104 protein-coding genes (1 of these 104 cut by a window edge) are annotated in these 115,343 nt (G+C 56.4%); 42 read left to right on the top strand and 62 right to left on the bottom strand.

Annotation, left to right across the window (positions count from 1 at the left end; translation table 11 throughout):
- The 5 genes from nirB to K5Y32_RS23500 form a co-directional block, all read left to right on the top strand.
- On the top strand, nt 1–1,043 hold the 3' end of the coding sequence (nirB, locus tag K5Y32_RS23520) for a nitrite reductase large subunit NirB (protein ID WP_222186041.1). It extends 1,498 nt beyond the left edge of the window; only the last 1,043 of its 2,541 coding nucleotides appear in the window; the start codon falls outside the window, past its left edge; the stop codon is at nt 1,041–1,043.
- On the top strand, nt 1,040–1,366 hold the full coding sequence (nirD, locus tag K5Y32_RS23515) for a nitrite reductase small subunit NirD (protein WP_222186040.1): 327 nt from the start codon (nt 1,040–1,042) through the stop codon (nt 1,364–1,366). The genes nirB and nirD overlap by 4 nt, the downstream gene beginning before the upstream one ends.
- A 30-nt stretch (nt 1,367–1,396) precedes the next feature.
- Nucleotides 1,397–2,200, top strand: a complete 804-nt coding sequence (gene nirC / locus K5Y32_RS23510; protein WP_222186039.1) for a nitrite transporter NirC — start codon at nt 1,397–1,399, stop codon at nt 2,198–2,200.
- A 45-nt stretch (nt 2,201–2,245) separates the two neighbouring features.
- Complete coding sequence (gene cysG / locus K5Y32_RS23505; RefSeq protein ID WP_222186038.1) at nt 2,246–3,610, top strand: siroheme synthase CysG; 1,365 nt, start codon at nt 2,246–2,248, stop codon at nt 3,608–3,610.
- A 75-nt stretch (nt 3,611–3,685) separates the two neighbouring features.
- Complete coding sequence (locus tag K5Y32_RS23500; protein ID WP_222186037.1) at nt 3,686–4,132, top strand: hypothetical protein; 447 nt, start codon at nt 3,686–3,688, stop codon at nt 4,130–4,132.
- Between the two features lie 48 nt (nt 4,133–4,180).
- Here the strand turns inward: K5Y32_RS23500 and trpS are convergent, their stop codons facing one another.
- From trpS to pilM, 12 genes are all read right to left on the bottom strand, one after another.
- On the bottom strand, nt 4,181–5,185 hold the full coding sequence (trpS, locus tag K5Y32_RS23495; RefSeq protein ID WP_222186036.1) for a tryptophan--tRNA ligase: 1,005 nt from the start codon (nt 5,183–5,185) through the stop codon (nt 4,181–4,183).
- Between the two features lie 15 nt (nt 5,186–5,200).
- Nucleotides 5,201–5,878 carry a phosphoglycolate phosphatase gene (locus K5Y32_RS23490; protein ID WP_222186035.1) on the bottom strand — a complete coding sequence of 226 codons (678 nt, stop codon included), beginning with the start codon at nt 5,876–5,878 and terminating at the stop codon, nt 5,201–5,203.
- Complete coding sequence (gene rpe / locus K5Y32_RS23485) at nt 5,862–6,545, bottom strand: ribulose-phosphate 3-epimerase (RefSeq protein ID WP_101762664.1); 684 nt, start codon at nt 6,543–6,545, stop codon at nt 5,862–5,864. The genes K5Y32_RS23490 and rpe overlap by 17 nt, the downstream gene beginning before the upstream one ends.
- 65 nt (nt 6,546–6,610) lie before the next feature.
- On the bottom strand, nt 6,611–7,423 hold the full coding sequence (gene dam, locus K5Y32_RS23480) for an adenine-specific DNA-methyltransferase (protein ID WP_101762665.1): 813 nt from the start codon (nt 7,421–7,423) through the stop codon (nt 6,611–6,613).
- A 97-nt stretch (nt 7,424–7,520) separates the two neighbouring features.
- On the bottom strand, nt 7,521–8,558 hold the full coding sequence (locus K5Y32_RS23475) for an SPOR domain-containing protein (RefSeq protein WP_222186034.1): 1,038 nt from the start codon (nt 8,556–8,558) through the stop codon (nt 7,521–7,523).
- A gap of 64 nt (nt 8,559–8,622) precedes the next feature.
- Entirely contained in the window at nt 8,623–9,711 is a 1,089-nt protein-coding gene (gene aroB / locus K5Y32_RS23470) for a 3-dehydroquinate synthase (protein WP_101762667.1), read from the bottom strand.
- Nucleotides 9,712–9,750: 39 nt separating this feature from the next.
- Nucleotides 9,751–10,272: a shikimate kinase AroK gene (aroK, locus tag K5Y32_RS23465; RefSeq protein WP_008107887.1), complete on the bottom strand. Its 522-nt coding sequence runs from the start codon at nt 10,270–10,272 to the stop codon at nt 9,751–9,753.
- Nucleotides 10,273–10,753: 481 nt separating this feature from the next.
- Nucleotides 10,754–12,013, bottom strand: coding sequence for a DNA uptake porin HofQ (gene hofQ, locus K5Y32_RS23460; protein WP_222186033.1), 1,260 nt, complete (start codon nt 12,011–12,013; stop codon nt 10,754–10,756).
- Nucleotides 11,955–12,335: a HofP DNA utilization family protein gene (locus K5Y32_RS23455; protein ID WP_222186032.1), complete on the bottom strand. Its 381-nt coding sequence runs from the start codon at nt 12,333–12,335 to the stop codon at nt 11,955–11,957. The genes hofQ and K5Y32_RS23455 overlap by 59 nt, the downstream gene beginning before the upstream one ends.
- Nucleotides 12,325–12,819, bottom strand: a complete 495-nt coding sequence (locus K5Y32_RS23450) for a hypothetical protein (protein ID WP_222186031.1) — start codon at nt 12,817–12,819, stop codon at nt 12,325–12,327. Before K5Y32_RS23450 ends, K5Y32_RS23455 begins: the two co-directional genes overlap by 11 nt.
- The gene (locus tag K5Y32_RS23445; RefSeq protein ID WP_222186030.1) at nt 12,812–13,354 is read right to left on the bottom strand and encodes a PilN domain-containing protein; all 543 of its coding nucleotides are present in this window, start codon (nt 13,352–13,354) and stop codon (nt 12,812–12,814) included. Before K5Y32_RS23445 ends, K5Y32_RS23450 begins: the two co-directional genes overlap by 8 nt.
- On the bottom strand, nt 13,354–14,163 hold the full coding sequence (gene pilM, locus K5Y32_RS23440; RefSeq protein ID WP_222186029.1) for a pilus assembly protein PilM: 810 nt from the start codon (nt 14,161–14,163) through the stop codon (nt 13,354–13,356). Before pilM ends, K5Y32_RS23445 begins: the two co-directional genes overlap by 1 nt.
- Nucleotides 14,164–14,312: 149 nt before the next feature.
- Here pilM and mrcA point away from each other — a divergent pair, with 149 nt between their 5' ends.
- Nucleotides 14,313–16,853 carry a peptidoglycan glycosyltransferase/peptidoglycan DD-transpeptidase MrcA gene (gene mrcA, locus K5Y32_RS23435; protein WP_110867624.1) on the top strand — a complete coding sequence of 847 codons (2,541 nt, stop codon included), beginning with the start codon at nt 14,313–14,315 and terminating at the stop codon, nt 16,851–16,853.
- A 51-nt stretch (nt 16,854–16,904) separates the two neighbouring features.
- Here the strand turns inward: mrcA and nudE are convergent, their stop codons facing one another.
- Nucleotides 16,905–17,471, bottom strand: a complete 567-nt coding sequence (nudE, locus tag K5Y32_RS23430; protein WP_101762674.1) for an ADP compounds hydrolase NudE — start codon at nt 17,469–17,471, stop codon at nt 16,905–16,907.
- Between the two features lie 397 nt (nt 17,472–17,868).
- Between nudE and K5Y32_RS23425 the strand changes: the two genes are divergently transcribed.
- The 5 genes from K5Y32_RS23425 (at nt 17,869) to pckA (ending at nt 23,943) form a co-directional block, all read left to right on the top strand.
- On the top strand, nt 17,869–20,010 hold the full coding sequence (locus K5Y32_RS23425) for an intracellular growth attenuator family protein (RefSeq protein ID WP_222186028.1): 2,142 nt from the start codon (nt 17,869–17,871) through the stop codon (nt 20,008–20,010).
- Nucleotides 20,011–20,063: 53 nt separating this feature from the next.
- Complete coding sequence (yrfG, locus tag K5Y32_RS23420; protein WP_222186027.1) at nt 20,064–20,732, top strand: GMP/IMP nucleotidase; 669 nt, start codon at nt 20,064–20,066, stop codon at nt 20,730–20,732.
- A gap of 18 nt (nt 20,733–20,750) precedes the next feature.
- Nucleotides 20,751–21,152 (top strand): ribosome-associated heat shock protein Hsp15, encoded by a 402-nt coding sequence (hslR, locus tag K5Y32_RS23415; RefSeq protein ID WP_101762677.1) that lies wholly within the window; start codon nt 20,751–20,753, stop codon nt 21,150–21,152.
- 24 nt (nt 21,153–21,176) lie between these two features.
- Nucleotides 21,177–22,049, top strand: a complete 873-nt coding sequence (hslO, locus tag K5Y32_RS23410; RefSeq protein WP_192414824.1) for an Hsp33 family molecular chaperone HslO — start codon at nt 21,177–21,179, stop codon at nt 22,047–22,049.
- A 274-nt stretch (nt 22,050–22,323) separates the two neighbouring features.
- Complete coding sequence (pckA, locus tag K5Y32_RS23405; RefSeq protein ID WP_101762679.1) at nt 22,324–23,943, top strand: phosphoenolpyruvate carboxykinase (ATP); 1,620 nt, start codon at nt 22,324–22,326, stop codon at nt 23,941–23,943.
- Between the two features lie 106 nt (nt 23,944–24,049).
- Here pckA and envZ read toward each other — a convergent pair whose 3' ends face one another.
- Both envZ and ompR read right to left on the bottom strand, forming a co-directional pair.
- A complete protein-coding gene (gene envZ / locus K5Y32_RS23400; RefSeq protein WP_176972648.1) occupies nt 24,050–25,414 on the bottom strand; it encodes a two-component system sensor histidine kinase EnvZ in 1,365 nt (454 codons plus the stop codon).
- Nucleotides 25,411–26,130 carry a two-component system response regulator OmpR gene (gene ompR, locus K5Y32_RS23395; RefSeq protein ID WP_001157751.1) on the bottom strand — a complete coding sequence of 240 codons (720 nt, stop codon included), beginning with the start codon at nt 26,128–26,130 and terminating at the stop codon, nt 25,411–25,413. Before ompR ends, envZ begins: the two co-directional genes overlap by 4 nt.
- A gap of 500 nt (nt 26,131–26,630) precedes the next feature.
- Here ompR and yjbE point away from each other — a divergent pair, with 500 nt between their 5' ends.
- On the top strand, nt 26,631–26,873 hold the full coding sequence (yjbE, locus tag K5Y32_RS23390) for an exopolysaccharide production protein YjbE (RefSeq protein WP_222186026.1): 243 nt from the start codon (nt 26,631–26,633) through the stop codon (nt 26,871–26,873).
- 55 nt (nt 26,874–26,928) lie between these two features.
- On the opposite strand, the gene greB is transcribed toward yjbE, so the two are convergent.
- Nucleotides 26,929–27,417 (bottom strand): transcription elongation factor GreB, encoded by a 489-nt coding sequence (gene greB / locus K5Y32_RS23385; protein WP_101762682.1) that lies wholly within the window; start codon nt 27,415–27,417, stop codon nt 26,929–26,931.
- Nucleotides 27,418–27,609: 192 nt separating this feature from the next.
- On the opposite strand from greB, the gene K5Y32_RS23380 reads away from it, so the two are divergent.
- Together K5Y32_RS23380 and K5Y32_RS23375 are read left to right on the top strand one after the other, a co-directional pair.
- Nucleotides 27,610–29,937, top strand: a complete 2,328-nt coding sequence (locus K5Y32_RS23380) for a Tex family protein (RefSeq protein ID WP_110867721.1) — start codon at nt 27,610–27,612, stop codon at nt 29,935–29,937.
- 113 nt (nt 29,938–30,050) lie between these two features.
- Entirely contained in the window at nt 30,051–31,736 is a 1,686-nt protein-coding gene (locus tag K5Y32_RS23375) for an alpha-amylase family glycosyl hydrolase (protein WP_222186025.1), read from the top strand.
- On the opposite strand, the gene bioH is transcribed toward K5Y32_RS23375, so the two are convergent.
- Entirely contained in the window at nt 31,720–32,490 is a 771-nt protein-coding gene (gene bioH / locus K5Y32_RS23370; protein WP_222186024.1) for a pimeloyl-ACP methyl ester esterase BioH, read from the bottom strand. The genes K5Y32_RS23375 and bioH overlap by 17 nt on opposite strands.
- 35 nt (nt 32,491–32,525) lie before the next feature.
- Here bioH and gntX point away from each other — a divergent pair, with 35 nt between their 5' ends.
- Nucleotides 32,526–33,203 carry a DNA utilization protein GntX gene (gene gntX / locus K5Y32_RS23365; protein ID WP_222186023.1) on the top strand — a complete coding sequence of 226 codons (678 nt, stop codon included), beginning with the start codon at nt 32,526–32,528 and terminating at the stop codon, nt 33,201–33,203.
- 58 nt (nt 33,204–33,261) lie between these two features.
- The gene (gene nfuA, locus K5Y32_RS23360) at nt 33,262–33,837 is read left to right on the top strand and encodes a Fe-S biogenesis protein NfuA (protein WP_064741235.1); all 576 of its coding nucleotides are present in this window, start codon (nt 33,262–33,264) and stop codon (nt 33,835–33,837) included.
- 39 nt (nt 33,838–33,876) lie between these two features.
- Here the strand turns inward: nfuA and malQ are convergent, their stop codons facing one another.
- The 5 genes from malQ to glpE form a co-directional block, all read right to left on the bottom strand.
- Nucleotides 33,877–35,931 (bottom strand): 4-alpha-glucanotransferase, encoded by a 2,055-nt coding sequence (gene malQ, locus K5Y32_RS23355; RefSeq protein WP_192414816.1) that lies wholly within the window; start codon nt 35,929–35,931, stop codon nt 33,877–33,879.
- A gap of 28 nt (nt 35,932–35,959) precedes the next feature.
- Nucleotides 35,960–38,365 carry a maltodextrin phosphorylase gene (malP, locus tag K5Y32_RS23350; RefSeq protein ID WP_222186022.1) on the bottom strand — a complete coding sequence of 802 codons (2,406 nt, stop codon included), beginning with the start codon at nt 38,363–38,365 and terminating at the stop codon, nt 35,960–35,962.
- A gap of 175 nt (nt 38,366–38,540) precedes the next feature.
- Nucleotides 38,541–39,299: a DeoR/GlpR family transcriptional regulator gene (locus K5Y32_RS23345; protein WP_008107931.1), complete on the bottom strand. Its 759-nt coding sequence runs from the start codon at nt 39,297–39,299 to the stop codon at nt 38,541–38,543.
- A 42-nt stretch (nt 39,300–39,341) separates the two neighbouring features.
- Nucleotides 39,342–40,166: a rhomboid family intramembrane serine protease GlpG gene (gene glpG, locus K5Y32_RS23340; protein ID WP_222186062.1), complete on the bottom strand. Its 825-nt coding sequence runs from the start codon at nt 40,164–40,166 to the stop codon at nt 39,342–39,344.
- A 32-nt stretch (nt 40,167–40,198) separates the two neighbouring features.
- Nucleotides 40,199–40,525 (bottom strand): thiosulfate sulfurtransferase GlpE, encoded by a 327-nt coding sequence (gene glpE, locus K5Y32_RS23335; protein WP_101762689.1) that lies wholly within the window; start codon nt 40,523–40,525, stop codon nt 40,199–40,201.
- Nucleotides 40,526–40,753: 228 nt separating this feature from the next.
- On the opposite strand from glpE, the gene glpD reads away from it, so the two are divergent.
- On the top strand, nt 40,754–42,262 hold the full coding sequence (gene glpD / locus K5Y32_RS23330; RefSeq protein WP_222186021.1) for a glycerol-3-phosphate dehydrogenase: 1,509 nt from the start codon (nt 40,754–40,756) through the stop codon (nt 42,260–42,262).
- Between the two features lie 77 nt (nt 42,263–42,339).
- Here glpD and iolE read toward each other — a convergent pair whose 3' ends face one another.
- The 3 genes from iolE to iolD form a co-directional block, all read right to left on the bottom strand.
- Nucleotides 42,340–43,236 carry a myo-inosose-2 dehydratase gene (gene iolE, locus K5Y32_RS23325; RefSeq protein ID WP_008107936.1) on the bottom strand — a complete coding sequence of 299 codons (897 nt, stop codon included), beginning with the start codon at nt 43,234–43,236 and terminating at the stop codon, nt 42,340–42,342.
- Between the two features lie 65 nt (nt 43,237–43,301).
- Nucleotides 43,302–44,315, bottom strand: a complete 1,014-nt coding sequence (locus tag K5Y32_RS23320; RefSeq protein ID WP_222186020.1) for a Gfo/Idh/MocA family protein — start codon at nt 44,313–44,315, stop codon at nt 43,302–43,304.
- A gap of 68 nt (nt 44,316–44,383) precedes the next feature.
- Nucleotides 44,384–46,318 carry a 3D-(3,5/4)-trihydroxycyclohexane-1,2-dione acylhydrolase (decyclizing) gene (gene iolD / locus K5Y32_RS23315; RefSeq protein ID WP_110867637.1) on the bottom strand — a complete coding sequence of 645 codons (1,935 nt, stop codon included), beginning with the start codon at nt 46,316–46,318 and terminating at the stop codon, nt 44,384–44,386.
- 549 nt (nt 46,319–46,867) lie between these two features.
- Between iolD and iolC the strand changes: the two genes are divergently transcribed.
- Nucleotides 46,868–48,781: a 5-dehydro-2-deoxygluconokinase gene (gene iolC / locus K5Y32_RS23310; protein ID WP_222186019.1), complete on the top strand. Its 1,914-nt coding sequence runs from the start codon at nt 46,868–46,870 to the stop codon at nt 48,779–48,781.
- Between the two features lie 325 nt (nt 48,782–49,106).
- Entirely contained in the window at nt 49,107–49,952 is an 846-nt protein-coding gene (locus K5Y32_RS23305) for a MurR/RpiR family transcriptional regulator (RefSeq protein ID WP_008107943.1), read from the top strand.
- Nucleotides 49,953–50,033: 81 nt separating this feature from the next.
- Here K5Y32_RS23305 and iolB read toward each other — a convergent pair whose 3' ends face one another.
- Nucleotides 50,034–50,849 (bottom strand): 5-deoxy-glucuronate isomerase, encoded by an 816-nt coding sequence (gene iolB / locus K5Y32_RS23300; RefSeq protein WP_192236964.1) that lies wholly within the window; start codon nt 50,847–50,849, stop codon nt 50,034–50,036.
- 24 nt (nt 50,850–50,873) lie between these two features.
- Nucleotides 50,874–52,379 (bottom strand): CoA-acylating methylmalonate-semialdehyde dehydrogenase, encoded by a 1,506-nt coding sequence (locus tag K5Y32_RS23295; protein WP_222186018.1) that lies wholly within the window; start codon nt 52,377–52,379, stop codon nt 50,874–50,876.
- Between the two features lie 424 nt (nt 52,380–52,803).
- On the opposite strand from K5Y32_RS23295, the gene K5Y32_RS23290 reads away from it, so the two are divergent.
- Entirely contained in the window at nt 52,804–53,619 is an 816-nt protein-coding gene (locus K5Y32_RS23290; protein WP_222186017.1) for a TIM barrel protein, read from the top strand.
- Nucleotides 53,620–53,833: 214 nt separating this feature from the next.
- Here K5Y32_RS23290 and K5Y32_RS23285 read toward each other — a convergent pair whose 3' ends face one another.
- A complete protein-coding gene (locus tag K5Y32_RS23285; RefSeq protein ID WP_222186016.1) occupies nt 53,834–55,057 on the bottom strand; it encodes an MFS transporter in 1,224 nt (407 codons plus the stop codon).
- A gap of 226 nt (nt 55,058–55,283) precedes the next feature.
- Between K5Y32_RS23285 and K5Y32_RS23280 the strand changes: the two genes are divergently transcribed.
- The 4 genes from K5Y32_RS23280 (at nt 55,284) to K5Y32_RS23265 (ending at nt 59,766) form a co-directional block, all read left to right on the top strand.
- Nucleotides 55,284–55,997: an ABC transporter ATP-binding protein gene (locus tag K5Y32_RS23280; protein WP_222186015.1), complete on the top strand. Its 714-nt coding sequence runs from the start codon at nt 55,284–55,286 to the stop codon at nt 55,995–55,997.
- Entirely contained in the window at nt 55,975–56,946 is a 972-nt protein-coding gene (locus K5Y32_RS23275) for an ABC transporter substrate-binding protein (RefSeq protein WP_222186014.1), read from the top strand. Before K5Y32_RS23280 ends, K5Y32_RS23275 begins: the two co-directional genes overlap by 23 nt.
- 3 nt (nt 56,947–56,949) lie before the next feature.
- Nucleotides 56,950–58,599: an iron ABC transporter permease gene (locus K5Y32_RS23270; protein WP_222186013.1), complete on the top strand. Its 1,650-nt coding sequence runs from the start codon at nt 56,950–56,952 to the stop codon at nt 58,597–58,599.
- A 120-nt stretch (nt 58,600–58,719) separates the two neighbouring features.
- Nucleotides 58,720–59,766 (top strand): AI-2E family transporter, encoded by a 1,047-nt coding sequence (locus tag K5Y32_RS23265; protein ID WP_101762704.1) that lies wholly within the window; start codon nt 58,720–58,722, stop codon nt 59,764–59,766.
- Nucleotides 59,767–59,848: 82 nt separating this feature from the next.
- Here the strand turns inward: K5Y32_RS23265 and K5Y32_RS23260 are convergent, their stop codons facing one another.
- Together K5Y32_RS23260 and K5Y32_RS23255 are read right to left on the bottom strand one after the other, a co-directional pair.
- Nucleotides 59,849–60,793: an ABC transporter substrate-binding protein gene (locus tag K5Y32_RS23260; protein WP_222186012.1), complete on the bottom strand. Its 945-nt coding sequence runs from the start codon at nt 60,791–60,793 to the stop codon at nt 59,849–59,851.
- An 11-nt stretch (nt 60,794–60,804) separates the two neighbouring features.
- A complete protein-coding gene (locus K5Y32_RS23255; RefSeq protein WP_222186011.1) occupies nt 60,805–61,569 on the bottom strand; it encodes a class II aldolase/adducin family protein in 765 nt (254 codons plus the stop codon).
- Between the two features lie 227 nt (nt 61,570–61,796).
- Between K5Y32_RS23255 and K5Y32_RS23250 the strand changes: the two genes are divergently transcribed.
- Both K5Y32_RS23250 and K5Y32_RS23245 read left to right on the top strand, forming a co-directional pair.
- Nucleotides 61,797–63,401 carry an EAL domain-containing protein gene (locus K5Y32_RS23250; protein WP_222186010.1) on the top strand — a complete coding sequence of 535 codons (1,605 nt, stop codon included), beginning with the start codon at nt 61,797–61,799 and terminating at the stop codon, nt 63,399–63,401.
- Complete coding sequence (locus tag K5Y32_RS23245; RefSeq protein WP_222186009.1) at nt 63,376–64,335, top strand: D-2-hydroxyacid dehydrogenase family protein; 960 nt, start codon at nt 63,376–63,378, stop codon at nt 64,333–64,335. The genes K5Y32_RS23250 and K5Y32_RS23245 overlap by 26 nt, the downstream gene beginning before the upstream one ends.
- Here the strand turns inward: K5Y32_RS23245 and K5Y32_RS23240 are convergent.
- The 3 genes from K5Y32_RS23240 to K5Y32_RS23230 form a co-directional block, all read right to left on the bottom strand.
- A complete protein-coding gene (locus K5Y32_RS23240; RefSeq protein WP_222186008.1) occupies nt 64,327–64,806 on the bottom strand; it encodes a hypothetical protein in 480 nt (159 codons plus the stop codon). The genes K5Y32_RS23245 and K5Y32_RS23240 overlap by 9 nt on opposite strands.
- Before the next feature lie 111 nt (nt 64,807–64,917).
- Nucleotides 64,918–65,388: a hypothetical protein gene (locus tag K5Y32_RS23235; protein WP_222186007.1), complete on the bottom strand. Its 471-nt coding sequence runs from the start codon at nt 65,386–65,388 to the stop codon at nt 64,918–64,920.
- The gene (locus K5Y32_RS23230) at nt 65,381–66,181 is read right to left on the bottom strand and encodes a hypothetical protein (RefSeq protein WP_222186006.1); all 801 of its coding nucleotides are present in this window, start codon (nt 66,179–66,181) and stop codon (nt 65,381–65,383) included. Before K5Y32_RS23230 ends, K5Y32_RS23235 begins: the two co-directional genes overlap by 8 nt.
- Before the next feature lie 349 nt (nt 66,182–66,530).
- Between K5Y32_RS23230 and proP the strand changes: the two genes are divergently transcribed.
- The 3 genes from proP (at nt 66,531) to K5Y32_RS23215 (ending at nt 70,211) form a co-directional block, all read left to right on the top strand.
- Entirely contained in the window at nt 66,531–68,036 is a 1,506-nt protein-coding gene (gene proP, locus K5Y32_RS23225; RefSeq protein ID WP_101762711.1) for a glycine betaine/L-proline transporter ProP, read from the top strand.
- Between the two features lie 116 nt (nt 68,037–68,152).
- On the top strand, nt 68,153–69,130 hold the full coding sequence (gene hemB, locus K5Y32_RS23220) for a porphobilinogen synthase (protein WP_101762712.1): 978 nt from the start codon (nt 68,153–68,155) through the stop codon (nt 69,128–69,130).
- A gap of 109 nt (nt 69,131–69,239) precedes the next feature.
- The gene (locus K5Y32_RS23215; RefSeq protein ID WP_192236953.1) at nt 69,240–70,211 is read left to right on the top strand and encodes a diguanylate cyclase; all 972 of its coding nucleotides are present in this window, start codon (nt 69,240–69,242) and stop codon (nt 70,209–70,211) included.
- 30 nt (nt 70,212–70,241) lie between these two features.
- On the opposite strand, the gene K5Y32_RS23210 is transcribed toward K5Y32_RS23215, so the two are convergent.
- Nucleotides 70,242–71,264 (bottom strand): alpha/beta fold hydrolase, encoded by a 1,023-nt coding sequence (locus K5Y32_RS23210; protein ID WP_222186005.1) that lies wholly within the window; start codon nt 71,262–71,264, stop codon nt 70,242–70,244.
- 317 nt (nt 71,265–71,581) lie between these two features.
- Here K5Y32_RS23210 and K5Y32_RS23205 point away from each other — a divergent pair, with 317 nt between their 5' ends.
- The gene (locus tag K5Y32_RS23205) at nt 71,582–72,073 is read left to right on the top strand and encodes a helix-turn-helix domain-containing protein (RefSeq protein ID WP_222186004.1); all 492 of its coding nucleotides are present in this window, start codon (nt 71,582–71,584) and stop codon (nt 72,071–72,073) included.
- Nucleotides 72,074–72,193: 120 nt separating this feature from the next.
- Here K5Y32_RS23205 and yfaU read toward each other — a convergent pair whose 3' ends face one another.
- From yfaU to K5Y32_RS23175, 6 genes are all read right to left on the bottom strand, one after another.
- Nucleotides 72,194–72,994: a 2-keto-3-deoxy-L-rhamnonate aldolase gene (yfaU, locus tag K5Y32_RS23200; RefSeq protein WP_222186003.1), complete on the bottom strand. Its 801-nt coding sequence runs from the start codon at nt 72,992–72,994 to the stop codon at nt 72,194–72,196.
- Nucleotides 72,995–73,007: 13 nt separating this feature from the next.
- A complete protein-coding gene (locus K5Y32_RS23195; protein WP_222186002.1) occupies nt 73,008–74,294 on the bottom strand; it encodes an MFS transporter in 1,287 nt (428 codons plus the stop codon).
- A gap of 47 nt (nt 74,295–74,341) precedes the next feature.
- Nucleotides 74,342–75,544 carry an L-rhamnonate dehydratase gene (gene rhmD, locus K5Y32_RS23190; RefSeq protein WP_222186001.1) on the bottom strand — a complete coding sequence of 401 codons (1,203 nt, stop codon included), beginning with the start codon at nt 75,542–75,544 and terminating at the stop codon, nt 74,342–74,344.
- A gap of 13 nt (nt 75,545–75,557) precedes the next feature.
- Nucleotides 75,558–76,340 carry an IclR family transcriptional regulator gene (locus tag K5Y32_RS23185; protein ID WP_222186000.1) on the bottom strand — a complete coding sequence of 261 codons (783 nt, stop codon included), beginning with the start codon at nt 76,338–76,340 and terminating at the stop codon, nt 75,558–75,560.
- 177 nt (nt 76,341–76,517) lie between these two features.
- A complete protein-coding gene (locus tag K5Y32_RS23180) occupies nt 76,518–77,033 on the bottom strand; it encodes a CCDC90 family protein (RefSeq protein ID WP_222185999.1) in 516 nt (171 codons plus the stop codon).
- 162 nt (nt 77,034–77,195) lie between these two features.
- On the bottom strand, nt 77,196–78,197 hold the full coding sequence (locus K5Y32_RS23175) for a GlxA family transcriptional regulator (protein ID WP_222185998.1): 1,002 nt from the start codon (nt 78,195–78,197) through the stop codon (nt 77,196–77,198).
- A 100-nt stretch (nt 78,198–78,297) separates the two neighbouring features.
- Here K5Y32_RS23175 and K5Y32_RS23170 point away from each other — a divergent pair, with 100 nt between their 5' ends.
- Nucleotides 78,298–78,993 carry a cysteine hydrolase family protein gene (locus tag K5Y32_RS23170; protein WP_222185997.1) on the top strand — a complete coding sequence of 232 codons (696 nt, stop codon included), beginning with the start codon at nt 78,298–78,300 and terminating at the stop codon, nt 78,991–78,993.
- Here the strand turns inward: K5Y32_RS23170 and K5Y32_RS23165 are convergent, their stop codons facing one another.
- A complete protein-coding gene (locus K5Y32_RS23165; protein ID WP_176972607.1) occupies nt 78,994–79,341 on the bottom strand; it encodes a hypothetical protein in 348 nt (115 codons plus the stop codon).
- A gap of 517 nt (nt 79,342–79,858) precedes the next feature.
- Between K5Y32_RS23165 and K5Y32_RS23160 the strand changes: the two genes are divergently transcribed.
- Complete coding sequence (locus K5Y32_RS23160; RefSeq protein WP_222185996.1) at nt 79,859–80,893, top strand: autotransporter outer membrane beta-barrel domain-containing protein; 1,035 nt, start codon at nt 79,859–79,861, stop codon at nt 80,891–80,893.
- On the opposite strand, the gene K5Y32_RS23155 is transcribed toward K5Y32_RS23160, so the two are convergent.
- Entirely contained in the window at nt 80,890–82,074 is a 1,185-nt protein-coding gene (locus K5Y32_RS23155) for an NAD(P)/FAD-dependent oxidoreductase (RefSeq protein ID WP_137386694.1), read from the bottom strand. The two genes, K5Y32_RS23160 and K5Y32_RS23155, sit on opposite strands and share 4 nt — an antisense overlap.
- 242 nt (nt 82,075–82,316) lie before the next feature.
- On the opposite strand from K5Y32_RS23155, the gene pitA reads away from it, so the two are divergent.
- The gene (gene pitA, locus K5Y32_RS23150; protein ID WP_137386695.1) at nt 82,317–83,816 is read left to right on the top strand and encodes an inorganic phosphate transporter PitA; all 1,500 of its coding nucleotides are present in this window, start codon (nt 82,317–82,319) and stop codon (nt 83,814–83,816) included.
- Nucleotides 83,817–83,886: 70 nt separating this feature from the next.
- Here pitA and uspB read toward each other — a convergent pair whose 3' ends face one another.
- Entirely contained in the window at nt 83,887–84,222 is a 336-nt protein-coding gene (gene uspB, locus K5Y32_RS23145) for a universal stress protein UspB (RefSeq protein WP_008108136.1), read from the bottom strand.
- A 418-nt stretch (nt 84,223–84,640) separates the two neighbouring features.
- On the opposite strand from uspB, the gene uspA reads away from it, so the two are divergent.
- The gene (uspA, locus tag K5Y32_RS23140) at nt 84,641–85,078 is read left to right on the top strand and encodes a universal stress protein UspA (RefSeq protein WP_007889892.1); all 438 of its coding nucleotides are present in this window, start codon (nt 84,641–84,643) and stop codon (nt 85,076–85,078) included.
- 65 nt (nt 85,079–85,143) lie between these two features.
- Here uspA and rsmJ read toward each other — a convergent pair whose 3' ends face one another.
- The 4 genes from rsmJ to K5Y32_RS24995 all read right to left on the bottom strand — a co-directional run bounded on the left by rsmJ (nt 85,144) and on the right by K5Y32_RS24995 (nt 89,927).
- Entirely contained in the window at nt 85,144–85,893 is a 750-nt protein-coding gene (gene rsmJ, locus K5Y32_RS23135; protein WP_210081396.1) for a 16S rRNA (guanine(1516)-N(2))-methyltransferase RsmJ, read from the bottom strand.
- Nucleotides 85,894–85,901: 8 nt separating this feature from the next.
- On the bottom strand, nt 85,902–87,944 hold the full coding sequence (gene prlC, locus K5Y32_RS23130; protein ID WP_222185995.1) for an oligopeptidase A: 2,043 nt from the start codon (nt 87,942–87,944) through the stop codon (nt 85,902–85,904).
- 140 nt (nt 87,945–88,084) lie between these two features.
- Entirely contained in the window at nt 88,085–89,350 is a 1,266-nt protein-coding gene (locus K5Y32_RS23125) for a hypothetical protein (protein WP_222185994.1), read from the bottom strand.
- Nucleotides 89,351–89,477: 127 nt separating this feature from the next.
- Nucleotides 89,478–89,927: a hypothetical protein gene (locus K5Y32_RS24995; RefSeq protein WP_255602812.1), complete on the bottom strand. Its 450-nt coding sequence runs from the start codon at nt 89,925–89,927 to the stop codon at nt 89,478–89,480.
- Nucleotides 89,928–90,256: 329 nt separating this feature from the next.
- On the opposite strand from K5Y32_RS24995, the gene K5Y32_RS23115 reads away from it, so the two are divergent.
- Nucleotides 90,257–91,099 (top strand): 23S rRNA (adenine(2030)-N(6))-methyltransferase RlmJ, encoded by an 843-nt coding sequence (locus K5Y32_RS23115; protein ID WP_101762727.1) that lies wholly within the window; start codon nt 90,257–90,259, stop codon nt 91,097–91,099.
- Between the two features lie 40 nt (nt 91,100–91,139).
- Entirely contained in the window at nt 91,140–91,952 is an 813-nt protein-coding gene (locus tag K5Y32_RS23110) for a CPBP family intramembrane glutamic endopeptidase (protein WP_222185993.1), read from the top strand.
- Here K5Y32_RS23110 and rnz read toward each other — a convergent pair.
- On the bottom strand, nt 91,949–92,860 hold the full coding sequence (gene rnz / locus K5Y32_RS23105) for a ribonuclease Z (RefSeq protein WP_222185992.1): 912 nt from the start codon (nt 92,858–92,860) through the stop codon (nt 91,949–91,951). The genes K5Y32_RS23110 and rnz overlap by 4 nt on opposite strands.
- 126 nt (nt 92,861–92,986) lie before the next feature.
- Here rnz and gorA point away from each other — a divergent pair, with 126 nt between their 5' ends.
- The 3 genes from gorA (at nt 92,987) to K5Y32_RS23090 (ending at nt 96,534) form a co-directional block, all read left to right on the top strand.
- On the top strand, nt 92,987–94,339 hold the full coding sequence (gene gorA / locus K5Y32_RS23100) for a glutathione-disulfide reductase (RefSeq protein WP_222185991.1): 1,353 nt from the start codon (nt 92,987–92,989) through the stop codon (nt 94,337–94,339).
- A 221-nt stretch (nt 94,340–94,560) separates the two neighbouring features.
- A complete protein-coding gene (locus K5Y32_RS23095) occupies nt 94,561–95,493 on the top strand; it encodes a nucleoside recognition domain-containing protein (protein ID WP_101762731.1) in 933 nt (310 codons plus the stop codon).
- Between the two features lie 261 nt (nt 95,494–95,754).
- The gene (locus K5Y32_RS23090) at nt 95,755–96,534 is read left to right on the top strand and encodes an L-threonylcarbamoyladenylate synthase (protein ID WP_222185990.1); all 780 of its coding nucleotides are present in this window, start codon (nt 95,755–95,757) and stop codon (nt 96,532–96,534) included.
- 93 nt (nt 96,535–96,627) lie between these two features.
- On the opposite strand, the gene K5Y32_RS23085 is transcribed toward K5Y32_RS23090, so the two are convergent.
- Nucleotides 96,628–97,449 (bottom strand): SDR family oxidoreductase, encoded by an 822-nt coding sequence (locus K5Y32_RS23085; RefSeq protein ID WP_222185989.1) that lies wholly within the window; start codon nt 97,447–97,449, stop codon nt 96,628–96,630.
- A 95-nt stretch (nt 97,450–97,544) separates the two neighbouring features.
- On the opposite strand from K5Y32_RS23085, the gene K5Y32_RS23080 reads away from it, so the two are divergent.
- On the top strand, nt 97,545–98,447 hold the full coding sequence (locus tag K5Y32_RS23080) for a LysR family transcriptional regulator (protein WP_222185988.1): 903 nt from the start codon (nt 97,545–97,547) through the stop codon (nt 98,445–98,447).
- Here the strand turns inward: K5Y32_RS23080 and K5Y32_RS23075 are convergent.
- Nucleotides 98,397–98,606 (bottom strand): hypothetical protein, encoded by a 210-nt coding sequence (locus K5Y32_RS23075; protein ID WP_222186063.1) that lies wholly within the window; start codon nt 98,604–98,606, stop codon nt 98,397–98,399. The two genes, K5Y32_RS23080 and K5Y32_RS23075, sit on opposite strands and share 51 nt — an antisense overlap.
- Between K5Y32_RS23075 and K5Y32_RS23070 the strand changes: the two genes are divergently transcribed.
- Nucleotides 98,556–99,473, top strand: coding sequence for a bestrophin family protein (locus tag K5Y32_RS23070; RefSeq protein ID WP_222185987.1), 918 nt, complete (start codon nt 98,556–98,558; stop codon nt 99,471–99,473). The genes K5Y32_RS23075 and K5Y32_RS23070 overlap by 51 nt on opposite strands.
- On the opposite strand, the gene K5Y32_RS23065 is transcribed toward K5Y32_RS23070, so the two are convergent.
- The 4 genes from K5Y32_RS23065 to K5Y32_RS23050 form a co-directional block, all read right to left on the bottom strand.
- Nucleotides 99,474–100,370, bottom strand: coding sequence for an alpha/beta hydrolase (locus tag K5Y32_RS23065; RefSeq protein WP_222185986.1), 897 nt, complete (start codon nt 100,368–100,370; stop codon nt 99,474–99,476).
- Between the two features lie 160 nt (nt 100,371–100,530).
- Complete coding sequence (locus K5Y32_RS23060; protein WP_137386704.1) at nt 100,531–100,878, bottom strand: hypothetical protein; 348 nt, start codon at nt 100,876–100,878, stop codon at nt 100,531–100,533.
- A 26-nt stretch (nt 100,879–100,904) separates the two neighbouring features.
- Complete coding sequence (locus tag K5Y32_RS23055; RefSeq protein WP_101762737.1) at nt 100,905–102,254, bottom strand: sodium:proton antiporter; 1,350 nt, start codon at nt 102,252–102,254, stop codon at nt 100,905–100,907.
- A 53-nt stretch (nt 102,255–102,307) separates the two neighbouring features.
- Entirely contained in the window at nt 102,308–103,513 is a 1,206-nt protein-coding gene (locus tag K5Y32_RS23050; RefSeq protein WP_222185985.1) for an MFS transporter, read from the bottom strand.
- A gap of 92 nt (nt 103,514–103,605) precedes the next feature.
- Between K5Y32_RS23050 and K5Y32_RS23045 the strand changes: the two genes are divergently transcribed.
- Nucleotides 103,606–104,547, top strand: coding sequence for a LysR family transcriptional regulator (locus tag K5Y32_RS23045; protein ID WP_222185984.1), 942 nt, complete (start codon nt 103,606–103,608; stop codon nt 104,545–104,547).
- A 69-nt stretch (nt 104,548–104,616) separates the two neighbouring features.
- Here the strand turns inward: K5Y32_RS23045 and K5Y32_RS23040 are convergent, their stop codons facing one another.
- The 8 genes from K5Y32_RS23040 to K5Y32_RS23005 all read right to left on the bottom strand — a co-directional run bounded on the left by K5Y32_RS23040 (nt 104,617) and on the right by K5Y32_RS23005 (nt 115,131).
- Nucleotides 104,617–105,126, bottom strand: a complete 510-nt coding sequence (locus K5Y32_RS23040; RefSeq protein ID WP_110867675.1) for a TIGR00645 family protein — start codon at nt 105,124–105,126, stop codon at nt 104,617–104,619.
- 54 nt (nt 105,127–105,180) lie between these two features.
- Nucleotides 105,181–107,862: a two-component system sensor histidine kinase KdpD gene (gene kdpD / locus K5Y32_RS23035; protein ID WP_222185983.1), complete on the bottom strand. Its 2,682-nt coding sequence runs from the start codon at nt 107,860–107,862 to the stop codon at nt 105,181–105,183.
- A 71-nt stretch (nt 107,863–107,933) separates the two neighbouring features.
- Complete coding sequence (kdpC, locus tag K5Y32_RS23030) at nt 107,934–108,503, bottom strand: potassium-transporting ATPase subunit KdpC (protein WP_222185982.1); 570 nt, start codon at nt 108,501–108,503, stop codon at nt 107,934–107,936.
- A gap of 11 nt (nt 108,504–108,514) precedes the next feature.
- On the bottom strand, nt 108,515–110,563 hold the full coding sequence (kdpB, locus tag K5Y32_RS23025) for a potassium-transporting ATPase subunit KdpB (RefSeq protein ID WP_222185981.1): 2,049 nt from the start codon (nt 110,561–110,563) through the stop codon (nt 108,515–108,517).
- Between the two features lie 7 nt (nt 110,564–110,570).
- The gene (gene kdpA / locus K5Y32_RS23020) at nt 110,571–112,250 is read right to left on the bottom strand and encodes a potassium-transporting ATPase subunit KdpA (RefSeq protein WP_222185980.1); all 1,680 of its coding nucleotides are present in this window, start codon (nt 112,248–112,250) and stop codon (nt 110,571–110,573) included.
- On the bottom strand, nt 112,250–112,339 hold the full coding sequence (kdpF, locus tag K5Y32_RS23015; RefSeq protein WP_081113208.1) for a K(+)-transporting ATPase subunit F: 90 nt from the start codon (nt 112,337–112,339) through the stop codon (nt 112,250–112,252). Before kdpF ends, kdpA begins: the two co-directional genes overlap by 1 nt.
- Nucleotides 112,340–112,448: 109 nt before the next feature.
- Entirely contained in the window at nt 112,449–113,612 is a 1,164-nt protein-coding gene (locus tag K5Y32_RS23010; protein ID WP_222185979.1) for an HD-GYP domain-containing protein, read from the bottom strand.
- A gap of 136 nt (nt 113,613–113,748) precedes the next feature.
- Nucleotides 113,749–115,131: an MFS transporter gene (locus K5Y32_RS23005; RefSeq protein ID WP_222185978.1), complete on the bottom strand. Its 1,383-nt coding sequence runs from the start codon at nt 115,129–115,131 to the stop codon at nt 113,749–113,751.
- Nucleotides 115,132–115,343 lie beyond the last annotated feature (212 nt).

Here is a 115,343-nt window from a genome sequence, read left to right as displayed (position 1 = left end):
TGGAAGAGATCACATCGTTCGACGCGCTGCTGGCGAAATATGGTCAGGGCTACGGCTGCGAGGTGTGTAAACCGACGGTTGGTTCACTGCTGGCTTCCTGCTGGAACGAATATGTGCTGAAGCCACAGCTCGCACCGCTGCAGGACAGCAACGATCTGTTCCTCGGCAATATTCAGAAAGACGGTACTTACTCGGTGATCCCGCGCTCGGCCGGAGGCGAAATCACGCCGGAAGGATTGATGGCGATTGGCGCCGTGGCGCGCCAGTACAATCTCTACACCAAAATCACTGGCTCGCAGCGTATTGGCCTGTTTGGCGCACAGCGCGACGATCTGCCGGCGATCTGGACGCAGCTGATTGATGCCGGTTTTGAAACCGGACAAGCGTATGCCAAAGCGCTGCGCATGGCGAAAACCTGCGTTGGCAGCGTCTGGTGCCGCTTTGGCGTAGGGGACAGCCTTGGCTTCGGCATTGAGCTGGAGCATCGCTACAAAGGCATTCGTACCCCGCACAAGATGAAGTTTGGCGTCTCCGGCTGCACGCGCGAATGCGCCGAAGCGCAGGGCAAAGACGTGGGTATCATCGCCACCGAGAAAGGCTGGAACCTGTATGTGTGCGGCAATGGCGGCATGAAGCCACGTCACGCCGATTTGCTGGCTGCCGATCTTGATCGCGATACGCTGCTGCACTATCTCGACCGCTTCATGATGTTCTACATCCGCACCGGCGATCGCCTGCAGCGCACCTCGCTGTGGCTGGAAAGCATGGAAGGCGGCATTGACTATCTACGCAGCGTGATTATTGATGACAAACTCGGTCTGAATACGCAGCTTGAAACGGAGCTGGCGCGTCTGCGCGCGGCAGTGGAATGTGAATGGACCGCGACGCTGCAGGATCCGCAGCAGCAGCGTCACTTCCGCACTTTCATCAACAGCGATCGCCGCGATCCGCTGGTACAGCACATCAACCAACGCGATCAGCATCGTCCGGCGCAACCCGCCGAGCGCATTGCGGTCACTCTGATTGAGGAGATCGACGCATGAGCCAGTGGCATTCGGTGTGTGAACTCAGCCAAATTCTGCCTGCGACCGGCGTATGTGCGCTGATCAAAGGCCAGCAGATTGCCCTCTTCCGTCCGCACGACGATGAGCAACTGTACGCCTTGAGCAATATCGATCCTTTCGCCCAGGCCAGCGTGTTGTCACGCGGTCTGATTGCGGAGCACCAGCAGGCGCTGTGGGTGGCGAGTCCACTGAAGAAACAGCGCTTCCGCCTGAGCGATGGCTTGTGTCTGGAAGACGAAGCGCGCTCGGTGGCGAGCTATCCGGTGCGCGTTCGCGATGGCAAGGTTGAGATCTGCACCTGACAGCATTCCTTCACTCTATGAGACGTCACTATGTTTACTGACACCCTGAATAAATGCGCCGCCAACGCGGCGCGCATTGTGCGTACCGCGCAGCACAGCCCGCTGGCCTTCTGGATCAGCTCGGCGATGGCGGGCGCTTACGTTGGCCTGGCGATTATCCTGATCTTTACGCTCGGCAATCTGGTCGATCCGGCTTATCGTCCGCTGCTGATGGGCGCGACTTTCGGTATCGCCTTAACGCTGGTGATCATCGCCGGTTCCGAGTTGTTCACCGGCCACACCATGTTCCTGACCATCGGCGTCAAAGCCGGCAGCATCAAGCAAGGCCAGATGTGGTGCGTGCTGCCGCAAACCTGGCTGGGCAATCTTGCCGGTTCGGTATTGGTCGCGCTGATTTATTACTATGCGGCAGGTCCGCTGCTGCCGAATGCCGGATCGCTGCTGCACAGCGCGGCGCTGGCGAAAACCACGCAGACCGCCATGGCGCTGTTCTTTAAAGGCGCGCTCTGTAACTGGCTGGTGTGTCTGGCGATTTGGATGGCGGTGCGTACCGAAGGAACGGCGAAGTTCATCGCCATCTGGTGGTGTTTGCTGGCGTTCATCGCTTCCGGCTACGAACACTCGATTGCCAACATGACGGTCTTTGCGCTGTCGTGGTTTGGTCAGCATAATGCGGAGTTCACTCTAAGCGGCATCGGCCACAACTTGCTGTGGGTGACGCTGGGCAATATGTTCTCCGGCATGGTGCTGATGGGCCTCGGTTACTGGTACGCCACACCGCAGGCGCAGCGCCCGCAGGCCGAAGCGCAAGCCGCGCCGCTCAAAACGGCATAACACTTTTTTCAGCCCGCCTTGCGCGGGCTTTTTTCAGGATGAGCTATGGACTACTTTCCGCTGTTTTGCCGCCTGCAAGGCAAGCGCTGTTTGCTGGTGGGCGGTGGCGATGTGGCAGAACGCAAAGCGCGTTTGCTGCTGGACGCCGGTGCCGATTTGCAGGTTGGCGCGCTGGATTTCTCCCCCGCTTTTCAGCAGTGGGCACAACAGGGAAAGTTGAACTTATTACCCGGCGCGTTTGACGAGCGCTGGCTCGCGGATTGTTGGCTGGTGATTGCCGCCACCGATGATGATGAGGTGAATCAGCAGGTTGGCGATGCGGCTGAGCGGCGGCGCATCTTTTGCAATCTGGTGGATGCGCCGCAGGAAGCCAGCGCGATTATGCCGTCGATTGTTGATCGTTCGCCGCTGATGATCGCCGTGTCGTCTGGCGGTCGCGCGCCGGTGCTGGCGCGTTTGCTGCGTGAAAAACTCGAAGCGATGCTGCCACAACATCTGGGTGAGTTAGCGTCACTGGCCGGATCGTTGCGCAATCGTGTGAAGCGTAGCTTTAACAGCATGGCGCAGCGGCGCGCTTTCTGGGAGCGCTTCTTCGTGAGCGATCGTCTGGCGCAAACTCTGGCGAATGGCGATCGGCCACGCGCCGAGCACATCGTCGAGACCTTGTTCGATGCGCCGCTATCGCAGCAAGGCGAAGTGGTGCTGGTAGGCGCCGGGCCGGGCGATGCGGGGCTGCTGACGCTGAAAGGCTTGCAGCATATCCAGCAGGCCGATGTGGTGGTGTATGACCGCCTGGTCTCGGCGCCGATTCTCAATCTGGTCCGCCGCGATGCGGAGCGCATCTTTGTCGGCAAACAAGCCGGCAATCACTGCGTACCGCAATCGCAGATAAACCAGGCTCTACTTGAGCAGGCGCAGAGCGGCAAGCGGGTGGTGCGACTAAAAGGCGGCGATCCCTTTATCTTTGGCCGCGGTGGTGAAGAGCTGGAACTGCTGGCGCAGCACAACATCCCGTTTAGCGTGGTACCGGGCATCACCGCCGCCTCGGGCTGTTCTGCTTACAGCGGTATTCCGCTGACGCATCGCGACCACGCGCAGAGCGTGCGTTTCGTCACCGGCCATTTGCAGCAGCATGGCGAAATCGAGTGGCGCAAGCTGGCGGCTGAACAGCAAACGCTGGTGTTCTATATGGGGCTGGCGCAGGCGCCGGAAATCCAGCAGCAGCTGTTGCAACACGGCATGGATGCCGCGATGCCGGTGGCGATCGTGCAGAACGGCACCACGCCGCAGCAGCGCGTCGAGACCGCAACGCTGGCGGATCTGGCCACGCTGGCGCAGCAGTTTGCCAGTCCGGCGCTGATTATTGTTGGTCGCGTAGTGGGACTGCGTTCACAGTTACGCTGGTTCTGACACGGCAAAAAACTGTACAGCGCTGCGCTTTGTCGCCAGACTATGGGCCATCTTTCTCGTAAATAAGGAGTTTCCATGCGCGTTGCTTCAATGGTTTGCGCGTTGTTATTGCCGCTGAGCGCGGTTGCTACCGCCGCTCCCGTTACCTGGTCGAACGTGGTCGGTGAATGGCAGGTGGTGGCGGTGACGCCTAAGAAGGAAGTCGGTCAGTTGTATATCAAGAATGACCCGCAGTTTATGGGCGCGCGCGTGGCGTTTAAGCCGAATGCGATAACCTGGACGCGTGGCACTGACGAGCGCAGCATCAATCCTTCCGTCGATAACTGCAACGGTAAACCGCGCCTGAGCGCCGCCAATGGCGCAGGTCAGGATCGTGACTTCAGCTTCCGTTACGGCTTCAATGTGAGTTGTGGCAATCAGGCTTGGGGACCTGCGCCGGGCGCGGTGATCAGCGTGCTGGCTGACGGTAACGCACGCCTGTTCTGGGATGGCGCGGAACTGGCGTTACATCGCATCAAATAAAAAACGGCGGGTCAAATGACCCGCCGTTTTTTTCTATCCGCACACCGCTTAAGGCTGTGCGACAAAACCCACCGCTTCATACACTTTCTTCAGCGTTTCCTGCGCATGAGCACGGGCTTTCGCTGCGCCATCGCGCATCACCTGATTCAGCAACTCTTCGTCGTTACGGAAACGATGATAGCGCTCCTGCAGCTCGGTCAGCATCCCGGAAACCGCATCGGCAACTTCACCTTTGAGGTGACCATACATTTTGCCTTCGAAATGCTGCTCCAGCTCAGGAATGCTTTTGCCAGTAACACCGGCGAGAATGTCCAGCAGGTTAGACACACCAGCTTTCTCTTTGACGTCGTAACGCACCACTGGCGGCTCGGCGGAGTCGGTCACCGCGCGTTTGATCTTCTTCACCACCGCTTTGGTGTCTTCCAGCAGACCAATCACGTTGTTACGGTTGTCGTCTGACTTGGACATTTTTTTGGTCGGCTCAAGCAGCGACATCACGCGTGCACCCGATTTCGGAATGAACGGCTCAGGCACTTTGAACACATCGCCGTACAGCGCATTGAAACGCTGGGCGATATCGCGGCTCAGCTCCAGATGCTGCTTCTGATCTTCGCCAACCGGCACCTGATTGGTTTGATACAGCAGGATATCGGCCGCCATCAGCACCGGATAATCAAACAGGCCCGCGGTGATGTTTTCCGAGTAGCGCGCGGATTTATCTTTGAACTGCGTCATGCGGCTCAGCTCGCCAAAATAGGCGTAGCAGTTCAGCACCCAGCTCAGCTGCGCATGCTCTGGCACATGCGACTGAACAAAGATGGTGCTCTTCGCCGGGTCGATGCCACAAGCAAGATAGAGCGCTAAGGTATCCAGCGTGGCTTTACGCAGCGCGGTTGGATCCTGACGTACGGTAATGGCGTGCAGATCGACGATGCAGTAAATGCAGTGAAAATCATCCTGCATCTGCACCCACTGACGCAGCGCACCCATATAGTTGCCAATGGTCAGTTCACCGGAAGGCTGGGCGCCGCTGAAAACGATGGGTTTGCTCATGTTATGTCCTGATAATCACAGCCCGATAGCGGGCAAAAGTTCGTCAAAAGAGTCGAGAGTTAAATCGGGTTGGCTTGTCGCAATCGGCTCACCGTAGTTGTAGCCAAATGTCATACCAATGTTCGGTACGCCTGCCGCCTGGGCCGCGAGAATATCATTGCGGGAATCGCCGACAAACAGCAATTGTCCCGGAAGCACGCCAAAATGGCCAAGGACGAGGAAAATGGCCGCTGGATGGGGCTTTTTCACAATCACGTCGTCACCGCCGATAATCTGCGTGAAGTACTCAGCAATCCCGAGCGACTTCAACAGCGGCGCCACAAACGGCGTGGGCTTGTTAGTGACGATCGCTAGCGGCAGGCCTTTCGCCTGCAAGGCCGCCAGCGTCTCTTTCACCTGCGGGAATAGCGTGCTGCCCGCTTCTACCGTTTGCGCGTAATATTTGTCAAACAGCGCACGCGCATCGCGTTGCTCTTCGGCATGCGGCTCGCGTCCCAGCGCCCAGGTCAGCGCGCGGGTCATCATCACGTCAGCGCCGTTACCAATCCAGGTAGAAGCCAATGCCAAACCCGGCGGCGGCAGCTGCAGATCGCTCAGCGCATGATCGATGGCTTGTGCCAGGCCCGGCGCGCTATCGACCAGCGTACCGTCGAGGTCAAACGCCAGCGCGCGGATATCAGTGAAATGAGCCATTAACTTTCTCCAGTTCGCCACGCATCTCATCGATCACTTTTTTGTAATCCGGATGGCCGAAGATCGCGGAACCGGCAACAAACATATCGGCACCGGCGGCAGCAATCTGGCCAATGTTATCGATTTTCACGCCGCCATCCACTTCCAGACGAATGTTGTAGCCACTCTCATCAATCAGGCGACGCGCCTGACGCAGTTTGTCGAGCGTACCGGGAATGAAGGATTGACCGCCAAAGCCTGGGTTCACCGACATCAGCAGAATGATGTCCAGCTTATCCATTACATAATCGAGGTAGTGGAGCGGCGTCGCAGGGTTGAACACCAGACCCGCTTTGCAACCATGCTCTTTGATCAGCTGCAGCGTGCGATCAACATGCTCGCTGGCTTCCGGGTGGAAAGTAATGAAGGTGGCGCCTGCTTTAGCGAATTCCGGGATCAATGCATCCACAGGTTTAACCATCAGATGCACATCAATAGGTGCAGTGATGCCGTAATCGCGCAGCGCTTTAAGCACCATAGGCCCCATCGTCAGATTGGGAACGTAGTGGTTATCCATCACATCGAAATGGACCACATCACCACCTGCCGCCAGCGCTTTGGCCGTGTCTTCACCCAAACGCGCGAAGTCAGCAGCCAGAATTGATGGGGCCAGTAAAAATTGTTTCATCCGATTCTCCCAATTTTGTGCGCCAGCCTGAGCTGGCGTAATGCCTTGGTCGCGGACGAAACAGGCTAGCGGAAAAGCGCCAGCAGTTCGTCGACTTGCGTGCGACCACTTATGCTTCGGCTGATGGAACGCCGGGCTTTGACTATGTGTAAATCCGCATTCTGATACCACTCACGCGTGAGTACCGTATCGTGGTTAGAAATCAGTACCGGGATGCGATTTTGCTGCGAAAGCTTATTGGCTAACTCAGCCAGATGCTGCTGCTCGCGCAGACTAAAACTGTTGGTGTGGTAAGCGGTAAAATTCGCTGTCGCCGAAAGCGGGGCATACGGCGGATCGCAATAAACCACTGAGCCTTCAACGGCGTTGTTCAGAGTAACATCGTACGATTCACAGACAAAGGTCGCTTTTTGCGCCCGTTCGGCAAACCAGAGCAGCTCCGCTTCCGGGAAATACGGCTTGCGATACCGGCCAAAAGGCACGTTAAACTCACCGCGCAAATTGTAGCGGCACAGACCGTTATAACCGTGTCGATTGAGATACAGAAACAGCACCGCGCGCTGATATTCATCTTTGCTCGCATTAAAGGCGATGCGCTGCGCGTAGTAGGTTTCTGCCGTGTTGCCTTCAGCGTTGAAAAGCTGGCGCGCGTCTTCAATGAAAGCCGCGGTACGCGTTTTGACGATGTTATACAGATTGATGAGATCACCGTTGATGTCCGCCAGGTGATAGCGGTCATAGTCGGTGTTGAGGAACACGGAACCGGCGCCGACAAAGGGTTCGATTAGACAATCACCTTGTGGCAAATGACGACGGATGTCATCAAGGAGCGGGTATTTCCCTCCGGCCCATTTCAGGAAAGCGCGATTTTTTTTCATGCTGTCGTGGTTATTACATCTTAATTATTGGCTGTGGTGGAACCGACAGCAGCTCTGCGCTTTAAACGGGGCCGCATGTTTGCGGCCCCACATCTCATTACTTGCTTTCTTTCTTCACCTGGCTAAGCGGTTTTACCCACGGATTGGCCGCACGCACTTCCGCTGGCAGCGATGCCACGGCGCGTTTCGCATCGGCTGGCGTGGCGTAAGCGCCGCTCACCAACACATACCAAGGTTCGCCGTTACGCGTGGTTTTATACACGTGATAACCGCTTAGGTTCTGTTTTCTCGCCCAGGCGTTCAGGCTCTCTTCTTTCGACGCACCGCTCAACTGCAGCGTGTAGTTTCCGCCCGATGGCAGCGATTTGCTGGCACCGCTCGCACTGGCAGGCGCGGGATTGCGCGTTGCGGTGGTGCGCGTGTTGTTCTCTTTTACAGGTGCCGGTTTAGTGGCGGCCGGTGTTTTGTGCGGAGTCGACGCGTGCGTCTCGCGCGTACCGTTGTTGCTGGTGCGCGCGGGGGTTTCTGAACGCATGGCTGGCGGCGTGATCGCTTTACCGTTGCCGCTGACTGTGGCCGGCGCGGTTGGCAGCGAGCTATTACCCTGCGCGCCTTGTGCTGCTGCATCGACAGAACCTTGCTGATTGTTCAGCGCACTATTGAGATCGCCCGGCAGCGTGACACGTTGTTGATTAGCTGGCGTATCCACAGGCGCAGCTTGCGTCGGCGTCGAGGAGACTGATGGCATCGAGATGGATTGACCATCGCTGCCCGCTGGTGCAGTTGTGCCCGCGGTGTTTTGCGCTACGCTGCCTTCAGCAGAAGGCGTGGCGTTTTGCTGGCCGCTCATGGACATCGATCCCGAAAGGTCGATGTTCTTTTCGCTGCCACCGGCAGATGGTGCCGCGCCATTATTTGCGGTATTGGTTGCGGGTTTCTTCTCGTCTGGGCCGGTTAATGCTGAACCAATCCCCAGCACCACCAACAGCAGAACCAAAATACCAATGCCCATCATCATATGTTGACGGGAAACCGGTACTTTCACTTTCGGCGCAGAAGACGATTTGCGTGGCCGCGTCGGACGGCGGTCACTGGCGTCAGGTTTTAATTCGTCTTCCGGTTTGAACTCATCCATTTAGCCTCCTCCGTAAAACGACGCGCTTCCCACACGCCGCATCACCACTCATCACTTCTAATAATCAGGGTTTCTGGCAATCGTTAATTGCTGCCAGCACCATATCATGTGCCACACCGCCACGCACTTCAGAGCGGCCAATAGCGAGAGGCAGCACCAGACGCAGCTCGCCCGCCAGCACTTTCTTATCGCGCATCATGTGTGGCAAATAATCTTCCGCCGCCATGCTCGCCGGGCCATGTACAGGCAAACCAGCACGCAGCAGCAGCGCGATAATGCGATCGGTTTCAACCGAGGTGAACTGCCCTAAACGTTCAGCGGTACGTGCGGCCATCACCATGCCAGCCGACACCGCTTCGCCGTGCAGCCAGTTGCCGTAACCCATGTGCGCTTCAATCGCATGACCAAAAGTATGGCCCAGATTGAGCAGTGCACGTACGCCGGTTTCGCGCTCATCAGCTGCAACCACTTCAGCTTTAAGCTCGCAGCAGCGACGGATGCAATAAGCCAGGGCTTTTTCATCCAGCGCCAGCAGAGCATCAAGGTTTTGCTCTAGCCACTGGAAGAATTCGCCATCAAGGATAATGCCGTATTTGATCACTTCCGCCAGACCGGACGCTAATTCGCGCGGTGGCAGAGTGGCCAGACAATGAGTATCCACCACGACAGACGCGGGCTGATAAAACGCCCCAATCATGTTTTTGCCGAGTGGATGGTTTACCGCAGTTTTTCCACCGACGGAGGAGTCAACCTGAGACAACAACGTGGTCGGCACCTGAATAAAGCGCACGCCACGCTGATAGCTGGCTGCAGCAAAGCCGGTCAAGTCACCAATCACGCCACCACCGAGTGCAATCAACGTGGTATCACGACCGTGCGGCTTTTTCAGCAGCGCGGTGAATACCTCGTCCATGACCGCCAGCGTTTTGTACTGCTCACCATCAGGCAAAATTACCTGATCTACCTTAATGCCGGCATTGCTGAGCAGCGCTGACAGGGGTTCAAGATAGATCGGCGCCAGGGTCTGGTTTGTCACCAGCATGGCATTGTCGCCTGCTTTGAGCGGCCAAAAAGAAGCCGGATCGTTAAACAGTCCGGCAGCGATGGTGATGGGGTAACTGCGATCCCCGAGTGAGACAGTGATCTTCTCCATGATGACCGATACCTATTGCTGAGCCCTCAGGGCGCTGGATTAGTTCTTTTCCAGCATGTTGATGATCTGATTGGCCACCACTTTTGCACTCTGATCGTCAGTGCGAATAGTGACATCAGCGATCTCTTCATAAAGCGGGTTACGTTCACCAGCTAGCGCTTCCAGTACTTCGCGCGGCGGTGATTCAACCTGCAACAGCGGACGCTTTTTATCACGCTGGGTTCGAGCAAGTTGCTTTTCGATGGTGGTTTCAAGGTATACGACCACACCGCGGGCGGAGAGACGATTACGGGTCTCGCGGGATTTGACTGAGCCGCCACCGGTCGCGAGGACAATGCCTTGCTTCTCGGTCAGCTCATTAATGATCTTTTCTTCACGATCGCGGAAGCCTTCTTCGCCTTCCACATCAAATACCCAGCCTACATCCGCTCCGGTGCGTCGCTCAATTTCCTGATCGGAATCGAAAAATTCCATATTGAGTTGCTGAGCCAACTGACGACCAATAGTGCTTTTGCCGGCACCCATCGGCCCAACCAGAAAGATATTGCGTTTCTCTGCCATTTTATCGGTATTACTAAGAATTCGTTGATGATACCCCGCGTTCAGCATAGCTGGCGGGACAGGAACTGAGACCTCATGAGCGTTAACAAGAGTCAGACGGAAAATTATCTCAACACTCATGGCCGTTTGGCAACCGAATAAATTGCCCCCGGCGACCTCTTAACAGGACCGGTCTGTGGTTCGCGAGACGGTAACGCACCTCCGCTGATCCGCTATATTTCGTGCTACAGGCACGCTGGCCGGGGTCATCCACTGTCATCGCTTACCGATGTAAGCACAGTGCATTCACTCATTTAACGTCTTACTGGAGCTCGAATTATTTTGGAGATATTTCTTTTGACGTCAGTATCGCTTGTGACCAACGTCATTCGGAAGGTTATTCTGCCGCGTTCCGTTACACCGTTTTGAAAATCGCTAAACCTTGTAAGCTAATTCCAGCCCTGCGTCAACGCAGTTGGCCTCACAGAGCGAATTTTCCGCTTTATCCGGCAGTAAGCGCTGCTTCCCTGACCAGTCTGGGAGTAATAAAGATCACCAGCTCCTTTTTCTTCTGCTCATCAGTTTGCTGACGGAACAAATTCCCCAGTAACGGCATATCGCCCAGCCAGGGCACGCGTTTTTCGCTCTGTGTGCGCTGCTGCTGGAAAATGCCGCCCAGCGCTAAGGTTTCGCCATCGCGCAGCGTCACCTGAGTCTCGATCTCCTGCTTGTCGATACTCAGCACCTGATTGTCGCCAATGTTAAGGCTGCGTCCCGGCAAGTTCTGGCTCAGCCGCAGTTTGAGCTGGATGCGCCCATTTCCCAGCACCACCGGCGTCACTTCCATGCCCAGAACAGCTTCCTTAAATTCAATGGCGGTGGCACCGCTGTTGCCCGATTTCACCTCATAAGGGATTTCCGTGCCCTGCTTGATGCTGGCGGTTTGCTGATGCGAGGTAAACAAGCGCGGACTGGCGATGATTTCGATTTGGTTCTCCTGCTCCAGCGCACTCAGTTCCAGGTTGAGCAGTTCGCCGCTGACCTGGCCCAGCGTCACGCCCGCGCGAAACGCCGGGTTACTCACCGCAAGAGGAATCTCGAGCAGCGGGTTGCGCAACGCCTGCGTTACCACTTCTGCCGGTGACGTGCCCCAGTTAACACCTAACTCGCGCAGATGCTCTTCATTGATGGTGACGATATGTGCCGCGAGCTCAACCTGCTCGAGCGGCAAATCCAGCGCTTTTAACCAGCGCTCGGTGTCACGCAATGCCTCAGCCGTATCGCGTAGCAGCAAACTGTTGGTGCGGCTATCGACCGTGACGCTACCGCGCGGTGTCATCAACGAACGTTCGGCTTGCAGGCTGCGGTAAATATCGCTGGCGCTGGCGTAATGCAGCGTCACGGTTTGTTGTTCCAGCGGCGTTTGCTGCTTCTTCTCCTCACGTTCCACCTTTTCCTGTTGCGCCTGCTGCTGCTGCCAGCTTTCCGGATAGACCAGCAAAACGCCCTCTTCCTGCACCACGGTGAGTTTTGCCAGCTGCGTCACCAGCGCGAGCGCGCGATCCCAGCCGACATTGTCTAAGCGCAGCGATAGCCGACCCTCAACGCCCGGCGCAATCAGCAGGTTGGTCTGCTGATAATCTGCCAGCGCCTGCAAAATGCGTTCAACCGGCGCATCATCAAACGTCAGGCTCAACCGATCGTCATTGGCGCGTAGCGGCATGCCCAGACACAGCAGCATCAGTAACGTCATCCATTTCATAAAAACCTCCTTTCATTACCCATGAGATTTGCTGTGGCGTGCAGCTCTGTTCTGCACTCAACACCAGCATGCGCGACGTAAGCTGCACGACTTGCCAGGGCGGCAGGGGGAAAGGCGCTTGATCATCCAGCCGATGACTTTTGCCTTGAGGTGACACCAGCCACGCCACGTAGTGCGGCGCCGTGCCAATAACACCCTGCAAGCGCCAGCCTTCTGGCGCAGCAACCTGCGCCTGGCACAGCGTTGCTGCCAGCGGCTGGAAAGGATCGCGCGCCAGCACCAGCGAGCTAAAGAGCAACAACAGCAAGGCGCTACTCCGCATCGTCACTCTCCAGCCACAGTTGCGTGTTCAATACGCCCTGCTCGGCTTGCAGTTGAAAGCGTTGTGGCACCGGTAATCGGGTGCTGGCTAGTTCGCTAAACAGCGGCAGAAATTGCGGCCAGGCGAGCCTTAACTGCAGCTGCTTCGGCTGGCTATCCGGATGCCAGGCTTCCAGCTGACTGCCGCGCGCCGCCACAATTCGCTCCAGCGTTTGCTGAGTGCCGGCATCCTTAGTCGGCTGCTGAAGCAGGCTAATCTCGCTCTGCAAGGCTTCAATCGCAGGAAGTGAAGCCAGCTGTTGCAGCCGCTGTTGCTGCTGTTGACGCATCTTTTCCAGCTGCCGCGCTTGCACTTCACGCATCTGCTGCTGCGGACGAAGCAGCACGATCCACGTCAGCGCAAACAGCCCCAGCGATAACATCAGCAGCCACAGCATGCGCAGCGGTAGCGTTAGCATCAGCCAGCGCTGCAGGAGTTCATTCATCTGCGACCTCCTGCACGCGCGCATGCAAAGCAAAACGATAGTCGCCGCCCGCTTCACGCTTCACACCGCCCTGCTTTACGCTGCTGAACAGCGGCTGAGTCATGAGCTGATGACGAAAATCACTGACCGCCGCCATGCTCTGCGCCTGCCCTTCCAGTACCAGTTGCCCTTGCCGACGTTCGAGGCGATTCAGCCACAAGGTGTCAGGCATCAACTCCGGCAGTTGCTGCCAAAAATGCTGCCAGCGCTGATGCTGATCTTGCCGTTGCCGCCGTTCCTGCCGCGCCTGAAGAAGTGATTCACGCAGCTTCAACAGCGATTGCTGCTGCTCCAGCTGTTGCTGCAGTGCGCTGAGCAGAGAGGTGATATCCATCAGCGCGTCCGTCTGTTGTTGCCGTGCAATGACGCCCAACCACCACACTAATGAGAGGAGCAGCAAGGTGCAGGCCAGCGTAAGCGATAGCAGCGAGAGGCTCTGCTGGCGCCGCCGCTGCGATTGCTGGATGCGCCAGGGAAGCAGATTGACCGCCAGCATCAGACATCCTCCGGGCGCAGCGCCAGCCCAAGCGCGATGGCAAAAATACCTTCCTGCGCAGGCAACGGCGGTTGTAGATAGTGCAGCAGCGAAAACGGCTTGCAGCGTTTAACCTGCTCCTCAGGCAAAACCTGGCTTGAGGTGCAGAACACGCTTTCCATCTGCGGGAAGGTTTCGCGCAGCTGCGCGAGGGTGAGAGGTTCAGTGGCCGCGCCTGAAGTGGTGCTTTCCCCCGCCAGCGTCCATAGCCAATGATCGCTAAGCGGATGAATCAATAAGTGGTTGTGACGTAACGGCAGGCGCATGGCGATCTGCGTCAGCGCCAGGCTACTCAGCTCAAACACGTCCGGTCGCAGACCTGCCTGCTTGAGCGGCGTCAGCCATTGCGCAATCACCTCGCGCCGTGCCGCGGTGACGTACAGCGGTGCATCCTTGGCCGGTGAGCGATAATCCAGCGACAGCGAAGCGGGCTCGACAGGAAACAGACGCTGCGCGGAAGCCGCCACATAGCGCCCCAGCGCGGGTTCACGCAGCGAGGTTTCCGGCAGCGGTAAAGTGCGTTGCAATACCAACTGCGGCGGCAGGCCAACGCGCAGTGAATAGCGCTTCGGCAGATGGCGCTGCCAGCGCCCTAACATATCCAGTAACGCAGGCGTGGTTTGCAGCACGCCATTTCTTAACGTATCTTGCGGCAGCGTTTGTTGCCACCAGTGTCGCAACTGCCAACCATGACGTCGGCGTTCGATGCCAAGGGCACACAGTTGTCCGTTTTGGATATCCAGTCCAATTTGCCAGCGCTGAAAAGCCATACGCGCGATCTCCTTATCATTAAAAGGTCAGAGTGCTGATACCCCGGCAACTTCAAGCCTGACAGGTATATGAATGCGTCAGGCTTGTCTTTATACTACCGCGCGGTTGCTTATAAACTGCTCAAACGACAACAGATGGGAATTCTCAGGTGAAGTTCGTAAAGTATTTATTGATCCTTGCAGTGTGTTGCATTTTGCTGGGAGCCGGCACGGTTTATGGTTTGTACAAATACATAGAGCCGCAGCTGCCTGATGTGAACACATTGAAAGATGTGCGCCTGCAAACGCCTATGCAGGTTTACAGCGCGGATGGCGATCTGATCGCCCAGTACGGCGAGAAGCGCCGTGTCCCGCTGACCCTACAACAGATGCCGCCTGAGTTAATCAAAGCGTTTATTGCCACCGAAGATAGCCGTTTCTACGAGCATCACGGTGTCGATCCGGTGGGGATTTTCCGTGCAGCCAGCATTGCGCTGATGTCCGGCCACGCCTCGCAGGGCGCCAGTACCATTACTCAACAGCTGGCGCGTAACTTCTTCCTCAGCCCGGAACGCACCTTGATGCGTAAGATTAAGGAAGCGTTCCTCGCGATCCGTATCGAACAGCTGCTGAGCAAAGATGAAATCCTTGAGCTCTATCTCAACAAGATTTATCTCGGCTATCGCGCGTACGGCGTGGGCGCGGCGGCGCAGGTCTACTTTGGTAAACCTATTGATCAACTGTCGCTGAGTGAAATGGCGATGATTGCCGGGTTGCCAAAAGCACCTTCGACGTTCAACCCGCTCTATTCTCATACGCGTGCGCTGGCGCGTCGTAATGTGGTGCTGGCGCGTATGCTGGATCAAAACTACATCACGCAGCAGCAATATAACGAAGCGCGTAACTCGCCGCTGACGGCCAGCTATCACGGCCCGGAAATCGCCTTCTCTGCACCTTACTTAAGTGAAATGGTGCGTCAGGAGATGGTGAAGCGTTATGGCGATAAAGCCTATGAAGATGGTTACAAGGTTTACACCACCGTCACCCGCCATCTGCAGGAAGCCGCGCAGCAGGCGGTGCGTAACAATGTGATGGCGTATGACATGCGCCACGGCTATCGCGGTCCGACCAATGTGCTGTGGAAAGTGGGCGAAGCGAGCTGGGATCAAACCCGCATCCAGAATGCGCTGAAAAATCTGCCAACTTACGGACCGCTGAATGCAGCGGTGATCACCAGCGCCAGCGCCGATCACGCCACGGCGATGCTGAAAGATGGCAGCAGCGTCACGCTGAATATGGCCGGCGTACGCTGGGCGCGCGCTTACAAATCTGACACGCTGCAAGGCCCAACGCCGCGCAGCGTGACGCAGGTGCTGCAAACCGGCCAGCAGATTTGGGTGCGTAAAGTGAATGACGACTGGTGGCTCGGCCAGGTTCCGGCGGTGAACTCGGCGCTGGTGTCACTCAATCCAGAAGATGGTGCGGTTCGCGCGCTGGTCGGCGGTTTCGACTTCAACCAGAGCATGTTCAACCGCGCAACCCAGGCGCTGCGTCAGGTGGGTTCCAACATCAAACCCTTCCTGTATACCGCAGCGATGGATCGCGGTTTAACGCTGGCATCGATTCTCAATGACGTGCCGATTTCGCGCTGGGATGCCGGTGCGGGTGCTGACTGGCGTCCGAAGAACTCACCGCCAACGTATGCAGGTCCAATCCGTTTGCGTCAGGGCTTAGGCGAGTCGAAAAACGTGGTGATGGTACGTGCGATGCGTGCGATGGGCGTTGATTACGCGGCGGAATATCTGCAGCGTTTCGGCTTCCCGGCGCAGAACATCGTGCATACCGAATCGTTAGCGTTAGGCGCGGCGTCCTTTACCCCAATGCAGGTAGTACGCGGCTACGCGGTGATGGCGAACGGCGGCTTCCTGGTTGATCCGTACTTCATCGCGAAGATTGAGAATGAACAAGGCGGCGTGATCTTCGAAGAGAAACCGAAGATTGCCTGTCCGCAGTGCAACCTGCCGGTGATCTATGGCGATACCAAAAAGTCGGTCGCGTTGAATGAAGAGAGCGTCGAGAATGTCGCGACCTCCGATCAATCGCAGAACCAAACCGTGCCGCAACCGGAGCTGGAGCAAGTGCCTGCACAGCCGGGTGGCGAGCAACAGTATGCTCCGCATGTGATCAACACGCCGCTGTCATTCCTGATCAAGAGCGCGCTGAACACCAACATCTTCGGCGAGCCGGGCTGGATGGGAACGGGCTGGCGTGCCGGTCGTGACCTGAAGCGTAACGATATCGGCGGCAAAACCGGTACCACCAACAGCTCGAAAGATGCGTGGTTCTCTGGTTATGGTCCGGGCGTGGTGACGTCGGTGTGGATTGGTTTCGATGATTCGCGCGCGTTGGGTCGCTCCACCATGTCAGGCGCGATACCGGATCAAATCTCCGGTTACGAAGGCGGCGCGAAGAGTGCACAGCCAGCGTGGGATGACTATATGAAATCCGCGCTGGAAGGCGTGCCGGTACAGCCGCTAACACCGCCAGATGGCGTGGTTACCGTTAACATCGATCGCGGCACCGGCAAGTTGGCTAACGGCGGTAACTCGCGTCAGGAGTACTTCATCAACGGCACCCAGCCGACTGAGTATTCGGTGCATGATGTCGGCACCACCCTCATGGACAACGGCGAAAGCCACGAACTGTTCTGATCAAAAAAGCCGGCAAATGCGCCGGCTTTCTTTTTTTAATGATGATGCAATTTAGTAGCTTAAACGGCCCTGCTTCACCAGCCACTCACGCACCATAAACAGCGCGCTGACGTTACGCGCTTCGCGGAAGTCGGGTTCATCCAGCAGCGCCAGCAGATTATTTAGCGGCCAGCGATGGACAATTAGCGGCTCCGGCTCATCACCTTCCAGCTTCTCTTCGTACAAACCTTCCGCCACCACGATGTTCATCTTGCTGGAGAAATATGAGGGCGCCATGGTCAGCTTGCCCAGCGCTTCCAGTTTGGTGGCACCAAATCCCGCTTCTTCTTTCAGTTCACGATCGGCGGCTTCAAAGGCGCTTTCGCCAGGATCGATTAGCCCTTTAGGAAAGCCCAGTTCATAGCTTTCCAGACCGACGGCATACTCCTGAATCAGGATCACGTCATCGCCAATAATCGGCACAATCATCACCGCTTCACGGTCGGAAGGTTTCATGCGCTCATAAACGCGGCGCGCGCCATTACTGAAAGCGAGATCGACCGCTTCGATGGTGAACAGGCGGGAGCGGGCCACCGCTGCCACATTGAGGATGTCAGGTTTTTTCATTGGGGTTTTCATATCAGCCTCAAACTTAGCACAACCCTGTGAAACGTGATGACGCCAGCATACCGAAGCCAGAACTATTGTGCGACACGCAGCGTAAGTAAACTATGGTGACATACATTCACTTATGGCTGCTAACAACTTCTTGTTATCTATGCAGTTAAAAATTCACAATAAGTCAACGGTGTGGGGTTAAATTCAGAAAATACCGATATTTAGTTGAGTCATGTCTGGTTAACATCCCGTTAAGGAATGATCTAACAAACTATAATTAAATGATTTTGCGCGTTATTTTATCTGACTTTTCCCTTGTCAGAATGACATCTGCTCGCCAAAATTGACTTGTATTGATGGATTCACCGGGAGTAATTCGTTAACGTGAAGGCAGTTTTTTGGCTGGATTGAGCAAAGCATGAGCACTTATATTGTCATTCTGGCTGTCATGCTCGCCTGTTCCTTATTAGCAGGTATCGGCTATTGGTTCGCTATGCGGCATCGTCCGCCGTTGGCGAAACCACTGCCGTTTATCAGTCCGCCTAATCGTAAACTCACCGACGATGAACGCGCTGCCGTTGAAAAGTACATCGCGCTACTGGTGAAACAGCAGCAACACAGCAGCGCGCGATCCGCAAAGAAGCCGCGCGAACCTCAAGCGCTGACGCTCACCGCGCAAAGCAACAATGTTTATCCTGTCACCCGCTCCATCACCCGCTATGGCCTCTCCACCGACGATCCGCAGAAGTGGCGCTACTATCTCGATGAAGTCGAAGTGCATCTTCCGCCGCTTTGGGAACAGTACATAGCCGAAGAGAACCACGTAGAGCTGATCCGCACGCAAACGCTGCCGCTGGTGATTTCGCTTAACGGACATTCGCTGGTGAATTACGCGGTGGAACAACCGGCGCTGCCGCCACTGGTGCGTCCGATGTCCACCAACGCGTCGATTCGTAAAGAAGAGAGCGAGAATGTTGAGCTGCTGCAGGTACGCAAAGAGACCTCAGAAGAGTATCAGCTGTCTCGCGCCGACGGCACGCGTGAAGCGGTCGCCATCTGTTTCGCTTTCCTGCTGTTCTTCCTGAGTCTGGTGCTGCCCGGCAGCCTGATGGGCTGGATTGCGCTGCTCGGCTGCCTGATGATCGCCGTTAGCCTGTGGTTCCTCTATCGCTTCCCTGGCGCCAAAGGTTTGCGCGATGTGCACTGCCTGCGCGGTGCGCCCAAGCGCTGGGGTCTGTTTGGTGAATCCAATCAGGAGCAGAGCAACATCTCGCTGGGCATTATTGATTTAATCTATCCCGCGCACTGGCAGCCGTATGTGGCGCACGATTTAGGCCAAACTACCGACGTCGATATGTACCTCAATCGTCAGGTAGTGCGTCAGGGTCGCTTCCTGTCGCTGCAGGACGAAGTGCGTAACTTCCCGGTGCAGCGCTGGCGTAAAAATCTGGTGCTGGCGTGCGGCTCGCTGCTGGTGCTGGTCATGCTATTCACCTGGATTCCTCTCAGCATGCCGATCAAACTCAGCCTTGCATGGGTGAAAGGCACCGAGAGCATTGAAGTGAATAGCGTGGATAAGCTGAATGCGCTGCCGCTGCACATCGGCGACATTTTGAAAGTGGGCGGCACCGGCATGTGTTCGGTACCGGGCAATTATCAAAGCAATCGCAGCTACGCCTACATGCCGTTCGACTGCTCGGCGATTTACTGGAATAACGCCGCGCCGCTGCCACAGCCGCAATCGGAGATCATCGATAAAGCCTCGGCGCTGCTCGATACCACCACGCGCCAGCTGCATCCGGAAACCAATACCGATCCCAAACTCAACCCGCAGCTCGCCTCGGCGATTCAGAAATCGGGCATGATTCTGCTGGATGACTTCTCGGATTTGGTGCTGAAAACCCAGGATCTGTGCAGCCAGCAGCAGGATTGCGTACGCCTGAAAAATGCGCTGGTGAATCTCGGCAACGCCAAAGATTGGGATTCACTGATTCACCGTGCGGATTCTGGCAAGCTGAATGGCATGAACGTCCTGCTGCGTCCGGTGAGTGCCGAAGCGCTGGAAAATCTGGTGAACACCGCCACCTCCAGCTTCTTCGCGCGTGAAACGCGTCGTGCGGCTGAAAACCTCAATAGTCCACCGCCGGGCGGCTTCCTGATTGTCAGTGATGAAGGTCGTCAGATGGTGATGCAGCCGCAGCCGTCGGTACCGCTGTTCGATCTTGATGCGCCTTCGCAATGGCGCGAACTGCAACGCATGTCCGGCATGCTGCTGCATACGCCATTCGCCGCCAGCGGCATCATCACCAGTATTACCACCGATGCCAACGGCACACGCCATATCGCGCTGCATAACGAGCCGGATGCCATGGCGCAATGGCGCTATTTGGGTACGACGCTGTTGATGCTGGTGCTGATTGCCAGCGCGCTGATCAACGGCTTGCTGGCGCTGCGTCGTATTCATCGCAATCGCCTGCGCATGGCGGAAATTCAGCAGTATTACGATAAGTGCTTCAACCACAATCTGAACACTATGCAGAGCGTGCGCTCACTGTTCTGAGCCCTCTCCTTCTGTGCTACCCTGTCGCCCACTTTTTTGCGGCGAGAAAGACAATGCAGGTTACGCTTAACTGGTCAGAGATTGATACCGTGCTGCTGGATATGGACGGCACCTTGCTCGATCTCGCCTTTGATCGCCACTTCTGGCTGGAACACGTTCCGGAAACCCTGAGCCGCGAACGCGCCATCACGCTGTGCGAAGCGCATCTGCTGATTGAGCAGAAATACCAGGCCGTGGTGCATACGCTAAACTGGTATTGTCTCGATTACTGGTCGCAGGAACTGGCGCTGGATATTCGCGCCATGACGTGGGAGAAGCGCCACCGCGCGGCAATGCGTGAAGATACGCTGCCACTATTGCAGGCGCTGCGTGCCGCAGGTAAGCGCACGATTCTGTTGACCAATGCGCATCCTTACAATCTGGATGTGAAACTGGAGCAGACCGGATTAGCTGCCCACCTTGATTTATTACTTTCCACCCATACCTTTGGATATCCGAAAGAGGATCCGCGTCTCTGGCAAGCCGTTCAGCAACACACTGCGTTTGACAGCGCGCGCACGCTATTCATTGATGACAGCGAAGCGATTCTGGATGCAGCAACACGCTGGGGCATCCGCTGGTGCTTAGGCGTCAGCAATCCGGATTCCGGTCGGCCCGATCAATCTTTCCAGCGTCATCCGGCGGTACGCGATTATCGCCAATTGTGTGAGACGCTGCGTTAAAGCAGGAGCCGCAATACCATGAAAGAGAAAGTGAGCGAAGGCGTGCGCCTCGACAAATGGCTGTGGGCCGCACGCTTCTACAAAACGCGTGCGCTGGCACGCGAAATGGTCGAAGGCGGCAAAGTGCATTACAACGGTCAGCGCAGCAAGCCGAGCAAACTGGTGGAGCTCAATGCCGAACTGACGCTGCGTCAGGGCAACGACGAGCGCACCGTGGTGATCACCGCCGTGACCGATCAGCGTCGTCCGGCCAGCGAAGCTCAGGCGCTGTATGCCGAAACCGCCGCCAGCATCGACAAGCGCGAGAAAACCGCGCTGGCACGCAAGATGAATGCCTTAACCATGCCGCACCCCGATCGCCGCCCGGATAAGAAAGAGCGCCGCGATCTGATGAAATTTAAATTGTCGGGTGATAAATAACGCGCCCCCAACGAGAGAAACACTATGTCTGCAAACGATCAACTGCACCGTTACCTGTTCGAAAACGTCGCCGTGCGCGGCGAGCTGGTCAATGTGAGCGAAACCTGGCGTGAAATCGTCGAAAATCACCACTACGTTGAGCCGGTAAAAACCTTGCTGGGCGAGCTGCTGGTAGCCACCAGCCTGCTAACGGCAACGCTGAAGTTTGACGGTGATATCACGGTGCAGTTACAGGGCGACGGTCCGCTGACGCTGGCGGTGATCAACGGTAACAACCGTCAGGAGTTGCGTGGCGTGGCGCGCGTGCAAGAAGACGCGGAGATCGCACCCGGCAGCAGCCTGAAAGAGATGGTCGGCAACGGCTATCTGGTGATCACCATTTCGCCAGAGAAAGGCGAGCGCTATCAGGGCGTGGTTGGCCTGGAAGCGGATACGCTGGCGGGTTGTCTGGAAGATTACTTCATGCGTTCTGAGCAGTTGCCAACGCGCCTGTTTATCCGCACCAGCGACAAAGGCGCAGCCGGCATTCTGCTGCAGGTGCTGCCAGCGCAAGAGCCGAGCCTGGATGATTTCAATCACCTCGCCACGCTGACCGAAACCGTGAAGAGCGAAGAGCTGATTGAGCTGCCCGCCACCGACGTGCTGTGGCGCCTGTATCATCAGGAAGAAGCCACCGTGTTCGATCCGTCGCCAGTCAGCTTTAAGTGCACCTGTTCACGCGAGCGCTGCGGTGAAGTGCTGAGCACGCTGCCGGTTGAGGAAGTGGACGAAATCCTCGCAGAGGATGGCGAAATCGATATGAATTGCGACTATTGCGGATCGCATTACGTGTTTGATGCGGTGGATATTGCCGCCATTCGTAACGCGCCAACCAACAACAGCGATCACGTGCATTAATTACCTGCCGGGCGGTTCATCCGCCCGCATTCCTGCTGAACGTATCCCTATCATTTATCACGGTTATTAGCTAAATAACGCTGACTTTAGTTTCATAAGTGGCAGATTTCTCTACTTGTCACGTTCCAGCTCGCATTTCTGACTATCTTCTCTTTTCCGCTGTGCTCAGAAGAGTACACTGCGCGCGATCTGCCCTGCGTGGCTATGCAGGCAGGCGGCAGAATCACCCCATAAAAAATATGCAGTAACAGATACCGATTAAAGGAGCAGTCACATGCGCGTTAACGGCCTGACATCGCAAGACCTCGCCTCTATGGGCATCAGTGGCACCACCGAAGTGGTGTACAACCCTGATTTCGACACCCTGTTTCAGGAAGAAACTCGCCCAGAGCTGGAAGGTTATGCGCGAGGCATTCTGACGCAGAGCGGTGCTATTGCCGTGGATACCGGCATCTTCACGGGTCGCTCGCCAAAAGATAAGTACATCGTTCGGGATGACACCACGCGCGACACGCTGTGGTGGAACGATGTCGGCAACGGCAAAAATGATAACCAGCCGCTGTCACAGGAAACCTGGCAGGCGTTGAAAGATCGCTGCACCCAGCAGCTTTCCGGCAAACGTTTGTTTGTGATCGATGCGTTCTGCGGTGCCAATCCCGACACGCGCCTCAGCGTGCGCTTCGTGATGGAAGTGGCCTGGCAGGCGCACTTCGTCAAAAACATGTTTATCCGTCCGAGCGAAGCCGAACTGGCTGACTTCAAACCGGATTTCGTGGTGATGAACGCCGCGCAGTGCACCAATCCAGACTGGCAGGCGCAAGGTCTGCACTCCGAGAACTTCGTCGCCTTCAACCTGACCGAGCGCATGCAGCTGATTGGCGGCACCTGGTACGGCGGCGAGATGAAGAAAGGGCTGTTCGCCATCATGAACTACCTGCTGCCGCTGAAAGGCATCGCTTCAATGCACTGTTCGGCTAATGTCGGCAAAGCGGGCGATGTGGCGGTGTTCTTCGGCCTGTCCGGCACCGGTAAAACCACGTTGTCCACCGATCCGGATCGCCAGCTGATTGGCGATGACGAACACGGCTGGGATGACGACGGCGTGTTCAATTTTGAAGGCGGCTGCTACGCCAAAACCATCAATCTGTCTGAGCAGGCGGAGCCGGAGATCTACCGTGCGATTCGCCGCAATGCGCTGCTGGAAAATGTGGTGGTGCGCGCCGATGGCAGCGTGGATTACGCCGACGGCAGCAAGACCGAGAACACCCGCGTCTCTTATCCGATCGAGCATATCGAGAACATCGTGCAGCCGGTGTCGAAAGCGGGCCATGCGAAGCGGGTGATTTTCCTTACCGCCGATGCTTTTGGCGTGCTGCCGCCGGTTTCACGCTTGACACCGGAACAGACGCAATACCATTTCCTGTCTGGCTTTACCGCCAAACTGGCCGGCACCGAGCGCGGCGTCACGCAGCCAACGCCCACCTTCTCTGCCTGCTTTGGCGCGGCGTTCCTGACGCTGCACCCAACGCAATATTCCGACGTGCTGGTGAAGCGCATGGAAGCGGCAGGTGCGCAGGCGTATCTGGTGAATACCGGCTGGAACGGCAGCGGCAAGCGCATTTCGTTGAAAGACACGCGCGCCATCATCAACGCGATTCTGGCCGGTGAGCTGGATGAGGTTGAGACTGACACCTTGCCGGTGTTCAACCTGCAGATGCCTAAAGTTCTGCCGCAGGTGGATAGCGCGATTCTCGATCCGCGCCGCAGCTGGCCGACAGAAGCGGCCTGGCAGCAAGCCGCGCAGGATCTGGCGCAGCGCTTTATTACTAACTTTGAGAAATATACCGATAACGATGCGGGTAAAGCGCTAGTGCAGGCGGGTCCGCAGTTGTGATGTGATAATCAGGTGGGCATTTATGCCCACCCTACAAAACCGCACCTAACATTTGTAAGGTGGGCATTTATGCCCACCTGGTTATCAACCGCAATAAAGCCAGTAATCACGCGCTGTGATTAATACTCACCACCGCCGTACTGCCGCTGCCTTCCGGAATCGGCAACCACGCGCGAATCCGCAATCCGCCCCGGTCGCTGTCACCAATCTCCAGCGAGCCTTCATGCGCATCGATAATACGCTGCACAATCGCCAAACCGAGACCGGTGCCGCTGGTACTGCGCGCGCTGTCGCCGCGCACAAACGGCTGGAACAGATGCTGTAGCTGATCCGGCTTGATACCCGGACCATCATCTTCCACCTGGAACCACGCGCGGTTCAGCTCCTTGCCGCTGCTGACCTTAATCCATCCATTGCCATAACGCGCCGCGTTGACCACCAGATTCGCCAGCGCGCGCTTGATCGACAGCGGGTTGATATCCAGCATCAAATCCTCGGACATCACCGCGTTCTCAATCTCGCGCTCGTAGCCGCTCTCTGCCGCCACCACTTCGCCCAGCACGCTGTTGAGGTCGGCACGCTCGGTCTGCATCTCCTGACCGGTACGCAGATAGTCGATGAACTGCTCGATAATCGCGTTGCACTCTTCGATATCTTTGTTGATAGACTCCGCCAGATAACCATCCTGCTCGCCCATCATCTCAGTAGCGAGACGAATGCGCGTCAGCGGCGTACGCAAATCGTGGCTGACACCCGCCATTAACAAGGTACGATCGTCGGCCAACTGCTTCACACCGGCCGCCATTTGGTTAAACGCCCGCGTCACCGAACGCACTTCCGACGCGCCGTATTCACGCAGCGGCGGTGGAATGATGCCTTTACCGACCTGCAACGCCGCATGCTCCAGATCCACCAGGGGTCGGTTCTGGATGCGGATAAACAGCCAGGCACCGCCAATCGCCAGCAGCATAATCGCCAGCGTGTAGCGGAACAGCGGTGAGAAGTCGCCCTGATGGATTTCGGTGAGCGGCACGCGCACCCAGATATCCGGCGACAGCCAGGTTTTCAGCCACACCACCGGCGAGTTTTTATTCACCTCGACACGGACATCGGTAGGACCGCCCAGCTGCTGGCCCATCTGCTCACTGAGGAATTCGTAATGTTGCGCCCAGCGCAAACCGCTCTCTTCCGCCGCCGCGTTGGTATACAACGAGATGCCCAGCTCACGATAAATTTCGCGTCGGAAGGCCGGTGGCACTTCCAACTGAGTTCCATCTTCCAGCTGCAGCCGATCGGTCATCAACATACGCACTTCGTACGCGAGGACCTTATTGAACTGCTGCAAGCTGGGAAGAATGGCGAAATTGAGCACCACTAAATAGGTTGTTACCAAGCTGACGAACAGCAAGGTAACAATCAATAACAAGGTGCGGGCAAACGAACTGCGGGGTGAGAAGCGCAATCGCCTCATGCTTTGCTGCCGTCCGGAACGAATACGTAGCCAAGACCCCAAACGGTCTGAATGTAACGTGGGTGCGCCGGATCTTCTTCCACCATGCGGCGCAGACGCGAAATCTGCACGTCGATGGAGCGTTCCATGGCGCTGTATTCACGGCCACGCGCCAGGTTCATCAGCTTATCGCGTGACAGCGGCTCACGCGGATGGCTCACCAGCGCTTTCAGCACGGCAAACTCACCGCTGGTCAGCGGCATCGGCTCATCTTCACGGAACATCTCGCGGGTGCCGAGGTTTAGCTTGAACTTACCGAAAGCGATAACCGCTTCTTCCTGCGAAGGCGCGCCTGGCAGTTCATTGGCCTGACGACGCAGTACGGCACGAATACGCGCTAGCAGCTCGCGCGGGTTAAACGGTTTTGGAATGTAGTCATCCGCACCGATTTCCAGACCGACGATACGATCCACTTCTTCGCCTTTCGCGGTGACCATGATGATCGGCATCGGGTTGCTTTGACTGCGCAAACGGCGGCAGATAGACAAACCATCTTCGCCCGGCAACATCAAGTCGAGCACCATCAAGTGGAAGGATTCGCGGGTTAACAGTCGATCCATTTGCTCGGCGTTGGCAACGCTACGCACCTGAAAGCCCTGCTCGGTGAGATAGCGCTCCAGCAACGCACGCAAACGCATATCATCATCGACGACCAGAATTTTGTAGTTCTCTTGCATGTTCAACTCCCAAAGGCGCCATTGCCTGAGCCAATATTGTTAAAAAAAGAGGCCTCAGTGTGACAGTCATTAATGGTTTATATTCTAGCCGAAATTGTTACAAAGCATATTAAACAGCAGCTTATATTTATTTTTAGCCCTGAAATGCGCTTCGCTTCGCGTTTTTTATCTGTGCTTTCAAGCCGCTTAGCGCTTATCTGAAAATTTGGCGCGTTTTCTTTCTGTTACTGGTTCATGACAGAAATTTTCACGCGCAGAACGGCGCGCAGCGCAATTTGGCTTAAGGAGGCGGTGGGGAATATGCTTTCAGTGCGTGATGGGCAGTATAAAATCCCGTGATTTCGCTTTCGGCCACGCAACTGCTCTCGGAACAATTCCACGACGAAAACAAACAAGGCCAGCATTAAATAAAGGCTGATAAATCAGGCAATAAACAGCCCTTTCTTCTCACCACGCGATCTCTGACACTGCGGTTACTGAGTTCATGTGGAGAGAAAAAGATGAAAAAAACCGTAATTCTGCTGAGCGCTCTGGCACTGACCAGCGTCACTCAGGTTCAGGCGGCCACCAGCGCCGGCGAAGCGGCGGGCGCGCAGGCATCCACCACGGCAAAAGGTAACTCAGACGCGATCGGTGTTGGCGCAATAGGCGCACTGCTAGGCGTGGCGCTGGCTACTATGGGCGGCGGCGACAAAGGTGGCAGCAGCACATCAACCACCACCGCGACCACGCCAGGCAAATAACGCCCGTAGGGTCGCCATTCATGGCGACCGTTTCACGCTAAACAGAGGCGACCCGCTACGGCGTCTCTTTCACATAATCGATGCTGTTCACAAACCACAACTTCTGCCCTTCCGGCGTGTTGACCACCACTTCGTCATCCACTTCTTTCTTGATCAGCGCGCGCGCCATCGGCGAGTCGATCGAGATGTACTCTTTCATCGTCTCGCCATAAATTTCATCCGGGCCAACAATGCGGAAACGCTTCACATCGCCCTGCTCATTCTCAACTTGCACCCAGGCACCGAAAAACACTTTGCCCTCTTGCTGCGGCGCGTAATCAACAATTTTCAGATCGGCGAGGCATTTGCGCAGATAGCGCACGCGGCGATCGATCTGGCGCAGCAGACGCTTGTTGTAGGTGTAATCGGCGTTTTCCGAACGATCGCCGAGGCTAGCCGCCCATGAGACAATTTTGGTGACTTCCGGACGCTTTTCGTTCCACAAATGGTCGTGTTCGGCACGCAGCTTGTTATAGCCTTCGCGGGTAATCAGTTGGGTTTTCATGACTTCAACTCGTGGTGACGGCGGTTCTTCGCAGCAAAGAGGCTAACAATAAGCGACCGATTGACCATCAGCAAGATTGCGCGCGCTGCATTCAGAAAAAGACGGATTCACGGGCCACCGGCTGGCAATTTTCGGCCTCATTCCGTATAACTGTCCGCTATTTCCAACCCTGTGTAAGCATTGTTAATGATGATGAAAGATTCACTGAGCCAGATTATCGCAGGTGAGCTGAAGGCACGCGCCGACCAGGTTGATGCTGCCGTTCGCTTACTTGATGAAGGGAACACCGTGCCGTTTATCGCACGTTATCGTAAGGAAGTGACCGGCGGACTCGACGACACCCAGCTGCGTTTGCTGGAGAGCCGTCTGAGTTACCTGCGCGAGCTGGACGATCGTCGCCAGTCGATTCTGAAATCCATCGACGAACAGGGCAAACTCACGCCTGAACTCGCCACCGCCATCAACAGCACGCTGAACAAAACCGAGCTGGAAGACCTTTACCTGCCGTACAAACAGAAGCGTCGCACGCGCGGACAGATCGCTATTGAAGCCGGTCTGGAACCGCTGGCCGATACGCTGTGGCAGGACCCATCGCAGGATCCCGAGCAGCTGGCCGCCAGCTACGTTGATGCCGACAAAGGTGTCGCCGACGTGCGCGCTGCGCTGGATGGCGCACGCTACATCCTGATGGAGCGCTTTGCCGAAGACGCGACGCTGCTGGCGAAAGTGCGTGAATATCTGTGGAAGAACGCGCATGTGGTTTCGCGCGTGGTGGAAGGTAAAGAGGAAGAAGGCGCAAAATTCCGCGACTACTTCGATCACCACGAAGCGCTGAGCGGCGTACCGTCGCACCGTGCGCTGGCGATGTTCCGCGGCCGCAATGAAGGCGTGCTGCAGCTGTCGCTGAATGCCGATCCGCAGTTCGATGAAGCCCCGCGTGAAAGCTATGGCGAAACGCTGATCGCCGAACACCTCAAGCTGCGCCTGAATAACGCGCCAGCGGATAGCTGGCGTAAAGCGGTGGTGAGCTGGACCTGGCGCATCAAAGTGCTGCTGCACCTCGAAACTGAATTGATGGGCACCCTTCGTGAACGCGCCGAAGATGAAGCCATCAACGTATTTGCCCGTAACCTGCACGATCTGCTGATGGCCGCGCCTGCGGGCATGCGCGCCACCATGGGCCTCGATCCAGGCTTACGTACCGGCGTGAAAGTTGCGGTGGTAGATGCCACCGGCAAGCTGGTCGCCACTGATACCATTTATCCGCACACCGGCCAGGCGGCGAAAGCGGCCACGGCTGTGGCGGCGCTGTGCGCCAAACATCAGGTTGAACTGGTGGCGATTGGTAACGGTACCGCCTCGCGCGAAACCGAGCGCTTCTTCCTCGACGTGCAGAAGCAGTTCCCGCAAATCAACGCGCAGAAAGTGATCGTCAGTGAAGCCGGTGCATCGGTCTATTCCGCCTCTGAGCTGGCGGCGCTGGAGTTCCCGGATCTCGACGTTTCCATCCGTGGCGCGGTTTCCATCGCGCGTCGCCTGCAGGACCCGCTCGCCGAGCTAGTGAAGATCGATCCGAAATCGATCGGCGTAGGCCAATATCAGCACGACGTCAGCCAAAGCCAGCTGGCGAAGAAGCTGGATGCGGTAGTGGAAGACTGCGTAAACGCCGTGGGTGTCGATCTCAACACCGCGTCTGTGGCGCTACTGACCCGCGTGGCCGGTTTAACCCGCATGATGGCGCAGAATATTGTTAGCTGGCGCGATGAAAATGGCCGCTTCCAGAATCGTCAGCAACTGCTAAAGGTGAGCCGCCTCGGGCCGAAAGCCTTTGAGCAGTGCGCGGGCTTCCTGCGCATCAACCACGGCGATAACCCGCTGGATGCCTCAACTGTGCACCCGGAAGCCTATCCGCTGGTCGAGCGCATTCTGGCCGCCACCGAGCAGGCGCTGAATGAGCTAATGGGCAATGCTGGCGGTCTGCGCGATCTGAATGCCCGCGACTTCACCGATGAGCGCTTCGGCTTGCCAACGGTCACAGACATCATCAAAGAGCTGGAAAAACCGGGCCGCGATCCACGTCCGGAGTTTAAAACCGCGCAATTTGCTGAAGGCGTGGAAACGCTCAACGATCTGCTGCCGGGCATGGTGCTGGAAGGCGCCGTCACCAACGTCACCAACTTCGGTGCTTTCGTCGATATCGGCGTGCATCAGGATGGTTTGGTGCACATCTCTTCCCTTTCCGACAAGTTCGTTGAAGATCCCCATCAGGTGGTGAAAGCCGGCGATATCGTCAAAGTGAAGGTGATGGAAGTGGATATGCAGCGTAAGCGTATTGCGCTCACCATGCGTCTGGACGAGCAGCCTGGTGAAAGCAATGCCCGCGGCAGCAACCGCAGCGCAGGCAAAGAAAACGCCCGCCCGGCGGCCAATAACAAAGGTCGCGGCAAACCAGCCAGCTCGTCTGCCGGCAACAGCGCGATGGGCGATGCGCTCGCCGCGGCATTCGGTAAAAAACGCTAAGTTCCTGCCGTAAATAACGCGCGGAGAAACCCTGGTCTCCGCGCGTATCAGCTTGATAAATCTCCTCATCCAACTACGCTGAAAAAATAACCTTCCGCGTGGCCCAGCGATCCATGGATATTATCAACGCCTTAATCGATGAGATTTATCACGGCAGCTTTCCGATCGCGGCGCGTGAACGCCTGCTTTCACACATTCGTGCCGCGCGCGATACGGTAAAACTGCCGCGCAAGGCGCACTGGGATGAGAAAGATGTGGTGCTGATTACCTATGCCGATCAGTTCCGCGAACCTGAACAGCCAACCCTTGCCAGCTTCTCGCGTTTTTATCAGCAGCATCTGCAATCCACTTTCAGTCTGGTGCATCTGTTGCCGTTCTTTCCCTACTCTTCCGACGATGGCTTCTCGGTTATCGACTATCACCAGGTCAATCCGATCTGCGGCGACTGGCAGCACATCAGCGCGCTGCACAGCGAAACGCGGCTGATGTTTGATTTTGTCTGCAACCATATGTCGGCGCACAGCCGCTGGTTTCAACACTTTCTGGCGCAGGATCCTGGTTGGGATGATTTCTTTATCAGCATGCCGCCGGCTACCGATCTCAGCGCGGTGACGCGTCCTCGCACCTCGCCGCTGCTCACGCCGTTTGCGATGGCCGACGGCGAGACGCGCTATATCTGGACTACCTTCAGCGCCGACCAAATCGACCTCAACTTTGGCAATCCAGAAGTGCTGATTCGCATGGTCGATGTGCTGCTCGACTACCTGAACAAAGGCGCGGATTATGTGCGGCTCGACGCGGTAGGCTACATGTGGAAAACGCCGGGCACCAACTGCATTCACCTGCCGAAAACGCATCAGCTGGTGAAGCTGTTTCGCGCCATCGCTAATGAAGTGGCGCCCGGTACGGTGATCGTCACCGAAACCAACGTGCCGCACAAAGACAACATCAGCTATTTCGGCAACGGCAAAGATGAAGCGCAAATGGTATATCAGTTTTCGCTGCCGCCGCTGGTGCTGCACGCCATTCATTCCGGATCGGCGCGTGCGCTGCGCCAGTGGGCCAGCACGCTGGATTTAGGCGGCGGCACCACCACTTTCTTTAACTTTCTCGCCTCGCACGACGGCATTGGACTCAATCCGGCGCGCGGCATTTTGTCGGAAGTGGAGATTGTGGCGCTGGTTCGTGATTTGGCGCTGGAAGGCGCGCTGGTCTCCTACAAGAACAATGCCGATGGCACCACCAGCCCTTACGAAATCAATGTCACCTATTTCGATGCGCTCAATCAGCAGGACGACGACGATGACACGCGTTTGCGCCGCTTCCTGCTGGCGCACGCGATTCTGCTGTCTTTTCCCGGCGTACCGGCGATCTACATTCAGAGCATCCTCGGTTCGCGCAACGATAACGAAGGCGTGCGCGCCGCCGGTCACAACCGTGCCATCAACCGGGAGAAGTACAGCCTGCGTGAAATGGAACAGTGGATCAGCGGCGGCAACCCGCTGCGCCAACAGGTGTATGAACGCCTGAGCGCGCTGATTCAATTGCGCACGCGGCAACCCGCGTTTCATCCCGATAACCCGATGACGCTGCTGGAAAGCGAAAATAGCCTGCTGGTGTTGCGTCGCCATCAGCCGGATAGCGATGAGGGGTTGCTGTGTGTGTTTAATCTCAGCCATCATGAGGTGACGACGCAGTTACCGCTGGCGCGGCATATGCAGGATGTGATTAGCGGTGAGAAGCTGGATGGCAACCAGCCGTTAACGCTGGCTGCGTGGCAGTTTATGTGGCTGCGGTAAACTTGATGATTAGCTGCGTAAATTCATCCGGGTGGGAAATGAAAGGCGCATGCGCCGCTTTCTCCATCACCACTGAGGGTGAAGCTGGCCAGCGTGCATCCAGTTCTTCTGCGATACGACGCGGCACCAGCCCATCGAGATAACCGTAAATACGCAGAAACGGCAGCGGCAGATCGTCGAGCGCGGCACGCAAATCGTCCTGACGCAAAATCTCTAATCCCCCTTCCAGCACCGCAACCGACGGCATCGGCTGCGATAACACCACCTCTTTCAACTGACGTGCATCCTGTCGCGCGTTCTCTGTGCCCATGGTTTGCAGCGCCAGAAAGCGCTCCACGGTGCGCTGGAAATCCGTGCTCAGCTGCTGCTGAAAATTTTGCAGCGTTTCCGGCTTGATGCCCGGCCATTGATCACGCGCGGTAAAACACGGCGATGAGGCGACGGTGATCAGCGCTGCAACGCGCTCCGGCTGGGTTAATGCCAGCTGGCTAGCAACTAATCCACCCAGCGACCAGCCGAGCAGCACTGCGCGTTCGGGTAACTGCGGCAACAACTGTTGCGCCATTTCCGCTAAGGTCAGCGGCGCAAAACCCTGGCTGCGGCCAAAGCCCGGCAGATCCACCAGATGCAGGCGAAAATGCGAGCTGAGTCGCGGAACGATGTTTTGCCACACTTCGGCGTTCAAACCCCAGCCGTGCAGCAGCACAAGATCGCGATCGCCCGTGCCTGTGATGTGCCAGTAAAGCGAACTCATCGGTTACACTCCGGAAAAGTGAAAAGGAGGTCGCTATGCTACCAATCCCGGCCCTGTGTTGGCTATGCCGCCTGCCGCTACAGATTGCCAGCCATGGTTTGTGCAGCCGCTGCGTGCAGCAAATTCCGCGCCTGCCGGAACTCTGTCCGTGCTGCGGTTTACCGGCCAGTGGAATGCAGCCCTGCGGGCGCTGCCTGCGCCGCCCGCCGCCGTGGCAGAGCCTGAGCTGCGTCAGCGATTACCTGCCGCCGCTCAGCGATTGGGTGCAGCAGCTGAAGTTTTCTCGCGTAACCGCACTCAGGGTGATGCTGGCGCGGCTGATTTTGTTAAAATTATTAACAATGCGTCGTGATTACTGGCTGCCGCGTATAGATTTGGTGCTGAGCGTACCGCTGCATCGCTGGCGCGCCTGGCAACGCGGCTATAATCAGGCGGCGCTACTGGCAAAACCGCTGGCTCGCTGGCTGGGCTGTGAATATCGCGAAGGGGTAAAGCGTGTGCGACAGGGCGCGGTTCAGCATTCATTGAGCGCCAGCGCGCGCAAAAAGAACCTGCGCGGCGCGTTTCGCCTTGAAATGCCGGTGCGCGGACGCCATATCCTGCTTATCGACGATGTTGTGACGACCGGAAGTACCGTGGCGGAAATTAGCCGCATCCTGCTGGCGCAAGGCGCGGCCAGCGTACACATTGGTTGCCTGTGCCGTACCTTGTAGAGCGTCGGTGTTGGGCGTATTATAACCAAGTAAATTAGTCAACTATTGAGCAATCGCCATGATCGTTATTACTGATGCTGCGCAAGAGCACTTCTCAAAATTGCTGTCCAAACAAGAAGATGGCACTCAGATTCGCGTATTCGTCATTAATCCGGGTACGCCAACCGCAGAATGCGGTGTTTCTTACTGCCCACCCGATGCAGTAGAAGCGACTGATACCGAATTTAAGTTCGAAAAACTGTCAGCCTTTGTTGATGAGCTGAGCGCACCGTACCTCGATGACGCGGAAATCGACTTTGTTACCGACAACCTCGGTTCGCAGCTGACGCTGAAAGCGCCAAACGCCAAAATGCGTAAAGTCTCTGACGATGCGCCGATGGTGGAACGCGTGGAATATCTGCTGCAAGCGCAGATCAACCCGCAGCTGGCTGGCCACGGCGGTCGCGTATCGCTGATGGAAATCACCGATGACGGCATCGCCATTCTGCAATTCGGCGGCGGCTGTAACGGTTGTTCGATGATCGACGTAACGCTGAAAGATGGCATCGAGAAAGAGCTGCTGGCAGCCTTCCCTGAGCTGAAAGGCGTGCGCGATTTGACCGAGCACCAGCGCGGCGAACACTCGTACTACTGATTAAGCACGCGGCAGCGACCCGACGCTGCCGCGCGTTCTTTAACGCTTTCTGCGCCCGGTATTCACCGCATTCAATAAGCCCGGCACGTTTCCTCTAAACATCTTTTCGATTGTGACGCTTAACTTGCGCCGCCAGTTTGGATATTCATCTACCGTACCCGGCACGTTGACCGGTGAAGTCATAGCAAGCCAGTCTTCAGGTTGCAGCCCCAGCAATGCGCTGTTAGTGCGCGCCAGATAGCGGTGGAAGCCGCGATTGAGCATCGGTGTGAAGGACAATCGGCTGGCAACGGTACCGTGGCGCGCAGGCAATGTATTCATCTGATGCAGCGCATCCAATAGCGCCTGTTTTTGTTTATCCCTTTGCCTTAGCAATGACATGTATACGCTCTCCTGGTACAAGCCCAGTTTGTGACCCAGAAAAAGATCCTCATATCTCCAGAATCCCGCCAACGTCGGCAAATCATGGGTACTGGCGCTGGCAATCGACTGCACGGGATACTCTTGCGGCTGACGATAGCTGCCATCGCCGTGCTGCTCGAAGAACAACACTTTCCACGAGAAAATGCCGCTTTTGCGCAGCAGGCTGACGATCTCTTTTGGCACCGTGCCGAGATCTTCGCCAATGACCATGCAGCGATGGCGCTGACTCTCCAGCGCAAGGATCGCTAGCAGATCCTCAACCGGATAGGCCACGTAAGCACCTTTATCCGCGCTTTCGCCGTAGGGAATCCACCACAAGCGCAGCAGCGCCATCACGTGATCGATACGCAAAGCACCGCAGTCACGCATATTGGCGCGCAGCAGATCAATAAAAGGCTGATAGCCGCGCGCGCGCATCACATGTGGATCGAGCGGCGGCAAACACCAGTTTTGCCCCTGCGGACCGAGGCGATCCGGCGGCGCACCGACGGAAGCGCCGAGTTTATACAGTTCCGGATCCTGCCAGGTTTCCGCGCTGCCCTGCGCTACGCCGACCGCTAAGTCGCGATATAATCCCACTTCCATGCCAAGCTGCTGGCTAATTTGACAGCAGATGGCAAACTGCTCTTGCGCCACCCACTGCAACCAACTCCAGAACTGAATCTCCTCTTCGTGTTCCGCACACCATTGCTGCACCTCCGGCAGCAAAGCGTTGCGCCAGCCTTCCGGCCAGTTGGTCCAACCCCATTCATCAGGATGCTGCTGGCTGCGTTCGGCGAGAATGCCATCAAACGCCGCCTGATAACGCAGATGGTCGCCGCCCTCAACGATAAATTGCTGGAATCCGGCATCTTCAGCGGCGCGCGGCTGAAAGCGTTGCCAGGCAAAGCGCAGCGCGGCCAATTTCAGTTTGGCCACCGCGCTGTAATCGACAAACTCAGCCGCGCGCGCCTGATCCAGCGCTTTGCGTGTTTTCGCCCTTTGCCACCAACGCTGCGCTGCCTCGCTACGCTGAAAATCCTCCAGCCGATTAACGTCGATATACAGCACGTTGAGCCAGCGACGTGAGGTTGGGCTGTAAGGACTGGCATGTTCTGGCTGTGCAGGATAAAGCGCATGCAAAGGATTAAGGCCAACGAAGTCACCGCCATTATTGGCAACGTTCTCCAGCATTTGCGCCAAATCGCCGAAGTCACCGATGCCCCAATTGTCATCCGATCGCAGCGTGTAAAGCTGTACTAACGCGCCCCACAGTTTCTCTCCTTGCTCGACTGATGCCGGGATAAAACAGCGGCGTGGCGCAATGATGATGCGCGTTTGCCACTGCTGGCGACCTTTGCGCAGCGTGAGCTGGTGATAACCTTGTGACAGACGTGGCGGCAGTGTGAGCGGTTCTCCGCCCTGCACTTCGCCGCTGAAGCTTTTGCCCTGTTCGGTTTGTAGCTGCCAGGAAAAAGTGCCGCTGCCTTGTGGCGTCAGTTGGCGCTTGCTGCGAGCGGCAAATACCTGCACCGGCGGCAGCGGTGGCGCTTTACCGGTAGGCGTTTCCATGACTGCCAGCAACGCGCGTTTGGTCTCATCGCTGATGGTTTCCGGCTCGCCGTGCGCGTTAATAAAGCGCAGCGAAATGCCGGCATCCTGTGTCGCCTGGTCCAGCTTGTTGAGCGTCATCGTGTCTCCAAAATCATCAATCGTGTCTTTATCGGGCCGCCTGCCAAATCCGCTGCTGATAATCGCGAATTGAACGGTCAGAGCTGAAGCGGCCGGTGTGAGCGGTATTGAGGATCGCTGCGCGCGTCCAGGCGTCCGGGTTTTTCCACAACGCTTCCACCCGCTGCTGCGCGGCGATGTAGGCATCAAAGTCGGCCAGCACCAACCAGGGATCGCCATTTTTGGTCAGGCTTTGCAACATCAAATCAAACGCATGCTTATCGCCGTCGCTGAACTTGCCCTTCTCCAGCTCCTTCAGCAAACCATCCAGATAAGGATTCTGTTTACGCAGCTTTTTCGGGCTGTAGCCGCCCGCCTTCAGCGCTTTCACCTCATCCACGCTGTTGCCGAAGATAAAGATATGCTTCGCGCCCACCGCTTCAGCAATCTCCACATTGGCGCCGTCCAGCGTGCCAATAGTGAGCGCGCCATTCAGCGCCAGCTTCATATTGCCGGTGCCGGAAGCCTCATAACCGGCGGTGGAAATCTGCTCGGAGAGATCGGCGGCCGGAATCATCAGCTCTGCGGCGGTGATGCGGTAATCCGGGATAAACACCACTTTGAGGCGATCGCCGACGAGTGGATCGTTGTTGATCACCTCCGCCACTTTGTTGATGGCATAGATGATATTTTTGGCGAGGTAGTAGCCGGGCGCGGCTTTGGCGCCAAACAGGAACACGCGCGGCACGAAGTCGGGGTTATCCGGGTTGTCGCGCAGCTGGCGATAGCAGTGCAGCATATGCAGCAAACTGAGGTGCTGACGTTTGTACTCATGCAGTCGCTTAATCTGCATGTCAAACAGCGCATCCGGATTGATATCAATGCCGGTCACGCGCTTGACGTAGAGCGTCAGCCGCTGTTTGTTTTGCTGCTTGATGTCGCGAAACTGCTGACGAAACGCCTTTTTGCGGGCGAAAGGTGCCAGCCACGCCAGCGCATCGAGATCGTTGGCCCACTCAACCTGCAGGCTGTCATCGATCAGCGTCGCCAGCAGCGGATTGCACTGTTTTAACCAGCGGCGCGGCGTGATGCCGTTGGTCACGTTGTGGAATTTGTTCGGCCACAGCAGGTGATATTCCGGGAACAGATCTTTCACCACCAGCTCGGAGTGCAGCGCCGCCACGCCGTTGACGGCGAAACAGCTCACCACGCACAGATTCGCCATGCGCACCTGACCATCAGCCACCACCGCCAGCTTGTGCCAGATCGCTTTATCGTCTGGCCACCGTTGCTTCACCACCTTTTTCAGGCGGCGATTAATCTCGCGGATGATCAACATATGGCGCGGCAGCAGGTCGCGCACCAGCTTCTCATCCCAGCGCTCCAGCGCTTCCGGCATCAGCGTGTGATTGGTATACGCAAAAGTGCGGCTGGTGATATGCCACGCATCGTCCCAACTCAGTTGATGCTCATCCAGCAGCACGCGCAGCATCTCCGGAATGGCGATGGTGGGATGCGTGTCGTTAAGCTGGATCACTTCGAAATCAGGCAAAGTGCGAATGGCGCGCCCGGCGAGATGATGACGCCGCAGAATATCGCCCACCGCGCAGGCGCACTGGAAATACTGCTGCATCAGGCGCAGCCGCTTACCTTCGGCATGATTATCATTGGGATAGAGCACTTTGGTCAGCTTGTCGGCTGCAATGCCTTGCTGCTCAGCCTGCAGGAACTGGCCGTTGTTGAACGCGGTGAGATCGAACGGCTGCGCGCTGCTGGCTTTCCACAGGCGTAGCGGCAGCGTAATACCGTTGCGATAGCCTACAACCGGCAAATCCCAGGCTTCCCCTTTGAGGTGAATTTTAGGTCGCCAGCTGAGGCTGCCATCGTGGTTCTCTTTGACCTTGCCGCCGAGGCCTACCTGCACATCCAGCGCGGCGTTGTAGCGGAACCACGGATAGCGATCGCGCTGCCAGTCATCCGGCGCTTCCTGCTGCTGTCCGTCGGCAAACGTCTGACGAAACAGGCCGTATTGATAGTTGAGGCCGTGGCCCATCGCAGCCTGGCCGACGGTCGCCATCGAATCCATATAGCAAGCGGCCAAACGCCCCAATCCGCCGTTACCGAGTGCCGGATCCACCTCCTCTTCCAGCAGTTCGCTCAGCTCAACCTGATGTTCCGCCAGCGCGGCTTGCACCTCGTTATACCAGCCAAGATTGAGCAAATTATTGCCGGTCAAACGCCCCAGCAGAAACTCCATCGACAGATAGTTGACGTGGCGCTGCCCGTGTTTGGCTGGCACAGGTGGCTGCGTCGCCAGCATTTCTGCCAGCACGCGGCTCAGCGCTTGCCACCATTGCTGCGGTGTCATTTGCTGGGCGGAAGTGAGTCCGAGATGCTGCCATTGGCGGGTGAGCGCGGCGTCGAAACGTGTTTTATTGAATTTTTGCTGCGACATATCAATCCCTTCAAGTCCGTTAACGGTAAAGCCGGGCGAGCGCAAGAGGTGAATGGATAAGTAAAGCTGGGGGCGCAGAAAAAAGCGACAGGGAAATGCAGGTGCGGTGAAAAAAATCGGTGCTGATTTTTGTAGCGGCGCGATTTATCGCGCAATAAATTGCGCCGCTACGGCATTAGCAAAGTTCGAGGTGAACTTCGTGCTGTTCAATCACTTTCAGCACGCTGGCCGGCGGGCTTTGATCGGTATACATGTAATCAATCAGGCTCATATTGCCGAGGTTGACCATCGCATTGCGGCCAAACTTCGAGTGATCCACCACCAGCATCACGCAGCGCGAGTTTTCGATAATGGCGCGTTTGGTGCGCACTTCGTGATAATCGAACTCCAGCAGCGAACCATCCATATCAATGCCGCTGATGCCGAGAATGCCGTAATCGAGGCGGAACTGCGAAATGAAGTCCAGCGTCGCTTCGCCCATGATGCCGCCATCGCGCGTGCGCACTTCGCCGCCGGCGATAATCACGCGGAAATCAGGTTTCGCCATCAGCAGAATCGCCACGTTGAGGTTGTTGGTGACGACGCGCAGATTGTTGTGATTGAGCAGCGCATGCGCCACCGCTTCCGGCGTGGTGCCGATATCAATAAACAGCGTGGCGCCATCCGGGATCTGGCTAGCCACGCGCTCGGCGATGCGCGCTTTCTCCGCCGACCACATCATTTTACGATCCTGCCATGCGGTATTTTCTGAGCTGGACGGCAGCGCCGCCCCGCCGTGATGGCGCATGATTTTGTTCTGATCGGCCAGGTCGTTCAGGTCACGCCGAATGGTTTGCGGGCTGACTTCAAAGTGATCAACAAGCTCTTCGGTACTGACATATCCCTGACGCCGGACCAGATCGATAATGGCGTCATGACGTTGCGTCTGCTTCACATCTCTCTCCTCGGCTCGTGGCCGCTTCTTTTATTGGTGCTGCTAACGACGCGTAATCTTACGCGTATCAACAAATGCCATCGCTAAACCCACCAGCAAGCCGGTGACGTGCGCGGCGTTGGCGATCGACAGACCAAATGCGCCGTACCAGCCAATCACCAACCATACGACCGCGAAGCCAATCAGGCCGCGCTCGAGATAAATACCACTTTCGGGATCGCGCTCGCCGCGCAGCCAGCAGTAACCCATCAACGCGTAAACCACGCCCGACAAACCACCAAACAGCACGCCGCTGAACTTGGCCTGCATCCAGCCGGTTAGCAGCGCCGAGATCAGCATAATCACAAACAGCTTGCCGCTGCCGAGACGCTTCTCGACCGCACCGCCGAGATACCACCACCACATCAGGTTGAACAGGATATGCAGTAGCGAGAAGTGCAGCAGCGCATGGCTAAACCAGCGCCACACCTGGAAATATTGCGAAGAATCCGCCGGCCACGCCAGCCAATCCAGCGCCACATCATCACCGACGATCTGCATCAGGATAAATACCGCGACGCAGGCGATCATGATGGTCATGGTGAGCGGACCTGCGCGTTCGCGAATGCTCGCCCAGATATTAGTGCGCTCGTAGCGCAAGCCACTTTCGGTGTTGCCGCTATGCCAGCTGGCCGCCTGATAGCGCGGATGGTTGGGATCGCGCACGAACTGCGCGAGTTCGTTTTCGACCCTCTCCAGCTTACTTTCGTCATCCAACATAATGACAAAGTGGCTTTCGCGCTCAATGCGTAGCGTCACGCCGCGAGTCGCCATGTAGTCGACAAACGCCTGCGCCATGCGCGGATTATTGAACTGGGTGATGCGCATCATGCGGTGATCTCCTTCCTTATGCGATGGGCTCAGGCGTCGCCGAGGGCAACCTGCGCCGGGAATGCCGCGCGCCAGGCATCAAATCCGCCGTCAATGCTGTATGCCGCGCTGAATCCCTGGCCCAGCAGGAACTGCGCCGCGCCTTTGCTGCTGTTGCCGTGATAGCACATCACCAGCACCGGCAAAGCCTGATTGGCGTTGGCGATGAAATCCGCCAGGTTGTCATTGTTCAGATGTTGCGCGCCCGCCGCGTGGCCCATCATAAAGCTCTGCGGATCACGGATATCCACCAGCTGCGCACCTTGTGCCAGATGCTCTTGCGCCTGCAGGACATTAATACATTCGAAGGTTTCCATGGTGTCTCTCATTACTTCATCACAATTAGCGCCTAGTTTAACCTGAGAACGCGCCGCGATAACCTGACAAGTCCTGTGGTTATGTGATTTTTTTCCTGTCGGAATGTTAGCTATATCACGCAAAAATGTTTTTATTCAGTTAACCGCTGGCGTAGATGTTGGTTTCCGATTATTATTACGCTCGAAAACGAACATTTTAGAACTATTCCGAACATCGGAGGAGATGACGTGGAAACCAAAGACCTGATCGTGATCGGCGGCGGCATTAACGGAGCCGGCATTGCAGTGGACGCTGCAGGACGCGGACTGTCGGTGCTGATGCTGGAGGCGCGGGATTTGGCCTGTGCCACCTCCTCCAACAGCTCGAAATTGATTCACGGCGGCCTGCGCTACCTTGAACACTATGAATTCCGCCTGGTGGGCGAAGCGTTAGCAGAACGTGAAGTGCTGCTGAAAATGGCCCCGCACATCGCCTTCCCGATGCGCTTCCGTCTGCCGCACCGTCCGCATCTGCGTCCGGCGTGGATGATCCGTATGGGCCTGTTTATGTACGATCGCCTCGGCAAACGTACCACGTTGCCGGGCAGTAAGAGCCTGCGTTTTGGCGCGGATTCGGCCCTCAAGCCGGAGATCACGCGCGGATTCGAATATTCTGACTGCTGGGTTGATGATGCGCGCATGGTGGTACTCAATGCGCAGGAAGTGGAAAAACAGGGCGGCGAAGTACGCACCCGCACGCGCGTGACCCGCGCCTGGCGTGAAGCCGGTTTGTGGATGGTGGAAGCCGAAGATATCGACAGCGGTAAAACCTACACCTGGCGCGCCAAAGGTCTGGTCAATGCGGCCGGTCCGTGGGTAAAAGAGTTCTTCGACGATGGCCTGAAGCTGAAATCGCCGTACGGCATTCGTCTGATCAAAGGCAGCCACATCGTGGTACCGCGCGTCCATCGCGAAAAGCAGGCGTATATCCTGCAAAACGAAGATAACCGTATCGTGTTTGTGATTCCGTGGATGGATGAGTTCTCCATCATCGGCACCACCGACGTGGAGTACAAAGGCGATCCGAAAGACGTGAAGATCGATGACAACGAAATCAGCTACCTGCTGAACGTGTTTAATGGACACTTCAAACAGCAGCTGAGCAAAGATGACATCGTCTGGACTTACTCGGGCGTGCGTCCGCTGTGCGATGACGAATCGGATTCGCCGCAGGCCATCACCCGCGACTACACGCTGGATGTGCATGACGACAATGGCCAGGCGCCGCTGCTGTCAGTATTCGGCGGCAAGCTGACCACCTATCGTAAGCTGGCGGAACATGCGCTGGAGAAGCTGACCAAGTACTACCCGAACATCGGCCCAGCGTGGACCAAAAACGCGGTATTACCGGGCGGTGATTTCTCTGGTTCACGCGATGATTACGCCGCCGGTCTGCGTCGTCGCTATCCGTTTATCAGCGAAGGTATGGCGCGTCACTTTGCGCGGACTTACGGCAGCCGCACCGAAGAGTTGCTGGCAGACGCGAAGAACATCGACGATCTGGGCGAGAACTTCGGTCACGAGTTCTACGAAGCCGAGCTGCGTTACCTGGTGAAAAACGAATGGGTACGCGAGCTGGATGATGCAATTTGGCGTCGTACCAAACAAGGTATGTGGCTAAACGAAGCCGAACAGGCGCGCATTGCCGAGTGGCTGGCGGTTAACGCGCAGAAACCGGCGTTGTCGTTAGCGTCATAATATAAAAACGGGGCGTCGTAAATGACGCCCCGTTTGTAGGGTCGCCATTCATGGCGACCTTTTTAATGCCTGCTCGTTTACAACCCCGCATTCTCGCGGATGTACTTACGCGCTTTCACTGCATATTCGAACGGATTAGCCAGCGCCGGATCCTGTTCCGCTTCCACCACCATCCAGCCTTTATAGCCGTAATCGTCGAGGATTTTGAATACCGGTTTGAAATCGATCACGCCATCGCCCGGGACGGTGAAGGTGCCCTTCTTCACGCCATCAAGAAACGACAGCGATTTCTCGCGCACTTCGGCTACCACGCTGTCGCGCACGTCTTTCAGATGCACGTGGAAAATACGCGGCAGATATTTGGTCAGCACATCCAGCATCGCCTGCTGTGAACCTTCGGAATAGTAGATGTGGCCGGTATCGTACAGCAGGCCAACATTCTCATTGGTCGATTCCATAAAGCGATCAATCTCGGCTGGCGTCTGAATGCCGGTGCCCATGTGATGGTGCAGCGTCAAGCGCATGCCTTTTTTCGCGGCGATCTCCGCCAGCTCGTTGTAGCCTTCCGCCGTTAAGCGCCACTCTTCATCGCTGAAAATCGGCTTCTGCTCCAGCACCGCCAGCGTAGTGCCCTGAATACTTTTGCTCTGCTCGGAGCAGCCAATCACGCGCGCGCCCATCGCATGCAGGAAGTTCATGTGATTGGTGAATTCGTCGATGGTTTTCGCTTTATCGCCGTTGGCGAAGAAGGTGCTGAACCACGCGTTGCAGATCTGAATGCCACGGATATCGAGCATCGGCTTGAGAATCGCCGGATCGCGCGGATATTTGCTACCCACTTCGCTGCCGGTAAAACCCGCCAGCGCCATTTCACTCACGGTTTGTTGGAAGGTGTTTTCGCTGCCCAGCTCTGGCATGTCGTCGTTAGTCCAGCCGATTGGCGCGATCGCCAGTTTAACGTTGTCTTTGTTCATGGTGTTGTCCCTGATTCACAGAGGCGGCCGCTGAGCCGCCGAGGAGTATTTAGCGCACAGCTCAGTTATTTGGCGTAGAAATCCGGACGCGGCGGCATGGTTACCGGCTCAATCGCACCGCTGTTCTGCGCTTTGTGGCAGGCATCGGCGGCCACGGAAGCAGCAAAACCATCCCAGGCAGAAGGTCCGGTCAGTTGGCCGTCTTTCACGTCATTAATAAACGCTTGCAGCTCAACGTCATAAGCATCAATGAAACGGTCTTTCCAGTCAGTCAGCAGTGGCACGCCGAGACGCGCGTTTTTGCGCGTTTGGATCGCCGAAGGCTCCGGCAGCTTAGCGATGCCCTCTTCGCCCACCACTTCACACTGAATGTCGTAGCCGTACGCGCAGTTAACGAAGATCTCCACATCAATGCGGATGCCTTTCTGCGTTTCGAACAGCACGATCTGCGGATCTTTCAACCTGGCATGAGACTTCGACGTGGTGCGCGGGAACACCACCTGCACGGTTTTGTAGTCGTCTTCGGTCAGCCAGCGCAGCACGTCCAGCTCGTGAATCAGGGTGTTAGTGATCGCCATGTCGGTGGTGTAATTCTCGCCGACGCTCTGGTTGCGGTGCGCGCAGTGCAGCATCAGCGGCTCGCCGATTTCACCGTCAGTGATCACTTTTTTCAGCGCGCGATAGCCGGCATCGTACGGGCGCATAAAGCCCACCTGCACCAGACGTTTACCGTGTTTGATCTCGGCATCAACAATGCGACGGCAACCTTCAGCGCTCAGCGCCAGCGGCTTTTCACAGAACACCGGTTTGCCGGCCGCAATTGCCGCCAGCGTAAACTCTTCGTGAGTCGGATCCCAGGATGTCACCAGAATGGCATCGACTTCCGGCGAGTTGATCACCTGATGACCATCCTGATACACCTCGGCTTCGATATTCAGACGTTGCAGCGCCGCGCGCGCCCCTTCCACGTTGATATCAGAAACCGCCACCACTTTCGCACCCTGCAAAACGTTATTGCAGCGACGAATGTGTTCCTGACCAATTGCACCGGTACCAATTACACCGAGTTTGAGCGTCATAATTACACCTGTAGAGTCGGATAAGTTAGGGTAAAACAAGGCCGGAGAACTCCGGCCTAAAAGAGGTTTTAATACTTACGTGCTTGTTCGATATGCACGTTAAGGTTGTCGGCCACTTCTTGCGTGCGCGTTGACGTAGAGGTTTGCGCCACGCCGACGTGCCACCAGCTGAAGTATTTGTGCACCATGGTTTTTGGCAGCACTTTGATGTCGAACAGCACGGAAACGGTCTGCTTCTGCGCGTCGATCAACGCGGCTTCCAGCTGTTCCAGCGTGGTGATGCGGTAGGTTTTGCAGCCGTATCCGCCGGCAATCGCCGCGAAGTCCACCGGCACAAAGCCGCCATCCAGCTTGCCCCCTTCCGGATTACGGAAGCGGAACTCGGTGGTGAAGCTGTCCATGCCGTGTTCCATCTGCAGGTTGTTGATACAACCGTTGGTCATGTTATCCAGCAGCACCACGTTGATTTTCGCCCCTTCCTGAATCGACGTGACCAACTCGGAGTGCAGCATCATGAACGAACCGTCGCCAACCATGACGTAGACTTCACGCTGCGGCTGCGCTAGCTTTACGCCCAGCGCGGCATTCACTTCATAACCCATACAGGAGTAGCCGTACTCAACGTGGTACGAGTTGTAATCTTTGGTGCGCCACACGCGCTGCAGGTCGCCCGGCAGACTGCCCGCTGCCGCGACAATCACCGCATCCTTTGGGAGTTGCTCGTTTAAGGTGCCCAGCACGCTGCTCTGCGTCAGTACCGATTTCGTCAGGCGCTCAAACTCGGCAAACAGCGCTTCGCGATCGGCGTGGTCGGCGATTTCCGGAATGAAATCGTCGGTGTTATAGGTGGCGGCATAGACGCGCTGCGTCTCTTTCAACAGCTTGCTTTGCGACAGCTCAATCTGGCCGCCCCAATGGTTTTCGAAACCTTGCAGTTCGCTTTCCAGCGCGGTTAAACCTTCACGCGCATCCGCCAGCAGCTGCACCGCATCCAGCTTGTAGCTGTCGAAGTTGCTGACGTTGAGGTTCAGATAGCTCACGTCCGGATTCTGGAAAATCCATTTCGACGCGGTGGTGAAGTCGGTGTAACGCGTACCGATACCAATCACCAGATCGGCCTCTTTCGCCAGCAGGTTGGCCGCCAGGCAGCCGGTTTCGCCCACGCCGCCGACATTGAGCGGGTGATCGGAAACGATGGTGCCTTTACCGGCCTGGGTTTCGGCAAACGGAATGTTGAAGCGCTCGGCAAATTTCAGCAGCGCATCCCCGGCATCGGAATATTTCAGGCCACCGCCGACAATGATCAGCGGCTTGTGTTTACGCGCAATCAGCGCCAGCGCATCTTCTAATTGCGCGGCAGTTGGCAAGCGGCGATCCAGACGATGCACACGTTTCTGGAAAAAGTATTCCGGGAAGTCCCAGGCTTCGCCCTGCACGTCCTGCGGCAGCGCAATCGTCACCGCGCCGGTTTCTGCCGGATCGGTCAACACGCGCAAGGCGTTGATGCAGGCAGTCATCAGCTGTTCCGGGCGGCTGACGCGATCCCAGTATTTGCTCACCGCGCGGAACGCGTCGTTGGTGCTGATGCTGAGATCGTGGCTCTGTTCAATCTGCTGCAATACCGGATCCGGTTGGCGCGTAGCGAACACATCGCCCGGCAGCAGCAGTAAAGGAATGCGGTTGGCGGTCGCGGTGGCAGCAGCGGTAATCATGTTGGCCGCGCCGGGACCGACCGATGAGGTACAGGCGATAATCTGACGACGCAGCGACTGCTTGGCAAAGCCAATGGCGGCGTGCGCCATGCCCTGCTCGTTACGGCCCTGATGCACCACCAGATCGCCGCTGTCCTGCTCCAGCGCCTGTCCCAATCCCAGCACGTTGCCGTGACCGAAAATGGCAAAAATGCCTTTCACAAATTTGGTTTCAACGCCGTCAACGTTCAGGTATTGGTTATCAAGAAATTTTACCAGCGCCTGTGCCGTGGTGAGTCTGATTGTGCCCATATGCTTCTTCCTTTACATGCTGGTACCTGCGGCGAGGTACATCGCGGTTCGGGTAAAAACTGCCGTTCACGGCGCCCGCGGATTAAGTGAAACGTGAGGCGATTATAAACAAATATTTTTTTCATTAAACACGATTACAGAAGAAACATTTCATTTTGCGATGGAGATCAAATTCAGCAATGAAACGTGGGCTGCGCAAGCCGCGAAAGGGGGAAAAGTGGAACAGTAACAGGTCATTTGCAGGTCATAACGAAATTTCATTTCACTTCAGTAGCTTCCTTGATTCGCCAGCACTTTCCTGAGACCTGGCTCACAAGCCTGACTATCACTGAAACTCCGAAAGATTCCAACGCTGCTTTGCGGCCTGGTCAGAGTTTTACCTGGCTCACAAAATCGTGATGGATGTTTCATTTCATATTGAATTTGGAATTTTTATTCCTCATACTGCGACCAAAGCCAATCAGGCACCTTGAGAACCCGGAAGCAAAGCGCTCGACGTTGGGCGGCAGCGCCCGCAGTGTCTGCTTATCACAGAAGGAAACAATAGGTATGAGTACACAACAGAAGCGGCTTGATGTGATTTGTATCGGACGCATCGCCGTCGACCTCTACGGTCAGCAAATTGGATCACGCCTGGAAGATATGACCAGCTTCAACAAATATCTCGGCGGGTCTTCCGGCAACGTGGCCTACGGTACGGCGATCCAGGGCCTGAAATCGGCGATGCTGGCGCGCGTAGGTGACGAGCATAACGGCCGCTTTTTGCGTGAAGAGCTGCAACGTGCGGGCTGCAATACCGATGGCCTGATTACCGATAAGCATCGCCTGACCGGGCTGGTGATCCTTGGGATCAAAGATGAAGAGAGCTTTCCGCTGATCTTCTACCGCGACAACTGCGCCGATATGGGGCTGGTGCCGGAAGATATTAACGAAGAGTTCATCACCTCTTCACGTGCGGTCGCAGTCACCGGCACGCACCTGTCGCATCCACAAACCCGCGCCGCCGTGTTGAAAGCGCTGGATATCGCCAAACGCAACGGCCTGCGCACCGCGCTGGATATCGATTATCGTCCGGTGCTGTGGGGACTCACCTCACTCGGCGACGGCGAAACGCGTTTCATTGAATCGGGCGAAGTGACGCAACAGCTGCAGGAAGTGCTGCACTATTTCGATTTGGTGGTCGGAACGGAAGAAGAGTTCCATATTGCCGGTGGCAGCACCGACACGCTGACCGCGCTGAAAAATGTGCGTAAATCGAGCCAGGCCACATTAGTGTGCAAACGCGGTCCGCTGGGTTGCGTAGTGTTTGAGGGCGAGATCCCGGATAGCTGGGAACAGACCAAACTGCAGAGCGGCGTGCGTGTAGAAGTGCTGAACGTGCTGGGCGCGGGCGATGCCTTTATGTCTGGCCTGCTGCGCGGCTGGCTGAATGATGAAAGCTGGGAGCAAGCGTGCCGTTACGCGAACGCCTGTGGCGCGCTGGTGGTTTCGCGCCACGGCTGCGCACCGGCGATGCCAACGAAAGAAGAGCTGGATGATTTCCTTAGCCGCGATAAAGAGGTGAAACGTCCGGATCTCGATGCGCGTCTCAATCACCTGCATCGCGTCACCACGCGTAAACAGCAGTGGCCAGAGCTGAATGTGTTCGCCTTCGACCATCGCAAACAGTTGGCTGATATGGCGCGCGAAGCGGGCGTCAGCGAAGAGCGCATCCCAGAATTGAAACTGCTACTGCTGCGTGCCGCAGAAGAAGCGGCCAATGAAGCCGGCCTGAATGAGAAGAGCGGCATCCTCGCGGATACCACTTACGGCCAGAAAGCGCTGAACGCGATTACCGGTAAAAACTGGTGGATTGGGCGTCCAATTGAGCTGCCAAGTTCACGTCCGCTGCGTCTTGAGCACGGCAACATCGGCTCACAGCTGGTCGACTGGCCAGCCGAGCACGTGGTGAAATGTCTGGTGTTCTACCATCCGCACGACAGCGCGGAACTGCGTAAAGAGCAGGATGAGCTGGTGCTCGATGTGTGGAATGGCTGTAACAAGAGCGGGCACGAACTGCTGCTGGAGCTGATTCTGCCGGAGAGCAATCCGGACCGTAACGAATCTTACTATTACGACATGCTGAGCCACTTCTACAGCCTTGGCATTCAGCCAGACTGGTGGAAACTGCCGCCGCTCTCTGCCGAAAGCTGGCAGGCGATCAGCGGGTTGATCGAGCAGAACGACCCGCACTGCCGCGGCATTCTGCTGCTGGGCCTCGATGCCCCGGAAGAGACGCTGAAAGCCGGTTTCGCCGCCGCAGCGCAAGCGCCGTGGGTGAAAGGTTTCGCGGTAGGTCGCACCATCTTCGGCCAGCCGTCACGCCAGTGGCTGCAAGGCGAGCTGGATGATACAGCGCTGGTTGAGACCGTGAAAGGGAACTACCTGCGGTTGATCGGCTACTGGCGCGCTGTACGCGGTTAAGTGCGAAGTTAGCTGGGAAAAAGCGGCCAATTGGCCGCTTTTTTGATTGTGCTCGCTGGCCCTCATCCTAGCCTTCTCCCGCCAGCGGGAGAAGGGACCGATCCAGCATTTGTTGAGTATTGAACGCGATCCGGTGTACCGCACAAGACGGTTCCCTCGCCCGCTTGCGGGAAAGGGTTAGGGGAAAACCTGCATATTCTGTGAGGCATTTCATAAACCGATGAAATAAGCGTCACGATGATGTCAAACAAATGAAATTTTCCATCCATCTGGTACTATAGCGCTCATTATCCAGCCATATTTTCTTTTCTAGCGGGCCGAAGTAATGACCAATAATCCAACGCAATTGACCTTGTTACAGGACGAGATCCGTCGTCGCTATGAGACGCTGAGCAAACGCCTGAAGCAGGTGGCTCGTTATATCCTTGATAACAGTAACAGCATCGCTTTCGATACCGTTGCCTCTATCGCGCAACATGCCGATGTGCCGCCCTCGACGCTGATCCGCTTTGCCAACGCCTTTGGCTTCAGCGGCTTCAACGAAATGAAACAGGTTTTCCGTCAGCATCTGATGGAAGAGACCGTTAACTACACCGAGCGCGCGCGTCTGTTCCGCCAGACCGCCACCGACGACAGCGCCACTTCACCAGAGAGCCCGGCCGAAATCCTCAACGTTTTCACCATGGTGAACAGCCAGGCGCTGCAACAGCTGGCGATGCAGGTCAATCCGGACCAGCTCAACCGCGCGGTGAAAATGCTCGATGAAGCCGAGAACATCTACATCATCGGCCTGCGTCGCTCATTCAGCGTGGCGTCGTATCTGGTGTATGCGCTGCGCCATCTGGAGCGTCGTGCGTTCCTGATCGACGGCCTCGGCGGCATGTTCACCGAGCAGCTGAGTATGGTAAACCCGAAAGACGTAGTGATCGCCATCAGCTATTCGCCGTACGCGCGTGAAGCGGTGGAGTTGGTTGAGTTGGGTGCCAAACGTGGTGCGCATCTGATCGCCATCACCGACAGTCAGGTCAGCCCGCTGGCCGCCTTCAGTGATGTGTGCTTTGTGGTGCGTGAAGCGCAAGTGGATGGCTTCCGTTCGCAGGTCGCCTCACTGTGTCTGGCACAGACGCTTGCCGTGTCGCTGGCGCTGAACAACAACGTAACCAGCGAATAACTCTCGTAGGGTCGCCATTCATGGCGACCACCCAACAAAAAGGGCAGCCACCTGGCTGCCCTTCTTACATTGATGTGCAATCTACGAGCGCGGATACTGGTCGCTGTTCACCCAGGCGTGATCTTTCTCCCAGGTAAATTTCCACAGACGTTTTGGACCCGCCATCACGTTGAGATAGTAGTTATCGTACCCGGCAATGGTTGCCACCGGATGATAGCCACGCGGTACTGTCACCACATCGCGGTTATACGGCGCCATGCACTCGTCGAGGGAACGGTCGTCGGTATAAACGCGCTGCATGGCGAAACCTGGCTCAGGATCGAAACGGTGATAGTAGGTCTCTTCCAGATAGGTTTCGTCCGGGCTGTTTTTCTGGTCGTGCTTGTGGCTGGGGTACGAACTGGTCGCGCCTTCATCGGTATACACTTCCACCACCAGCAGGCTGTCGGCCTCTTTGTTGTCCGGCAGAATGTTGTGCACCAGACGCTGATTACGCCCTTTACCACGCTGCTCAACGCCAACATCTTCCGGCGCAATCAGCCGCGCCGGCAGGTTGCCGCTGCTCGGTGCATTACACACCGCCAGCTCCAGATCGCTATCCGCATACACTTCCACTTCGTCGTTATGCGGTACGTAGACTGAGTAAGGCGGAGTGCGTTCAAACGGCGACAGACGCTTACCCAGATTCGGGAACTCGGCGTGACGGGTTTTCACCGATGCAAAGCCCGCTACCAGCACCAGACACAACTCTTTGTCGCCGCTACTCAGCTTCAGGCTCTGCCCTTTTTTCAGCAGATAGGCATCAAAGCCGACATATTCCCAGCCCGCGCTTTCCGGCGTGATGTGCTGGATGCGGCCGTTGCTGTCGGGTTTTTGCGCTTTCGAAATCAGAGACATCCTGTTCCTCCTTGTTGAGCGAAATTAGCCCAGCGTCGGCATGCTGAACTCAGATACGGTCTGCTGGCCGCTCGGCCAACGCACGGTGGCGGTTTTCATGCGGGTGTAGAAACGCACGCCGTCTGGACCGTGCACGTTCAGCGCACCAAATACCGAACGCTTCCAGCCGCCGAAGCTGTGGAACGCCATCGGAACCGGAACCGGCACGTTGACGCCAACCATGCCAGCTTCGACGTTCTGCACGAACTCACGCGCGGTGTGGCCGTTGCTGGTGAAGATGGCGCTACCGTTACCGAATTCGTGGCTGTTAACCAGCTGCAGTGCGCTGTCGTAATCGCTGGAACGCATGATGCTCAGCACCGGCCCGAAGATCTCTTCGCGCCAGATAGTCATATCCGACGTCACATTGTCGAACAGCGTGCCGCCAACGTAGTAACCTTCTGCATGGCCAGCAACCTGAATGCCGCGGCCATCAACCACCAGCTTCGCGCCTTCCTGCTCACCTTTGTCGATGTAGCCTAGCACTTTCTTCTGGTGCGCAGCAGAAACCACCGGCCCCATTTCATTCTCTTCGGCACCTTTCTGGATGCCAGGACCCACGCGCAGCGCTTTGATCAGCGGCGTCAGACGCGCAATCAGTTTGTCTGCGGTGTCGTCACCCACGGCAACCACAACCGGCAGCGCCATGCAGCGTTCACCCGCTGAACCAAACGCACCGCCCATAATGGCGTTCACGGTGGCATCGAGATCGGCATCGGGCATCACGATGGCGTGGTTTTTCGCCGCGCCAAACGCCTGCACGCGTTTACCGTGGGCGCTGGCAGTTTTATAGATGTGCTCCGCTACGCCGGAAGAACCCACGAAGCTGACTGCGGCGATGCGCGGATCTTTGTACAGCTGCTCGGCATCTTCGTTAGACGAATGCACTACGTTGAATACGCCATCCGGCAGGCCCGCTTCTTTCAGCAGTTCGGCAATGCGCACTGAGGCTGATGGATCCAGCGCCGGTGGCTTGAGGATAAAGGTGTTGCCGCACGCCAGCGCGATGGGGAACATCCACAGCGGCACCATCGCCGGAAAGTTAAACGGTGTAATACCGGCAACAACGCCTACCGGCTGCATCAGCGAATAGCTGTCAACGCCGGTGCCCACGCTCGGTGAGTTCTCACCTTTAATCAGATGTGGAATACCGCAGGCATACTCGATCACTTCGATACCGCGCGTCAGTTCACCCAGTGCATCGGACCACACTTTACCGTGCTCAGAGACGATCAGTGCCGCCAGCTCTTCGCGATGTTTTTCCATCAGCGCTTTAAAGTTGAACATCACACGGGCACGACGCAACGGCGCGGTTTTCGACCATTCCGGGAAGGCGGCATGCGCGACTTCAATCGCCTTTTCCACTTCAGCAGCGGTGCTCTGCGTCAGTTCACGCACGACTTTGCCGGTCGCCGGATCGTACACGGGAATGGTTTCATTGCTGGCGCTGTGGGTAATTTTGCCGCCGATAAAGTTTCCTACGATAGTCATGTCGTTGCCTCTTAGATGTGAAGTTCCCTGCAGATAGCCCGTTCGAACCGCGACGCTGCATGTGCAGGCAATACTTAAAGCGTGCTATGAAGCTATCGTAATGAAATGAATTTTTCAAATACTTCTTTTTGGAAAATTTCCTTTTAGCGGCATGGATCGCATTTTTTCCGCCTGCGCTGACAGCCGGGTGCAAATCAGCCTGTAGCGCTGCACTGCTGGCGCGAAAGGCTTGCTAAACCGCTCTGCCGCTAAGCCGTTGCGCGCACAGAATTTGTGTCTGAACTCCAGCTTCGACATGAAACGCGAAACGAAATATGAAATTTTTGCGAGGCAGATCCAATATCTGATATTTCATAATTCAATAATAATGAAATAAATGTTTTCTTTGCAGCACCTCATCCGTATCCGTTTACAGGAGCCGCACATGGCCATCGATCCGACTCGTTTCTGTATTAACCGTAAAATTGCGCCCAGGCTAACGCTGGAAGCCTTCTTTCAGCTGGTGCAGCGTCTGGGATTAAGCAAGGTTGAACTGCGTAATGACATGCAGAGCGGCAAGGTAACCGATGATCTCAGCGCGACGCAGCTCCGTGCGCTAACGGATAAGTACCATATTGAAATCGTCACGATTAACGCGCTCTATCCGTTTAACCGTGCCGATGAGGCGCTACTGGCTAAGGCCGACGCGCTGCTACAGGAAGCACAAGCCATCGGCGCAAAAGCGCTGGTGATGTGTCCGCTCAATGAAGGGATTGAGATTTCGCCCCAGCAGACGCTGGAAGCGCTGCAGGTATTGGCGCCGCGCTTTGAAAAGTATGGCATTCAGGGGCTGGTTGAACCGCTGGGCTTCCCGGTCAGTTCGCTGCGCTCGGCGGTGCAGACGCAGCAACTGATTCAGCAAGCAAAAGTCCCGTTTAAGGTGCTGCTCGATACCTTCCATCATCACCTGTATGAGAACGCCGAAAACGAGTTCCCGCAGGAGATTGATATCAACCATATTGGTCTGGTGCATTTATCCGGGGTGGAAGATACCCGCCCAACGGCGCAACTGACCGATGAACAACGCATCATGCTCAGCGACCGCGATGTGCTGAACAGCGTGGCGCAGGTGAAACGTCTGGAGATGCTGGGCTACAAAGGCGTTTATGCATTTGAACCCTTTGCCTCATCGCTGGAGACGTGGAGCGCAAAAGAAATCGAACGCGAAATTCGTCAAAGCATTGAATTACTGCAAGCCTGAAAACGAACCCTTATCTGTGTCTAATGACACATTTTGCTAGTGTTGGCCTCGGTCGGAGGCCTTTTTTTGATACCCGTCATATTTTAAGCCATAGCTGCGTTGGCTGCTCGTGCTCACCCCAGTCACTTACGGGCGTAAGCTCCTGGGGATTCTCACGCTTGCCGCCTTGCTCTGACTTAAACTATTTAGGGTACGCCTGAGTTAGATAGCAAAACTACGCGTTCTCCTTAACCTCCACCACCGGATCGTCCGGCATCCGCTTAATCATGCGCAGCGTGCAGAACAGCGCTAAACACACCAGCAGCGCGGTGAGGAAATAGACCAGCGACACGCCGGCATAACTCATGATGAAACCGGCAATCGGCCCGGTGATACCCAGCGACAAATCCATAAACGCGGTATAGGTGGCGAGCGCGCTGCCCTGATTCTGCTGTGGCACTACTTTCACCGCCACTACGCCAATCGCCGGGAACACCAGCGAGAAACCCGCGCCGGTGAGGAACGCGCCCATCTTCGCCATCCATGGATCGAACGAACCGGCCACCAAAAACAGGCCAATCGCTTCCACCGCGAAGCAAATACTTGCCACGTGCAAACCGCCGAGCTTATTGATGGCATTCGGGAACAGCAGGCGCGTGCCGACGAACGCGGCGCTGAACATGGTCAACGCGAAGGCAGCGCCATCCCAACCTTTATCCTGATAAAACAGCGTGATAAAGGTGGCGATTACGCCAAATCCAGCGGAACCCATCGCCAGAATCAGGCCGAAACCGTACACCTTGCTCAGCACATCACGAAACGGCAGCGGCTTGGCTTTGCTGCCTTTCACCGGCGCACGCGGCAGCGCCAGCGCAATTGCCAGTACACAAATGGCGATGATGATGCTGGAGAGCAGCAGCAAGCCGCCGCTGCGGAAAATCACCACGCCGAGCGGCGCACCAATCGCCATCGCGCCATAAGTGACAATGCCGTTCCACGAAATCACCCGGCCAATATGCAGCGAACCGACGCGCGCCACGCCCCACAGTGAAGTGCCGGTGCCGGAAAAACTCTGTCCGATACCCAGAATCACGCGCCCCAGACACAGCAGCACCAGACTCAGCACGCCCTGCCCGTCGCTGAGCGCCGACAGCAGAATACAGATGCCGCTCAGCAAACAGCCCACCAACCCCAGCACCACCACTTTTTTCGGCCCCCACAGATCGGCGAAGCGTCCCGCATGCGGGCGGCTTAGCAGCGTGGCGATGTATTGCAGGCTGATCACCAATCCGGCCCAGAAGGCGTTGTAACCCAGCCCGTCATGGACAAAGCCGGGCAGCACCGCCAGCGGCAAGCCGATGGTGAGATAGCTGGCGAAGTTGAACTTCACGATGGAAAGGATCAGTAAATTGAGGCGAAAACGGCCGTGTTCAGGTGCGGCGGCAGGCGAGTCAGGCATGAGTGATTGCGCTCGTGGGTGACGGAATTTTTATAACAAGAGGATAACTATACGCCTTTTGGTTTTATCCGCATCAGTGAAATGCCCAGTTTTACGGTCATCATTTCGTCATATCGCGCTCGTAGACTCGCCCTCAATCAAATCCCAAAGAGGATAACAATCTGATGACGCCCCTGATTTCTCAGGCGCGCGTGCGTAACGCTCACTCCTTCGCGGGAGGAGGCCGATGACGCATGCCGCGCTGCCTATTGAACTGAAAAATCTCAGATGGTCGGTGGGTAACCTGACTATTCTGCACGATCTCTCCCTGACCATTCCTGCAGGTGAAATCCTTGCGCTGCTCGGCCCGAGCGGCTGTGGCAAAAGCACGCTGCTAAAGCTGCTGGCGGGTTTGCTGCAGCCCACCGCAGGTGAACTGTGGATTGGCCAACGCTGCGTAGCATCGCCGTGCCACTGCGATGCGCCGGAGCAGCGTAACCTCGGCATGGTGTTCCAGGATTACGCGCTGTGGCCACACATGTCGGTGGCGCAAAACGTCGCCTTTCCGCTGCGCATGCGCGGCATGAAAAAAGCCGCAGCGCGGCTACAGGCCGATGACGCACTGGCGCAAGTTGGCCTCGCGGATTTTGGCGATCGCAAACCGGCGTTGCTCTCCGGTGGCCAGCAGCAGCGCGTGGCGCTGGCGAGGGCGCTGGTGGCGAAACCGGCCATTCTGCTGTTCGACGAACCGCTCTCCAACCTCGACCGCGATCTGCGTGAAACCCTGGTTCACACCATGGCGGATTTGCTGCGCGCGGCGGGCATCACCGCTGTTTACGTTACGCACGATCGCGACGAAGCCAACACGTTGGCCGACCGCATCATTCACCTGGCGCAGGGCCAGATTGTTTCCGTTACTCACCTCTCAGGGGACCACAATGCCATCTCTCAAGTCAGTTAAAACAGGAGCCATCAGCGCGATGATTTTGACTTCCGCCATCATGATCAACGACGCCCAGGCGCTGACGGTGTACACCGCCGGCCCGGGTTCGTTGTCGAAAAGTCTTGCCGCCGGATTTGAAAAACATACCGGCATCAAAGTGAATATTTTCCAGGCCACTACCGGCAAAGTGATGGCGCGTCTGGAAGCGGAACAGGCCAATCCGCAGGCCGATGTGCTGATTTCGGCTTCGTGGGATACCGCCGAAGATCTGCAACAGCGCGGCTGGCTGCAACCTTTCGAAAGTGCTAATGCTGCCAAGGTGCCGGATCAGTTCAAAACCGCCAACTATGTCGCGCAGGGCATTTCCGCGCTCGGCATCGTGTGGAATACGCAAAGCAACACGCCAGAGCCAAAAACCTGGCAGGATCTCACCGCGCCCGCCTTCAAAGATAAAGTCACCACGCCGGATCCGGCGCTGTCTGGCGCGTCGCTCGATCTGCTGATTGGCCTGCAAAACAGCGAAGGCGAAAAAGCCTGGCAGCTGTTTGACCAGCTGAAAGCCAACGGCATGGTGATGAGCGGACCCAACGCGCAGGCGGTGACGCCGGTGCTGCAGGGCGCGAAAGCGGCGGTGTTTGGTGCGGTCGATTACGTCACCTATAACAACATCGCGCAGGGCGAGAGTGTGAAGGTGATCTTCCCGGAAAACGGCACCGTGGTCGCGCCGCGTCCGATGATGATCCTGAAAAGCAGCCAGCATGCAGATGATGCGAAGAAATTCGTCGATTACGTGCTGTCGGATGAAGGTCAGGAGCAAGTAGCGAAAGCCTGGCTGATGCCGGCGCGTACCGATATCAAAGCGCAACGTCCGCTGTTTACCGAGATCAAGTTATTGCCGACTAATCAGGATGGCAGCAGCGAACGTTCGGCGGTGCTGAAGCGCTTTGGCGCCCTGTTCGGACAGTAAGCGATGTCGCGTGCCCTGAATGGCTTGATTCTGCTGGCGTTATTGCTGCTGGTGGCGCTGCCGCTGCTGTTTATCGTGCTGCAAGCGTTGTTTCCCTACTTCGGCGAAGGCAGCTGGCGCGGCGCTTTTAGTGCTTTTCCGGCGCTGCTGGACGATCCGCAGCTGGTAGCGATGTGGTTGGGCACGCTGAAAATCGGCGGCGGCGTGGCGCTGTGCAGTTTGCTGCTGGGCTTGACGCTCGGCGCACTGCGCGGCCTGTTCCACTTGCCGGGCGCGGCGCTGTGGGATCTGCTGTTTCTGATCCCCTTTTTGACGCCGCCCTATATTGTGGCGCTGTCATGGACGCTGGCGCTGCAACGCAACGGGTATATCGAACAACTCACCGGCATCAACTTCGACAGCCTGCTATTTAGCAGCAGCGGCATGATTGGCGTGATGACGCTGAACATCTTTCCGGTGGTCTATTTCGCGGTGTCGCGTTCGCTGCTGGCGAGCGGGCAACGCCTTGCCTGGGTAGCGCGCGTGCATGGCGCATCGGCGTGGCGCGGCTTCTGGCACATCACCTTGCCGCTTACCTTACCGGCGTTGGCGGGCGGCGTGCTGCTGGCGTTTACGCTGGCGATTGAGGAGTACGGCGTGCCTGCGGCGCTCGGTGCGCAGGCGAAGTTGACGCTGATGACCGTTGGCATTGAAACCAAACTCGCCGACTGGCCGATCGATCTGCCTGGCGCGGCGTCGCTGTCACTGATGCTGAGCCTGATGGCGCTCACGGCGTGGCTGCTGCAGCGCAAACTGACCGGCAGCAGCGATGTGACGGCGGTTGGTGGCAAACCGGTGAGTCAGGAACTGGCGCATGCGGGACGCTTACAAATCTTAATGCTGCTGCCGTTTGCTGTCACCGTGCTGCTGGCGGTGGTGCTGCCGCTCGGCGCGATGACCCTGAGCGGCTTACTGAATACGCTCTCCGGCGGATTGTATCTGAGTAATCTGACGCTACGCCACTTCGGCGCGCTGTTCAGCCAGCAAGGCGATGCGCTGGCGGCCTTCTCCACCAGCATTGGCCTGGCGCTCGGCGCGGCGCTGCTGACCGGCGCGCTGGGTTTTCTGATCGCCTGGCGCGTATCGGAAGGGAAAACCCGTTTGCTGGCGATGATGGATGGCCTGGCGCTGCTGCCTGCGGCGATGCCCGGCGTGGTAGTGGGTGTGGGATTAATTCTGCTGTGGAACCGCGGTTTCTGGCCGGTTTCGCCCTATAACACGATGTTTATTCTGCTGTTGTCGTACAGCTGTTTGCTGCTGCCGTGGCCGGTGCGCTATGTCAGTAGCGCGCTGCGCCAGCTGGCACCAACGCTGGAACCGGCGGCGCGCGTGCACGGCGCATCACGTTTGCAGGCGCTGCATCTGATTGTGCTGCCGCTGGTCGCGCCCAGCTTGCTGGCGGCGATGATGATGGTGTTTGCCGTAGCGTCGCGCGAGCTGGTGACATCGCTGCTGCTGGCTCCGGCAGGCACGCAAACCGTGGCGATCTTTATCTGGCGTCAGTTCGAACAGGGCTCGGTGGGACAAGGTATGGCGATGGCCACGCTGACGCTGCTCGCCAGTTTGAGTTTGATGTTAGCGGCCACCGTGCTGATGCGGCGTCAGGCCCGGTGATGATAATGACGGTCGCCATAAATGGCGACCCTACGACCAGGACTTCTCTTTATCTTAAAAAACAGAAGGTTAATTTTCATCAACTACACTCTCCTGAGAAATTTTGTCTCAGGAGAGAGAATGAATAACCTGCTTCAGGAAAAAATTGGCCAGAACATCCTGGTAAAACTGGCGATGCTGGTGATTATTCTGGCGGGCATTCGCGCCGCCTCGGACATTCTGGTGCCCTTCTTACTCGCCAGCTTTTTAGCTATTGTGCTCAATCCGCTGGTTACGATGCTAATGCGACGCGGCGTCAAACGTGGCCTGGCGATTACGCTGGTGATCACCGTGATTTTTATCGTCGTACTGTTACTCATTGCTGTACTCGCCAGCTCGGCCAGTGACTTCAGCGATACCTATCCGCAAATCCGCGCCATGCTGGAGCAGAAACTGGCGGTGGTGCAACATTTTGCCGCGCGTTTTCATATCAACATCTCTACCGAAGCGCTGGCTGCGCGCCTCGATCCCAACGTGGTGATGGACATGGCAACATCGGTGCTAAAACAGCTGTCCGGCGCGATGACCAACGTCCTGCTGCTGATCCTCACCGTGGTGTTTATGCTGTTTGAAGTGCGTCATCTGCCGTACAAGATGCGCAATGCGATGGTTAATCCACAAATCCGCATCGCCGGTCTGCACCGCGCGCTGAAAGGTGTGACGCACTATCTGGCACTGAAAACCCTGGTGAGTTTGATTACCGGCGTGGCCGTTTGGCTGTCGCTGCTGCTGCTCGGCGTGAAGTTCGCGCTGTTCTGGGGCGTGGTGGCGTTCATCCTTAATTTCATCCCCAACATTGGCCCGATCATCGCCGGTATTCCGCCATTTATTCAGGCGCTGGTGTTAAATGATATTTATGACGCCATGCTGGTGGCGGCGCTGTTCAGCGCGATTCATATGGTGTTCGGCAACATGCTGGAGCCAAGATTGATGGGGCGCGGGCTGGGACTCTCGACGCTGGTGGTGTTTCTATCATTGATTTTCTGGGGCTGGCTGCTGGGTCCGGTCGGCATGTTGCTGTCGGTGCCGCTCACCAGCGTGACCAAGATTTTGATGGAAACCACGCCAGGCGGCAGCCGGTTGGCGATTATGCTGGGTAATGGGCGGCCGGGCAAACGGGCGCGGTAATAACCAGGTCGCCGTAATGCTGGTTTTCGTAGGGTGCGCATTTAAGCGCACCAGGTCGCCATGAATAGAGACCCTACGCCGCTTATTGAAACACGCTGTTATCGGTAATCGCCTGCACATCGACTTTGTTTGGCAGGATATTCAACTCGCTGAACAAGTCCGACACCTTCTGCACCTTCGCCACATCATCTGGCGTCACGCCACGCACGCCGTGGGAAATACGCGCCGTAATCTGCTGCGCGTCCGCCGGTTGCAGGCGCGTTAACTGCGCATACACCTCGTTATACTGCTGCGGATGCGCCAGCGCCCATTCGCGCGCTTTGGCCAGACGATGGGTGAAATCCGCAATCGCCGCGCGCTTGGCGGGATCGTCGAGCGAGCTTTGCGTGGCGGTGACAAACGACAGCGCGGTTGTCAGCCCTTTGCCGTCACGCAGCAGACGCGCGCCATGCTTTTCCGCGATACCTAAATAGGGATCGAAGGTCGCCCATGCGGCAATCTGCCCGGAGTTAAACGCCGCGCTGGCGTCGGTTGGCAGCACAAAACGCACCGGCACCGTATCACGCGGCACTTTCGCTTCTTCCAGCGCCTCATACAGCAAGTGCTGCGAGATACTGCCGCGCGCCGACGAGACAACAACCTGCTTGCCAGCCAAATCTTTCACGCTGTGGATCGACGAATCGGCGGGGACGATCAGCCCGTTCGAACCGGCGTCACCGACGTTGGTGGCGATGATCTTCAGCGGCACGCCGCCCGACGCCGCCATCAGCACCGGCAAATCACCGGCGTACGAGGTGTCCACCGCGCCGGCGCGCTGCGCTTCAAACAGTGGCGCCGCGCCCTGGAAATTCGCCCAGCGATATTGATAAGGCGCGTCTTTCATCACATCTGCCGCTTCAATTAGCGAACGCAGATTGCGCGCCTGATCGCCCAGCACCAGCGTGACTTTACTCAAATCAGGCGCCGCCTGACTGCCAAACGCCGCGCACAGCAGCAGCGCAGAAATTACCGGTTTCAGCCATTTCATCGGGGAGATTCTCAGAGTGCGTTGCGGTTGAGCTGGCGGATGTAAGCATCCCAGTGCAGCTGATATTTGCGATTGCGAATGCTGTTATCAAACGCCTGCGCGGCTTTCTCGGAAACGGCGTCCGGCAGAATGATCAGATCTGCGCCGCCCGATTGTGCCGCCAACTGCGCCTGGCAGGCGCGTTCGAGGTAATAGAGGTTGTAGAAAGCTTCTTCAATGCTGCCGCCACTGGTCAGCAGGCCGTGATTGCGCAGGATCAGCGCGTTGAGATCGCCGAGATCGGCAACGATGCGCTGCTGCTCGTCGAGATCCAGCGCGATACCTTCGTAATCGTGATAGCCGAGGCGATTATGGAAACGCGTGCTGTGTTGCGAAATCATCAGCAAGCCGTTTCGCTGTGCCGAAACGCCAATGCCGGCCGCGGTGTGGGTGTGCAGCACCGCATGGGCATCTGGCCGCGCGCGGTGAATCGCACTGTGAATAACAAATCCGGCAAGGTTAATTCCCAGCCCGGTTGGGTCGTCGATAATATTGCCGTCGATGTCGATTTTTACCAGCGTTTCCGCCTGGATTTCATCGAAGGTTTGCCCGAAAGCGTTGATAAGAAAGTGCGGCTGATCGCCCGGTACGCGCAGGGAAAAGTGGGTGTAAATATGGTCGGTCCAGCGTAGCTTCGCCGCCAGATGATAAGCCTGCGCCAGCTTGGTACGCGCCTGCCATTCGCCTTCGCTGATGCGCTGCCGTAGTGATGTGACATCCAGGGTTTCCGTGCTCATTTCCGCTCCTCATTTCAGGTCAATGTGCTTACCTAACATCGTGGCATAGCGTTTTTGCCGCTGGGAAATGCCAATAACGGCAAAACATTGTCATTAAACGCAAAGTGAGATTGATCATTGACCTGTATCAGACCGGTTTAATCTTAAATCGCTACCCTACACAGCCCTGTGAAAATGGTATGCTGCTGACGCCGCAAGCGCAGCTTAAACCGACTGAGGATTGTCTGGTGCCACTGAAAAAACGACATCACGATTTTGATTGGGTCTTAATCGTTTGTGCCGGGTTGCTGCCGTTGGTGCTCGGCATCCTTTGTACGGCCATCGAAGCGCGCCACACCGTCAGCCAACAGCAGATCTCAACCGCCAATACCTTGATTACTCAGGCTGAAAAGATGAGTGACAACGCCTGGAATATGATCACTGAGATGCGCCAGTATCAGTACCAGCCTTGTGCCAAAATCGAAGATCAGCTGCAGCGCGCCGGTACGCTCAATCCCTATTTTCGATCCATTGGGATTTTGAAAGGCAATGACATTACTTGCTCGTCCGCCTTTGGTCTGCGACATGGCACCTTGACCGAGATGATGATGCAGCCGCCGCCGATAACCGGCAAAGCCTGGTGGAGCATTTCGGTGCGCGGCACCATTGGCGTGCCGAATCGTCCGGCGGTGGTGTTTATGCGTCAGCTTCCCGATACCAGCGGTTTTTGGGCGGTCATCGACGGCCAATATTTGATGGATTTCATGAACGCCATTGGCGGTTCACGCGGTTACCACATGAGCTTGCAATTTAGTGGCGGTGCGGTGATTGCCAGCGGACCGACTGACATGCAGCCAAAGCTGTATATGAAAAGTGAATCTTTTCAGGCCGACTCCAGCCGCTATCCCATCACCGTTAATGTAACCGTTCCGGCTTCTGAGCTGCTCAAAGCCTGGCGTCAGGCGCTGTTTATCTTCCTGCCGATGGCGGCGATTTTCTCGATTCTGCTGATGATCCTCACCGCCAACTGGCTGCGTCGCCGTATTTCCTGGCACGATGAAATTGCCCGCGCCATCCGCGCCCGCCAGTTCTCAGTGCATTATCAGCCGGTTTACAGCAATACCTTGCACGCCTGCGCCGGCGCTGAAGCCTTGCTGCGCTGGCAGCGGCCCAACGGCGACATGATTCGCCCGGATATCTTTATCAGCGCCGCTGAAGCCGAAGGCATGATTGTGCCGCTGACACAGCATTTGCTGGAGTTGATGGCGGAAGATATTCAGAGCTGGCAGGTCGAACCCGGTTTCCACATCGGGCTGAATCTGGCAGCGGAACATCTGCAACATGCTGATTTTGTAGCGGATATCGAGCAGTTCGCAGCGCGCATTAAAGATAAAAATATGATTATTACGCTGGAGCTGACCGAACGCAGCCTGATTGAAGATGGCGAAATGGTGGCGTGTAAGCTGCGTCATTTGCGTGCGCAGGGCATGAAGGTGGCGATCGATGATTTCGGCACCGGTCACTGTTCGCTGACCTATCTGCTCACCTTCCCGCTCGATTATTTGAAAATCGATCGCGGCTTTATCAATGCGATTGAAGGCCTCGACGTGGAAACGCCGGTGCTGGACGCGATTATTAATTTGTGCCACAAGCTGGAACTGGATGTGCTCGGCGAAGGCGTCGAGACCGCAACACAATTTGAGTACCTGCGGCAGCGTGGTGTGATATTTATTCAGGGCTACTATTATGCCCGTCCGCTGGATAATGACCGGCTGCGTGCCTGGCTCAGCGAGCAAGGGCACAAGCCACTTCTCGTTGAGGAACATCATGAGCCTGAACTGCATCATTCTTGATGATTACCAGAACGTCGCCCAGTCGCTTGCCGATTGGGCATCGCTCGCCCCACTTGTGCAAACCACTTCCCTGACTGAACATCTCGCCGACCAGGATGAACTGGTTAAGCAGATCGCCCACGCTGATATTTTGGTAGTAATGCGCGAACGCACGCCGCTCAGCGCCGAGCTGATTGGCCGCTTGCCTAATCTGAAAATGGTGGTCACCTCCGGCATGCGTAATGCTTCCATTGATTTGCATGCCTGCGCGGAACGCTATATCGCGGTATGTGGCACCGCCAGCAGCAGTGCGGCACCACTGGAACTGACGTGGGGATTGTTGCTGGGACTGGCGCGCCATATCGTGCCGGAGAATCAGGCGCTGCGCAGCAACGGCGCGTGGCAGCACACTTTAGGCATGAGCCTGCAGGGCAAAACGCTGGGATTACTCGGACTGGGTAAAATCGGCGGCGAGATGGCAAAAGTGGCGCAGGCGTTTGGGATACGCGTGTGTGCGTGGAGCCAGAATCTAACCGCCGAGCGCGCCGCCGAGTGTGGTGTAGAACGTTCGCCATCGCTGGCTGCGCTGCTCAGTAGCAGCGATGTGGTGTCAATTCATCTGGTATTGAGCGAGCGCTCACGCCATTTGCTTGATGCAGCGGCGCTGGCGCAGATGAAGCCCGGCGCGCTGCTGATTAATACTTCGCGCGCCGGCATTGTCGATCAACAGGCGATGATCGCCGCACTGCAGTCGGGTCAGTTAGCCGGTGCGGGATTGGATGTGTTTGAACAGGAGCCGCTGCCCGCCGATCATCCGCTGCGTCAGCTGCCGAACGTGCTGGCGACGCCGCATCTCGGCTATGTCGCCGACAGCAATTACCGCACCTACTTCACGCAGGCGGTGGAAGATATTCAGGGATGGTTGACGGGTGCGCCGCTGCGCTCGCTACTCTGAACGGCCTGCGCGCCGTTTTTCCGCAATACGCAGCGCCACTTCGAGGCTGTCTTCCGCCAGCGCGCCATTCGGCACATCGCGCTGGGCGTTAAGACGTTGATTAATGCGCTCCAGCGTCGGCGTTAACTGTCCCACTAATTGCTGATATTCATCAAGCTGCGTGATGGGTTGGTTACGTGCGATGCTGGTTTGTGTCAGCCGTTGCAGCTGACGCAAGCTCTCGGTCGCCTGGCGGGAGAGTAATCCGGCCTGACGCCAGCTTTTCAGGCGCTGCAGTAGTTCATCGGGTTGTTGCACCAATAATGCCAGCTGCGCATCTGCCCGCTCGCCACAGTTAATCCACGCCGTCGAGGTGCTGGAAACCGCAGCCGTACGCGGTGCCGCAGGCACAAGATTGATAAGATTGCTTTCTACACTGTCGCTCATCGACAGCCAGGGATTCTTAAAAGACTGGGCGTTTATCCTCGACATGAACACTCCACCAAAGCACGGCGGCAGAGTATTACCCAATGTTTTGGAGCTGGCAAGCAGAGGTTACCGCCTCGCTTAATGGTAAGTTTTTCTTATTTATTTGCGCAACTCTCAGCTATGGCAATAAAGCCGCGGCATACCAGAATAATTGATTATTTGATCGCCATTGGGGAGTTGATACATCTGATAAAAATCATTATTCGCTTCCCGCCCTGAAGTGAAAAGAACCTGTGCCGCGAGTGCGGCAGGCACCGTATCATTGGCCATAATCTGCACCTGATGCGTATTCACCAGCATAAAATCACCCTGCCGATGCCAGCTATAATCAGACACCCGATTCAACTGGTAATGGCGATCGCGAAGCGTAATGGTGCCGGTCAGGATTGAACTGCCGCTGCCATCAGCTTTAAAGCGATTTCGTACTGTGGCGTTAATCACGCCCGCCGGCATCGCTTCATTCTGGATACGATAGGGAAATTCACACCATTCCGGCACCGGTTCGGCTGGACGCACCAGTAGCACCAACGCCCACGGCAAGATAAATGCAACAACAATGGCCATAACGAGCAATGATTTACGCATCGGGTAACTCCTGAGCAGATACCATCCACGATAGACACTCATTGTTCTTTTGCGACATCGGCCTGGCGCAGATAAATGTGCTGGTAAACACGCGTGTGCGCGACCGGTTGATATACAGCAGTGACGGTATCGAACCATCCGCCAGACGCGGTTTTAAGTCGCGATAGCGGCGCAGGGCATCCTGGACGGCAAAGGAGTTCGGCATCAGACTTTCCGCGATAAACACCTGCGTTTTCGCTTCGTGCCCGTAAGATTTGTAGTTGGTGCCTTGATGGTCGCTCGGGGCTAACTCGTGGCGCGCGACCAGCGCTAGCACTACATTAAAAAGCAAAAATCCCGCCAGCAATCCGCGCAACAGCCAGGATTTTTTCTTTACTACCGCAGCCTGTACTAGCGGTTCAGGCTGGGCGTCAATAGGCGCCTCAACCTTTGCTACAATAGGCACACTGTCACTGTAGGGTTCAACATCTACCTGCTCCGCCAGCACGCAGCCAATCAGCGGAACCTGATGAATCAAGGCGCCCGGTGCGTAAGCAAGGAGTGCCAGACGGTTAATCTCGGCAATCGTCGTGGTGAGGCTATCGGCAAAGGGTATCTCAGAGCGTTCACGCTGAAACAGGACATGCAGCGCCTGATTGCGTACCAGTTTCCCCTGCGCATTTAACACACGACGTAACACCGCACTTTGCAGCGGCGTTAATGCTACGCGTTGTGCAGGAGAATTGAGGGGATAAAACACCTGTTGGTCGGCATCAAAACAGAGACTTTTGGCAAATAAAGCAAAGCGCGCCATATGAAACCTGATTTCCAAAAAAGCAACTTACGTAAGTATATGTAGTTTCACCACAAGACGCACGCTCACGGCAGCTTGTAACGTGATTACGCTCCGCTTTTTTGGCGCGTTTAAGCCACAGCATTAGCTAAAAAATAAGCAGTTAATGGTGAAAACATGACAAATATCACACTAAATCGGTATACTCTGTCGCGGTTGGCAATCATTACCCCCCTAATAATTGCCCGGCAGGCCAGGGAAAAAGCGTTATTTCCCGGCTATGCTTTAATTTTCTCAACGCCGCGGACTGTTGGCATTGTTTGAGTCCGCAGCGTTGAGGATTTTTCGAATTCCAATACAGGGTATCTGCATGAAACTACGTAGGAAGCGTGTAAAACCTATCGGGATTGATGATGTCACGATTATCGATGACTCCCGTTTACGTAAAGCCATTACCGCAGCTTCGCTGGGCAACGCGATGGAATGGTTTGATTTTGGTGTTTATGGCTTTGTGGCTTACGCGCTGGGTAAGGTGTTCTTCCCGGATGCTTCACCAAGTGTACAGATGATTGCTGCACTGGGTACGTTCTCGGTTCCGTTCCTGATTCGTCCACTCGGTGGTTTGTTCTTCGGTATGTTGGGCGATAAATATGGTCGCCAGAAAATCCTCTCTATTACTATCGTCATTATGTCGATCAGTACCTTCTGTATCGGCTTGATACCGTCCTATGCCTCAATTGGTATTTGGGCACCGATTCTGCTGCTGTTGGCAAAAATGGCGCAGGGCTTCTCGGTCGGCGGTGAATATACCGGTGCATCGATCTTCGTTGCCGAGTACTCGCCTGACCGCAAGCGCGGCTTTATGGGCAGCTGGCTTGATTTCGGCTCCATCGCCGGTTTTGTGCTCGGTGCGGGCGTCGTGGTGCTGATCTCCACCATTATCGGTGAAGAGAAATTCCTCGAGTGGGGCTGGCGTATTCCGTTCTTTATTGCGCTGCCGCTCGGCATTATCGGTTTGTATCTGCGTCATGCCCTGGAAGAAACGCCGGCGTTCCAGCAGCACGTTGACAAGCTGGAACAAGGCGACCGTGAAGGTCTGCGCGACGGCCCGAAAGTGTCGTTTAAAGAGATCGCGACCAAACACTGGAAAAGCCTGTTGGCCTGTATCGGTCTGGTGATTGCCACCAACGTGACCTACTACATGCTGCTGACCTACATGCCGAGTTACCTGTCACATAACCTGCACTACTCGGAAGATCACGGCGTGTTGATCATCATCGCTATCATGATGGGTATGTTGTTTGTGCAGCCAGTAATGGGCATGCTGAGTGACCGCTTTGGCCGTCGTCCGTTTGTCATCATCGGCAGTATCGCCCTGTTTGCCTTCGCGATTCCGGCCTTTATGCTGATTAACAGTGGCGTGCTGGGTCTGATTTTTGCCGGTCTGTTGCTGATGGCTGTGATCTTAAACGCCTTTACCGGTGTAATGGCATCCTCGCTACCTGCGATGTTCCCAACCCACATTCGCTACAGCGCATTGGCAAGTGCCTTCAATATTTCGGTACTGATTGCCGGTCTAACGCCGACATTCGCTGCTTATTTAGTGGAAGCCACCAACAATCTGTATATGCCGGCTTACTACCTGATGGTTGTCGCGGTGATTGGTTTGATTACCGGTATCTTCATGAAAGAGACCGCCAACAAGCCGCTGCGCGGTGCCACGCCAGCCGCGTCGGACATGGATGAAGCACGTGAGATCCTGCAGGAGCATCACGACAACATCGAGCAGAAAATCGAAGATATTGATGACGAGATCGCCAAGCTTGAGGCGAAACGTAAAAACCTGGTGCAGCAGCATCCGGACATCAACGAGTAATCTTCCCTACTCCCGCCGCCCGGCGGGAGTTTTCGTTTCCGCACACAATCCTTCATGCGCAGCCGCGAAAAGGGGTAAACTATTGCCACTTTTTTAACCTGCATAAGTTGTAGAGCATGTCTGAATTTAATCTGATCCAGCGCCCAAGAAGGCTGCGCAAAAGCGCGTCAATGCGCGAAATGTTCCAGGAATCTCACCTCAGCATCAACGATTTGGCACTGCCGATTTTCGTTGAAGAAGGCGTGGACGATTATGTGCCCATTAACGCCATGCCGGGCGTGGTGCGTATCCCCGAGAAACGTTTAGCTTATGAGATTGAACGTATTGCCAAAGCGGGCATTCGTTCAGTGATGACCTTCGGTATTTCCCACCACACCGACGCCACCGGCAGCGATGCCTGGAATGAGAACGGTTTAGTGGCGCGTATGTCACGTATCTGCAAAGACACCGTGCCAGAAATGATCGTGATGTCTGATACCTGCTTCTGCGAATACACCAGCCACGGTCATTGCGGCGTGCTGTGCGATCACGGCGTCGATAACGACCAAACGCTGATTAACCTCGGCAAGCAAGCCGTGGTTGCGGCACAAGCCGGCGCAGACTTTATCGCTCCTTCTGCCGCGATGGATGGCCAGGTGAAAGCCATTCGCCAGGCGCTCGACGCCGCTGGCTTCACCGATACCGCCATCATGTCTTATTCGACGAAGTTCGCGTCCTCCTTCTACGGCCCGTTCCGTGAAGCCGCAGGCACCGCGCTGAAAGGCGATCGTAAGACTTACCAGATGAATCCGATGAACCGCCGTGAAGCGCTGCGCGAGTCGCTGCTTGATGAAGCGGAAGGTGCAGATTCTCTGATGGTAAAACCGGCTGGCGCTTACCTCGATATCCTGCGCGATATCCGCGAACGCACCACGCTGCCGCTCGCTGCGTACCAGGTGAGCGGTGAGTACGCGATGATCAAATTCGCCGCGCAGGCGGGTGCCATCGACGAACGTAATGTGGTTCTGGAGAGCCTTGGCGCGATTAAACGTGCCGGCGCGGATCTCATTTTCAGCTATTTTGCCCTTGATCTCGCTGAGCAAAAAGTGCTCTGATTATCGTTACGCCTGGCATCGGACATCGCATACCGTTGCCCGGCGCTTTCAGCCTTTGTGGCTTAAACACCAGTGTTTCTGTAATTCCATAATTAATAAGAGTAACGCGATGAAAGCACCTGCACTGCCTGCGGACGAGTCATATCGTCTGGCCCAGTTACGTGCGCTCAACATTCTGCACACGCCTGCCGAAGAGCGTTTCGACCGTTTAACCCGCCTTGCCCGTCGTTTGTTTGGTGTACCCGTTGCGCTGGTCAGCCTGCTGGAAGAGGACCATCAGTGGTTCAAATCCACTGCGGGTTCAAGCGATACCACCGCACCGCGCAATACCTCTTTCTGTGGCCACGCCGTGCTGCAGGATGATGTGATGGTGGTGGAAAACGCGCTTGATGACGAACGCTTCTTCGATAATCCACTGGTTAAAAATGCCGAAAATCCGGTGCGTTTCTATGCCGGTTGCCCATTGCGCACGCCGGCTGGTGCGAAAGTCGGCACCTTGTGCATTATCGATCATCATGCGCGCCAGTTCGATGCGGACGATATCCACACCTTGCGTGATTTAGCCGCAATGGCGGAAGCGGAGCTGGTGGCGTTCCAAACCGCAACGTCCGATGAACTGACGCAAATCACCAACCGCCGTGGCTTTATGACGCTCGGCCAGCTGGCGCTGAATGAGTGCCAGCTGAAGCAGTTACCGGCCAGCCTGACTTTCCTCGATCTCGATCGCTTTAAAGCCATCAACGATACGCTCGGTCATCGCGAAGGCGACCGCGCATTAATGGACTTTGCCAACGCCATGAAGGTGAGTTTTCGCCATGCGGATATCTTTGCCCGTTTGGGCGGCGACGAATTTGTGGTGCTGTTTAATGGCTTGCAGCAAGCCGATGCCGAAGGTGTGTTGGCGCGCTTTGATGGTTTCCTGCAACAGCAAACCCAGAACCTGGAGCGCCGCTACGCTCTGCACTTCTCATCGGGCATTGTTGAGTTCGATCCCGATCATCCGCAGTCGCTGGAACAGCTGCTGGAAGGTAGCGACGAACGGATGTACGCCGCTAAGAACGGGAAAAAGAAGCTGAGTTGATGTTGGTCGCCATAAATGGCGACCCTACGGTTAATTGTCAGCCAAAGCGTCAATCAATGTCTGATTAAACTTCTGCGGTTCTTCCATCTGCGGCGCGTGCCCCATGCCCGGGAATTCGATTAAGCGTGCGCCGGGAATCAGCTGCGCCACCTGCTTACCCAATACATTGTAATGCCCGAGTTTTGCTTTCACTTCCGGCGGCGCGATATCACTGCCAATCGCCGTGGTATCTGCGGTGCCAATCATCAACGTGGTCGGCACGCGTAGATCTTTAAACTCGTAATACACCGGCTGAGTGAAAATCATGTCGTAGATTAGCGCCGAGTTCCACGCCACTTTCTTGTGACCTGGCCCGCTGTTTAGCCCGGCCAGCATATCGACCCATTTGTCATACTCCGGCTTCCACTGGCCGCTGTAATATGTCTGCTGTTCATATTTCTTGATGCCCGCCGCATCCAGCTTGAGTTCACGCTGATACCACTGATCCACCGAGCGCCACGGCGCGCCTTTGGCTTTCCAGTCTTCTAAGCCGATGGGATTGACCAGCACCAGCTTCTGCGTTTGTCTGGGATACATCAGCGCATAACGCGTCGCCAGCATGCCGCCGGTCGAGTGCCCAACCATAATGGCGTTGTCGATACCCAGTTGCTGCAACAGTTGATGGGTGTTCTGTGCCAGTTGCTGGAAGGTGTATTGATAGTTAGCTGGTTTAGTTGAGCTGCAGAAGCCAATCTGATCTGGCGCGATGACGCGATACCCTTTCTGGCTCAGCGCTTTGATGGTGTCATCCCAGGTTGCGCCACAGAAGTTCTTGCCGTGCATCAACACCACGGTTTCACCGTTGGCCTGCTGCGTAGGTTTGACATCCATATAACCCATACTCAGCGCTTGCTGCTGCGAGGAGAGGTTAAAGTGCTGCAGCGGATAGGGATAGCTAAAGCCTTCGAGCTGTTCACCATACACATTGGCGGCGAGCGCCGGAGCAACAGCGCCTAATGCCACTGATGCCAGAATCACGGCAAGTGACTGTTTTGGCTTGAAACGAAAACCCATTAGGTGATTCCTCAACAGTGAAAACCTTCAGTGTGGCACGTTAATCCGCGTTAAGTATTGATGAGGTGTGCCGCCAGAAAGCACACCTTTTACTATTAAGCGCCGCGAAGCGATGAAAAATTTGAGTTAATAATAACGCCCGTTATTACGATAAATACTCAACACCATCACAACAAGAAAACCTGTAAATTCACGAAAAACAAGACCGGCCTTGATGACAAATAACAAAACAACCAAACAATCAGAAAACTTTACATTAATTGCAGATTGGAAAGATTAATTAAATTACACTCTGCCATTGTTAATGGAGGACTACGATGACACAGCAAAAATATAATGAAGGGGTAATTGATTCGGTAACCGAATGGATTATGGCTAATCTGGATCAACGTTTAACTATTGATGATATTGCACTGAAGTCTGGCTATTCAAAATGGTATCTGCAGAAACTGTTCGCCCGTTATCATAATGAAACGCTGGCACGCTTCATTCGCAAAAAGAAACTTATTCACTGTATCAATGACTTAAAAGATAGCAACGCGCCGATAATCAGCCTGGCTGTGAAATACCATTTCGAAAGTCAGCAATCCTTTACCCGCTCGTTTAAGCATGTGCTGGGTTGCACGCCGCTCTTTTGCCGCAAGCGCCAGCTCGACGATGACGCTCAACAAGCGATGCGCGAAAGCAACGATCCCTGCATGCTCTGTCGTCAGGCGGGATTTGATGCCACCGAACGTAATAAAGATATTGTTACTCCTGCGGTACGCAGCGATAAATTTATGCCACGACTCCACTGCGTAATGCGCTAATAAAGCACGACTGTTTTATTAACGCCTTTCGCACTCTTTCTAACGCCAATAGACTTATTTATGTCAACCTTACGACTTGCATCATGAATAAAACGGATGGCGCACCATCCGTTTTTCCATTTAATAGCTCGATTTATTCAGCGCGTTTATGCTCTTTTTAAAATGCGCGAGCCGATTATCCAGCGCATCGGTATACAGCATGGTATCCACGCCGACGGCAACGAAATTAGCTCCCCAAGTGATGGCGCGTTCCGCCATCTCCAGATTAACCGCCAGAAAACCGGCCGCTTTTCCTGCGCTGCGAATACGTTTAATACTGTGCTCAATGACCTTTTGCACTTCAGGATGCGCCGCATTATCGGGATAACCTAATGAGGCGGACAAATCTGCCGGACCAATAAATACTCCGTCAACGCCCTCCACTTCCAGCAACGCATCGAGATTATCAATCGCCGTTTTGCTCTCGGCCTGAATCAGCAGGCATAACTCTTCATTGGCGCGCGCCATATAATTTTCCACGCGCCCCCAACGGGCCGCCCGCGCCACGCCTGCGCCAACGCCGCGCGTGCCCAAAGGCGGATAGCGCGTCGCCTTCACCAGCGCCTGCGCCTGTTCGGCGGTATCGATCATCGGCACCAGCAAGGTGCGCGCACCGATATCCAGCACCTGCTTAATCAGCGCCGTCTGGAATTCGATTGGACGAATCACCGGCTGGCTGCGGTACGGCGCAACCGCCTGCAACTGATGATAGAGATCCTGCACGGTATTCGGTGCGTGTTCGCCATCAATCAATAACCAGTCGTAGCCGCTGGTGGCAGCAATTTCGGCCAGATACGACGATGTGCTGCTCAGCCACAAACCAATCTGCGTTTCGCCTTTGGCTAATCCGGCTTTAAAGGGATTCTTTAACGGATCCTGCATAGCTTCTCCTTAATCAATGACTTGGCTGCTGAGAGTGTGGCAACTGACGCTCCACTTTCAGGCTGAGGATAATCAGTGAACCGATGGCGGCAATCAGCGCCAGCGCCAGCAATCCAGCGGCGCTGCTGTTAAATTGCATCTCGGCATTTACGCGAATCAGCGGTGCGAGGAAACCATCTACCGCGCCAAACAAATTGACGAAGCCGATACCTGCGGCCAGCGCGGTACCTGAAAGCAGCTGCGTCGGCATGGTCCAGAACACCGGCTGCACGGCAATAAAACCCACCGCCGCGACGCTGAGCGCGATGATGGCTAACAGCGGCGAAACCAATCCGGACAAACCAATCCCGACGGCAGCCGCCAGCAAGGTGAACGCCGCCACCCGGCGACGCTCGCCGCTGCGGTCGGAATAACGCGGAATCAGCCAGGTGCCAAACAGCGCGGCCACCCACGGAATCGCAGCTACCAGCGAAGCGAGGAAACCGACTTTGGTGCCCAACAACGCTGCGACCTGAGAAGGCAGGAAGAAAATCAGGCCATAAACCGCAATCTGGATGGTCATATAGATGATGGCGAGCTGCCAGACGCGACCATTGCGCAGCGCATCACGCAGATGTGAAGTCGGTTTTTGCTGCTCTTCGCTCTCCAGCTGACGTTGCAGCGCCTGCTTCTCCTCGGCGCTGAGAAAACGCGCTTGTGCCGGCGTGTCGTCGATATAGCTGAAGGTGAAAACACCGGCCGCCACCGCCAGCAACCCTTCAATGATAAACATCCAGAACCAGCCGGGATGGCCCAGCACGCCGTGCATTTCCAGCAGTGCACCAGAAAGCGGTGAACCCAGCGTCAACGCCAGCGGCGCGCCCATATAAAACAGCCCCATCACGCTGGCGCGCTGCTGTTGCGGGAACCACAGCGAGGTCAGATAAATCATGCCGGGGAAGAAACCCGCCTCAGCGGCGCCAAGCAGGGTTCGCACCAGCAGGAATTTGGCTTCGGTATCAGCAAATGCCATCGCCGCCGACAGAAATCCCCACAGCAGCGTGGTGCCACCAATCCAGCTGCGCGCGCCAAAGCGTCGCATCAGCAAATTGGCCGGTACGCCGAGCAGCGCGTACACCACAAAGAAGATTCCAGCACCTAACGCGTAAGCTTCGTTACTCAAGCCGGTATCGAGTTGATACGCCTCTTTGGCGAAACCAATGTTGGCGCGGTCGAGAAACGCCAGCACGTAGAGCATCAACATGAAAGGAATAAGACGCGCGCGGTTCTTTTTAACCGCGCTTAACACCAGATTATCCATGGTAAACCCTCACGCAGGGCTGCGACGCGTCGCCGCAGCCGCTGCGATTAGTGTTGATAAGGACGCTTCAGTCCATCGCGATTCAGTTCCACGCCGAAGCCCGGTTTATCCAGCACCGATTGGTGCATGCGACCGTTAACCGGCACCGGTTCGTTGATCAGCAGCGGATCAAACTGCGGGCGCAGCGTGCTGCAATCCGGGCTGGTCATCAGGAATTCACTGAATGGACTGTTGGTGAAGGTGATCACCGCGTGATGCGAGTAAACCGAGGAGCCGTGCGGCACCACCAGCTGGCCGCGAGATTTCGCCAGCGCCGCCACTTCGACCAGCGTGGTCAGGCCGCCGCACCAACCGACGTCGGGCTGCAAAATATCGATGCCGGTTTCAGCCAGCGTGCGGAACGATTGCAGCGTGCCGTGATGTTCGCCGCTGGTGATCAACATGCCTTGCGGCGCTTGCTGTTTCAGCTGTGCGTAACCTTCGAACTGTTGCGGCGGCAAACACTCCTCCAGCCACTTAACGTTATAAGGCGCGCAGGCGTGGGCCAGTTTGGTGGCGAAATTGACGTCCTGACTCATCCAGCAATCGAGCATCAGCCAGAAATCCGGGCCGCAGGTTTCGCGATAGTGAGCGATGCGTGCCACCTCTTTACGAATGCCTTCATCGCCATCGTGCGGTCCCCACTGCACCGCCATTTTGCCGCCGATAAAGCCCATCTGCTGCGCCAGATCCGGACGCGCGCCGGTGGCGTAAAACTGCAGTTCATCGCGCACCGCGCCGCCCAGCAGTTTGTACACCGGCAGATCGGTGACCTTGCCGAACAGATCCCACAGCGCCAAATCGACGCACGAAATGGTGTTCATCACCAGGCCGCCCGATCCGGCGTAATACATGGTGGCGTTCATCATCTGGTCGTGAATCAGTTTGATATCGCTAACGCAGCGCCCTTCGAGGAAACGATTCAGATGCTTTTCCACGATGAAGCAGCCCATTTCGCCGCCGGTGGTAATGGCGAAACCGGTTTGACCGTTATCGGCTTCGACTTCGACTATCAGCGTGCCTAACACGTTAATGCCGAAGGATTGACGCGACTGCTCATACTGTTTGTATTTGCTCATTGGCGTGGCGACGTGGTCGTCAATCCAGTGATTGGCACCTTGATCGTGATAATCGCCGCCAGCTGCCGCTTTATCAGCGGTAGCGCCACCGGCAAAGTAGGCGCGGACAGTTTTAATTTTAGGTAGGGACATGCTCTTCTCCTGGTTACGAGGCGTGTTTTTGCGCCGGGCTACGCCAGCCCAGCAGACGGGAAATATCGCGGGCGCAGGCAATCGCCTGGCCAGCAAGGTAATCGCGTTTGTCGTCGTCAATGTCGAGTCGGGTGCCCACCAGCGAAATGGCGGCGACGAGCTGCTGGCGGGCATTGAAAATCGGCGCGGCGACGCAGCGCACGTCGGGATAATCTTCACCGTTATCAAAGCTCCAGCCCTGACGACGAATGCGTGCCAGTTCGGTGCGCAGCGCGTCGGCGTTCCGCAGCGACGTTGGCGTCACCGCCACAAAGCGCATGTCGCTGATGATGCGTTCTTGCTCTTCGGGTTGCTGCCAGGCCAGCAGACACTTGCCAATGCCCGAGCGATAGAGCGACAGGCTTTTACCTTCATGCGAGCGCACGCTGATGGTGGCGGCAGATTCGAGTTTGAGGATGTAACAGGCGTGACCACCATCGAGGATGCCGAGGTGGCACAGCAGATTGGTCTGCTGCATTAAACGTGTCAGAGGTGGACGCGCGATATCGCGGATATCCATGCGCTGCAGTGCGTGACCGGCAAACTCCACCAACCGCGTCCACAGACAATAGTTGTTGTTGCGATCGATGGTGATCAGACGCTGTTTTTTCAGTTCAGCGAACAGCAGATAGGCACTGCTTTTGGGCAGCGCCAGCGTTTCAATGATCTCGGCGGCGCTGCACGGTCCGTGCTGGGCAATAAAGTCGAGAATCGCAATGGCGCGCGTCAGTGCGGGGACAGGCGTAATTTCCAACATGCTGGACTCCAGTCTGATGATCTGGAGCGCAGTGTTGTGGTTTTACTCCCTGATAAGTGTGCGCCGCTTCAAATTACGCGGCGCTGAGCGCGTTTGGCGGCAGCGCGTGTGCGGGAATGTGAATCGCGCCGCGCTGCGAGTACAGCCGACTGTACTCGCAGCGCAGGAGCAGGAAATCTAAGAGAAAATGTACTTGATCGCTGCAATGACCATCGTGGTGGTCATCACCATGAGCAAACGCTTAATCCAGCGCATATCGGTTTTCAGCGTGGCAACATCCGCTTTGAGTTGTTTCACGTCAGCTTTTAGTTCCTCAATATCCTTAATCGCGCCAGTTAACCGAACATCCAGATCTTTAATCGCGCCAGTAAGCCGAACATCAAGCTCCCTAATTGCAGCACTAAGCCGGTCATCCTGCTCTTTAATCGCACCAGTAAGCCGTAGATCAAGCTCTTTGATCGTGCCATTAAGTCGCTCATCCTGCTCTTTAATCGCGCCGGTAAGTCGAACATCCAGTTCTTTAATGCTCCCTGTAATTCCTTCTCCGGCCTTCATTAAATCAGCACGAGATAACGCATTATCCTGCTGCATCTCGGCAAAGATCTCGACCATGGCTTCGGCCTGTTGATCGCTGACGCCGGCCAGCTGCAATGCTTTAAAGGCTTTGTGTGTGTTCATCATCGCGAGTGTCATCCGTGAAGCTCATGAGTTGATGTGGGGCGTATGCCAACATCATGCTCAGCGAGCGATTATTGCACCATGTGACTGTTTGTATTTTGCGCGACGCTGCGAAAAATATCAATTAGTACAACAAGTAACGTGCATGCGGATGCGAGACATCTCGCAAAATTAGCGTCAGGATCTGCCGCGAAAAGTTTTGCGATATTGCAGCGGAGAAGTGTTGAGTTGCTTCTTAAAATGACGGCGCAGCATCAGCGGCGAGGAGAAGCCGGCTTTCTCAGCAATCAGTTCTACCGGTTGATCGGTCTTCTCGAGAAAACGCTGTGCCAGTGCCAGCCGCTGATTGACTAACCACTCGCTGAAGCAGCCGCCGGTGGTTTGGGTGAAGCGTCGGGTAAAACTGCGGCGGCTCATCAAGGCTTTATCCGCCAGTTGCTCGAGTGTGAGCGCCTGCTGCAGATTTTCTGTCGCCCAGCTCAGCGCCGACATAAAGCGATCGTTGCCCGCCGAATGATAAACCGGCTGTTCAATATATTGCGCCTGCCCGCCCTGCCGATGCGGCGGCACCACCAGCATACGCGCCACGCTATTCGCCACATCGACACCACACTGCTCGCGCACCAGATGCAGGCAGCAATCAATGCTCGCCGCCGTCCCTGCCGAGGTGACGATCTGCCCTTCGTCGATATACAGCACGTCGCGGTCAATCGCCACATCCGGATAGAGGCGTTCGAAATCCGCCATCCAGCGCCAGTGCGTGGTGGCGCGGCGCTGGCTTAATAATCCGGCGGCACCCAACACGAAGGCGCCAAGGCACAATCCCACCACCTGCGCGCCGCTCTGCGCCGCCTGCTGCAAGGCCTGCAGTAACTCTGCCGGCGGCTGCACGCCAGGATCGCTCCAGCTTGGCACCACCACCATATCGACATCGACCAGTTGCTCCAAGCCGTGCTCGGCAAGAATGGAAAAGCCGCTGTTGGTTTTTAACGGTCCGGGATGCGTCGCGCAGATCATCAGCTGATAGCACAACGCGCCGTCGTCCCGAGCGGCTTTTTCAAACACCGCGCAGGGCACAGAAAGGTGGAAGGGAATGATGTCATCGAACACCACGATACCCACTTTGATGGGCGCTGCCGTGCCTGGCATTTTTGGCGCAAATTGAACGTTATTTGTCATCCGTTGTACTCCTTCACTGACGGCGAAATCGCCATACTGCACCACATCGGAGGCCGCGCTGGCCTCTTCTATCCGCTAAACCATCAAAGGATTATTACTCATGAAAAACATTTTCGCTTCAGGAACCTTAGCGCTGGCCATGGCGATTTCTGGCAATGCGTTCGCCGCCGAGACCAAGTCAGAAAAAGCACCAACCATCCGTACTATGAGCGGCACCACCGCCACCACTGCACTTATCGCAAAGCAGACTGCGGTGATTGTCATCGATATCCAGAACGAATATTTCCCTGGCGGCAAGATGCCGATTCCCGATGGCATGCAGGCGCTGAACAACAGCAAACGTATTGTTGAGTTCGCGCATAAAAACAACATGCCGGTATTCTTTGTGCAACATCTGGGTGAAGCCAATGGCCCGCTGTTTGCCAAAGGCAGCCGTTTTGCCGAGTTCCACAAAGATTTGCAGCCTGCTAAAGGTGACCGCGTGATCAGCAAAGCCACGCCAAGTTCGTTTGTCGGCACAGACCTGCAGAAACAGCTGGATTCGCTGGGCATCAAACAGATGATTGTCACCGGCCTGATGACCCACATGTGCGTGTCATCCACCGCACGTGACGCCGTGCCGCTGGGTTATTCGGTGATCATTCCGGAAGATGCCACCGCCACGCGTGACCTTGCAACCTGGGATAACAACGTGGTCGATCACAAAGTGCTGCAGCAAGCCGCGCTGGCGGGTGTAGCCGATGTGTTCGCGGAAATCAAAACCACCGATCAGGTACTTGCGCTGCCAGTGCAATAATCACTGAACCGGCTGGCCCGGTAGCAATTTCTCAGACATCAAACGGCGGCAGGAGAGACTTTCCTGCCGCGCTTGCTGCTGCTGTTGCGGTGACAAATCCTGCCAAACCGTTTGCAGATGCTCCGCCAGACCTTGCTGGAAATGCACCTTCTGCAACGCGTAATCGGAATTACTGCCTTCAATAATCTGCTGCATATCTTGCGGAGCATTGCCGCGTCCATCGTGAGTGAGCGTACAGAACATGGCGATGTAATAGCCTTTGTCCTCATCGCTGTAGTGCGGCATCAGCCACCAAACCGCGGCACTGATGACGATCAGCAACGGCACAAGGAATTTGAGTTTTAACATCAATGGGTTCATCCGCTGGAAAAAGGAAACGCGCGATAGTAGCAGCATTGGGCCGGTTGCACATATTTTGCCGGTCGCGTCCACAACGTTACCGATTAACTGTGATCAACTTCTGAGCAATTCATTTTACCCGCCAAAACAAGACAGGTCTTAAACGGCACTACTAACGGGTCACTATAAGTTGCCGAACTTTTAGCGATTTAGACAAGAGACTATGAAACCGACTCAGTTGGTGCTGGCTATCGGAGCACTCTGTAGCCATCAAACCTTGCATGCTCAAGAGACTCGAGCCGCTTCTTCAGATCATTCTCCGTCAACAGCAAGCCTTATTCACCACCCTAACGACAACGCGTTTACTCATCATCTACCCGAACATCTGAATGACGATTCGATAATTCATAGCGCCAGACATACTGCCGCTGACAGCATAAAAATGGTCGGGAAATTTTTCGCCCGCAACAGTTGGTATGATGATTTTAATCCGGCGGCAAATCGTCCGCCTTTGCAAGGTAAGCTGGTGGGGAACAGACCGCATCTGTTTTGGTTTTACCGGCTGCAGAGTTCACTGATTGCTCCTCTTCCACCCGATCCCGAACTGATCGATCCCGAACTCGACGGCAATCCACCGCCGCCCGTTTTGCCGCGACCAAGACCACAAATCCCGGCGTATGCCGCCCTGCCTGCCGCGCTGTTTGGCATGGACGAAAATCTGCAAGCGGGTTTTATCGATGATGCGCAACTGGCTGGGAAAGAGGGTCGTCCTAATCTGTTCATTTCAGGCTTTCACCTTCAGGAGCGCTATCACAGCGAGGCGAATCACAATCAAAGTGAAAACCGCTACGACGGCTGGCTGGTCGGCCTACGTGGCTTGCTGACGGAAGATGAACAGCGGCAACTGGCGCTGAGTGTGGCAATTAACCAAGGCCGGTTTACGTTTGAACCCACTTCACCCAATGGCAGTTGCCAGGGTCAGTTCGATACACAAGGGATTCATGCTCTGCTGAGCTGGCAACAGCCGCGCGGCTTACAGCTGGCGCTGCCGCTGGGTATTAGCCAATATCGCGGCGATATAAACAGTGATGAGCAGGAGAATGTGGCGCAGGTAAAAGCCCGCAGCGCGAACCTGGGCATTGAGGTTGGCTGGCGCTGGCAGCACAGTGCGCATGCATTCACGCCTGTGTTGGCAGCAACTGCGCATTGGGCTCGCATCAAAGATATTCATGATAACGACAATCTACGTATTCGTTATTCCCAGCAAAGGCAGCTGCAATCGTCCGGTGGTTTGAAATATGAATTCAGTCCAACAGATAACCTGAAATTAGGCGCTGAAACCCGCTATGTGCAGTACAGCGGCCATGCGGGCCATGTTGCGGTGAATAAAGATAATCTGCGCACCGGACGCGGTGGCGAACATCTGCAATTAAGCGGCTACGTTGCATGGCAACTGACAGACAATGTTCAGCTTAATAGTCAGATTAAACGGCAACATCGCCTTGGTCAGGAAGGGGCCAGCAACTGGCAAACTCAGCTGGGCGTACAGATTGCCTTTTAGAGCGCCTGCGCGCACGCCCATGCCGAGCTCCACGCCCACTGGAAGTTATAGCCGCCCAACCAGCCGGTAACGTCCACCACTTCGCCGATAAAGAAAAGTCCCGGCACATCGCGCGCTTCCATGGTTTTCGACGACAGCTGGGTGGTATCGACGCCGCCCAGCGTCACTTCGGCGGTGCGATAACCTTCGGTGCCGTTCGGCTGCACGCGCCATTGATGCAGCGTGCTGACCAGTTCGCCCTGCTGCTTGCTGTTCAGCTGCTTTAGCGTGACGTCGGGAATCTGCTTCAGCTCCTGCAGCACTTCCACCAACCGTTTTGGCAGAATTTTCGCCAGGCTGTTTTTCAGGCTGAGATTGGGATGCGCTTCGCGCTGCACATGAATGAAATCATCCAGCGAGGTGGCGGGTGATAAATCAATGGTGACGAATTCGCCTGGCTGCCAATAACTGGAGATTTGCAGTACGGCGGGACCCGATAAGCCGCGATGGGTAAACAGCATCGCTTCTTTAAATAAGGTGCCATCCTGCGCGGTGATGGTAGTAGGCAGCGCCACGCCCGACAGCGTGTTGAGCTGTTCCAGCAGCGGTTTATGCAGGGTGAACGGCACCAATGCCGCACGCGTCGGGAACACTTTCAGGCCGAACTGCTCCGCCACTTTGTAGCCAAACGGCGTGGCGCCGAGGCCTGGCATCGAGAGCCCGCCGCTGGCGATCACCAGTTTTTCTGCCTGCACCGATGTGCCGTTCAGCTGCAAGGTATAACCGTTATCGTCGCGCTCAACGCTCAGCACTTCACTGCGCAGGCGCAGCGTCACCTGCCCGGCATCACACTCTTTCAACAGCAGATCGACAATCTGCTGTGCGGAGTCATCGCAGAATAATTGCCCGAGCGTTTTCTCGTGATACGCAATGCCGTGGCGATTGACCAGATCGATGAAATCCCATTGGTTGTAGCGCGCCAGCGCCGATTTGCAGAAATGCGGATTATGCGACAGATACGCCGCCGGTTCGGTGTGCATGTTGGTGAAGTTGCAGCGACCGCCGCCCGACATCAAAATCTTGCGACCGGCTTTTTTGCCGTTATCCAGCAGCAATACGCGGCGACCCAATTGTCCCGCCTGCGCCGCACAGAACATGCCGGCTGCGCCTGCACCAATAATGATAACGTCAAACTTTTCCACTGCTTTTATCCGCCTTGCCCGAAAGGCGCTGATTGTAGGGATTTGCGGCTTTTAGCGCCAGCTTCAAAAAAATGCCGTAAATGTGTCATAATGTAACCTACTAATTTTAAGCTGTTTTCAGCTAAATCTATACGCTGCATTACAATTTTAAGACAATAAAGAGCTATATTTTTCTTTCATATCGCGCACGTTGTCGCAGATAATGCGCCGCGTTCATGTCCTCCCAAAATGGCGTAACGTTTATGCTACATCTGTTTGCTGGTCTCGACCTCAGTACCAGCCTGTTACTGATTCTTGCTCTGCTGTTTGTATTGTTTTACGAAGCAATCAACGGTTTTCACGACACTGCTAACGCGGTCGCGACTGTCATTTATACCCGTGCGATGCGGGCGCAACTGGCGGTTGTCATGGCGGGTGTTTTCAACTTCTTAGGTGTTTTGCTTGGTGGATTGAGCGTGGCGTATGCCATCGTTCACATGCTTCCGACCGATTTACTGTTGAATGTCGGTTCGGCCCACGGACTCGCCATGGTCTTCTCCATGCTGCTGGCCGCGATTATCTGGAACCTTGGCACCTGGTATTTGGGTTTGCCGGCGTCCAGTTCTCACACATTGATTGGCGCCATCATCGGTATTGGTCTCACCAACGCCCTGATGACCGGCACCTCGGTGGTTGACGCGCTCAACCTGCCGAAAGTCATCAATATCTTCATGTCCCTGATTCTTTCGCCGATTGTAGGTCTGGTGATTGCAGGCGGTCTGATCTTTATCCTGCGTCGCTACTGGAGCGGAACCACCAAGCGTTCACGCATCCACATGACGCCTGCTGACCGTGAAAAGATTGATGGCAAGAAAAAGCCCCCGTTCTGGACGCGCATTGCCCTGATCGTTTCCGCGATTGGCGTGAGCTACTCACACGGCGCTAACGATGGTCAGAAAGGCATTGGCCTGATTATGCTGGTGCTGATCGGCGTTGCGCCGGCTGGTTTTGTGGTGAACCTGAATGCGTCGGGTTATGACATCACCCGCACGCGCGATGCCGTAAACCATCTGGAGCAGTATTATCAGCAGCACAACGAATCACTGACGCACATGGTGCAGATGGCGCCGCCTGTGGTGCCAACGCCAGATGAATCGCTTGGCGGTCCGCAGGAGTTCCATTGCGACAGCAGCCGTGCGCTGCAGGCTATCGATCGTGCGCAGCTGCTGCTGAACAATCTGCAGAGCTACGATCAGCTGACGGTTGATCAACGCAGCCAGATGCGTCGCCTGCTGCTGTGCGTTTCCGATACCGTAGATAAAGTGGCCAAGCTGCCGGAAACCAGCGCGGACGATAAGCGCTTCCTCAACAAGCTGAAAAGCGATTTGCTGGGCACCGTTGAGTACGCACCGATCTGGATTATTGTGGCTGTGGCGCTGGCGCTCGGCATCGGCACCATGATTGGCTGGCGTCGTGTTGCCACCACCATTGGTGAGAAAATCGGTAAGAAAGGCATGACGTATGCGCAAGGGATGTCGGCGCAGGTGACGGCCGCAGTATCGATTGGCGTGGCCAGTTACACCGGTATGCCCGTTTCTACCACGCACATTCTGTCGTCGTCGGTGGCCGGTACTATGCTGGTCGATGGCGGTGGATTGCAGAGTCGCACCATCAAAAATATCGCTATGGCGTGGGTGTTCACCTTGCCGGTGTGTATTTTGCTGTCGGGTTCGCTCTACTGGATTGCACTGAAACTGATCTAAGCAAAGCGCAGAAATATTCGAGGGCGACGCGATGTCGCCCTTTTTTATTGCCCTTTTTTATTGCCCTTTTTTATTGCCAGATCGCCATCGCAATCAAACTCACCACCACCAAAAAGCAGAGCCCGCTGGTCAGCACAAACTGTCCGCGCACGCGCTCACAACGGCGAATGAACTCGTCGTCATGATGATCGTGATAGCGCTTCTCCCAGATATAGCGCACCAGCCGCACCTGCTTACTCGGCTGCCCGTGCGACGTGAAGAAACCCGCACCATCCACGTATTGATATAACAGCGGATCGCAACCGCGCAAAACGGCTAAAAGTGAGCGCAAAGAAGAGAAATAGCGCGCCATATTCACCAGACAAACCACACACAGAGCCCAAAAAAGCGCGATAGTGCTGATCATGTTCCCCTCCCGGCTGGAGCCGCAACGACGTCGAACGCAGCGGGGAATTGCTGTAGACGCCGCACGGGAAATAAACCAGCCATTGAATGATGTCGATTGCATTGTTGTTATGCGAACCTGAGTGCGCAACGCATACGGCAGTGGCACTTATTTTCAGTGTAGGAGATCTGTTGAATTTTTTTCCAGCGATGATTTTCGTTCAGGGCGAGTGAAAAAGCCGATAACGCTTGATCTTCCTCACAAGCGAACTTGCGCTTGCAGCATTTGTTAACAACTCTGGCTATACTCAGGACATAACAAAAACCGCCTGCAAGGCTGAAATAGTTGGTTGGTGGCGCTTCATCGCCGTCTCGCGCAAAGGAATCGCCGACCGTGAAAGCAGGAAGATTGCCCCGAATCTTGAGAAAGGAGTTTTATCATGGCTTATAAACACATCCTGATTGCAGTAGACCTTTCCCCGGAAAGCCAGTTGCTGGTTGATAAAGCCGTTTCGCTGGCCCGTCCTTATGATGCAAAAATCTCGCTGATCCACGTTGATGTGAACTATTCAGACCTCTACACCGGGCTGATTGATGTCAATCTGGGCGACATGCAGAAGCGTATTTCTGAAGAGACGCACACCGCGCTGAAAGAGCTGTCGATTAACGCCGGTTATCCGATCAGTGAAACCCTGAGCGGCAGCGGCGATCTTGGCCAGGTACTGGTTGATGCGATTAAGAAATATGATGTGGATTTGGTGGTGTGTGGTCACCATCAGGACTTCTGGAGCAAGCTGATGTCATCGGCTCGCCAGTTGATTAACACCGTGCATATCGACATGTTGATTGTGCCGCTGCGCGACGAGGACGAAGAATAAAAATCAGGCCGGGTTACCGGCCTGATTTTTGTAGCGGCGCAATGTATTGCGCATTGTTTGCGTTATTACCCCAGCGGCGGATAAATATCAAAGCGATGGCTTTTGGTGACCACCGCATCCTGCGTCACCACGCCCGCTAACGGCGGCGCGTAATCCGGACGCTTCACCACAATGCGCTTCTTCGCCAGACGGCGCGCCGGTTCCAGCAACGCATCCGCATCGTCATCTGCACCGACCAGCGACTGAAACACCCGCATCTCTTTCTTCACCATCGCGCTTTTCTGGCGATGCGGATACATCGGGTCGAGATAGACCACATCCGGCGCGGGCGTGACATCACACAGCGCTTGCTGGCTAACAGCGTGCAGCAACGTCAGCCGATCGCGCAGCCAGCCGCCAATCTCCGCATCCTGATAACCGCGACGCAAACCATCGTCCAGCAAGGCCGCCACCACCGGATGGCGCTCCAGCATGCGCACGCGACAGCCCAGCGCCGCCAGCACAAACGCATCGCGCCCTAAACCGGCCGTTGCATCAACCACGTCTGGCAGATAACCGCTTTTGATGCCGACCGCTTTTGCCACCGCTTCGCCGCGACCGCCGCCAAATTTACGCCGATGCGCCATCGCGCCCGAAACGAAATCCACGAAGATGCCGCCAAGTTTCGGCTCATCCAACTTACGCAGCTCAAGATGCTCAGCGGTTAACACCAGCGCCATCGTCGCCTGTTCGTCCTGCTGCAAACCCCAGCGCTCGGCTAAATGTAATAAGGCGCCGTCTCCGGCGCCTGTTTCATCGATTAAACCAATTTTCACAAGCCGGCTTATCCCTGAATTCCGTAATGTTCCAGCATCGCATCGAGCTGCGGCTCACGGCCACGGAAGCGTTTGAACAGCTCCATTGGCTCTTCGGAACCGCCACGCGTCAGGATGTTGTCGAGGAACGACTGACCGGTCTGACGGTTGAAAATGCCCTCTTCTTCGAAGCGCGAATAGGCATCGGCAGCCAGCACGTCGGCCCACAGATAGCTATAGTAGCCGGCCGCATATCCGCCAGCAAAAACGTGGCTGAAGGCGTGCGGGAAACGGCCCCATTCAGGGCTTGGCACCACGGCAACCTGCTTTTTCACTTCACGCAGGGTTTCCAGGATGCGCGCACCTTGCGCGGGATCGAACTCGGTATGCAGACGGAAATCGAACAGGCCGAACTCCAGCTGACGCAGGATAAACAGCGCCGCCTGATAATTTTTCGCCGCCAGCATTTTATCCAGCAGTTCCTTTGGCAGCGGTTCGCCAGTTTCGTAGTGGCCGGAGATAAACGCCAGCGCTTCCGGCTCCCAGCACCAGTTTTCCATAAACTGGCTCGGCAGCTCGACGGCATCCCACGGCACACCGCTGATGCCAGACACGCCCGGCGTTTCGATGCGCGTCAGCATATGATGCAGACCGTGACCGAATTCATGGAACAGCGTGATCACTTCATCGTGCGTGAACAGCGCCGGTTTACCCTGCAGTGGACGGTTAAAGTTACAGGTGAGATAGGCCACCGGCTTCTGCAGGCTGCCGTCGGCTTTACGCATCTGGCCGACGCAATCGTCCATCCACGCTCCGCCACGCTTGTGTTCACGTGCGTAGAGATCGAGATAGAAGCTGCCGCGCAGTTCGCCGCTTTCGTCGAACAGATCGAAGAAGCGCACGTCTGGATGGTAAACATCCACGTCTTTACGCTCTTTAGCGGTGATGCCGTAAATGCGTTTAACCACCTCGAACAGACCACTTACCGCGCGCGCTTCCGGGAAGTACGGACGCAGCTGCTCGTCGCTGATGGTGTAGAGATGCTGTTTCTGTTTCTCGCCGTAATACGTCAGATCCCACGGATTCATCTCGTCGACGCCGTACTCTTTCTTCGCGAAGGCGCGCAGCTGAGCCAGCTCTTTTTCACCCTGCGGACGGGCGCGTTTCGCCAGATCGGTCAGGAAGTCGATGACCTGCGCCGGATTTTCCGCCATTTTGGTTGCCAGCGATTTGTCGGCGTAAGAGTCGAAGCCCAGCAGCTGAGCCAGTTCATGACGCAGCGCCAGCTCTTCCGCCATCACCGGACCGTTGTCCCATTTGCCGGCATTCGGGCCCTGTTCGGAAGCACGCGTTGAATACGCGCGGTACAGCTCTTCACGCAGCGCAGCGTTGTCGCAGTAAGTCATCACCGGCAAATAACTTGGGATATCCAGCGTCAGAAGCCAGCCTTGTTGCTCTTTGGCTTCGGCCTGCGCTTTGGCGGCGGCCAGCGCGCTTTCCGGCATACCCGCCAGCTCCGCTTCATCGGTCACCAGCTTGCTCCAGCCCATGGTGGCGTCGAGCACGTTGTTGCTGTAGGTCGAACCCAGTTCAGAAAGACGTGCCGCGATTTCGCCGTAGCGCTTTTGCTTCTCTTTATCGAGGCCAATACCGGACAGCTCGAAATCACGCAGGCTGTTATCCACCGCTTTCTTCTGCGCGGTATCCAGCGCCGCGTAACTATCGCCCTCTTTCAGGTTGCGATAGGCCTGATACAAACCTTCATTCTGGCCGACCCAGGTGCTGTATTCGGACAGCAGCGGCAGCGTTTGCTCGTAAGCTTCGCGCAATTCCGGGCTGTTTTTCACCGAGTTCAAATGGCTGACCGACGAGAACAGGCGACCTAAGCGATCGTCAACTTCAGCCAGCGGCTGCACCAGATTTTCCCAGGTGTAAGGCGCGCCTTGCGCCACAACGCGCTCCACCGCTGCGCGACAGTCGTTCAGCGCTTCGGTAACCGCAGGAACCACATGTTCAGGTTTGATAGCAGAAAACGGGGGCAGCGAAAAAGGCGTGAGTAACGGATTGGTCATAAGCGCAGTCCTTTCATGATGAAGTAGTGGCGCGAATGGTCGCGCGACGCATTTTACTAACATGCGGCTTGATGACAGGAAAATCAATGCCACTGAGCCCGGACTTATGAAGAAAAGCCCGCCAGAAGGCGGGCTGAAGATTATTTAATCGCGAGTTGGTAGTGAATCACATCGTAGGGTGCCACCCACGGCGGCAGCGGTTCGCGTTGGATAATATCTTTTGCCAGTGCCCAGCCTTCTACTGCGCCGCCGGCTCCCGTTAACGACATCCCTTCATACAACAAGGGAGGCAGATTGTTATCAAACGGCACTTTGTCATCAGCAAAATCGTTAATCACTTTGCCGCCTAAGGTACTGACTTTCACGCTGACTTCCACTTGCTGGTCAGGAATAAGCTTAGCTTTGACTGTTTTTACGGCAAACCAACGCACACCATTTTGCGTCACTAACGCTTTGCGCTGTTCTAAATGTTTGTTGAGCTGGTCATAGCCCTTCTCAATCAGCGATCCCATCTTTTTATTGATCGTCTCCTGCATCGCAGCATATCGCCGTGACATCTCTTCACTGTTCATTACCGAAGTGCCGGTTTGTAACTGCGTGCTGAATCCCGCGATCAACTGATCAATGCTGATGGTGAGACCGGTATCTTTTACCATCTGTAGTTGAACGACCGCATTGCTGGCGATCGATTGCCCCAGCATATAGCCATCGCGCTCAGCATCGGTTTTGGGTTCTGCGGCTGCTACCACTGCTGCTGGCTGCTTTTTCGCAGCCTCCAGTTCAGCGGTGAGTTTCACTATGTTTTGCTGCTGCATCACTTTTACTTCATTCAGTGACGCGAGCTTTTTCTCACTCTCAGATTGTTGTTTTTGTAGTGCCTGCGACATTTTTTTACTTTCGGCCCACTGAGTTTTTAGCGCATCCTGATCGCGCTTAGCAGCAGCCTGCGCGGCGGTAAGTTGCTTACGTAGCGCGGTTGCATCCGTCGTTTGCTGCTGTGCGGCTATGAGCTCTTGAGTCAGCCGGATGATATTTAGTGTTTGCTGCTGTTTTTCTTCATCCAGCGCCGCCCGTTTGTTATCGCTGTTCGCCTGCTGTTCTTTCAGCGCTTTTTCATGCTGTTCATTCTTTAGTTGCAGTGCGGCTTTCTGTTTTTCAAGCTCGCTTATTTGCGCACGTAGCTGGTGAAGCTGCTCCGGCGTTTTCGATTTTACGGCAGGTTTCTCAGCTAATTTTGCCGCTACCGGTTTTAGCTGAGGTTTTGGCTTTTGCACTGGAACAGGAGGCAACGTGCGGGCTGCATCGCCAAACGCTTGCAATACATCATCTTCAGCGGCCGCGCTGGCCAGAGCAGGGAAGAACAATGCGATGATAATAAAGACAAACGGCAGATGACGCTGTGTCATCACAATCTCCTGTAACAGCCTTAAGAACACAAAAGGCTTCATCTCTATTAATAAAATAGAGATGAAGCCCATCCTCAGCGCGAAATTTCGCGCTGCTACTTAGCGAATGCAGTTAAATCGTTAGGGTTTAACCGGCCTGACGAATAATTAACTGTGACAGACGTGTCTTAATACGGAAGCACAATTCACGAATCTGGAATTGATAACGCGGCATCACTAAGTCGTTAATATCCGCGCCAATCGAATCTTTAATTTGCAGATATTTATTGGTCTGGGCACCGATTTTCTGGAATTCGGCCTGATAGCTATCATATGACGCCTGGCTATACAGACGCATCGCGTCGAGCTCTTTACGGCACTGCTGAATGTTGCTGGAACGGTCGTCACTGAGTGAAGCCGTCGCGGGTTGCGCCGGCGCTGAAGCCACAAATGGCGTACCTTGCTGCTCTGGCGCGGTTTGCGCGGCGGATTGTTCGTCCGCAGTCGGCGGCGTTACTAAACTATGAACGGGTTGTTGTTTCGCGCAGCCAGTCAGTACCAACAGGCTTGCCACCGCGACACCAGTCATTTTTTTCATTATTGTCACCAGGAGTTGTTTGAGATGCTTTAAGCAAAAAATTATACGGTCTTCACCGGAAAGTTTCCTGCCAGAACCACCTGGCATTTCGCTCATGACCGCTTCGTTATCGGAAACTAACTTACTTAATCCGTGATGAAATTTCGAGTATCACGTCATTTCGTAGCAAATTACCGACAAGAAGTCTGATCGCAACCGGCTATAGCGGCGCATTGGCGCAAAACTTAAGCGGCAGCCAAAACGTCAGCAATTTTTATGCAGCGCGGCTATAATCGCGCCACACACGATGTTTTCACTCCCTTTGATCCAACCGCGGACCCCCTTTTTTTATGCTGAGTTATCGCCACAGTTTTCATGCCGGCAACCATGCCGACGTGCTGAAACACACCGTTGAAAGCCTGATCCTCACCGCCCTGATGGAGAAGGAAAAACCTTTCCTCTATCTGGATACCCACGCCGGTGCCGGACGTTACCTGCTGAGCGGAGAGCACGCCGAGCGTACCGGTGAATATCTGGAAGGCATTGGCCGCATCTGGCAGCAGCCGGATGTGCCGGAGTTGCTCAAGCCGTATCTCTCGGCGGTGCGTAATCTCAATCCGCACGGCACCTTAAAGTACTATCCTGGTTCGCCGTTGATTGCCCGCTTCCTGCTGCGTGAAGAGGACAAAATGGAGCTGACCGAGCTGCACTCCAGCGATTACCCGCTGCTGCGCACCGAGTTCAGCAAAGATTCCCGTGCGCGCGTGGCGCGTGGTGATGGCTACCAGCAGCTGAAAGCCAAGCTGCCGCCGCTGAGCCGTCGCGGCCTGATTCTGATCGATCCGCCATATGAGTTGAAAAGCGATTATCAGGATGTGGTGAAAGGCATTCAGGAAGGTCACAAGCGTTTCGCCACCGGCGTGTTTGCGCTGTGGTATCCGGTGGTGATGCGTCAGCAGATCAAACACATGGTTAAAGATCTGCAGGCCACCAATATCCGCAACATTCTGCAGATTGAACTGGCGGTGCGTCCGGACAGCGATCAGCGCGGCATGACGGCTTCCGGCATGATCGTGATTAACCCGCCGTGGAAGCTGAAAGCGCAGATGGAAGAGCTGCTGCCGTGGCTGCATCAGAAGCTGGTGCCAGCCGGAACCGGTCACTTCAGCGTCACGCAGATCGTGCCAGAGTAAGTTCGCCTTACCGCGTCGCCAGCCTATTAGGACTATTATCATGTGGATCATTCTGGCTGGCGCGCTTGCTATGCTGTCGCCCGCCAAACGTTTTTCGGTACTGCTGCTCACGCTCGCCACCATTCTTGGGCTGTTCGAGGATGTGCTGGATTGGCCAGCAATGCTGCTGCTCGGCGCCATTGCCGTCATCGCCTGGATTCGCGTGGAAAATAACGCGCGCTGGATTCAGTGGGTGAGTGAAGCCGCGCTGGTTGCCATTGCCATCGGCCTGTTTGTACACTTTTTCCCGGGCTTCAAAAATCCGCGCCAGGTGGAAGATGTGCAAGCCGGGCCGCTCAGCCTGCCCTTTAGCTTCTCATACAACTTTGATAAAGCGCTGATTCCGTTTGTGCTGCTCATCTGCTTGCCGCAGCTGTTCCGCACCCAATCCGCGCCGCCGCGACTTAAAATTTTGTGGCTGGCGCTGCTGGCGGCGATTCCGCTGCTGTTGTATGTCGCGGTGCAGTTGGGTGGCCTGGCCGTTGAACCCCACTGGCCGGAATGGTTGGGCAGTTTTATGCTGGCGAACCTGTTCTTCGTATCACTGGCAGAAGAAGCGTTCTTTCGTGGCTATCTGCAACAGCGTCTGCGCCAGCACATTGGTGCCGTGGCGGCCCTGTTGCTGACGTCGCTGCTGTTTGGTCTGGCGCATTTCCCTGGCGGACCGCTGCTGATGATCTTCGCCACGCTCGCCGGATTGATTTACGGCCTGGCGTGGCAGTGGAGCGGACGCCTGTGGGTCGCCACCGGCATCCATTTCCTGTTCAACATGACGCATCTGCTGTTCTTCACCTATCCGGCGCTACAGCACTAAACCTCGAACACCGCGAAATCATGTGCCAGCTCGGTCGCCGCAAACACCGACTGGCACTCCGCCAACAGTTTTTCCCGATCCTTAGACAAATAGCGCGAGCTGAAATGCGTGGCGATCATGCGCTTCGCCCCCGACTGTTTCGCTACTTCCGCAGCCTGAATGGTGGTTGAGTGGCCGCGTCCATTGGCTTTCTCCTGCAGCGCCGCCACCAGCGTGGTTTCATGCACCATCACATCGGCATTCGCCGCCAGCTGGAGCGCCACGTCGGTGGGCGCGGTATCACCAAATATCGCCAGCACTTTGCCTTTGGTTGCCGGGCCAAGATAATCCGCGCCGTTGATCTCGCGACCATCTTCCAGTTGGATGCGCTTACCCGCTTTCAAATCCTGATACCACGGCCCGCGCGGTACGCCTTCGGCTTTCAGGCGCGGCGCATCAAGGAAGCCCGGTTTATCGTGCTGCTCAATGCGATAGCCATAACACTCAATCACATGATTCATCGGCCAGGCCGTTACGCGCACTTCGCCGTCATCCAGCACCAAACCGGCTTCAATCTCGATAATCTCCAGCGGATAAGAGGTGTACGAGCCACTCAAACTGAGCGCCGTCTCGATAAACTGGCGAATACCTTTCGGCCCGTAAATGGTCATCGGTTCGGGGATGCCGGCCATGGAGCGGCTAGTGAGCAAGCCCGGCAGCCCAAAGATGTGGTCGCCGTGCAGATGGGTGATAAAGATTTTCTCCAGCTTGCCCGGCTTCAGCGCAGAGCGCATATATTGATGCTGCGTCGCCTCGCCGCAGTCAAACAGCCAGGTATCGCCACGTTTCGATAGCGTCAGCGCTATCGCCGTGACGTTACGTTGCAGGCTGGGCGCACCGCCGCCGGTGCCGAGGAATGTCAGTTGCATGCTATGCTTCCCTGTAATCGGACATAAAAATCAATGCTATTACAATCATAGGTGCAATCTTTGCGTCAATAATCGTCATAGCGTTAAACTCTATGCCAATTTTCTTCCAACAGACGGACATAACGGATGACCAGACATTTTGACTACCTCGCCATCGGCGGCGGCAGCGGCGGTATCGCCTCGATTAACCGTGCCGCGATGCACGGCCAGAAGTGCGCGCTGATTGAAGCCAAAGAGCTGGGCGGCACCTGTGTCAACGTCGGCTGCGTACCGAAAAAGGTTATGTGGCATGCGGCGCAAATCGCTGAAGCTATTCATCTTTATGGGCCAGATTATGGCTTTGATACCACGGTAAACCGGTTTGACTGGTCAATTCTGGTGAAAAACCGCAGCGCCTACATCGACCGCATTCACAGCTCGTACGACAACGTGCTGGGTAAAAACAAGGTTGAGGTGATCAAAGGTTTCGCGCGCTTTATTGATGCCAACACCGTGGAAGTGAATGGTGAAACACTCACTGCCGATCATATTCTGATCGCCACCGGCGGGCGTCCAAGCCATCCAAAGGTGCCGGGCGCGGAATACGGTATCGATTCTGACGGTTTCTTCGAACTCGATGCGCTGCCAAAACGCGTGGCGGTCGTGGGCGCGGGTTACATCGCGGTGGAACTGGCGGGCGTGGTCAATGCGCTGGGTGCGGAAACGCATCTCTTCGTGCGTAAGCATGCGCCACTGCGCAGCTTCGATCCGCTGATCGTCGATACGCTGGTAGAAGTGATGCAGGCCGAAGGCCCAACGCTGCACACCGAATCGATTCCGAAAGCCGTGATTAAAAACGCCGACGGCAGCCTGACGCTGCAGCTGGAAAGCGGCCACGAGCAAACCGTGGATTGCCTGGTGTGGGCGATTGGCCGTGAGCCGGCGACCGACAACCTCAACCTGGCAGCAACCGGCGTGGCGCTGAACGACAAAGGTTACATCAAGGTCGATAAGTTCCAGAACACCAACGTGAAAGGCATCTACGCGGTGGGCGACAACACCGGCGCGGTGGAACTGACGCCGGTGGCCGTGGCGGCAGGTCGTCGTCTTTCCGAGCGCCTGTTCAACAACAAACCGGACGAGCATCTGGATTACAGCAACGTGCCGACCGTGGTGTTCAGCCATCCGCCGATTGGCACCGTGGGCCTGACCGAACCGCAGGCGCGCGAACAGTACGGCGACGATCAGGTGAAAGTGTATAAATCTTCTTTCACCGCGATGTATACCGCCGTTACCCAGCATCGCCAGCCGTGCCGTATGAAGCTGGTGTGCGTTGGCCCGGAAGAGAAGATTGTCGGCATTCACGGTATCGGTAACGGTATGGATGAGATGCTGCAAGGCTTCGCGGTGGCGCTGAAAATGGGCGCAACCAAGCAAGACTTCGATAACACCGTAGCGATTCACCCAACAGCGGCGGAAGAGTTTGTGACGATGCGTTAATATTTCCCGCCGGAATTGAAAAACCAGCCATTTATTCATGGCTGGTTTTTTTATGGCTGCAATTTATATACCTTTTTCTCCACTACTCAATAATCCACGCACAGGATAAGATTTATTTCTTTGCTGCAGGGCGCGCATTAATGCGCACCGCAAACTTCATGGCATTGCCAGCTTATTTATTTTTACGGGGAGAACGGTGTGAACAAAGGTCGGAATCGGGCATGAATATTATTGATATCATTATGTCCGCAGGCAAAGCCTCGGTAGACGTAGCGCTTTACACGTTGATTCCGATTATGGTGGTGATGTTATTCATCATGAAATATCTGGAGGTCAAAGGCGTACTGGATTTTGTTGTACGTCATGCCACACCGTTATTAAAACCTTTCGGTATTACCGGTCTGGCATTTTTTGCCATGATTCAACTTAATTTCGTCAGCTTCGCGGCACCGCTGGCGGCGCTGGCCATCATGGAAAAGCGCGGTACGTCCGATCGTCATATGGCGGCCACGCTGGCGATGCTGTTTGCGATGGGCCAGGCCAGCACCTTTTATCCCCTTATTCCGGCGGGATTACACTGGAGCACAGCGCTAATTATTTCGATCTGCGGCGGTGTATTAGCAGCGGCGGCAACCTATCACCTGTTTGGCCGCAAACTTTCCGATGCGGCGCTATTAAATGAAGATGAGGCCGTTACCAACAGTGAAAATAAAATGGGGCTGATTGGCATCATTAATAGCGCCGGATCCGATGCGATTCGTCTGGCGCTGGGTTCGCTGCCGATGCTGATTATTTCATTGTCGGTGGTTGGCATGTTGAAAGAAGCGGGCGGGATTGAAATGCTGACGCGTCTGGTGTCGCCGCTGCTGGATAAGCTGAATATTTCCGAAGTCTATATTCTTCCGGCGCTGACCAAATGTCTGGCGGGCGGCACCGCTTATTACGGCGTGGTGGCGGGATTGGTGGAGAAAGGATTATACAGCGCGCACAACATCAACGCCTCGGCGGGATTACTGATTCAGACCTTTGACCTGCCCGGCATCGGGATTTACCTTGGCCTGTCGAGCCGATTCCCGCGCCTGTTCCGCTTTGCCGTGCCTGGCATTCTGCTCGGTATTGCGCTGCGTGCGACGGTGCACGCCATCCTGTTCTGATTATTACTGGCGCTGAATACGCTTTCAGCGCTATTAGATAAATAACACTACACTTCACAGGCATTATTTATTATTACCCCTATTAATTTCATCGTTATTTTCGCCCATTGCATTAGCGATAATTTTAGTACTATTATCGCAACAGATATTTCGACAATAATATAATTAACCCCGATGAAACGTCAGGTTAATTTATCAAGCCCATAAATTCATTGCAGGTAATATTCCTGTACGGCCTTTTTTTGCAGATAGGGTAAATCCATGAGCGGTAAGCAGATAACCTGGAATGGCGAATTACAACCGGAAGCCATCGACATTCTGGCAAAAGATGGCGGCATGATCGTCAGCCCAACCAAAGTGGGCTACATCATTATGACTTCCGATAAAGCCGGCCTGGAGCGTAAGTTCGAAGCCAAGCAGCGCAAACGCAATAAGCCGGGCGTAGTGCTGTGCGGCTCGCTGGAACAGCTGCGTTCGCTGGCGCAACTGACGCCCGAAATCGACCAGCTTTATCAGCGCCACTGGGATGAAGATATTCTGCTGGGTTGTATTTTACCGTGGCGCGATGATGCGCTGTCGCGTATTCCCGATGATGGCTCAAAAGAGCTAATGATGGATGGCCGTCAAACCAGCTGCTTTGTGATTAAATTCGGCAAGCCGGGGGAAAATATCGCAAAAGCATTGTGGGATACTCACGGCAAATTCTCCTTTGCCAGTTCGGCCAATCCCTCTGGCCAGGGTAATCGCGGTTTGGTCGAAGGCATTGGCGAGCGTATTGCAGCCCGCGCCGATTTAATTATCGAAGCCAATGCTTACGTGAAATCCATCCAGCCCAACGATGCAAATAAAGTGCGCTACGAACAAGGCGTTATGGTGTCGATGGTGGATAGCGAAGGTCGCCTGATTCCACAGCAAAACGGCGAGCGCAAAATCACGCCGTGCCCGGTGCTGATCCGTAAAGGATTGGATGTGGATAAAATTATGGCGCTGCTGTCTGAGATCTTCCCGTCGTGGGATTACCGCCACGGCGACTATTACTGATCTACTGAGTGGTCGCCATGAATGGCGACCCTACAGTGGTTTGGCGCGGTTTTCGTAGGGTGCGCATTCATGCGCACCTGGCTGCTTCCCTGATTACACATCCGCGCCGAATGCCAGATCGCGTTGCCCGCGCAGCTCCGCCAACCGCCCTTCCAGCGCCGCTTCGATGTTCTGATACGCCGTACTGCCAAGCGCTAAACGCAGCGGCATGCTGGCCTGATCCAGCGTGGCGATCATCGCCGTAACGCATTTCCCGGCATCGCCGGCAATGGTGAAATCGCCTGAAAGAATTGCCTGCCGCAGTTGGCCAGCAGCGTTTTCACGATAAACTTCTAGCGCATCTGCCACGTCCAGCCCGGCGCCAAAATGGGTTGCGGTGGGGCCCGGCTCGACCAGCAGGAAATCGATACCGAAACTGGCGACTTCCTGGCGCACCGCCTCGACAAATCCCTCAATCCCCCATTTCGTGGCGTGATACAGGCTGAAATTGGGATAAGCGACCTGGCCGCCTTCCGAGGAAACCTGTGCGATGCGCCCGCCGCCTTGCTGGCGCAGGAACGGGATCACCGCGCGAATCAGTTGGATTGAGCCGGTAAGATTGGTGGCGATCTGCCGATCAATCTGCGTATCGCTCAACTCTTCAGCTGCGCCGAACAGGCCGTAAGCGGCATTGCTCACCACCAAATCAATGCGATCGACGGCGGCAAAGGCGCGTTCAATGGTGGGCGCGATGCTGGCGGTGTGCGCCAGATCCAGCGTAATAACCTGCAGCTGTTCGCCATAGGTTTGCTGCAGATTGGCCATCGCCTGTTCACTCCGCACCGTCGCTACTACGCGATCGCCGCGCGCCAGTAAACGTTCACTCATCAATCGGCCCAGCCCGCTGCTGGCGCCGGTAATCAACCAGGTTTTCATCTTGTGCTCCTCATATTGAAAACCTGATGGTAGATCGCTCTACTGGTGGAGATAATCAACCTAATCGCGCATGACCCGGTGAGGAAAAGCCACCAATGAGACGTCCCTCCTGGCACGAACTGCAGGCCATTAAAACGCTGGGCGAGCAGCGCAGCTTTCGCCGTGCCGCTGAAATGCTCGGCTTAAAGCGCTCTTCGCTCAGCCATCTGGTGAAAACGCTGGAGCACAATCTTGGCGTACAGCTGTTTCAACGCACCACACGTAGCGTGTCGCTCACCGATGCCGGGCAGCAACTGCTGGATCGGCTCTCGCCGCTGCTGAATCAGATGGATGATGTGCTGCACGACATCTCCGCCAGCCGCCATCAGCATTACGGCATGCTGCGCATCAGCGCCAGCGATGCCTCGATCGGTTTGCTGCTGGAGCACGTGTTAGCGGACTTTAGCGCGCGCTATCCCGATATCCAGCTCGATTTCGCCGCGCAAGGTGCGCTGGTGGATATCACCGCCGCCGGTTTTGATGCCGGCATTCGGCTGATTGAGGATGTGCCGCAGGATATGGTGGCCGTTCCGCTTGGGGGTCCGCTGACGTTTGTCACCGTCGCCGCGCCCACTTATCTGGCGAGAAACGCGGCGGTTATTCATCCGCGCGATCTGCTGCAACAGCAGTGCATTCGTCAGCGCTTACCCAGCGGAAAACGTTATCAGTGGGAATACGCGCAGGCGGGACAAAAGCAGGAGATTGACGTGCCAGGCACGCTGACTTTGGACAGCAACGCGCTGATGGCGCAGGCCGCCCTCGCCGGTTTAGGCATTGCTTATGTGCCGTCGCTGTATGTCGAGAAAGAGATGCGCAGCGGCCAGTTGGTGGAGCTGCTGGCCGATTGGCGGGTACAATCGGCGGGGATTGCGCTGTGGTTCCCGCCCAACCGGCATCAATCCATGGCGCTACGGCTGTTTATCGATGCGCTGAAAATCAGCCTGCCGCGTCATGCGTGAGGCGAGCAGCACGGCTTTTGTCTCAAAACCTGTAGCAATGGCGTTGATCACCTCATGCCCGGCGGCGTAACCTGTCGCCACAAAACCTAAAAAATACACCATCGCAAAATGATCGTACGTCCTCACCAACACTGGTTTCTCCGGCTGTTTGACTGGCATGGATCGGTGCTCAGCAACATCGTGTTCCGCCTGTCGCTTAACCTGCTGATGTCGCTGATCGCCATCTTCGGCTATCCGTGGTACTCCACTTTTGGCATTCATCTCACCACCGCGCCTTTTAGTTTGGTCGGGGTGTCGATCGCTATCTTCCTCGGCTTTCGCAATAACGCCAGCTATGCGCGCTTTCTCGAAGCCCGCACCTTGTGGGGCAGCCTGCATATCACCCAGCGCTCGCTGCTGCGGCAGATCAAAAGCATGCGTGGCGTGAGCGAAGAACAGGTGCGGGAATTTACCGGCTTGCTGCTGGCGTTTTGCTGGTGCCTGAAACATCGCCTGCGTAAAACCGATGTGCAGGCCGATCTGCAGCGTTTGCTGCCGGCTAACTGGCGCAGCGCGGTGTTGCATCATCCGATGCCGACGTCGCAGATTTTGTTGTGTTTGAGCGAATGGCTGGCGCTACGCCGCGATGAAGGCTTGGTGTCGGATATTGTCTGGCAGAGCATTGATGAGAATCTGAATCAGCTATCGGCGATTCTGGGCGGTTGCGATCGCATTGCCAGCACACCGATTCCGTTCGCCTACAGCCTGATTCTGCATCGCACCGTTTATCTGTTCTGCACGCTGCTGCCGTTTGCGCTGGTAGCGGATTTGCACCTGATGACGCCGCTGGTGTCGATGTTTATCTCCTACACCTTTTTATCGCTGGAAGCGCTGGCGGAGGAGCTGGAACATCCGTTTGGCACCGCACCGAATCATCTGCCGCTCGATGCGCTGTGCGTCACTATCGAACGCAATTTGAAAGCGATGAATGGCGATATGCCGCTACCGGAACCGTTACAGCCGGATGCGAATTTCAATCTGACGTAATTAACTCTGATTATCCAACCAACGCACATACGCCTGATCCCACAACGCGGCAGGCGTGCCCGCTTTGCCGAGACCAAAACCGTGACCGCCGCTGCTGAGCTCAATCAGCTCAACCGGCACGCGCATGCGGCGGCAGGTATCGCGCATCAGTTCAGTATTATGCGGATTGGAGGTGCGATCGTCCTCGGCCTGTGCAAGGAACGTCGGGGGATAGTGACGTGTGACGTAGTTTTGCACTGACCAGTTGGCTTCCTGGGTTGGCGTGGCGTTTTTCCCCACCATCATCAGATGCGTGTTGGTGTGCTGATACGGCGCTTCAAGGGTGATCACCGGATAAATCAGGCCAACGCTATCCACCTTCGGCCTGATCTGGTCAAGCGGATCCTGCGCCGGATAGGATTCGAAATCCGGACGCGCCGCCGCCATGCCAAGTAGATGGCCACCGGCAGAAAAGCCCAGCACATGCACTTTGCGCTCCATCGAACGCACCAGACGAATGGCGCGCTGCGCATCCTGCAGCGGTGCCAGATTGCCCGCCTGCCACTTCTCACCCGGCAAACGGTAGCTGAGCACATACACGGTATAACCGTTGGCATTAAGCCAGCGCGCTACCGGCCAGGCTTCGCGGCCCATGCCGATAAAACGATAGCCGCCGCCCGCCGCCACAATCACCGCTTCGCCGTTGGGATTTTCCGGGCGGAAACGCTGAATCGCCGGTGAAACGATATTGGTCCAGGAGCCGTGCGAATTCACTTTAAGCAAGCCGGAAGGACCGCCGCCGCCCGGCGGATCGTCGGGCCACAACGGAATGACGTCATCGCGGGCAAATAGCTTGCCCGTGGTCATCGAGAGAACGGTTGCTCCAGTAGCCAACAAAAAGTGACGACGTGTAATCATCTTGCCCAGTGCCAGTATGCAAAAAATGCCAGCTTCAACAGCTGAATCTCATTATGTGACGCGTGTCTGATTTCGACGTTGGCGATTATGTACGTAAATCGTACAAAAAAGCCATAAAAAAACGCGCCTAAAAAGGCGCGTATTCTTGCGATAAATAGAACTAATCTTGCTGTTGAAATTGAGTCATTACCGTTTGCTCACATTGCGACTGGTCGTGGCGCAGTTTGCCGCGCTCATCCTCGCCCAACTCCAGCCACGCGCTAATCACTTCCTGCGCGATTTCTTCATTAAATTCAGGTTGCTGCATGGCCGATGAAGACTGGCTGGCCGCGAGCTGCGACTTGAGCTTCTCGGTGTAGCCATCCAAATCGCTGGTCTTCTTTTCACTGCTCACCAGATGACACAGCTGGCTGGCATAAACATTCTCTTCCTGATTATTGTCACCGTCGGCAGCCAACGCACCGGCCGACAGCGACAGCCCAACGAGGGCGAGTAATAACGCTTTCATAATAGGCTCCAATAATTTCCAATAAATCATTTTTCGTTCTGTTCGGCGCGGGCGGCCTGACGGGCAGCACGCCAGTTTAACAATGGCGTGACCGTGATGCCGTGCAACACAATGCTGCACACCACTAACGTCAGCGCCATGTCCACCATCTGCTCCGCCTGCGGTCCACGCATGCCGTGCACCCATGCATAGGCAATATAATTGATACTGCCGATGCCGCGAATACCCAACCAGCCAATTAGCAAGCGTCGCATCAACGGAATATCGCAGCGCCACGTGGTGATCCACACCGCCAGCGGACGCACCACCACAAACAGCAGTAGCGCCAGGCCAATGCCGGTGAGATTCCAGTGCTGCGCCAGCGTAATACCGAGCACCACCATCATGCCCGCCGCCAGCAAACGCTCGATAGTATCACCAAAGGAGAGCGCATCGCCGATCACCAAACCCACCGATTTCACCATGCCGCTGCTGCCCTGCGCCATCCGCTGACCGGTATTCACGCGCGCTTCAGCCGGTAAGAAACGCTCCTCTTCAGACATCTCATCTTGCGGATAGTGCTTCACCACGCGCAATTCCGCGCGACGTAAACCGACGCCAGCCGCAAAGGTGGCGAGGAATCCCGACGCATCCACCGACTGCGCGGCGGCATAGCTGAGCGCAATCAGCGCCAGCGCGAACAGATCGTTAGGTGCCAGATCCTGATTGGCGGTACGTAAATGCGTCGCCAGCTGGCCGATCAGCCAGCCCAGCGCAAAGCCGATTCCCAGCCCGCCGCCTATCGCCCACAGCGCATCTTTGGCGAACCATTCGCCCAGCGCAGCGGTGCTGAGCTCGCCCGGCTGCAAAAGCAAAATCGCCAGCATCAGCAGCGGCAGCGCCGAGCCGTCGTTCATGCCCGCTTCGCTGGAGAGCGCCACGCGCAGGGCATCGTCATCACGCGCATCGTTCACTGAAATCAGGCTGGCGAGCACCGGATCGGTCGGCGCGACAATGGCACCAAACGCCAGCGACATCGCCCAGTCAAAGCCGGTGATCCAGTGCACCAGCACCGTCATGCTGCCGACGGTGAGCAGCATCGCGGGAAACGCCAGCCTGACGCCAAGCCGCCACGCATGCGCGTTGAGCGGTAAGCGCAGTTTCAGCCCGGTGATAAACAGCGAGGCTGCCATCGCGATTTCAGTAAGATGCGCGGCGAGGTTGGCGTGACCGATGATGTCGACTTGCAGCAGATTGAGCATCCACGGGCCACATAGAATGCCCGCGAACAGGTAGAGACCAAATGAGGTCACTGGCCCGCGGTGTATCCAACCGGAAGCCAGTGACATAAGAAGTAAAAGACCGCCGGTGGCGGCGGTCCAGGCCAGGAAATTCATAACGCTCCGTTTTTAAATAACATTCTCCTTTAAGCCTGGCACATGTTAGGCGATCAGTTTTTCAGATGACGGCTTGCGAGGCGAATCATCAGGGCAAGCGCAGCGGCCAATGTTGCGAGTGCAACCACGCCGGTCCAGCCCCAATGTGCCAGCGCCAGGCTACCCAGCGCCGCGCCGGTCGCCATGCCGATGAAAACAACGGTAAACATCAAGGCGTTAAGGCGGCTGCGTGCTTCTGGCGCCAGGCTATAAACCAGCGTCTGATGCGCCACCAGCGTGGCCTGCACCCCCAAATCAAAACCGATGGTGCTGATGATAATCAGACCAAGCTGAGCCGGCATCGGCAGCAGCGGCAGCAGGAACATCAGCGCGAACGACACCATTACCAGCGTGGCACCGTACTGCGTAACACGCGCCGGACCGATGCGATCCGCCACGCTGCCCGCTAACGGCGCGGCTAGAGCGCCTGCCGCACCCGCAAGGCCGAATGCGCCAGCGACCGCGCTATCCAGATGGAAGTTTTGACTCAGCATCAACGCCAGCGTTGACCAGAAGGCGCTAAAGCCCACCGACAACAAACCTTGTGCCAGCGCGGCGCGGCGCAGCGTTTGATGGTGCTGCCACAGATGCGCCAGCGACAGCAGCAAACGCGGATAGCTCACCGACGTGCCCGGCGTAAAGCGCGGCAGCACGCGCCACAGCGCCATGCTAATCAGCAACACCGCCACCGCCGCAATCATGTACATGGTGCGCCAGCCGAAATACTCCGCCACCACGCCGCTTACCACGCGTGATAGCAAAATCCCCACCAGCAATCCCGTCATTACCGTGCCGACGATTTTGCCGCGGCTGCGCTCCGGCGCTAACGCCGCTGAAGCGGGCACGATGTCCTGCGCCACGGTGGCGGTTAAACCGGTGACGAAGCTGGCAATCAGCAAGGCGTTCAATCCGCCCGAGAAGCCACACAGCAGCAGCGCGGCAACCAGCAGCAAACCTTTAATCAGAATAATGGTGCGACGATCGTGGCGGTCGCCAAGCGGAGCCAGCAGCAGAATCCCCAGCGCGTAACCAGCTTGCGTCAGCATTGGCACCATGCCGACGCTGCCGATGCCGACGTTGAACTGTTTGCTGATGATATCCAGCATCGGCTGGCTGTAGTAAATCGATGCGACGCTGAGTCCGGCACCGGCCGCGAGCGTGAAGACCAGCGGCGCGGGCAGTTTTTCAGCTGGCATGGCTGACGTTGATATGGCTGACATAGTGGATTCCCCCGTGAAAGTGCGCTTATTAAAGCGCGTCGCCGCCATACGCGGTAGACTGCTCAAACACAGAACTGTTATGCGCGGTACGTATGAACAACCCATCCAGCCTTGATCGTATCGAACTGATGCAGACCTTTATCCGCATCGTCGAGAGCGGATCGCTCTCCGCCGCCGCCGCCCAGCTCGGCACCACGCAGCCCACTATCAGCCGACGGCTGCAGGCGCTTGAGCAGCGGCTTGGTCTCAAACTGATTATGCGCACCACGCATGCGCTGAAACTCACCGACGATGGCGAGCGCTGTTATGCGCAGGCGCGTCAGCTGGTCGCGACCTGGCACGCGCTGGAGGATGACCTCACCGGTGCCAGCGACGACCCGATTGGCACCCTGCGCGTGCGGGCACCGCATGCGTTTGGTCAGGATCAGCTGATTGAACCGCTGATTGATTATCTGCATCGCTATCCACGCTTAAACGTGGAGTGGACGCTGAATGACCGCACGCCAGACTTCATCAGCGAAAACATCGACTGCGCCATTCAGGTCGGTGCGCCTAGCGATGCGTCCATCGTGGCGGTGCTGCTGGCGGAAGTGCCGCGCTTTGTGGTGGCGGCACCGTCGCTGCTGGCGGCGCATCCGCCGGTTGAAGAAGTTTCGCAGCTCACCAACCTGCCGTGGCTGGCGCTGACCAGTTTTTATCGCAACGAAATCGCCCTGCAGCGAATTAGCGATGGTCAGCCGGTGAATCTGGCGATTGCCCCGCGCCTCGCCAGCGACAGTTTGTACGCGGTGCGTAAAGCCGCCGTTGCCGGGATGGGCGCGGCGGTGGTGTCGTCGTGGGTGGTGCAGGAAGATTTAGCCAAAGGGGATTTGATTCAACTGTTGCCGGAGTGGCAAGCGCCGCCGTTGCCGGTGTGGCTGACTTATCCGTGGGCCAGCTATTATCCGGCGCGGTTACAGAAGTTTTTCGCCATGATTCGGGAAGTGATGCCGAAGTTAGCCGGGACGCAGCCGGCGACGCCGGCGAGGAAATGAAAAGGTCGCCATGAATGGCGACCCTACGCGATGATTTTGTAGGGTCGCCATTTATGGCGACCTGGTTCATCACATCTTCACCGCTTTCTTATCCCCCTTCGACATATTGTCCAGCCAGCCCATCACAAAGGCCGACAGCACAAACGTCAGGTGGATAATCACGTACCACATCAGCTTTTCGTTTTCGATGTTGCGCGCGTCCATAAAGATACGCAGCAGGTGAATCGACGAAATCGCCACAATCGAGGCCGCAACTTTGTTTTTCAACGAGCCGGAGTCCATTTTACCGAGCCAGCTCAGCTTCTCTCTGTGCTCATCAATATCCAGCTTGGAGACAAAGTTCTCGTAACCCGAGAGCATCACCATCACCAGCAAACCGCCGACCAGCGTCATGTCCACCAGCGACAGCAGCAGCAGAATCAAATCGTTCTCCGCAATGCTGAAGACGTGCGGCAACAGGTGAAAAATTTCCTGGAAGAATTTGATGGTCAGCGCCAGCAGGCCCAACGAAAGTCCCATGTAAACCGGAGCCAGCAGCCAGCGCGATGAATACATCAGGTTTTCGATAAAACGTTCCATAAGTTCCCATTAATCAACAGACAAGTGGGCGAGTATAACCGAACTTATGTGAAGTTATTTCAGCCCTTCTTCAGAAATTTCAGGCGCGGCGGGCAGCGGCAATGACAAACGGAACACCGCGCCGCCTTCCGGCCGATTCTCCGCCCAGATGCGCCCGCGATGGGATTCGATAATGGTTTTACCGATCGCCAAACCCAAGCCGACGCCCGGCACCGCCGACTCTTCATCACCGCGCGCAAATTTGTCAAAAATACGCGTGAGGTTCTCCGCCGCGATGCCGGGACCGCTGTCCCACACCGCAATCTCCAGCCGATCGCGATCGCGCCACGCCCGAATACCGTGCTGCGCCGCGTTGCCTGCGTATTTCAGGCTGTTTTCGATCAGATTGGTAAACACGCGCTCCAGCATGGCGCTGTCGCCTTTGATCAGCACCATCTCGGGTAAATCGAGGATAAATTCATGGCCCTTCAGCGACGGGCCCATGCTGCTCAGCGCGCCGCCAATCACCTCATCCAGCGCCACCCACTCTTCGCGCAGATTGAGTCCACCGGATTGTATGCGCGCCATATCCAGCATGTTACTCACCAGCCGGATAGTACTCAGCGTCTGTTCACGAATCTGATTGGCCTGGTCGACATACTTCGACTCTTCGCTGGCGAGATCGAGCATCAGCATCTCCGCCTGACCAAACAGCACCGTCAGCGGCGTACGCAGATCGTGCGACAGCGCTGACAGCAGCGCATTACGCAGCTGCTCGCGCTCGGCGGCCAGCCGCGACGCCGCTTCACTGTGCGACAGGGCCATGCGTTCCAGCGCGTTAGCAATCAACACGGTGAAGGTTTCCAGTAAACGCTGCTGTTCGGGGATCATCAGCTGACGCAGGTTTTTCGGTTCCACCACCAGCAAGCCGAGACAGTGATTACCACTTTTCAGCGGCAAAATCTGGTACGGCACCGCGGGCAAGGTATCGGTGCCCGCGCCCGCCGGTTGGCCTTTGCTGTAACTCCATTTGGCGATAGCCAGATCCGGCGGCGTACCGATCGCCGTATCGCCCACGGTTTGCAGCTCGCCCTGCTCATCCGGCAGCAGCAGTAAACTGCGCGCCTGCAGGGTGACATCGATGATGCGCTGGCTGGTGGTGGCAATATCCTGCGGCGTCAAATCGCTGCCGAGCGCTTTCGCCATCTCATACAGATGCCGCGCACGCTGTTCGCGGTAGCGCGCCACTTTGGCCTGATAGCGCACGCCCGCCGTCAGATTCCCAACAATCACGCCCACCGCCAGCATCACCGCAAAGGTCACCAGATACTGCAAATCCGACACCGCGACGGTGCCGGTGGGCGCGACAAAGAACAGGTCGAAAGCGATGATGTTGATCACCGTGGCGAACACCGACGGCCAGCGGCCATAGCGCAGCGCCACCAGCACCACCGCCAGCAGATAAATCATCACGCTGTTGGCGGGATCAAACGCCACCAGCAGCCAGCGGCCGACGCCGGTGACCAAAATACACAGCAGCAGCGCCATCACACAGCCGCGCAGATAGAGCCGCCATTTTTCGTTGCTGGCGCGCTGGCCGCTGAGCGGATGCGGCGCATCGCGCACCGGTTCATCCAGCGCCACCACCAGCAAATCGAGATCCGGGCCGAGTTCGCCGAGGCGCTGGGCAAAGCTGTCGCGCCGCCAGCGCCGTTGTGGCTGACGTCCGGTCACGATTTTACCGAGATTGTGCTCGCGCGCGTAACGCAGCACCGCGCGCGCTTCATCGGGATCGGAGAGCGTGGCGGTTTCAGCGCCAAGTTCCTGCGCCAGTTGCAGCGTGCGTAAAATGGCGCGACGGCGCGCTTCCGGCAGCCGATTGAGGCGCGGCGTTTCCACATACACCGCGTGCCATTCGCTGCCGAGCCGTGCCGCTAAACGCGCGGCGGTGCGCACCAGCTTTTCGCTGCCGGTATCGTCGCCAATGCACAGCAGAATGGCATCACGCGTGTGCCACACTTTGTCGCGGCCTTGCCGATCGCGCCAGGCACGCATCTGGTCATCCACGCGATCGGCGGTACGACGCAACGCAAGCTCACGCAGCGCGAACAGATTGCCTTTACGGAAGAAGTTTTCGATGGCGCGTTCGGCGCGGTCGCCGACGTAGACTTTGCCCTCTTTCAGCCGCTGACGCAGATCGTCCGGCGGCAGATCCACCAGCACCACTTCGTCGGCGCTATCAAAGAAGGGATCGGGCACGGTTTCACGCACCTGAATGCCGGTGACGCCGCCGACCACATCATTCAGGCTTTCCAGATGCTGGACGTTAACGGTGGTGATGACGTCAATGCCCGCTTCGAGCAGCTCTTCAATGTCCTGCCAGCGCTTGGGATGACGCGAACCCTGCACGTTGGTGTGCGCCAGTTCATCCATCAGGATCACCGCCGGATGGCGCGCCAGCGCGGCATCGAGATCGAATTCGGCGTGGCGCGAACGGCCGGTGGTTCGCCGTGGCAACAGCGCCAGCCCGTTGAGCAGCGCGGCGGTCTCTGCACGATCGTGGGTCTCTACCACGCCGGCTAACACGTCGAGACCTTGCGCCCGCAGCCGCTGCGCCTCCTGCAGCATGGCGAACGTTTTGCCCACGCCCGCACAGGCGCCAAAGTAGATTTTCAGCTTACCGCGATGGCTGTCGCTGTGGTTCAGCAGCAGCGCATCGGGATCGGGGCGCGGCAGTTCATCATGTAAGTCGTTCAAAGAATCCGTCCAATTAATCGAGGTTCCGTGCGGCCATGGAAACGGTCGCCATAAATGGCGACCCTACGGGTTTATTGCAAATCATCCAGCGCCAGATTCAGGCGCAGCACGTTTACCGTCTCTTCGCCGACAAACGGCAGCAGCGGGCGCTCGGTGTGGCGCACAATCAGCGCCTCAACATCTTTAAGCGCCATATTGCGCGCGGCGGCGATGCGCGGTGCCTGCCACAACGCAGCTTCTGGCGAAATATCCGGATCTAATCCGCTCGCCGATGCGGTAACTAACTCCACCGGCACCGCTTTGGGGGCTTGCGGATTAGCCGCACGCAGCGCGGCGACGCGTTCCGCTACCGCTTTATCCAGCGCCGGATTGCTGCCTGCCAGATTGCTGCCGCTGGAGGCCAACGCATTATAAGGCGCATCGCCGGTAGCGGAAGGTCGACCCCAAAAGTGGCCCGGCTGATTAAACATTTGACCAATCTGCTCGGAACCGCGTACCGCGCCATCCTGCTCAATCAGCGAACCGTTGGCCTGCGATGGGAACCACCACTGCGCCAGACCGGTGGTCAGCAGCGGATAGACCGCGCCGGTGAGCAGCGTAAGCACCAGTAACAATACAATAGCCGGACGTAACTGACTCATTTCTCTTCTCCTTACGCCAGACCAAGCAGCGTTAGCAGCAGGTCGATGGCTTTAATACCTATAAACGGCACCACTAATCCGCCCGCACCGTAAATCCACAGGTTGCGACGCAGCAGCGCCGCCGCGCTCAGCGGACGATAACTCACGCCTTTCAGCGCCAGCGGGATCAGGAACACAATCACCAGCGCGTTAAAAATTACCGCCGACAAAATCGCCGAGTTCGGCGAATGCAGCCCCATCACGTTGAGCATGTTGAGTTGCGGATAGGTGGCGGCAAACGCGGCCGGAATAATGGCGAAATACTTCGCCACGTCGTTGGCGATACTGAAGGTGGTGAGCGAGCCGCGCGTCATCAGCATCTGTTTACCGATGTGCACCACTTCCAGCAGCTTGGTCGGATTCGAGTCGAGATCGACCATATTGCCGGCCTCTTTCGCCGCCTGGGTTCCCGAGTTCATCGCCACCGCCACGTCGGCCTGCGCCAGCGCTGGTGCGTCATTGGTGCCGTCGCCGGTCATCGCCACTAAGCGTCCTTCGGCCTGATACTGACGAATCAGCGCCAGCTTGGCTTCCGGCGTCGCTTCCGACAGAAAGTCATCGACACCCGCTTCCGCCGCAATCGCCGCCGCGGTTAATGGGTTATCGCCGGTGATCATCACCGTTTTGATGCCCATCTTGCGCAGCTCGGCAAAGCGCTCTTTGATACCGCCTTTGACGATATCTTTCAGCGCCACCACGCCCAGCACCTGGGCGCCTTCGGCCACCACCAGCGGCGTGCCGCCAGCGCGCGCCACTTCTTCGACGGCGGCATTCACTTCTAACGGGAAGCGGCCATGATTGGCTTCAATGTGGCGACGAACCGCATCGACCGCACCTTTGCGGATCAGACGATCCTGCACGTTCACGCCGCTCATGCGCGTTTGCGCCGAGAACGGAATGAAGCTCGCGCCCATACTGCTCAAGTCACGCTCACGCAGATTAAATTTCTGCTTCGCCAGCACCACGATGCTGCGCCCTTCCGGCGTTTCATCGGCCAGCGACGCCAGCTGCGCCGCATCGGCCAGCTGCTGTTCGCTGACGCCTGGCGCAGGCAGGAACTGCGTCGCCTGACGGTTGCCGAGCGTGATGGTGCCGGTTTTATCCAGCATCAGCACATCGACGTCGCCCGCCGCTTCCACCGCACGGCCGCTGGTGGCGATGACGTTCGCGCCCAGCATGCGGCTCATGCCCGCCACACCGATGGCCGACAGCAGGCCGCCGATGGTGGTCGGAATCAAACACACCAGCAGCGCCACCAGCACCGTGATGCTGACCGGCGTGCCGCCATACGCCGAGAACGGCCACAGCGTGACGGTCGCCAGCAGGAACACAATCGTCAGCGATACCAGCAGAATGGTCAGCGCCACTTCGTTCGGCGTTTTACGGCGTTTCGCGCCTTCCACCATCGCAATCATGCGGTCAAGGAAGGTTTCGCCCGGATTGACGCTGCACTGAATCACCAGCCAGTCGGAAAGAATGCGCGTACCGCCGGTCACCGAGGAGAAATCCCCGCCCGATTCACGGATCACCGGCGCGGATTCACCGGTGATGGCGCTCTCATCCACCGATGCGCCGCCCTCCAGCACCTCGCCGTCGCACGGAATGATGTCACCGGCTTCCACCAGCACCACATCGCCTTTGCGCAGCGTATCGGCCGCCACGTTGTGCCAGGCTGCGCCGTAGCGCGCTTCGGCCAGTTTTTTCGCATCGCTGGTTTTACTGATGCCTTTCAGGCTGTTGGCCTGCGCCTTGCTGCGCCCTTCCGCCAGCGCTTCGGCGAAGTTGGCGAACAGCACGGTGAACCACAGCCAGATGGCGACGCCGGCGGTAAAGCCCGCGTTACCGCTGAGCGCGCCGCTGGCCATGCCCACCGCCAATACCGAGGTCAGCACGCTGCCGATCCACACCAAAAACATCACCGGGTTGCGGAACTGCACGCGTGGATCGAGTTTTTTCAGCGCATCCAGCATGGCAACGCGGGTTAGCGCCGCATCAAACAGCGCCAGTTGTTGACGACTCATAATTCCGTTATCCCTGAATTAATTGCAGATGTTCCGCGACCGGGCCCAATGCCAGCGCGGGGATGAACGTCAATGCGCCCACCAGCAAGACGGTACCGATCAGCAGCGCGATAAACAGCGGGCCGTGCGTTGGCAGCGTGCCGTTGCCGACTGGCTGAATTTTCTTCGCCGCCAGCGAACCGGCAATCGCCAGCACCGGAATGATGATGCCGAAGCGGCCCACCAACATGCAGAAGCCCAGCAGCAGGTTCCAGAACGGCGTGTTAGCGCTCAGTCCGGCAAAGGCGCTGCCGTTGTTGTTGGCCGCCGATGACACCGCGTACAGCACTTCGCTAAAGCCATGAATGCCGGGATTGGCCATACCGGCGCGACCAGCGTCGGTCATCATCGCCAGCGCGGTGCCGAGCAGCACCAGCGTTGGCGTCACCAGAATCGCCAGCGCGGTCATCTTCATCTCCCACACGTCGATTTTTTTGCCCATGTATTCTGGCGTGCGACCGATCATCAACCCGGCGATAAACACGCCGAGCAGCACGAACAGCAGCATGCCGTACAGGCCAGCACCGACGCCGCCGAACACCACTTCTCCTAGCTGCATCAACCACATCGGCACCATGCCGCCGAGCGCAGTGAAGGAGTCATGCATGGCGTTGACCGCACCGCACGACGCCGCCGTGGTGATCACCGCAAACAAGCTGGAGTTGAGAATGCCGAAGCGCGTCTCTTTGCCTTCCATGTTGATGGCGCTGTCCGCGCCGAGCGCGAGGAAGTGCGGATTACCGCGCAGTTCGGCCCACATCACGGTGATCACCGCCAGCACGAACATGATGGTCATCGCCCACAGCAGCATGTGGCCCTGACGACGATCGCCCAGATGCTGACCAAAGGTGAAACAGAGCGCCGCCGGGATCAGGAAGATGCTCAGCATCTGCACGAAGTTGGTCAGCGCGGTCGGGTTTTCGAACGGATGTGCTGAGTTGACGTTGAAGAAACCCCCGCCGTTGGTGCCGAGCATTTTGATCGCTTCCTGCGATGCCACCGGACCGAGCGGCAGCGTCTGCTGCGCGCCTTCCAGCGTGGTGAGCGCATGGTACGGTTCGAAGGTTTGAATGCTGCCCTGGCTGATGAAGAACAGCGCGATAACCAGGCTGATCGGCAGCAGCACGTAAACAGTAATGCGCGTCAGGTCGCGCCATGCGTTGCCGAGCGTATCCAGCGAACGGTTGGCAAAACCACGAATCAGCGCAAACGCCACGGCGATACCGGTCGCCGCCGAAAGGAAGTTCTGCACCGTGAGGCCCGCCATCTGACTGAAATAGCTCAGCGTGCTTTCCCCGGCGTAGGATTGCCAGTTGGTGTTAGTGACGAAGCTAATGGCGGTATTGAGCGCCAGATCCCAGCTGAGATTAGGCAGATGCTGCGGGTTCAGCGGCAGCGCGGCCTGCGTCATCAACATCAGCAGCAGCAAGGCAAAACCCAGCGCGTTAAACAGCAGAATCGCCAGCAGATAGTGCGGCCAGCGCATGGCGTCGCCGTCGGCACCGGCCAGTCGCCACAGCGCACGCTCGGTGCGCGGCAGCAGCGGCTTGTCAGCCACAAACAGGGCGAGATAACGTCCCAGCGGTTGTGCCAGCACCATCAGTACCAGCAGAAACACCGCAATTAGCATGAATGCATTCGCCGCCATCAGAATGCCTCCGCATTAAGCAGGGCATAAATCAGGTAGCCCAGAAGAACAAACACCAGCACGATGCCGGCTATCACGCCCACGCTCACAGCAACCTCCAGAGGATTTTGGTAGTGCTGCAAGCATGCGCGGCGCGGCATAAAGAAGAGGTAAAAAGGCGGGAAGCGGGCGTAAATAAAGTATAAAAATGGTGAAGAATTAAGCGCTTTCTAACGCCCAGATGCGGTTCAGATCGATGTTCTGCCATAAGCCGCTGTCTTCTGCGCCGGTGATGCTGTCGGTGCAGAAGCTGTCGCCGAGATCGAGCTCTTCCGGTTTTACTTCGCGCTGTGCGTGCAGCGACCAGAACACATGCACTTTGGGCTTGAGCAGCGATTTTTCGCCAGCCTGCACCACCAGCGCCACGCGCCCGGAAGCCAGTCGCACCAGCGATCCCACCGGATAAATGCCGATAGTGCGCACGAAGGCGTGCAGCAGCGTGTTATCGAAGTGGCCGCGCCAGCTCAGCATATTGTGCATCGCTTCGGCAGGCGTCCAGCCTTTGCGATAAGGACGATTCGAGGTGACGGCATCATAAACGTCGCACACCGATGCCATGCGCGCATACAGCGAGATCTCTTCGCCTTTCAGTCCATGCGGATAACCGTTGCCGTCGTACTTTTCATGGTGATGCAGCGCGATATCAAGCAGATCTTCACCGGCATTGGCTTCCATCAGCATCTGCGCGCCCACAATCGGATGCTGACGCATCACAGTGAACTCTTCGTCGCTGAGCTTGCCAGGTTTGTTGAGAATCTCCAGCGGCACCGCGGCTTTACCCACATCATGCAGCAAACCGCCCATACCAACGCGCCGCAGCTGATGCTCATCGAGGCCCATTTTTTTGCCGAGCGAGATCATCAGGCCGCACACCGCCATTGAGTGCAGATAAGTGTAATCGTCGTGATTCTTCAGGCGCGCCACGCTCAGCAGCGCCGTGGGTTCGCGGGTGATCGAACCGGCAATTTGATCAACCAGATCAAGCATATAATCGAGGTCGAGGCCTTGCCCCATGCGCGCCTCGTTAAACATCGCCAGCACCTGCGGTTTCCCCTGATTGAAGATGCTTTGCGCCTGATCCATCTCCTGGAAAAACGGGGTTTTAGGAATATCTTTTTTCGGCGCAGGCGTGACGGGGGCCTGAACCGATTTGTCGAGATCGATCCATAACTGCAGGATCCCCTCATTGCGGATCATCGCGATCTGGCGTTTATCAGTGATCAGCATTTGGTTGCGAATGCGCTTATCTTTGACCCACCAAACCTCCAGTTTGTGGATAAACATTCCCTGCTGCAATTCGTCAACGTTAATCAGCTTTATCACGATATCGCTCCTTAATATCAGTGGGTGGTAAGGAGGTATCGGCAGCTGAGCAAAAAATCTTCAGAGTGGATTTGTGCGATCGGTGAGGTTTGCGAAATAGGTGCGCATAAATGCGCACCCTGCGGATGCTGTGCGCCTACGGCGTTGTAGGGTCGCCATTTATGGCGACCTGGCTTGAAACATCCTGCTCTTCACCAACACGTTCAATCGGTCCCATCACCAGCAGGAACAGCAAAGCGGCGACCACGCAGTGCGCGCCGACAAACACCAGCCCGATGCTGTAGCTGCCGGTTAAGCCGACGATGATGCCGAACAGCAGCGGCGTGATAAAACCCGCCATATTGCCGATGCCGTTAAAAATCGCGCCCGCCAGGCCAACGGCTTCTTTCGGTGCGGTATCACTGACAATCGTCCAGGTTCCGGCGCCTGCCGCCACGCCTTTGCCAAAAAAGGCGAACGACATGATGGCGATAATGCCGACGTTGCTGGGGATCACCGCCGCCAGAACCAGCGAAGCCGCCATCAGCATGCCGACGATATATGGCGTTTTACGCGCCCAGGATAAACTCCAGCCGCTTGCCAGCAGTTTGTCGGAGATGTAGCCGCCGCTGATGCCGCCGAGGAAACCAAATACCGCCGGTGCGATGGTGGCAAAACCGGCATCAAGAATATTCATGCCGCGCGCCTGCACCAGATAAATGGGGAACCAGGTGATAAAGAAGTAGCTGAGCGCGATGATGCAGTATTGGCCGATATAGGCGCACCACAGCATGCGGTTGCTGAGCAGCTTTTTGAACATCGCTTTGCTCAACGGCGGACGCGCTTTAAGCGTTTGCGCCGAATCGATATCCACCAGCGCGCCGCCCTGCTCAATGTAGCGCAATTCATTTTCCGAGACCTGCGGATGATGGCGCGGGCTACGCATAAAGCCCATCCAGACAAACACCGCCAGCACGCCGATACCGCCCAGCACAAAGAACGGCCATTCCCAGCCAAAGCGCGACACCAGCCAGCCGGAAAGCGGCGAAAAGATGGCGACGGCAAAATATTGCGCCGAGGCGAAGAGTGAAGAGGCGCGGCCGCGTTCGGCGCTGGGAAACCACATGATCACCGCGCGCGCATTGGCGGGAAAACTCGGTGCTTCAATCAGGCCCAGCGCGAAACGCAGCGCAAACATCAGCGTGAGCGCCATGGTCATTCCGCTGGAGAACTCGCCAACAAAGCCCATCAGCAACGTGGAGATCGACCACAGCGCCAGCGTCACGCCGTACACTTTTTTGGTGCCGAAGCGATCGAGAAACAGGCCGCCGGGGATCTGGCCGATCACATAGGCCCAGCTAAATGCCGAGAGGATCAGACCAAGCTGGATCGCCGAAAGTCCAAACTCATCTTTGATCGCCGATCCTGAGATCGACAGGATCGAGCGGTCGGCATACGCCACCACGGAAAGAAACAGGATCAGGCAAAGGATCCCAACGCGTACGTGGCTGTTGTGTGGCCGATTTTTGGCTTTTTGCATGGGCTGAATTCCTCAAATGAAACGTGCCGGAATACCGCTTTATTTCCCTGTTGAGCAACTATAGGAAGCAGTTTCACGCACGGTCATTGTGCGAATGGCGGAATCGATGGGGGCAAATTAGCGCCAGATTTAGCCGCTGGCACAAAGTGAGGTGCGGTGCTGCACAGAACCTCAAAAATCAGCGGGCTTTTGCACCGCAATGTGCGCCAACT

It is taken from the genome of Pantoea sp. DY-15, assembly GCF_019795935.1.
Classification (GTDB): domain Bacteria; phylum Pseudomonadota; class Gammaproteobacteria; order Enterobacterales; family Enterobacteriaceae; genus Pantoea; species Pantoea leporis.
The sequence above is the reverse complement of the archived record's forward strand: the minus strand, read 5'-3'. Positions and strand labels throughout refer to the sequence as shown.

Excerpts from the sequence above, each read along its gene's own strand:
- nudE (WP_101762674.1), bottom strand. The coding sequence starts at position 17,471 with ATGAAAACCCCAATGAAAAAACCTGACATCCTCAATGTGGCAGCGGTG.
- K5Y32_RS23060 (WP_137386704.1), bottom strand. The coding sequence starts at position 100,878 with ATGAAAGCGTTATTACTCGCCCTCGTTGGGCTGTCGCTGTCGGCCGGT.
- K5Y32_RS23240 (WP_222186008.1), bottom strand. The coding sequence starts at position 64,806 with ATGTCGAGGATAAACGCCCAGTCTTTTAAGAATCCCTGGCTGTCGATG.
- malP (WP_222186022.1), bottom strand. The coding sequence starts at position 38,365 with ATGTCGCAGCAAAAATTCAATAAAACACGTTTCGACGCCGCGCTCACC.
- K5Y32_RS23380 (WP_110867721.1), top strand. The coding sequence starts at position 27,610 with ATGAAAGATTCACTGAGCCAGATTATCGCAGGTGAGCTGAAGGCACGC.
- uspB (WP_008108136.1), bottom strand. The coding sequence starts at position 84,222 with ATGATCAGCACTATCGCGCTTTTTTGGGCTCTGTGTGTGGTTTGTCTG.
- pitA (WP_137386695.1), top strand. The coding sequence starts at position 82,317 with ATGCTACATCTGTTTGCTGGTCTCGACCTCAGTACCAGCCTGTTACTG.
- K5Y32_RS23125 (WP_222185994.1), bottom strand. The coding sequence starts at position 89,350 with ATGACACAGCGTCATCTGCCGTTTGTCTTTATTATCATCGCATTGTTC.
- K5Y32_RS24995 (WP_255602812.1), bottom strand. The coding sequence starts at position 89,927 with ATGAAAAAAATGACTGGTGTCGCGGTGGCAAGCCTGTTGGTACTGACT.
- K5Y32_RS23185 (WP_222186000.1), bottom strand. The coding sequence starts at position 76,340 with ATGTTGGAAATTACGCCTGTCCCCGCACTGACGCGCGCCATTGCGATT.
- K5Y32_RS23270 (WP_222186013.1), top strand. The coding sequence starts at position 56,950 with ATGTCGCGTGCCCTGAATGGCTTGATTCTGCTGGCGTTATTGCTGCTG.
- aroK (WP_008107887.1), bottom strand. The coding sequence starts at position 10,272 with ATGGCAGAGAAACGCAATATCTTTCTGGTTGGGCCGATGGGTGCCGGC.
- yrfG (WP_222186027.1), top strand. The coding sequence starts at position 20,064 with ATGCAGGTTACGCTTAACTGGTCAGAGATTGATACCGTGCTGCTGGAT.
- malQ (WP_192414816.1), bottom strand. The coding sequence starts at position 35,931 with ATGACGCTCAACAAGCTGGACCAGGCGACACAGGATGCCGGCATTTCG.
- nfuA (WP_064741235.1), top strand. The coding sequence starts at position 33,262 with ATGATCGTTATTACTGATGCTGCGCAAGAGCACTTCTCAAAATTGCTG.
- glpE (WP_101762689.1), bottom strand. The coding sequence starts at position 40,525 with ATGGAAACCTTCGAATGTATTAATGTCCTGCAGGCGCAAGAGCATCTG.
- iolB (WP_192236964.1), bottom strand. The coding sequence starts at position 50,849 with ATGTCTCTGATTTCGAAAGCGCAAAAACCCGACAGCAACGGCCGCATC.
- K5Y32_RS23195 (WP_222186002.1), bottom strand. The coding sequence starts at position 74,294 with ATGGATAATCTGGTGTTAAGCGCGGTTAAAAAGAACCGCGCGCGTCTT.
- K5Y32_RS23095 (WP_101762731.1), top strand. The coding sequence starts at position 94,561 with ATGAATATTATTGATATCATTATGTCCGCAGGCAAAGCCTCGGTAGAC.
- K5Y32_RS23055 (WP_101762737.1), bottom strand. The coding sequence starts at position 102,254 with ATGAATTTCCTGGCCTGGACCGCCGCCACCGGCGGTCTTTTACTTCTT.
- K5Y32_RS23175 (WP_222185998.1), bottom strand. The coding sequence starts at position 78,197 with ATGACAAATAACGTTCAATTTGCGCCAAAAATGCCAGGCACGGCAGCG.
- pilM (WP_222186029.1), bottom strand. The coding sequence starts at position 14,163 with ATGGCTTTTCAGCGCTGGCAAATTGGACTGGATATCCAAAACGGACAA.
- kdpA (WP_222185980.1), bottom strand. The coding sequence starts at position 112,250 with ATGGCGGCGAATGCATTCATGCTAATTGCGGTGTTTCTGCTGGTACTG.
- nirC (WP_222186039.1), top strand. The coding sequence starts at position 1,397 with ATGTTTACTGACACCCTGAATAAATGCGCCGCCAACGCGGCGCGCATT.
- hslR (WP_101762677.1), top strand. The coding sequence starts at position 20,751 with ATGAAAGAGAAAGTGAGCGAAGGCGTGCGCCTCGACAAATGGCTGTGG.
- K5Y32_RS23255 (WP_222186011.1), bottom strand. The coding sequence starts at position 61,569 with ATGAGCACGGAAACCCTGGATGTCACATCACTACGGCAGCGCATCAGC.
- iolD (WP_110867637.1), bottom strand. The coding sequence starts at position 46,318 with ATGGGCACAATCAGACTCACCACGGCACAGGCGCTGGTAAAATTTCTT.
- prlC (WP_222185995.1), bottom strand. The coding sequence starts at position 87,944 with ATGACCAATCCGTTACTCACGCCTTTTTCGCTGCCCCCGTTTTCTGCT.
- K5Y32_RS23285 (WP_222186016.1), bottom strand. The coding sequence starts at position 55,057 with ATGCCTGACTCGCCTGCCGCCGCACCTGAACACGGCCGTTTTCGCCTC.
- K5Y32_RS23230 (WP_222186006.1), bottom strand. The coding sequence starts at position 66,181 with ATGGCGCGCTTTGCTTTATTTGCCAAAAGTCTCTGTTTTGATGCCGAC.
- K5Y32_RS23280 (WP_222186015.1), top strand. The coding sequence starts at position 55,284 with ATGACGCATGCCGCGCTGCCTATTGAACTGAAAAATCTCAGATGGTCG.
- K5Y32_RS23210 (WP_222186005.1), bottom strand. The coding sequence starts at position 71,264 with ATGGGTTTTCGTTTCAAGCCAAAACAGTCACTTGCCGTGATTCTGGCA.
- kdpC (WP_222185982.1), bottom strand. The coding sequence starts at position 108,503 with ATGAGTCAGTTACGTCCGGCTATTGTATTGTTACTGGTGCTTACGCTG.
- K5Y32_RS23260 (WP_222186012.1), bottom strand. The coding sequence starts at position 60,793 with ATGAAATGGCTGAAACCGGTAATTTCTGCGCTGCTGCTGTGCGCGGCG.
- K5Y32_RS23445 (WP_222186030.1), bottom strand. The coding sequence starts at position 13,354 with ATGCTGGCGGTCAATCTGCTTCCCTGGCGCATCCAGCAATCGCAGCGG.
- gntX (WP_222186023.1), top strand. The coding sequence starts at position 32,526 with ATGCTACCAATCCCGGCCCTGTGTTGGCTATGCCGCCTGCCGCTACAG.
- K5Y32_RS23205 (WP_222186004.1), top strand. The coding sequence starts at position 71,582 with ATGACACAGCAAAAATATAATGAAGGGGTAATTGATTCGGTAACCGAA.
- K5Y32_RS23005 (WP_222185978.1), bottom strand. The coding sequence starts at position 115,131 with ATGCAAAAAGCCAAAAATCGGCCACACAACAGCCACGTACGCGTTGGG.
- iolE (WP_008107936.1), bottom strand. The coding sequence starts at position 43,236 with ATGAACAAAGACAACGTTAAACTGGCGATCGCGCCAATCGGCTGGACT.
- K5Y32_RS23265 (WP_101762704.1), top strand. The coding sequence starts at position 58,720 with ATGAATAACCTGCTTCAGGAAAAAATTGGCCAGAACATCCTGGTAAAA.
- aroB (WP_101762667.1), bottom strand. The coding sequence starts at position 9,711 with ATGGAGAAGATCACTGTCTCACTCGGGGATCGCAGTTACCCCATCACC.
- iolC (WP_222186019.1), top strand. The coding sequence starts at position 46,868 with ATGAGTACACAACAGAAGCGGCTTGATGTGATTTGTATCGGACGCATC.
- rhmD (WP_222186001.1), bottom strand. The coding sequence starts at position 75,544 with ATGTCCCTACCTAAAATTAAAACTGTCCGCGCCTACTTTGCCGGTGGC.
- K5Y32_RS23275 (WP_222186014.1), top strand. The coding sequence starts at position 55,975 with ATGCCATCTCTCAAGTCAGTTAAAACAGGAGCCATCAGCGCGATGATT.
- gorA (WP_222185991.1), top strand. The coding sequence starts at position 92,987 with ATGACCAGACATTTTGACTACCTCGCCATCGGCGGCGGCAGCGGCGGT.
- K5Y32_RS23375 (WP_222186025.1), top strand. The coding sequence starts at position 30,051 with ATGGATATTATCAACGCCTTAATCGATGAGATTTATCACGGCAGCTTT.
- K5Y32_RS23090 (WP_222185990.1), top strand. The coding sequence starts at position 95,755 with ATGAGCGGTAAGCAGATAACCTGGAATGGCGAATTACAACCGGAAGCC.
- hemB (WP_101762712.1), top strand. The coding sequence starts at position 68,153 with ATGTCTGAATTTAATCTGATCCAGCGCCCAAGAAGGCTGCGCAAAAGC.
- K5Y32_RS23110 (WP_222185993.1), top strand. The coding sequence starts at position 91,140 with ATGTGGATCATTCTGGCTGGCGCGCTTGCTATGCTGTCGCCCGCCAAA.
- K5Y32_RS23215 (WP_192236953.1), top strand. The coding sequence starts at position 69,240 with ATGAAAGCACCTGCACTGCCTGCGGACGAGTCATATCGTCTGGCCCAG.
- yfaU (WP_222186003.1), bottom strand. The coding sequence starts at position 72,994 with ATGCAGGATCCGTTAAAGAATCCCTTTAAAGCCGGATTAGCCAAAGGC.
- K5Y32_RS23080 (WP_222185988.1), top strand. The coding sequence starts at position 97,545 with ATGAGACGTCCCTCCTGGCACGAACTGCAGGCCATTAAAACGCTGGGC.
- K5Y32_RS23235 (WP_222186007.1), bottom strand. The coding sequence starts at position 65,388 with ATGCGTAAATCATTGCTCGTTATGGCCATTGTTGTTGCATTTATCTTG.
- K5Y32_RS23045 (WP_222185984.1), top strand. The coding sequence starts at position 103,606 with ATGAACAACCCATCCAGCCTTGATCGTATCGAACTGATGCAGACCTTT.
- K5Y32_RS23500 (WP_222186037.1), top strand. The coding sequence starts at position 3,686 with ATGCGCGTTGCTTCAATGGTTTGCGCGTTGTTATTGCCGCTGAGCGCG.
- K5Y32_RS23180 (WP_222185999.1), bottom strand. The coding sequence starts at position 77,033 with ATGACACTCGCGATGATGAACACACACAAAGCCTTTAAAGCATTGCAG.
- K5Y32_RS23065 (WP_222185986.1), bottom strand. The coding sequence starts at position 100,370 with ATGATTACACGTCGTCACTTTTTGTTGGCTACTGGAGCAACCGTTCTC.
- K5Y32_RS23050 (WP_222185985.1), bottom strand. The coding sequence starts at position 103,513 with ATGTCAGCCATATCAACGTCAGCCATGCCAGCTGAAAAACTGCCCGCG.
- dam (WP_101762665.1), bottom strand. The coding sequence starts at position 7,423 with ATGAAAAAAAATCGCGCTTTCCTGAAATGGGCCGGAGGGAAATACCCG.
- greB (WP_101762682.1), bottom strand. The coding sequence starts at position 27,417 with ATGAAAACCCAACTGATTACCCGCGAAGGCTATAACAAGCTGCGTGCC.
- yjbE (WP_222186026.1), top strand. The coding sequence starts at position 26,631 with ATGAAAAAAACCGTAATTCTGCTGAGCGCTCTGGCACTGACCAGCGTC.
- rpe (WP_101762664.1), bottom strand. The coding sequence starts at position 6,545 with ATGAAACAATTTTTACTGGCCCCATCAATTCTGGCTGCTGACTTCGCG.
- proP (WP_101762711.1), top strand. The coding sequence starts at position 66,531 with ATGAAACTACGTAGGAAGCGTGTAAAACCTATCGGGATTGATGATGTC.
- cysG (WP_222186038.1), top strand. The coding sequence starts at position 2,246 with ATGGACTACTTTCCGCTGTTTTGCCGCCTGCAAGGCAAGCGCTGTTTG.
- K5Y32_RS23085 (WP_222185989.1), bottom strand. The coding sequence starts at position 97,449 with ATGAAAACCTGGTTGATTACCGGCGCCAGCAGCGGGCTGGGCCGATTG.
- K5Y32_RS23165 (WP_176972607.1), bottom strand. The coding sequence starts at position 79,341 with ATGTTAAAACTCAAATTCCTTGTGCCGTTGCTGATCGTCATCAGTGCC.
- K5Y32_RS23490 (WP_222186035.1), bottom strand. The coding sequence starts at position 5,878 with ATGGCTCATTTCACTGATATCCGCGCGCTGGCGTTTGACCTCGACGGT.
- K5Y32_RS23070 (WP_222185987.1), top strand. The coding sequence starts at position 98,556 with ATGATCGTACGTCCTCACCAACACTGGTTTCTCCGGCTGTTTGACTGG.
- K5Y32_RS23040 (WP_110867675.1), bottom strand. The coding sequence starts at position 105,126 with ATGGAACGTTTTATCGAAAACCTGATGTATTCATCGCGCTGGCTGCTG.
- K5Y32_RS23245 (WP_222186009.1), top strand. The coding sequence starts at position 63,376 with ATGAGCCTGAACTGCATCATTCTTGATGATTACCAGAACGTCGCCCAG.
- envZ (WP_176972648.1), bottom strand. The coding sequence starts at position 25,414 with ATGAGGCGATTGCGCTTCTCACCCCGCAGTTCGTTTGCCCGCACCTTG.
- bioH (WP_222186024.1), bottom strand. The coding sequence starts at position 32,490 with ATGAGTTCGCTTTACTGGCACATCACAGGCACGGGCGATCGCGATCTT.
- nirD (WP_222186040.1), top strand. The coding sequence starts at position 1,040 with ATGAGCCAGTGGCATTCGGTGTGTGAACTCAGCCAAATTCTGCCTGCG.
- K5Y32_RS23115 (WP_101762727.1), top strand. The coding sequence starts at position 90,257 with ATGCTGAGTTATCGCCACAGTTTTCATGCCGGCAACCATGCCGACGTG.
- hslO (WP_192414824.1), top strand. The coding sequence starts at position 21,177 with ATGTCTGCAAACGATCAACTGCACCGTTACCTGTTCGAAAACGTCGCC.
- rnz (WP_222185992.1), bottom strand. The coding sequence starts at position 92,860 with ATGCAACTGACATTCCTCGGCACCGGCGGCGGTGCGCCCAGCCTGCAA.
- K5Y32_RS23295 (WP_222186018.1), bottom strand. The coding sequence starts at position 52,379 with ATGACTATCGTAGGAAACTTTATCGGCGGCAAAATTACCCACAGCGCC.
- ompR (WP_001157751.1), bottom strand. The coding sequence starts at position 26,130 with ATGCAAGAGAACTACAAAATTCTGGTCGTCGATGATGATATGCGTTTG.
- K5Y32_RS23425 (WP_222186028.1), top strand. The coding sequence starts at position 17,869 with ATGAGCACTTATATTGTCATTCTGGCTGTCATGCTCGCCTGTTCCTTA.
- K5Y32_RS23475 (WP_222186034.1), bottom strand. The coding sequence starts at position 8,558 with ATGGATGAGTTCAAACCGGAAGACGAATTAAAACCTGACGCCAGTGAC.
- K5Y32_RS23450 (WP_222186031.1), bottom strand. The coding sequence starts at position 12,819 with ATGAATGAACTCCTGCAGCGCTGGCTGATGCTAACGCTACCGCTGCGC.
- K5Y32_RS23320 (WP_222186020.1), bottom strand. The coding sequence starts at position 44,315 with ATGACGCTCAAACTCGGTGTAATTGGTACCGGTGCAATTGGTCAGGAA.
- uspA (WP_007889892.1), top strand. The coding sequence starts at position 84,641 with ATGGCTTATAAACACATCCTGATTGCAGTAGACCTTTCCCCGGAAAGC.
- trpS (WP_222186036.1), bottom strand. The coding sequence starts at position 5,185 with ATGAGCAAACCCATCGTTTTCAGCGGCGCCCAGCCTTCCGGTGAACTG.
- glpG (WP_222186062.1), bottom strand. The coding sequence starts at position 40,166 with ATGCGCATCACCCAGTTCAATAATCCGCGCATGGCGCAGGCGTTTGTC.
- K5Y32_RS23290 (WP_222186017.1), top strand. The coding sequence starts at position 52,804 with ATGGCCATCGATCCGACTCGTTTCTGTATTAACCGTAAAATTGCGCCC.
- K5Y32_RS23455 (WP_222186032.1), bottom strand. The coding sequence starts at position 12,335 with ATGCGGAGTAGCGCCTTGCTGTTGTTGCTCTTTAGCTCGCTGGTGCTG.
- kdpB (WP_222185981.1), bottom strand. The coding sequence starts at position 110,563 with ATGAGTCGTCAACAACTGGCGCTGTTTGATGCGGCGCTAACCCGCGTT.
- K5Y32_RS23170 (WP_222185997.1), top strand. The coding sequence starts at position 78,298 with ATGAAAAACATTTTCGCTTCAGGAACCTTAGCGCTGGCCATGGCGATT.
- pckA (WP_101762679.1), top strand. The coding sequence starts at position 22,324 with ATGCGCGTTAACGGCCTGACATCGCAAGACCTCGCCTCTATGGGCATC.
- K5Y32_RS23305 (WP_008107943.1), top strand. The coding sequence starts at position 49,107 with ATGACCAATAATCCAACGCAATTGACCTTGTTACAGGACGAGATCCGT.
- hofQ (WP_222186033.1), bottom strand. The coding sequence starts at position 12,013 with ATGAAATGGATGACGTTACTGATGCTGCTGTGTCTGGGCATGCCGCTA.
- K5Y32_RS23075 (WP_222186063.1), bottom strand. The coding sequence starts at position 98,606 with ATGCCAGTCAAACAGCCGGAGAAACCAGTGTTGGTGAGGACGTACGAT.